The sequence below is a fragment of the Bacteroides sp. 11BF genome, assembly GCF_019633765.1.
In the GTDB taxonomy this organism is placed as follows: domain Bacteria; phylum Bacteroidota; class Bacteroidia; order Bacteroidales; family Bacteroidaceae; genus Bacteroides; species Bacteroides hominis.
Map to the genome: position 1 here is coordinate 1 of NZ_JAFKPJ010000012.1, position 115,343 is coordinate 115,343.

At 45.5% G+C, this 115,343-nt stretch carries 91 protein-coding genes, 2 tRNA genes and 1 pseudogene (1 of these 94 running past the window's edge); 47 read left to right on the forward strand and 47 right to left on the reverse strand.

The window, feature by feature from the left end; all coding sequences use genetic code 11:
- The first annotated feature begins 609 nt into the window (after positions 1-609).
- The 3 genes and pseudogenes from JZY04_RS13470 to JZY04_RS13480 all read left to right on the forward strand — a co-directional run bounded on the left by JZY04_RS13470 (position 610) and on the right by JZY04_RS13480 (position 2,312).
- Positions 610-843 carry a hypothetical protein gene (locus JZY04_RS13470; protein ID WP_122142754.1) on the forward strand — a complete coding sequence of 78 codons (234 nt, stop codon included), beginning with the start codon at positions 610-612 and terminating at the stop codon, positions 841-843.
- Between the two features lie 67 nt (positions 844-910).
- Positions 911-1,298: pseudogene (locus JZY04_RS13475) on the forward strand (SH3 beta-barrel fold-containing protein).
- Between the two features lie 141 nt (positions 1,299-1,439).
- Positions 1,440-2,312 (forward strand): DUF4373 domain-containing protein, encoded by an 873-nt coding sequence (locus tag JZY04_RS13480; RefSeq protein ID WP_122142756.1) that lies wholly within the window; start codon positions 1,440-1,442, stop codon positions 2,310-2,312.
- 343 nt (positions 2,313-2,655) lie between these two features.
- Here JZY04_RS13480 and JZY04_RS13485 read toward each other — a convergent pair whose 3' ends face one another.
- The gene (locus JZY04_RS13485; RefSeq protein WP_005807526.1) at positions 2,656-3,492 is read right to left on the reverse strand and encodes a 4Fe-4S binding protein; all 837 of its coding nucleotides are present in this window, start codon (positions 3,490-3,492) and stop codon (positions 2,656-2,658) included.
- Positions 3,493-3,767: 275 nt separating this feature from the next.
- Between JZY04_RS13485 and rho the strand changes: the two genes are divergently transcribed.
- The 9 genes from rho (at position 3,768) to JZY04_RS13530 (ending at position 16,391) form a co-directional block, all read left to right on the forward strand.
- On the forward strand, positions 3,768-5,837 hold the full coding sequence (gene rho / locus JZY04_RS13490; RefSeq protein ID WP_032543766.1) for a transcription termination factor Rho: 2,070 nt from the start codon (positions 3,768-3,770) through the stop codon (positions 5,835-5,837).
- A gap of 212 nt (positions 5,838-6,049) precedes the next feature.
- On the forward strand, positions 6,050-7,813 hold the full coding sequence (locus JZY04_RS13495) for an ATP-binding protein (RefSeq protein ID WP_250706993.1): 1,764 nt from the start codon (positions 6,050-6,052) through the stop codon (positions 7,811-7,813).
- On the forward strand, positions 7,810-9,762 hold the full coding sequence (locus JZY04_RS13500; RefSeq protein WP_122142758.1) for a HAMP domain-containing sensor histidine kinase: 1,953 nt from the start codon (positions 7,810-7,812) through the stop codon (positions 9,760-9,762). Before JZY04_RS13495 ends, JZY04_RS13500 begins: the two co-directional genes overlap by 4 nt.
- Before the next feature lie 74 nt (positions 9,763-9,836).
- Entirely contained in the window at positions 9,837-11,159 is a 1,323-nt protein-coding gene (locus JZY04_RS13505; protein ID WP_005780409.1) for an MATE family efflux transporter, read from the forward strand.
- Positions 11,160-11,310: 151 nt separating this feature from the next.
- A complete protein-coding gene (gene ffh / locus JZY04_RS13510) occupies positions 11,311-12,630 on the forward strand; it encodes a signal recognition particle protein (RefSeq protein WP_005780411.1) in 1,320 nt (439 codons plus the stop codon).
- Positions 12,631-13,034: 404 nt separating this feature from the next.
- Positions 13,035-14,120: a TlpA disulfide reductase family protein gene (locus JZY04_RS13515; RefSeq protein ID WP_122142759.1), complete on the forward strand. Its 1,086-nt coding sequence runs from the start codon at positions 13,035-13,037 to the stop codon at positions 14,118-14,120.
- Between the two features lie 19 nt (positions 14,121-14,139).
- Positions 14,140-15,021: a bifunctional methylenetetrahydrofolate dehydrogenase/methenyltetrahydrofolate cyclohydrolase FolD gene (folD, locus tag JZY04_RS13520; RefSeq protein ID WP_101603355.1), complete on the forward strand. Its 882-nt coding sequence runs from the start codon at positions 14,140-14,142 to the stop codon at positions 15,019-15,021.
- Positions 15,022-15,118: 97 nt separating this feature from the next.
- Positions 15,119-16,237, forward strand: coding sequence for a CapA family protein (locus tag JZY04_RS13525; protein WP_101603356.1), 1,119 nt, complete (start codon positions 15,119-15,121; stop codon positions 16,235-16,237).
- A gap of 78 nt (positions 16,238-16,315) precedes the next feature.
- A tRNA-His gene (locus JZY04_RS13530) sits at positions 16,316-16,391 on the forward strand.
- Positions 16,392-16,543: 152 nt separating this feature from the next.
- Here JZY04_RS13530 and JZY04_RS13535 read toward each other — a convergent pair.
- From JZY04_RS13535 to JZY04_RS13580, 10 genes are all read right to left on the reverse strand, one after another.
- Positions 16,544-17,572 carry a DUF4857 domain-containing protein gene (locus JZY04_RS13535; protein ID WP_005821108.1) on the reverse strand — a complete coding sequence of 343 codons (1,029 nt, stop codon included), beginning with the start codon at positions 17,570-17,572 and terminating at the stop codon, positions 16,544-16,546.
- Positions 17,573-17,604: 32 nt separating this feature from the next.
- Complete coding sequence (locus JZY04_RS13540) at positions 17,605-18,276, reverse strand: hypothetical protein (RefSeq protein ID WP_122142760.1); 672 nt, start codon at positions 18,274-18,276, stop codon at positions 17,605-17,607.
- Between the two features lie 22 nt (positions 18,277-18,298).
- A complete protein-coding gene (locus JZY04_RS13545; RefSeq protein ID WP_122142761.1) occupies positions 18,299-19,186 on the reverse strand; it encodes an ABC transporter ATP-binding protein in 888 nt (295 codons plus the stop codon).
- 27 nt (positions 19,187-19,213) lie between these two features.
- Complete coding sequence (locus tag JZY04_RS13550) at positions 19,214-19,789, reverse strand: PepSY-associated TM helix domain-containing protein (RefSeq protein ID WP_005807549.1); 576 nt, start codon at positions 19,787-19,789, stop codon at positions 19,214-19,216.
- On the reverse strand, positions 19,773-20,357 hold the full coding sequence (locus JZY04_RS13555) for a hypothetical protein (protein ID WP_005807551.1): 585 nt from the start codon (positions 20,355-20,357) through the stop codon (positions 19,773-19,775). Before JZY04_RS13555 ends, JZY04_RS13550 begins: the two co-directional genes overlap by 17 nt.
- Before the next feature lie 20 nt (positions 20,358-20,377).
- Complete coding sequence (locus JZY04_RS13560) at positions 20,378-21,928, reverse strand: DUF6850 family outer membrane beta-barrel protein (protein ID WP_181996422.1); 1,551 nt, start codon at positions 21,926-21,928, stop codon at positions 20,378-20,380.
- 38 nt (positions 21,929-21,966) lie between these two features.
- Entirely contained in the window at positions 21,967-23,181 is a 1,215-nt protein-coding gene (locus JZY04_RS13565; RefSeq protein WP_005780509.1) for a DUF4876 domain-containing protein, read from the reverse strand.
- Between the two features lie 26 nt (positions 23,182-23,207).
- Positions 23,208-25,946 carry a carboxypeptidase-like regulatory domain-containing protein gene (locus JZY04_RS13570; protein WP_032531693.1) on the reverse strand — a complete coding sequence of 913 codons (2,739 nt, stop codon included), beginning with the start codon at positions 25,944-25,946 and terminating at the stop codon, positions 23,208-23,210.
- A gap of 424 nt (positions 25,947-26,370) precedes the next feature.
- Positions 26,371-27,351, reverse strand: coding sequence for a head GIN domain-containing protein (locus tag JZY04_RS13575; RefSeq protein ID WP_032537668.1), 981 nt, complete (start codon positions 27,349-27,351; stop codon positions 26,371-26,373).
- Positions 27,352-27,451: 100 nt separating this feature from the next.
- Positions 27,452-29,296 carry a DNA polymerase III subunit gamma/tau gene (locus JZY04_RS13580; protein ID WP_122142821.1) on the reverse strand — a complete coding sequence of 615 codons (1,845 nt, stop codon included), beginning with the start codon at positions 29,294-29,296 and terminating at the stop codon, positions 27,452-27,454.
- A 148-nt stretch (positions 29,297-29,444) separates the two neighbouring features.
- Between JZY04_RS13580 and JZY04_RS13585 the strand changes: the two genes are divergently transcribed.
- Both JZY04_RS13585 and JZY04_RS13590 read left to right on the forward strand, forming a co-directional pair.
- Positions 29,445-29,747, forward strand: a complete 303-nt coding sequence (locus JZY04_RS13585; protein ID WP_005807565.1) for a septum formation initiator family protein — start codon at positions 29,445-29,447, stop codon at positions 29,745-29,747.
- On the forward strand, positions 29,744-30,088 hold the full coding sequence (locus JZY04_RS13590; RefSeq protein ID WP_005807567.1) for a hypothetical protein: 345 nt from the start codon (positions 29,744-29,746) through the stop codon (positions 30,086-30,088). Before JZY04_RS13585 ends, JZY04_RS13590 begins: the two co-directional genes overlap by 4 nt.
- Before the next feature lie 72 nt (positions 30,089-30,160).
- Here the strand turns inward: JZY04_RS13590 and JZY04_RS13595 are convergent, their stop codons facing one another.
- The 5 genes from JZY04_RS13595 to JZY04_RS13615 form a co-directional block, all read right to left on the reverse strand.
- Positions 30,161-30,568: a DUF2141 domain-containing protein gene (locus JZY04_RS13595; protein WP_122142763.1), complete on the reverse strand. Its 408-nt coding sequence runs from the start codon at positions 30,566-30,568 to the stop codon at positions 30,161-30,163.
- Between the two features lie 12 nt (positions 30,569-30,580).
- On the reverse strand, positions 30,581-32,524 hold the full coding sequence (locus JZY04_RS13600; RefSeq protein ID WP_181996424.1) for a TonB-dependent siderophore receptor: 1,944 nt from the start codon (positions 32,522-32,524) through the stop codon (positions 30,581-30,583).
- Between the two features lie 102 nt (positions 32,525-32,626).
- A complete protein-coding gene (locus JZY04_RS13605; protein WP_122142765.1) occupies positions 32,627-33,526 on the reverse strand; it encodes a LytTR family DNA-binding domain-containing protein in 900 nt (299 codons plus the stop codon).
- 143 nt (positions 33,527-33,669) lie between these two features.
- On the reverse strand, positions 33,670-34,275 hold the full coding sequence (locus JZY04_RS13610) for an OmpH family outer membrane protein (protein ID WP_005780522.1): 606 nt from the start codon (positions 34,273-34,275) through the stop codon (positions 33,670-33,672).
- Positions 34,276-34,302: 27 nt separating this feature from the next.
- Complete coding sequence (locus JZY04_RS13615; RefSeq protein ID WP_005807575.1) at positions 34,303-34,536, reverse strand: hypothetical protein; 234 nt, start codon at positions 34,534-34,536, stop codon at positions 34,303-34,305.
- 161 nt (positions 34,537-34,697) lie between these two features.
- Here JZY04_RS13615 and JZY04_RS13620 point away from each other — a divergent pair, with 161 nt between their 5' ends.
- Positions 34,698-36,164, forward strand: coding sequence for an aminoacyl-histidine dipeptidase (locus tag JZY04_RS13620; RefSeq protein WP_122142766.1), 1,467 nt, complete (start codon positions 34,698-34,700; stop codon positions 36,162-36,164).
- Between the two features lie 100 nt (positions 36,165-36,264).
- The gene (locus JZY04_RS13625; protein WP_122142767.1) at positions 36,265-37,299 is read left to right on the forward strand and encodes an endonuclease/exonuclease/phosphatase family protein; all 1,035 of its coding nucleotides are present in this window, start codon (positions 36,265-36,267) and stop codon (positions 37,297-37,299) included.
- Here the strand turns inward: JZY04_RS13625 and JZY04_RS13630 are convergent.
- The 6 genes from JZY04_RS13630 to JZY04_RS13655 all read right to left on the reverse strand — a co-directional run bounded on the left by JZY04_RS13630 (position 37,284) and on the right by JZY04_RS13655 (position 48,380).
- On the reverse strand, positions 37,284-38,453 hold the full coding sequence (locus JZY04_RS13630; protein WP_122142768.1) for a mechanosensitive ion channel family protein: 1,170 nt from the start codon (positions 38,451-38,453) through the stop codon (positions 37,284-37,286). The genes JZY04_RS13625 and JZY04_RS13630 overlap by 16 nt on opposite strands.
- Positions 38,454-38,590: 137 nt before the next feature.
- Positions 38,591-39,247, reverse strand: a complete 657-nt coding sequence (gene fsa, locus JZY04_RS13635; RefSeq protein ID WP_005780531.1) for a fructose-6-phosphate aldolase — start codon at positions 39,245-39,247, stop codon at positions 38,591-38,593.
- Positions 39,248-39,312: 65 nt separating this feature from the next.
- Positions 39,313-41,130, reverse strand: coding sequence for an alpha-L-fucosidase (locus JZY04_RS13640; RefSeq protein WP_122142769.1), 1,818 nt, complete (start codon positions 41,128-41,130; stop codon positions 39,313-39,315).
- Between the two features lie 155 nt (positions 41,131-41,285).
- Positions 41,286-44,348, reverse strand: a complete 3,063-nt coding sequence (locus JZY04_RS13645; protein WP_122142770.1) for a glycoside hydrolase family 2 TIM barrel-domain containing protein — start codon at positions 44,346-44,348, stop codon at positions 41,286-41,288.
- Positions 44,349-44,457: 109 nt separating this feature from the next.
- Positions 44,458-46,776, reverse strand: coding sequence for a family 20 glycosylhydrolase (locus JZY04_RS13650; protein ID WP_122142771.1), 2,319 nt, complete (start codon positions 46,774-46,776; stop codon positions 44,458-44,460).
- A 17-nt stretch (positions 46,777-46,793) separates the two neighbouring features.
- Positions 46,794-48,380, reverse strand: a complete 1,587-nt coding sequence (locus tag JZY04_RS13655) for a sulfatase (protein WP_122142772.1) — start codon at positions 48,378-48,380, stop codon at positions 46,794-46,796.
- A 405-nt stretch (positions 48,381-48,785) separates the two neighbouring features.
- Here JZY04_RS13655 and JZY04_RS13660 point away from each other — a divergent pair, with 405 nt between their 5' ends.
- Positions 48,786-50,252, forward strand: a complete 1,467-nt coding sequence (locus tag JZY04_RS13660; RefSeq protein ID WP_122142773.1) for an arylsulfatase — start codon at positions 48,786-48,788, stop codon at positions 50,250-50,252.
- Positions 50,253-50,353: 101 nt separating this feature from the next.
- Here JZY04_RS13660 and JZY04_RS13665 read toward each other — a convergent pair whose 3' ends face one another.
- On the reverse strand, positions 50,354-52,003 hold the full coding sequence (locus tag JZY04_RS13665) for a beta-N-acetylhexosaminidase (protein ID WP_122142774.1): 1,650 nt from the start codon (positions 52,001-52,003) through the stop codon (positions 50,354-50,356).
- Between the two features lie 196 nt (positions 52,004-52,199).
- On the opposite strand from JZY04_RS13665, the gene JZY04_RS13670 reads away from it, so the two are divergent.
- On the forward strand, positions 52,200-55,118 hold the full coding sequence (locus tag JZY04_RS13670; protein WP_122142775.1) for a two-component regulator propeller domain-containing protein: 2,919 nt from the start codon (positions 52,200-52,202) through the stop codon (positions 55,116-55,118).
- A 178-nt stretch (positions 55,119-55,296) separates the two neighbouring features.
- On the opposite strand, the gene JZY04_RS13675 is transcribed toward JZY04_RS13670, so the two are convergent.
- The 12 genes from JZY04_RS13675 to JZY04_RS13730 form a co-directional block, all read right to left on the reverse strand.
- The gene (locus JZY04_RS13675) at positions 55,297-56,349 is read right to left on the reverse strand and encodes a class I fructose-bisphosphate aldolase (protein ID WP_005780549.1); all 1,053 of its coding nucleotides are present in this window, start codon (positions 56,347-56,349) and stop codon (positions 55,297-55,299) included.
- A gap of 167 nt (positions 56,350-56,516) precedes the next feature.
- Complete coding sequence (gene gpmA, locus JZY04_RS13680; protein WP_005807593.1) at positions 56,517-57,263, reverse strand: 2,3-diphosphoglycerate-dependent phosphoglycerate mutase; 747 nt, start codon at positions 57,261-57,263, stop codon at positions 56,517-56,519.
- 190 nt (positions 57,264-57,453) lie between these two features.
- The gene (locus tag JZY04_RS13685) at positions 57,454-58,908 is read right to left on the reverse strand and encodes an ATP-binding cassette domain-containing protein (RefSeq protein ID WP_122142776.1); all 1,455 of its coding nucleotides are present in this window, start codon (positions 58,906-58,908) and stop codon (positions 57,454-57,456) included.
- A gap of 100 nt (positions 58,909-59,008) precedes the next feature.
- Positions 59,009-60,523: an arylsulfatase gene (locus JZY04_RS13690; RefSeq protein WP_122142777.1), complete on the reverse strand. Its 1,515-nt coding sequence runs from the start codon at positions 60,521-60,523 to the stop codon at positions 59,009-59,011.
- Positions 60,524-60,538: 15 nt separating this feature from the next.
- Positions 60,539-62,095: a beta-N-acetylhexosaminidase gene (locus tag JZY04_RS13695; protein ID WP_122142778.1), complete on the reverse strand. Its 1,557-nt coding sequence runs from the start codon at positions 62,093-62,095 to the stop codon at positions 60,539-60,541.
- A 104-nt stretch (positions 62,096-62,199) separates the two neighbouring features.
- Positions 62,200-64,065 (reverse strand): RagB/SusD family nutrient uptake outer membrane protein, encoded by a 1,866-nt coding sequence (locus JZY04_RS13700; RefSeq protein ID WP_122142779.1) that lies wholly within the window; start codon positions 64,063-64,065, stop codon positions 62,200-62,202.
- A gap of 14 nt (positions 64,066-64,079) precedes the next feature.
- Positions 64,080-67,517, reverse strand: a complete 3,438-nt coding sequence (locus tag JZY04_RS13705; RefSeq protein WP_122142780.1) for a TonB-dependent receptor — start codon at positions 67,515-67,517, stop codon at positions 64,080-64,082.
- 137 nt (positions 67,518-67,654) lie between these two features.
- Positions 67,655-68,653, reverse strand: coding sequence for a FecR family protein (locus JZY04_RS13710; protein ID WP_122142781.1), 999 nt, complete (start codon positions 68,651-68,653; stop codon positions 67,655-67,657).
- An 89-nt stretch (positions 68,654-68,742) separates the two neighbouring features.
- Complete coding sequence (locus JZY04_RS13715; protein ID WP_122142822.1) at positions 68,743-69,300, reverse strand: RNA polymerase sigma-70 factor; 558 nt, start codon at positions 69,298-69,300, stop codon at positions 68,743-68,745.
- 179 nt (positions 69,301-69,479) lie between these two features.
- Positions 69,480-71,480 carry a type I pullulanase gene (gene pulA / locus JZY04_RS13720; protein ID WP_122142782.1) on the reverse strand — a complete coding sequence of 667 codons (2,001 nt, stop codon included), beginning with the start codon at positions 71,478-71,480 and terminating at the stop codon, positions 69,480-69,482.
- Between the two features lie 49 nt (positions 71,481-71,529).
- Positions 71,530-72,096: a crossover junction endodeoxyribonuclease RuvC gene (ruvC, locus tag JZY04_RS13725; protein WP_005780571.1), complete on the reverse strand. Its 567-nt coding sequence runs from the start codon at positions 72,094-72,096 to the stop codon at positions 71,530-71,532.
- Positions 72,093-72,395 (reverse strand): DUF4286 family protein, encoded by a 303-nt coding sequence (locus tag JZY04_RS13730; protein ID WP_122142783.1) that lies wholly within the window; start codon positions 72,393-72,395, stop codon positions 72,093-72,095. The genes ruvC and JZY04_RS13730 overlap by 4 nt, the downstream gene beginning before the upstream one ends.
- Positions 72,396-72,509: 114 nt before the next feature.
- Here JZY04_RS13730 and JZY04_RS13735 point away from each other — a divergent pair.
- Positions 72,510-72,583 (forward strand) — tRNA-Ala (locus tag JZY04_RS13735).
- Positions 72,584-72,802: 219 nt separating this feature from the next.
- On the opposite strand, the gene JZY04_RS13740 is transcribed toward JZY04_RS13735, so the two are convergent.
- On the reverse strand, positions 72,803-73,939 hold the full coding sequence (locus JZY04_RS13740) for a hypothetical protein (RefSeq protein ID WP_250706971.1): 1,137 nt from the start codon (positions 73,937-73,939) through the stop codon (positions 72,803-72,805).
- Positions 73,940-74,480: 541 nt separating this feature from the next.
- Between JZY04_RS13740 and pheS the strand changes: the two genes are divergently transcribed.
- The 9 genes from pheS (at position 74,481) to JZY04_RS13785 (ending at position 85,097) form a co-directional block, all read left to right on the forward strand.
- Positions 74,481-75,500 carry a phenylalanine--tRNA ligase subunit alpha gene (gene pheS / locus JZY04_RS13745; RefSeq protein ID WP_122142785.1) on the forward strand — a complete coding sequence of 340 codons (1,020 nt, stop codon included), beginning with the start codon at positions 74,481-74,483 and terminating at the stop codon, positions 75,498-75,500.
- A gap of 168 nt (positions 75,501-75,668) precedes the next feature.
- Positions 75,669-76,862: an MFS transporter gene (locus tag JZY04_RS13750; protein ID WP_122142786.1), complete on the forward strand. Its 1,194-nt coding sequence runs from the start codon at positions 75,669-75,671 to the stop codon at positions 76,860-76,862.
- The gene (gene nth / locus JZY04_RS13755) at positions 76,859-77,536 is read left to right on the forward strand and encodes an endonuclease III (RefSeq protein ID WP_122142787.1); all 678 of its coding nucleotides are present in this window, start codon (positions 76,859-76,861) and stop codon (positions 77,534-77,536) included. The genes JZY04_RS13750 and nth overlap by 4 nt, the downstream gene beginning before the upstream one ends.
- 89 nt (positions 77,537-77,625) lie before the next feature.
- On the forward strand, positions 77,626-78,885 hold the full coding sequence (pgk, locus tag JZY04_RS13760; protein WP_005807633.1) for a phosphoglycerate kinase: 1,260 nt from the start codon (positions 77,626-77,628) through the stop codon (positions 78,883-78,885).
- Positions 78,886-78,892: 7 nt separating this feature from the next.
- Entirely contained in the window at positions 78,893-79,912 is a 1,020-nt protein-coding gene (locus tag JZY04_RS13765; protein ID WP_181996432.1) for an ABC transporter substrate-binding protein, read from the forward strand.
- A gap of 19 nt (positions 79,913-79,931) precedes the next feature.
- Positions 79,932-80,966 carry a porin gene (locus JZY04_RS13770; RefSeq protein WP_032531676.1) on the forward strand — a complete coding sequence of 345 codons (1,035 nt, stop codon included), beginning with the start codon at positions 79,932-79,934 and terminating at the stop codon, positions 80,964-80,966.
- Positions 80,967-80,977: 11 nt separating this feature from the next.
- The gene (locus tag JZY04_RS13775; RefSeq protein ID WP_122142788.1) at positions 80,978-82,168 is read left to right on the forward strand and encodes a DUF418 domain-containing protein; all 1,191 of its coding nucleotides are present in this window, start codon (positions 80,978-80,980) and stop codon (positions 82,166-82,168) included.
- A 3-nt stretch (positions 82,169-82,171) separates the two neighbouring features.
- Positions 82,172-84,370 carry a tetratricopeptide repeat protein gene (locus JZY04_RS13780; protein WP_122142789.1) on the forward strand — a complete coding sequence of 733 codons (2,199 nt, stop codon included), beginning with the start codon at positions 82,172-82,174 and terminating at the stop codon, positions 84,368-84,370.
- A 217-nt stretch (positions 84,371-84,587) separates the two neighbouring features.
- Positions 84,588-85,097: a DUF3836 domain-containing protein gene (locus JZY04_RS13785; RefSeq protein WP_122142790.1), complete on the forward strand. Its 510-nt coding sequence runs from the start codon at positions 84,588-84,590 to the stop codon at positions 85,095-85,097.
- Between the two features lie 334 nt (positions 85,098-85,431).
- On the opposite strand, the gene JZY04_RS13790 is transcribed toward JZY04_RS13785, so the two are convergent.
- Positions 85,432-86,268 (reverse strand): glycoside hydrolase family 16 protein, encoded by an 837-nt coding sequence (locus tag JZY04_RS13790; RefSeq protein WP_005780598.1) that lies wholly within the window; start codon positions 86,266-86,268, stop codon positions 85,432-85,434.
- A gap of 165 nt (positions 86,269-86,433) precedes the next feature.
- Entirely contained in the window at positions 86,434-87,351 is a 918-nt protein-coding gene (locus tag JZY04_RS13795; RefSeq protein WP_122142791.1) for a hypothetical protein, read from the reverse strand.
- A gap of 216 nt (positions 87,352-87,567) precedes the next feature.
- On the opposite strand from JZY04_RS13795, the gene JZY04_RS13800 reads away from it, so the two are divergent.
- Genes JZY04_RS13800 through JZY04_RS13820 form a run of 5 tightly spaced genes read left to right on the forward strand, consistent with a single transcriptional unit; the run spans position 87,568 to position 92,279 of the window.
- Entirely contained in the window at positions 87,568-89,091 is a 1,524-nt protein-coding gene (locus tag JZY04_RS13800) for an amino acid adenylation domain-containing protein (RefSeq protein WP_181996426.1), read from the forward strand.
- Positions 89,092-89,104: 13 nt separating this feature from the next.
- Positions 89,105-89,347 (forward strand): acyl carrier protein, encoded by a 243-nt coding sequence (locus tag JZY04_RS13805; protein ID WP_005807656.1) that lies wholly within the window; start codon positions 89,105-89,107, stop codon positions 89,345-89,347.
- Between the two features lie 3 nt (positions 89,348-89,350).
- Complete coding sequence (locus tag JZY04_RS13810) at positions 89,351-90,733, forward strand: MBOAT family protein (RefSeq protein ID WP_005807657.1); 1,383 nt, start codon at positions 89,351-89,353, stop codon at positions 90,731-90,733.
- Between the two features lie 18 nt (positions 90,734-90,751).
- Entirely contained in the window at positions 90,752-91,843 is a 1,092-nt protein-coding gene (locus JZY04_RS13815) for a hypothetical protein (protein ID WP_220577433.1), read from the forward strand.
- Positions 91,844-91,886: 43 nt separating this feature from the next.
- Positions 91,887-92,279 (forward strand): hypothetical protein, encoded by a 393-nt coding sequence (locus JZY04_RS13820; protein WP_005807659.1) that lies wholly within the window; start codon positions 91,887-91,889, stop codon positions 92,277-92,279.
- Positions 92,280-92,431: 152 nt separating this feature from the next.
- Here the strand turns inward: JZY04_RS13820 and JZY04_RS13825 are convergent, their stop codons facing one another.
- From JZY04_RS13825 to JZY04_RS13850, 6 genes are all read right to left on the reverse strand, one after another.
- The gene (locus JZY04_RS13825; protein ID WP_122142794.1) at positions 92,432-93,013 is read right to left on the reverse strand and encodes a Maf-like protein; all 582 of its coding nucleotides are present in this window, start codon (positions 93,011-93,013) and stop codon (positions 92,432-92,434) included.
- 31 nt (positions 93,014-93,044) lie between these two features.
- Positions 93,045-93,566, reverse strand: a complete 522-nt coding sequence (locus JZY04_RS13830; RefSeq protein ID WP_122142795.1) for an HAD family hydrolase — start codon at positions 93,564-93,566, stop codon at positions 93,045-93,047.
- An 18-nt stretch (positions 93,567-93,584) separates the two neighbouring features.
- A complete protein-coding gene (locus JZY04_RS13835; protein ID WP_005780614.1) occupies positions 93,585-94,376 on the reverse strand; it encodes a Rossmann-like and DUF2520 domain-containing protein in 792 nt (263 codons plus the stop codon).
- The gene (locus tag JZY04_RS13840) at positions 94,373-94,705 is read right to left on the reverse strand and encodes a hypothetical protein (RefSeq protein WP_005780616.1); all 333 of its coding nucleotides are present in this window, start codon (positions 94,703-94,705) and stop codon (positions 94,373-94,375) included. The genes JZY04_RS13835 and JZY04_RS13840 overlap by 4 nt, the downstream gene beginning before the upstream one ends.
- A gap of 2 nt (positions 94,706-94,707) precedes the next feature.
- Positions 94,708-95,244 (reverse strand): nitroreductase family protein, encoded by a 537-nt coding sequence (locus JZY04_RS13845; RefSeq protein WP_005780618.1) that lies wholly within the window; start codon positions 95,242-95,244, stop codon positions 94,708-94,710.
- Between the two features lie 125 nt (positions 95,245-95,369).
- Positions 95,370-95,912, reverse strand: coding sequence for a carbonic anhydrase (locus JZY04_RS13850; RefSeq protein ID WP_005780619.1), 543 nt, complete (start codon positions 95,910-95,912; stop codon positions 95,370-95,372).
- 116 nt (positions 95,913-96,028) lie between these two features.
- On the opposite strand from JZY04_RS13850, the gene JZY04_RS13855 reads away from it, so the two are divergent.
- The 12 genes from JZY04_RS13855 to JZY04_RS13910 all read left to right on the forward strand — a co-directional run bounded on the left by JZY04_RS13855 (position 96,029) and on the right by JZY04_RS13910 (position 110,026).
- Positions 96,029-97,012, forward strand: a complete 984-nt coding sequence (locus JZY04_RS13855; protein ID WP_005780621.1) for a GNAT family N-acetyltransferase — start codon at positions 96,029-96,031, stop codon at positions 97,010-97,012.
- A gap of 211 nt (positions 97,013-97,223) precedes the next feature.
- Positions 97,224-97,628 (forward strand): methylmalonyl-CoA epimerase, encoded by a 405-nt coding sequence (gene mce / locus JZY04_RS13860; RefSeq protein ID WP_005780623.1) that lies wholly within the window; start codon positions 97,224-97,226, stop codon positions 97,626-97,628.
- 125 nt (positions 97,629-97,753) lie between these two features.
- Positions 97,754-99,307, forward strand: coding sequence for an acyl-CoA carboxylase subunit beta (locus tag JZY04_RS13865; RefSeq protein ID WP_005780626.1), 1,554 nt, complete (start codon positions 97,754-97,756; stop codon positions 99,305-99,307).
- Positions 99,308-99,326: 19 nt separating this feature from the next.
- A complete protein-coding gene (locus tag JZY04_RS13870; protein ID WP_005780627.1) occupies positions 99,327-100,241 on the forward strand; it encodes an OadG family transporter subunit in 915 nt (304 codons plus the stop codon).
- Positions 100,242-100,266: 25 nt separating this feature from the next.
- A complete protein-coding gene (locus tag JZY04_RS13875; protein ID WP_005780629.1) occupies positions 100,267-100,698 on the forward strand; it encodes a biotin/lipoyl-containing protein in 432 nt (143 codons plus the stop codon).
- Between the two features lie 2 nt (positions 100,699-100,700).
- Complete coding sequence (locus JZY04_RS13880; protein WP_005780630.1) at positions 100,701-101,861, forward strand: sodium ion-translocating decarboxylase subunit beta; 1,161 nt, start codon at positions 100,701-100,703, stop codon at positions 101,859-101,861.
- Between the two features lie 151 nt (positions 101,862-102,012).
- Positions 102,013-103,347, forward strand: a complete 1,335-nt coding sequence (locus JZY04_RS13885) for a lipopolysaccharide assembly protein LapB (protein ID WP_122142796.1) — start codon at positions 102,013-102,015, stop codon at positions 103,345-103,347.
- Positions 103,348-103,367: 20 nt separating this feature from the next.
- Positions 103,368-104,666 carry a tetratricopeptide repeat protein gene (locus JZY04_RS13890; RefSeq protein ID WP_122142797.1) on the forward strand — a complete coding sequence of 433 codons (1,299 nt, stop codon included), beginning with the start codon at positions 103,368-103,370 and terminating at the stop codon, positions 104,664-104,666.
- A gap of 166 nt (positions 104,667-104,832) precedes the next feature.
- Positions 104,833-106,683, forward strand: a complete 1,851-nt coding sequence (locus JZY04_RS13895; protein ID WP_122142798.1) for a glycoside hydrolase family 13 protein — start codon at positions 104,833-104,835, stop codon at positions 106,681-106,683.
- Positions 106,684-106,903: 220 nt separating this feature from the next.
- A complete protein-coding gene (locus JZY04_RS13900) occupies positions 106,904-107,344 on the forward strand; it encodes a MarR family winged helix-turn-helix transcriptional regulator (protein ID WP_005780636.1) in 441 nt (146 codons plus the stop codon).
- Positions 107,345-107,358: 14 nt separating this feature from the next.
- Entirely contained in the window at positions 107,359-108,426 is a 1,068-nt protein-coding gene (locus JZY04_RS13905) for an HlyD family secretion protein (protein ID WP_044301030.1), read from the forward strand.
- Between the two features lie 4 nt (positions 108,427-108,430).
- Positions 108,431-110,026, forward strand: coding sequence for an MFS transporter (locus JZY04_RS13910; protein ID WP_005780639.1), 1,596 nt, complete (start codon positions 108,431-108,433; stop codon positions 110,024-110,026).
- Positions 110,027-110,509: 483 nt separating this feature from the next.
- Here the strand turns inward: JZY04_RS13910 and JZY04_RS13915 are convergent, their stop codons facing one another.
- Both JZY04_RS13915 and JZY04_RS13920 read right to left on the reverse strand, forming a co-directional pair.
- Positions 110,510-111,514 carry a class II fructose-bisphosphate aldolase gene (locus JZY04_RS13915; protein ID WP_005780641.1) on the reverse strand — a complete coding sequence of 335 codons (1,005 nt, stop codon included), beginning with the start codon at positions 111,512-111,514 and terminating at the stop codon, positions 110,510-110,512.
- A 179-nt stretch (positions 111,515-111,693) separates the two neighbouring features.
- Positions 111,694-112,713, reverse strand: a complete 1,020-nt coding sequence (locus tag JZY04_RS13920; protein WP_005780642.1) for an endonuclease — start codon at positions 112,711-112,713, stop codon at positions 111,694-111,696.
- 363 nt (positions 112,714-113,076) lie between these two features.
- On the opposite strand from JZY04_RS13920, the gene JZY04_RS13925 reads away from it, so the two are divergent.
- A complete protein-coding gene (locus tag JZY04_RS13925) occupies positions 113,077-113,328 on the forward strand; it encodes a type B 50S ribosomal protein L31 (RefSeq protein ID WP_005780644.1) in 252 nt (83 codons plus the stop codon).
- Positions 113,329-113,668: 340 nt separating this feature from the next.
- Positions 113,669-114,790, forward strand: coding sequence for a peroxiredoxin (locus JZY04_RS13930; protein ID WP_122142824.1), 1,122 nt, complete (start codon positions 113,669-113,671; stop codon positions 114,788-114,790).
- Here the strand turns inward: JZY04_RS13930 and JZY04_RS13935 are convergent.
- Positions 114,750-115,343 carry the 3' portion of an ATP-binding protein gene (locus JZY04_RS13935; RefSeq protein WP_122142799.1) on the reverse strand. 1,776 nt of this gene lie beyond the right edge of the window, so 594 of the gene's 2,370 nt are visible here — the last part of the coding sequence; its start codon lies beyond the right edge, outside the window; it ends in the stop codon at positions 114,750-114,752. The genes JZY04_RS13930 and JZY04_RS13935 overlap by 41 nt on opposite strands.

The window sequence follows — 115,343 nt, forward strand, 5'->3', positions numbered from 1 at the left end:
GGCAATTTTTGATCTTAGATTTTGTAAACAAGCGTATTATGAAGCAGAAATGTTTCAATAGACGTTCGTCTTTTGAAACACCTTTTTTGTAAATAAATCAAAAGTATCAGACAAACAAAATCAGACAGATAATAAATAGTTTTTTATTAATTCATAAACAACTATATATTAGTGCATTAATGTAATAAGTGAAAGAGGAATATTATTTTTTTTATTAAACATTTTGTAGTTCTAAAAATACCTTCTATCTTTGCGTTCAATTAAACGAACGTTTATTGAAACACTCACATTTTCATCCCGTATCACACTATATATCAAATATTTAACCAACAAAAGAACGTTCATTTTTTCTTTAATCCCACATTTACTTGTCCGCTGAGAGATTCCTTTCTACCTTTGCAACACATTAACACAAATTAGTTTTTAATAAAATAAAAATCACAATGAAGAAACAAAAAGTAGTATTTCAAGCCGTAGACAAAAGTGTAAAAAAACGCTATTAGCAAAACGCAATCAACTATTACAGAACCGGTTAAACAAACAAGAGGCAGAAAGAAAGGAATACCGATACGTGGAATAATTTCGCATAAAGGAGAACTTATAAAAGCGTTGATAGAATCCTACATAGAGGATGCGAACATACAAAATATCAATACATGTCAGGCTTCACTCGCACGCTACATCAATGAAAAAAGACTAATCGGAAATATTAAAAACGGAGTATTTAAACCATTATCCATCAGTTCAATATTAGTCTACATCAGCAACATTTGGGAAGAAATGGAAAAAGACAAACCGCACAAAGCCATCATCCGCAAAAATACGCACAATGAATTATCATAATCCGCCTTACATGAAACGCCCCCTATCTTCGTGGCGATAACATTTTATCAACTTAAAAAATATACGTATGAAACGGAAAAAAAGACCGGCATCACAGAGTGAAGCCATGAAACTGAGATGGAAGAAACGGATTGTNGAGTGAAGCCATGAAACTGAGATGGAAGAAACGGATTGTCTTTGAGAAAGGATATACCGAGCAGTGTGCGGAATGGATGGCGGAACGCCTGGAAGCGTTGACCGACCACCTGCAATACGGGCACGCAGTCATTGCTTACCGGAAGCAGAACGGAGACTTCAGGCTGGTGAAGGCGACACTGATCTATTACGAAGCGGAATTCCACAAGAAGTATGATCCCACAAAAATAGAAGGTGCCGTAGTCTACTGGAATGTGGACGAACAGCGGTGGACAACGTTCCAGGTGGAGAACTTCATGGAATGGAGGCCGATGGCATAGGGTGGGCACCACAGAATTACACGGATTTTCACAGATGAATTATTTCTATTTTGAGGAATCAAGTGAAAACGTCTTTGGGAATCCGGAGTAATTTGTGATGAATGTTTTATTGAAAGTACAAACGATTAATTTGAAAATACAATGGCAATAGCATACGACGGGATCAACTATTTCCCGATGGGCGTAAACTTCATGGAAGAGAACGCAATGGAAGTGATAGAGGCAAAATACGGAATCAAAGGCCCCGCAATCGTACTGAAGCTCCTTTGCAAAATATACAAGGAGGGATACTTCATACGGTGGGATGAGGAGCAGTGCCTGATCTTTGCCAACAAGGCAGGAAGGGAAGTGCAGGCCGAGGAGGTGCAGGGAATTATCGAAATTCTCTTTATCAAAGGGATACTGGACAGAAACAGTTATCTGGAAAACGGAATACTGACTTCAGAAAACATACAAAAGGTATGGCTGGAGGCAACGAAGCGAAGGAAGAGAGAACTGTCGGAACTCCCCTACCTGATAGTAAAACCGGAAAAGGAAAACGGAAAACCCGATACTCCTTCTATAACACAGGAAATTCAGCAACCGGAGCTGTTCAAAGGGAAAAAAACACCTGTTAACCCGAAAAATGTAGTACATCATGTAGCCGTTGACGCAAAAAATGCATGCAATTCCGGACAAAGTAAAGTAAAGGAAAGTAAAGCAAAGGAAAATAAAGAATTACCCCCCTCAGCTCCCCCCGAGGGGAAGGAGGAAGAAAGGAAGGAGGATTCCGCTTCTCTTCCGATACCGGGATACGCCTTCAATACGATGACACACAATTATCCGGGACTGATGGACACGCTGAAGAGATTGAGCATTACCGACACCGGGGAAGTAAACTCCATACTCAGGCTGTCGGACTATGGAAGGAAGGGAACGACGGTGTGGCGGCTGATTGCCAACACTTGCTGGAGTGACATAGGGGCAAAAGGAAGGTATCTGATAGCGGCGCTAAACAAGGCGAAAAGAAGATAGCAGGAAGTGTTAGTCTCCGATTTGTAGTTGACAAAAAAGCAAGTATCCAGACTTTTGGTCTGAAAGGGATTCAGTGAAACAAAGAAGCAAAGAGCGTACTTAAAAAACTAAAACACAGCGCTTTTAATGTACAAGATTCCTGTCGGTAAAAGCTTTGCTTTAACACAGAGTTAAAGTTTGTTCTTTGGATGCAAATAACAAATGTTTTAAATGCAAAAGACTTGTTATTTGCATCTAAGAATAAAATGGCCGGAAGAGGGCGTTAACAATGTTAATGAAGAGCACTGATACACCCAACCGGAAAATGAGGAAATTAAGATTAAAAGTCAGTGCTCCGATCTTTTTAAAGCAATGTACAAGGATCTTTCTGCTTAACAAAGCATTGTGACAGCAGTACGGCAAACGGAGTATCGTATACTCTTGCTTTCTGAGGACACCCCTTTACACAGGCACAGCATTTAATGCAGCGTTCGGCATCCGTATTCAACTCGTCACCTTTTATAATAGCACTCACGGGACACATCTTCGCACATGCACCACAATGAGTACACAAGGATTCGTCTTCTACCCAAGGAGTACGGGGAAGTGGGACACCACTCTTACGCAAAGCAATCACCTTTCGCAAAAAACGGAACAGCGGAAAGAAAGGCTGGCGCGGACGCCGGATTTTACGGACATCCACTGCATACAGCTTCTCCGGCTCGGCAGCAGATGCTATTTTATCCGAGATCTGCTTTCCAAAATCAGCTGCCAAAGTAAGATCACGTTCATCAGGACGTCCGGCAGCTACGGGATATTTCTCTGTACTATATGAATGTTCTCCGATGAAGGTTGCACCGGCAATCACCTTAAATCCCTGTTGAATAGCCCAATAATCAAGTTCCATCAACGATTTTTCATAAGCGCGATTACCATATACCACCACGATAACTGCCGGAGTATTATTCCCGCGTACACTTGCCAGACGATCCATGGCCAGAGGAGCCACACGCCCTCCATATACAGGTACGACAATAATGGCTAACGCAGATTCGGTAATTACTAAATCCTGAGCTGCCTGTTGTGTTAAATTCGTGTTTATCACATTTGTTATTCCAGTTCCACGAACAATTGCCTCTCCAACTTGTTTTGAGGTGTGGGTAGGCGAGAAATAAATCAGATGGACTTCGTTTGCTGTCATAATAGTTATGTTTTGTGCAACAAAGGTACACTTTTATGAAGAAAAAAAGAGTAAACGATCATAAAAACCAAATTTATTTATTATCTTTGCGGCGTTGAAACATTCCGATAATCCTCCAACGGGAGACGAAACTCGGATTTCCGATTCAACAAAACATCCCAAATTCATCATATAAAACTGTTGCGTTTGTTAAGCTTCCGGCCATTGCGTCGTAGCTTCGGCCGTACGTATTTCAACAAATAAAATTAAAATATTAAATAACTCACATATACTGTATGTATAACATTATCCAATTGAACGACAAAAATTTGTCGGAACTACAAACTATTGCCCAGGAACTGGGTATCAAAAAAACAGACTCACTTAAGAAAGAAGAACTTGTCTACAAAATCCTTGATGAACAAGCTATAGCCGGAGCTACTAAAAAAGTAGCAGCTGACAAACTTAAAGAGGAACGTAAAGAAGACAAGAAAAAACGCTCTCGAGTGACAGTAAAGAAGGAAAACGCCGACAAGGTTTTCTCTTCTACCAAAAATGGTGAACTGACCAAGACAGATGCCAACGCACCTGCAACCAAAGCACAAGCTAAGACAACAGAACCGACTAAGGAAGCAACTAAAGAGATGAGTACTGAAACGAGCGCCACTCCGGCAGAATCGACAAAGGTAACTCCTTATGCCACTCCGAAAAAGAAACCGGGACGTCCCCGCAAAAACGCAGTGGAAGCAGAAACCAAACCTGCAGAGGTTACAGCAGACAAACCTGTAACAACCCCAGCGGTACAGGAAGAAAAGCCGGCTGCTCAACCGGAAACGGAAAAACGCCCTATCAGCAAACCGATCCTCAAACCGAAACCAACCGTTGTAGACGAAGAAAGCTCAATCCTCTCGGATATGGATGCAGATGATGATTTTATCCCCATCGAAGATCTGCCTTCAGAAAAAGTAGAACTGCCTACTGAATTATTCGGCAAATTCGAATCAACAAAAACAGAACCGGTAACCACCACTCCCGAACCGGCTGCACAACCTCAACGTCCCCGTGTCATTCGCCCACGCGACAACAACAATTACAGCAATAACAATAATAACAACAATAATAACAATCAGCGCAACAATAACCAGCGTCCTCCTGTACAACAACGTCCCATGCCGCAACAAAATGCAACTGAGCCCGCTCCTGTTCAGGAACGCCGTGTGATTGAACGCGAAAAACCATACGAATTCGATGATATCCTCACTGGAACCGGTGTATTGGAAATCATGCAGGATGGCTACGGATTCCTCCGTTCATCAGATTACAACTACCTCTCTTCACCGGACGATATCTATGTATCTCAATCACAAATCAAACTATTCGGACTGAAAACCGGTGATGTAGTAGAAGGTGTAATCCGTCCGCCCAAAGAGGGTGAGAAATACTTCCCATTGGTGAAGGTTTCTAAAATCAACGGACGTGACGCTGCGTTCGTGCGTGACCGTGTGCCGTTCGACCACCTTACTCCGCTTTTCCCGGACGAAAAGTTCAAGCTTTGCAAAGGTGGCTATTCCGACTCCATGTCGGCACGTGTGGTAGACCTCTTCTCGCCCATTGGTAAAGGACAGCGTGCACTGATCGTAGCCCAGCCTAAGACGGGTAAGACCATCCTGATGAAAGAAATTGCCAATGCCATTGCTGCCAATCATCCGGAAGTATATATGATTATGTTGCTGATTGACGAGCGCCCGGAAGAAGTTACCGACATGGCCCGCAGCGTCAATGCCGAAGTGATTGCTTCTACATTCGACGAACCCGCCGAACGCCACGTAAAAATAGCCGGCATCGTTCTTGAGAAAGCCAAAAGACTGGTAGAGTGCGGACACGACGTAGTTATCTTCCTCGACTCGATTACACGTCTGGCACGTGCATACAACACTGTATCTCCAGCATCGGGTAAGGTACTTTCGGGTGGTGTGGATGCAAACGCACTTCACAAACCGAAACGTTTCTTCGGAGCAGCCCGTAACATCGAAAACGGAGGTTCCCTCACAATCATCGCTACCGCCCTGATCGACACCGGTTCTAAGATGGACGAAGTGATCTTCGAAGAGTTCAAGGGTACAGGTAACATGGAGTTGCAACTCGACCGCAACCTGAGCAACAAGCGTATCTTCCCGGCTGTCAACATTGTGGCATCGAGCACACGCCGCGACGATCTGCTACTCGACAAACAGACATTGGACCGCATGTGGATTCTGCGCAAGTACCTGTCGGATATGAACCCGATCGAAGCAATGGATTTTGTAAAAGACCGACTGGAAAAAACCAAAGACAACGACGAGTTCCTGATGAGCATGAACAGTTAAAAAAGTCCTTTTGTGAACAAAACATAAAAAAAAGAGTGAGATTCTGTTTGATTCTCACTCTTTTTATTTAGCTTTGCACTACATGCATCATAAACAAGCATAAAACAAACACCGGAAGTACAACAATTACTGTGGGAAAGTTTATTAATATAACGTTTATAGCAGTAGTAACCCTATACTCTGTCACTACACATGCTGCCAATAAAGCAACAATGCACGTGTCAGCACTCCAAAACCTGATTGACAACAGCCTCAATTATAGCAAAGAAGCTCCCAACGACAGTATCATCCAATGGGGTCATGAACTGGCTCCTATTCTGAAAAAACAGAAAGAGTACAAAACCCTCTTCCAGTTGAAACAGCTTATTGCGACTGCCTATGCCACACGCGGAGACATGAACATGGCCATCGACCATGCCCGCCAGATGTACAAGGAAGCCAAAGAACTGAATTACCCCATCGGCATTGCCCTTTCCAGCCGCGCCATCGGGGATGCTTACCTCAACGCCAACATGCAGGAACCTGCCATTGAATCCTATAAGGAAGCCCTGAAATTGCTGGGCAAGATACCGGGCAGCGAAATCCTCGAACAGGAAATACTTCCGAAATTCATTCTGACCCTGATCCAGACATCACACATGGATGAAGCATGTACCTATCTGAAAAGATTCGAGAACCTGCATACCGCCGCTCCAACTCCTACATTCCACTTTTTTTTATGTGCGTGTAAAGCTTACTATGACATTGAAGCAGGCAATCCGGAGAAAGGAAAAGCCAGTTTGGACGAAGCAAGGAAAATCAGTGACCAATTGAAATTCCTCTATCTCCGCAGTATCTTTAACTACATATTGGGACAATACTACCAGGCTATCGGTGAGTATGGACTCGCCTTGCAACAATATGAACGCCTGATAAATACCCCTAAAGCACCCGCTCCCAACAAACACATCGGATTGCAGTTGGAGTGTGCGCAGCTACTGACCCAGATGGGAAGGACAGAAGAAGCCTGTCTGATCTACCAAAAGGCCAACGAACAAAAAGACTCGCTGAACGCTTTGAGTTATGCCCGGCAAATCAATGACCTGAGAGGCATGTACCAGATAGACCAGATGGAAATCCGGAACCAGATACAACGCAACCAGATCACCCTGTGGGTTATCATAGCTTCCATTTTCATATTAGTGCTTATTTTGCTGCTGATCGTCCGCATCCGGCAGGAAGCCAACCGCCTTCTCCATTCCAAAGAAGAGTTGGAGATTGCGCGCAAGTATGCCGAAAATGCCATACATACCAAAAGCCTGTTCCTATCCAATATGAGCCACGAAATACGGACACCGCTGAATGCCCTTTCCGGATTTTCGTCCATCCTGACCGAAGAGTCTATCGACAATGATACACGACGTCAATGCAACGACATCATCCAGCAGAATTCCGAGCTGCTGTTAAAGCTGATCAATGACGTGATAGATCTGTCGAGTCTCGACCCGGGTAAGTTGACTTTCAACTTTAAGGAATGTGACGCAGTCAATATATGCCGCAACGTAATCGATACTGTAGAAAAGGTGAAGCAAACCCAGGCCGGAGTCAGTTTCGTCACTTCACTGGACAAACTGACTTTGCGTACCGACGAATCACGTCTGCAACAGGTATTGATCAATCTGCTGATCAATGCCACCAAATTCACCACCGAAGGCAACATCACCCTGACACTGGAGAAAGAGTCAGAGACCATGGCCCTGTTCACAGTAACGGATACCGGATGCGGCATCCCCCCGGAAAAACAGAATCAGATATTCAACCGTTTCGAAAAACTGAATGAAGGGGCACAGGGAACAGGACTGGGACTCTCCATTTGCCAGCTTATCATCGAACAAATCGGAGGAAAGATATGGATTGACCCGGAGTACACCGGAGGTGCACGCTTCCGGTTTACACACCCCATCGGACCCACAAAAGAAGAGGAGGCAGAAGGATGAAACGATTCATACTGATCCTTATTGCATGCTGTCTGACCTCAGGAGCGTACGCGGACGGACAAACAGAAGCCGACAGCCTGTATCGGGTGGCACAGATACTTCCGCATGATTCCACACGTCTGGAAATGCTCAAGAAACTGGCACAAATAGAACAGTTGACACCCAAATGTATCACATATTCAAACCTGCTGAGAGAAGAAGCAACTCTACAGAATAACGATAAATACAACACCATAGCCGCCTATCTGCACACAGTGTACTACTATAACCAAAGCAACCGGGACAGTGTAAAGAAATGGCTGGACATTATGGAGCCTTATGCCCGGAAGTCGAAAACCTGGGATCTGTATTTCGACGCTCTCCGCTTCCAGACAGACCTCTACACTTATGAAGAACAATATGAACTTGCCATCAACGAGGCAAACCAGATGTTCGAAAGGGCAAAGAAAGTGGACTGTGTCCGCGGACTGATCGGAGCCAAACAATGTCTGGGCAATGCTTATATCGGCACGGAGCGATGGGACGAGGGAATGAAAGCATTGGAAGAAGCCTATCAACTATCTTCGCGAACGGACAATGCCGTGGTACGGATCTCGATCCTTTGCCAACTGATTGCGGTAGCCAAGGATAAACAGAACAACAAACAGCTGTCCGAATACCTCGGAAAGTTAAAAGAGACTTTGCAACAGCACACTGCCACAAACCCGATGCTCAAAGAGGCATTTTATGATGTTTATCTGTTCGGTGAGGTGTACTACACCTATTATTATCTGAATACCGGCCAATCGGAACAGGCACACGAAAGCCTGGAAAAAGCCGGGAAATATCTTACTCCCAATACTTTCTTCATGTACCGGGTGCTCTATTACGATGCCTATGCAGCCTATTACCGAACTCGAAAAGAGTATGACAAAGCACTTGCGAAGATTGACTCTACCGTCATTTTATTACAGGAAGACCGGAACAGCAATTATATCCACCAGCAGCTGTCCAAAGCCGATCTTCTGGTAGAAGCCGGGCGGAGTGCGGAAGCTCTTCCGTTGTATATCGGGACACTCCACCTGAAAGACTCCATCGAAACGACTATTTTCGATAAACAGATGCAGCAGATAAAGGCAAAATACAATATCGACAAAGTAGCTTTGGAAGAAGAACAGTTGAAAAGCGATATCCAACTGACGGCTTTGGTCATTGTCGGCATTGTCCTGGCAATCCTGATTGTCTTCATGCTTCGTATCTCGCACGTTCGTAAAGCATTGGAGCTATCGGAAAAAGAGACACGGAAGGCAACCCGCATGGCGGAAGAAGCCAACGAGATGAAGAACCGCTTTTTGTCGAACATGAGTTACCACATCCGTATCCCGCTGAACGGCGTAGTGGGCTTCTCGCAACTGATAGCTTCCGAATCCAACATGACCGACGAAGTCCGGAAAGAATACTCCTCCATCATCCAGAAAAATTCGGAAGAGTTGATGCGCCTGGTCAATGATGTACTCGATTTATCGCGGCTTGAAGCAGGCATGATGAAGTTCAATATTCAGGAATACGGACTAACCGAACTCTGTAACGAAGCTCTCTACATGGCGCGTATGCGCAACGAAGAGAACATCTGTATCCGGCTCGGAAACGAAACAGCCCCCGACCTGGACATCCGTATCGATACGACCCGTTTCAGCCAAGCGCTGCTGAGTACTTTAACTTATCCGCAGAAGTGTGAAGAAAAACGGGAGATCGACTTCAAAGTGACCCATGACACAGAAAAGAACATGATCCGTTTCCGCATCATTAACTCCCCGTTGGCCGACGAAAGATTTACCTCACAGGAGGTATACATCCGCCACGAAATTAACCGGTTGTTGCTGGAGTATTTCGGAGGAAGCTATAAAGTACAGGCAAACGCAGGCGAAAAACCGACCATCCTCTTCACCTATCCGTTGGGGAAAAATTGACTTCTTTTCCCGGTGACTCGTCAACTTCTGCAGAAAGTTGTATCTTTGCGGCCTGCAAACTAAAATCCTTATTTATGTATACCAACAAACAGATCTGGAGTGTCAGTTACCCGATTCTCCTGAGCTTGCTTGCGCAAAATGTCATAAATGTCACCGACACCGCCTTTCTGGGACGCGTCAGTGAGATAGCTCTTGGTGCCTCTGCCATGGGCGGGCTTTTCTATATTTGTATTTTCACCATTGCCTTCGGATTCAGCACCGGTTCACAGATCGTCATTGCCCGCCGCAACGGTGAAGCGCGTTATACCGACGTGGGGCCTGTCATGATCCAGGGAGTCTTGTTCCTGCTTGCCATGGCTCTTCTGCTTTTCGGCTTTACCAAAGCATTCGGTGGCAACATCATGCGCCTGCTGGTATCTTCCGAAAGCATTTATGACGCCACGATGGAATTTCTCGACTGGCGCATTTTCGGCTTTTTCTTCTCGTTTGTCAACGTCATGTTCCGGGCACTCTATATCGGAATCACCCGCACCAAGGTACTTACCATCAATGCGGTAGTAATGGCTCTGACCAATGTGGTACTGGACTATGCCCTGATATTCGGACACTTCGGATTGCCGGAAATGGGCATCAAAGGAGCCGCCATCGCCTCGGTAATAGCCGAAGCGGCTTCTCTGCTGTTCTTCCTGATTTATACGTATATCACCGTCGACCTGAAAAGATACGGTCTCAATCGTTTACGCTCGTTCGACCCGGCTTTGCTGATGCGCATCCTCAGCATATCGTGCTTCACCATGTTGCAGTATTTTCTGTCAATGGCCACCTGGTTCATTTTCTTCGTGGCTGTGGAAAGGTTGGGACAGCGTGAACTCGCCATTGCCAACATCGTACGAAGTATCTACATCGTCATGTTGATTCCGGTAAATGCACTGGCAACCACCACCAACAGCCTGGTGAGCAACGCCATCGGCGCGGGAGGCATCGAACACGTGATGCCCCTGATAAACAAAATCGGGCGTTTCTCTTTCCTGATCATGCTGGGACTGGTCATCGTAACCGCCCTTTTCCCACAGGCATTGCTTTCGGTATACACCAACGAGGCAGCGCTGATCAGTGAATCCGTACCATCGGTATACGTTATCTGCGCGGCCATGCTGATTGCTTCGGTAGCCAATGTGGTATTCAACGGCATATCGGGCACAGGCAACACTCAGGCGGCACTGATGCTCGAAGCCATCACCATCGCAATCTACGGATCGTATATCATTTTCATCGGAATGTGGGTAAAAGCTCCCATCGAATGGTGCTTTACAATTGAGATACTGTACTATACACTGTTGCTCGCCACAAGCTATATTTACTTCAAAAAAGCAAAATGGCAGAACAAAAAGATATAAAGTACAAGAGATTTTTGTACATTTGCGGCTGATTTCATCACAGATTACACAGATTAGCACAGATACTCTCTATTTCAAATACAAAATCCGTGTTAATCCGTGTAATCCGTGGTGGATTTTACACATCATTAGTAATTCATAATTCAAAGATATGTTCGACAATTTAAGCGAAAGACTCGAAAGGTCGTTTAAGATTCTGAAAGGTGAAGGCAAAATCACCGAAATCAACGTAGCAGAAACCTTGAAAGACGTGCGCAAGGCACTGCTCGATGCCGACGTTAACTATAAAGTAGCCAAAGGCTTCACGGATACGGTGAAGGAAAAAGCATTGGGACAAAACGTGCTCACAGCCGTAAAACCAAGCCAATTGATGGTGAAGATCGTTCACGACGAGCTGACTCAACTGATGGGTGGAGAGACTGTCGAGATAGATACCAAAGGCCAACCGGCAGTCATCCTGATGTCCGGTCTGCAAGGTTCGGGTAAGACTACTTTCTCAGGCAAGCTGGCACGTATGCTGAAAACCAAGAAGAACAAGCGCCCGTTGCTCGTTGCCTGTGACGTTTACCGTCCTGCCGCTATCGAACAGCTTCGTGTATTAGCCGAACAAATCGATGTACCGATGTACTCGGAAATCGACAGCAAAGATCCCGTTGCCATAGCTCAAAACGCCATCAAGGAGGCACGTGCCAAAGGTTACGATCTGGTAATTGTCGATACGGCCGGACGTCTGGCAGTCGACGAGCAGATGATGAATGAAATCGCAGCCATCAAGGAAGCCATCCAACCGAACGAAATTTTGTTCGTGGTAGACTCCATGACCGGTCAGGATGCCGTAAACACCGCCAAGGAGTTTAATGAGCGTCTCGACTTCGACGGCGTAGTGCTGACGAAGCTCGACGGTGACACCCGTGGTGGTGCCGCCCTCTCTATCCGTTCGGTTGTGAACAAGCCCATCAAATTTGTAGGTACAGGCGAGAAACTCGATGCCATCGACCAATTCCACCCCGCCCGTATGGCCGACCGTATCTTAGGTATGGGTGATATTGTTTCGCTGGTGGAACGTGCGCAGGAACAATATGATGAAGAAGAAGCCAAACGCCTTCAGAAAAAGATTGCCAAGAACCAGTTCGACTTCAACGACTTCCTCAGCCAGATTGGCCAGATCAAAAAGATGGGTAACCTGAAAGAGCTTGCATCGATGATTCCGGGTGTAGGCAAGGCTATCAAAGACATCGACATTGACGACAATGCTTTCAAGAGCATTGAAGCCATCATCTACTCCATGACTCCGGAAGAGCGCAGCAATCCGGCTATCCTGAATGGCTCGCGCCGTACACGTATCGCCAAAGGTAGCGGTACGACTATCCAGGAAGTGAACCGCTTGCTGAAGCAATTCGACCAGACCCGCAAAATGATGAAGATGGTAACCAGCAGCAAAATGGGCAAGATGATGCCGAAGATGAAATAAAACTGCACTTTTCGTCCCGAAAGCTTGACTTTGGCTTTGGGATGATGTATCTTTGTCAATGTAATCATTCAATAGATTCAATCAGAATGCAATAAAAGGAGGAAACCGTGGTTCCTCCTTTTTTTATGCACCTAACTGAAAGGAGAACCTACAGCCCGCAGCTTAAGCCTCCGAAGACGGTTGCCATACTCCCGAATGCCGGTTGCATTTCCTCCAAATGCTTACTGCATTTCGGCAAAACCCCGGCTCTACTTGTATCGGACCGAGGCTCTATCCCGAAAAGTACCTCCCTGCTTTCGCCCACTCCCCTCCTCCTGTTAATAATCTATAAAGCTACTCTTGACAAAAAACAGGAGATGGTAAATGATATTACTTTTGTCTGATACCATAAAAACATTGAATCAATGAAACACATTCTCTTCACTCTGGCGCTTGCTTCCGTAGCCGGAATGGCCAACGCACAACAAAATGGACACTCCTACACGGTAGAAGGGTTGATAAACGACTCTACTCTAAACGGACAGACTCTCTACATCAGCCGCTACGACGACGGAATGAAAGTAGACAGTACGCAAGTGGCAAACGGGCAATTTAAATTCACCGGAAAGGCAGATACCCCCTATTTCTGCCGCATCGATGCAGGAAGAGAATATGCCAACTTCATCCTCGAAGGCGGCAACATCAAAGTCAATGTACTGACCCATAACGATCCGAAAGGTACACCCATGAACGAGGAATACTCCCGTATGCACGATAAGACATCTGAAATGGTAGCCACACTGAAAAGCAAACATTCTGAAATAGAACAGCAAACAAAAGACAAAGCGGAACAACTCCGGCTTAAAAAAGAATATAGCCAAACTTACTGGCATGCAGCTTACACCCAGCTATACAAAGAGTTGTTCATGAATAATCCGGACAATGCATTAGGGGAATACGCCATCAGAAGTCTTATCATGTCCGCTTCTCCCGAAGAAATGGAACCCATTTTCGCTACTGCCGGTCCTTGGTTGAAATCGCTCCAGACCTACAAGCGCATCGAAAAACAATGCCAGGCAATGAAGGCCACGGCCATAGGACAGAAGTTTACCGACTTTAGCGGCAAGGCTGTAGATGGCTCCGAAGTCTCCCTCTCTGACTATGTGGGCAAAGGCACATATACATTGGTAGATTTCTGGGCAAGTTGGTGTGGGCCCTGCCGCGCCGAATCACCTCACGTAGCCCAACTCTACAATGAATATAAAGATAAAGGACTTACAGTTTTGGGAGTAGCCGTCTGGGATAAACCGGAACACACGAAAAAAGCAATCAAAGAACTCAATATCAACTGGCCGCAGATAATAGATACCGGCATGACACCCATGGACCTATACGGCGTTAACGGCATCCCGTTCATTATCCTCTTCGGACCGGACGGAACAATCATCGCACGTGACCTCAGGGGTGAAGCCATGATAAAGAAAGTGACTGAAGTACTCAATATTAAATAACCCAATAAACAGATAAGAAATGACTCTAATTGATGGAAAAGCCATCTCCGAACAAGTAAAACAGGAGATTGCAGCCGAAGTGGCAGAAATAGTAGCCCGGGGTGGCAAACGCCCGCATCTGGCAGCCATCCTCGTAGGACACGACGGAGGCAGCGAAACATATGTAGCCGCTAAAGTGAAAGCCTGCGAAGTGTGCGGATTCAAGTCGTCACTGATTCGTTACGAAAGCGACGTTACGGAAGAGGAACTGCTCGCCAAAGTACGTGAACTGAATGATGACGAAGATATAGACGGATTCATCGTACAACTTCCGTTACCGAAACATATCTCGGAACAAAAGGTAATTGAAACCATTGACTACCGCAAAGATGTAGACGGATTCCATCCGATCAACGTAGGACGTATGTCTATCGGACTGCCTTGTTATGTATCAGCTACCCCGAACGGCATCCTCGAACTGCTGAAACGTTATCAGATAGAGACCTCGGGTAAGAAATGCGTCGTACTGGGACGCAGTAACATTGTCGGTAAACCGATGGCAGCACTGATGATGCAGAAGGCCTATCCGGGAGACGCAACGGTAACCGTATGCCACAGCCGTTCGAAAGATCTGGTGAAAGAGTGCCGGGAAGCGGATATCATCATCGCCGCACTGGGACAACCCAACTTCGTGAAAGCGGAAATGGTGAAAGAGGGTGCTGTGGTAATCGACGTAGGTACTACCCGCGTACCGGATGCCAGCAAGAAATCGGGCTTTAAACTGACAGGTGACGTGAAGTTCGATGAGGTAGCTCCGAAATGCTCCTACATCACCCCTGTTCCGGGAGGTGTAGGCCCGATGACCATCGTCTCTCTGATGAAGAATACTCTGCTGGCAGGCAAGAAAGCAATCTATCAATAATCCTCTCTGCCCCCGTTTCCTCTTTTTCTGTGAGAGGAAACGGAGAGCGAAAGAGGTGGAACACATTCTTCAGAAAGAACTTTAATACCTGTTGCTTATGAAACATCTGATTCTTCTTTCCCTGTTTTTCTGCTCTGTATCTTGCAGCAGCAATGCACAAGAACAGCCCGTCCCTGTCCCAGCGCCCGATACGATATCTGCGCAGAAGATTACACTCCTCTTTGCAGGCGACTTAATGCAGCATCAGGCACAGATAGATGCAGCCCGGACCACCAAGGGATACGACTACACGGACTACTTTAAACTGGTAAAAGAAGAAATCAGTAAAGCAGACATTGCCATCGGCAACCTGGAGGTAACTCTCGGAGGAAAACCTTACCGGGGTTATCCCGCTTTCAGTGCTCCCGACGAATATCTGTCCGCCATAAAAGACGCCGGCTTCGATGTATTGATAACCGCCAATAATCATTGTCTCGACCGGGGCAAAAAAGGGCTGGAACGAACCATCCTGATGCTGGATTCGCTACAAATTCCTTATGCCGGAACTTACACTGACAGTACGGCCCGCGCTTCACGCTATCCACTATTGTTGGAACAGAACGGCTTTCGGATTGCCCTGCTCAACTATACATACGGCACCAACGGCATTAAAGTTTCTCCCCCAAACATAGTCAACTACATCGACAAGGCTGTCATGACACGGGACATTGAAGCTGCTAAGGCTCTGCATCCGGATGTATTGATTGCCTGCATGCACTGGGGGATCGAATATCAGTCACTGCCCAATAAGGAGCAGACCTCCCTGGCCGACTGGCTACTTAGTCAAGGAGTCACCCATGTGATCGGTTCCCACCCCCATGTAGTGCAACCCATGGAGCTGCGGACCGATACCCTCACCGGTCGGCAGAATGTAGTCCTCTACTCTTTAGGCAATTTTATTTCGAACATGTCTGCCCGTAAAACAGACGGCGGACTGCTATTTAAACTCGAATTAATGAAAGACAGCACGGGCATATCTGTCAGTAATTGCGGATATGGTCTGGTATGGACGGCACGCCCCATACTCTCCAAAAAGAAAAATTACGTTTTATATCCCGCAAGTATTCCGACAGACTCTTTATCGGCAGAAGAACGTAACCGCCTGAAAATCTTTATTAATGACACGCGTGAACTCTTCCGCAAGCATAACCGCGGAATTAATGAATACATTTTTTGAAGAAAAAAGTTCGCGAAATGTTTGCAGATTTAAAAAGAATCGCTACCTTTGCATCGCATTTGAGAGAGATGCTAACATGGTGGATGTAGTTCAGTTGGTTAGAGCGTCAGATTGTGGTTCTGAATGTCGCCGGTTCGAGTCCGGTCTTCCACCCAACGAAGAAGAGGAAATTCAATAATGAATTTCCTCTTCTTCGTTATATATCAGGCTTTCCAGAAAATTATATTACTTTAGAGGCAGGGCTTTGACCCTGCCTCTAAAGTAATATATAGTCATTAAAATGAAATATATTTTATCATGCCGCATTTAAAAACGCGGCATGACAAACTTATCATCAGGAGATGTAAAGGACAATCCCGGAACAGAACGACGCATATCTTTATAGGCATGTTCTTTAATCAGTGAATAATCTGTAGCATCCAGGGCATAGTAATAATCATCTTTATCTGTCGATAACTTTACAGTCCAATCAAACATATTTCCAAAGATGGTCAACTCATCTTTTGCCGGATCGAAACCGGGGAGAGCTGATTTCACCAAACTTCCATCACTATTGATAACATAAAAATGATGCTTGCTATCAACCATATACCCCAAAGTCCGGCGACTACGGAACTCAGTAATAAACACATATTCCGGCAAGACTCCTTCAGGCAACTGAATAGCTTTCACATACGGACGTCCCTTGGTGCACTTCAGATGGAACAGTTTATGGTTGGCATCTAAAACCAGATATCCCTCATCATAGTCTTTACGGGTAGTCGGATTGCCCGAAGCATAGCTTGCGGGAAAAGCAAACCCTTTCTGAACCAGCATATCCGTAAACAATTTGCTCTTCGCCTCATCTATACGATTCGTCTCCATACGAATAAATTCCATACCTTTATCGGTAAAACGGAATGCATCTTCGGGCATTTTTAAATCCACCCGTTTGGACATGGACTCCATCAGGAAATAAAGTCCTGTCTGAGGAGCATTGATGGCTGACGGCACACTCTTGAAAGTAAAGTTTGTCAATTGAATATCTTTCGGACTAACCGCCTTGCCACAAATGGTATCAGGGAAACGTTCGTCCGCCGTAAGCTGGCGTACATAGAGAGAAGGCAATAAACTGTCCACCTGCTGCTGTGTATATGTATTGCCTTTTGTATCATAGCGGTGAAGTTGCTTATTCTCATCCAGTTGTGTAATAACAAAATCACCAAGTACGGAACTATACATAGTAAAAGGAGCTTTGACAGGCTTCAGTGTGAGAAAAGCATAGCACCAAGGCAACTGCCATACAAGCAGGACAGCCACAGTAACATAAAAAAATATTTTGCTGAATCGAATCATGTTTGTTTGATTTTTTAGTAATAAACATTCAGTTAGTCTTGCTTACCGGCCTTGAACCGTACCACAGAAATCCACGAAAGAGAAGCGATAAGCAGCGTATAAAGTGTCAGCCAGGGCAAGAAACTGTTATAAGCCTCCGCTCCCGGAGCCAGAAAGTAGACACGGAAAATCAATGCCGCAATAATCAGATTCAAAACCCTGCGTTTCCATGTGGGCTCCAGGCAAATCCATGAAACAAGCAGATAACCGGCAAATCCGGCAAGGAACCATGGAGCTGCAGATAATAAGATACGCTGCACCAACTCACTTGTAAAATGTTGTGGCAGATAAACTCCCATAATAATAAAACTCATAGCAAAACAGGTTACCAGTGCAAGTACACCATAGGTCAACATCGACATGACCATCTTCTTCTGTGAATAAGGCAAATGCAAAGTAAGTTTCAAACACTTACGTTGCATCTCGGGAAAAAACTGTACGGCAGCAAGCAAAATACCGATAAGTAAAGGGACAAATTGCAACAAATCAATAAATATAGCATCCTTCTGAACCATTACCACCCATAAATGATCGATTCCCTGTATGGCAATGGTGCGGCCAATACGAAGCATGGAATATCCTGTGATTCCTATCATAAAAAGAGTTGCCAGCAACAAATACCAACGCGTTTTTATCCACTCTTTATAAAATATGGCTTGTATCATATTTCTTCTATTTATTTACATATTAATACTTTCCGGTAAGACCGATAAAGGCATCTTCCAGACTTACATTTTCGTGCTGCAAACCAGTAAAGGGAACTTGACTTTCCTTCAATAGTTTCTCCACATCCATGGGAGGCAAAAAAGAATACGTCTCCAAGGTCTGACGGATGACAGCCGGATGATAGCAAGTTGCCGGCAACTGAGGCTGATAACCCTCGGGTACAGTACAAGTATATCTTCTCAGCTCTTTCATCAACGTTTCAATAGGTTGTTGAATAAGGATAGAGCCATAATCCATAATAATACAATCATCAATCAACCGCTCCATATCCTGAATAATATGGGAAGTCAGGAAAACAGTCTTGTTCTCGGAACGGGCATAGTCACGCAAATAATCCACAAAAAGGCGGCGATAACCCGGATCAAGTCCTAAAGAGAAATCATCCAGAATCAACAACTCCGGATTTTGTGCCAGGATCAGTCCCAATGCCACTTGCGAACGCTGTCCGTTCGACATTCTTGAGATACGTTGCCCCGGAGCTACCTTCAGTTTATTCATCAAGTCATAATAAGCCTCCTTTTTCCATTGTCCCGGATAAAAAGAAGCATAAAACTTTTCTATCTGTGTGATATTCATAAACTGATATTGAACATGACCTTCCAGCAATAAGCCGATATTCCTGCGTAAAGCAGGGTCCATGATCTGAATGTTCTCACCAAAGATGCGACATTCGCCCGAACGTGGCTGAAGATAACCGCTCAATATATTAATGGTTGTCGTTTTCCCTGTGCCATTTTTACCCAACAATCCCAAGATACGCCCTTGAGGTACTTCAAAACTCAAGTTCTCATAAATTTTACGTTGACCGTAATAATGAGTCAGGTTCTTACATTCTATAATTGCACTCATGCTTTATAAATCATTTTTCGTTTGTTATTAGAAACACGTCAGGAAAAGAATAGGAATCAGAATACCGGCCACCAACTCGACTCCCCCTCTGCCCCACAATCCTTTAGGACCTTTTATCATCACCATACCGCTGACAGTGATAATAATCAGACAGACAGCAAAGGCATCGGCAAACCAAGTCCACCACTTGCCCGGATTGAAATGGAGTTGTACCATGGAAGAGATCAGCGGACGACGCTTCACCCCCTCGTAGACAGCATCTTTTGTCCGGGTATTAATCACCAGACTTGAACCTCCTTTCAGAAAAACCTTAATCCGATCCGGTTTCGGATAATAATATTTAGTAAAATTTCCGGCTTCGTCCAGTGGTTCCAACAAAGCCAAAATCATCTTCTCATTGACTTTATTCTTGTCCGACAGGTCCTCTGTTATTTTATATTCCGTTCGTGTCACTGTATAATGGGGATTTATGCTATCCCTATGGTTCATTACGATACCCGAAATAGCATAAATCAAAATCATTCCTGCAAAGAAGAAAGACAGATCACGGTGGATAATCCGGCTCCATTTGCGGAATGCAGCACCTTTATTCTGCGATCTCATAAGAACTGGCTTCCATATAGTAGAATGACAGATAATCTTTTCCGGTAGCAGCTTTTCTTTCTGCTATCTTTGCGCGAAAGTCTGCAATACGGGCTTCAGGAGTGTTGGCTGTTTCGCCGCGTGCTTTTTTTTCCGAATCACATCCGGCAGCAGTTTCTCCATGAGATTTTTCGGTCTGGGCTTTCAGTTTAGCTTCCCAGTTTTGCAAGTAAGCTTCATCTACCCGCTGTTCCTTTAACGTTCCGGTCACTGTGACAATGGCATTGATACATTTGGTGTCAAACGAACCCAAAGGTCCGGCTTCCACACGAATCGTTTTGGTATCATCACTGCCCATCAGGAATATTTTTGTAGCTCCGTGCTTGCAGGTATGTGTGCAGATTCCTTCTATAGTCACCTCCCGGTTAGCCAGTGAATCGGCATGCGCCAGCAGGTTATCGACGCTCAATGCCGCCGGAGCCGCCTGCTCCGTTTTTTCGGACTGACTCTGTTTGTTACTGTTTCCACAAGAAGTAGTAGTTACTAAAGCTGCCATTAAGGTTGCAGCGACCATAAACTTAATTTTCATATGCTAACTGTTTTTATTTTTCAGAAAAAGATGCCCAGTGAACAAGCGGCATACTGGGCCGTTCCGCATTTTTTATAATATGCAGTCTGCCATTGAACAGACAAAGATAGGTTATACTGTTTCATGATAGGATAATCCCCTTGCAGACGAATCCCTACCATACTATAGCTATCAGATAAATAGTCAATATTCGCCAACAAAGTCTGGGCGGACGACTTCGCGGCATCCAATCCCGGTAAAGAATATTCAGCCGATAAATTGGCATAATATCCACCGTTAGCTTCTGCGGTCAATCGCAGCTGCCTCTTCTGATACTGCAAACGGGCACGCAAAGAACCCTCCAGAGCAGACAGGTGAACAAACCGGGATACGGCGTTGTAATCCGTCTCCAACCGATGGTAGATTATGTTTGGAACAATTGCTCCTCCCCATACACCTTTATCAGTCAAAAGCTTCTCCCACAAACCACTTACGGCAATCCTACTATTCGTGACCTTCATTCCCGGAGATGTGCTGATTAATGCTCCATAGGAGCTTCCGCCCGCCTCTCCGTAAATATTCTCCGTTCCTTTACGGACTGTATAGCCTGCATCCAGTTTCACTGCAAGATGTTCTGCCTGCTGAAGTTCCCGCATCCAAGTCACGTTCCCTTTCAAATCAGTCGTATTCAATTCCAGCAAAGTGAGATTATTGGCATTGCTCAATTTCTTGTCCATCGACATACGGTCAATTGAGACTGTGGTCGATATCCCCTTCTCCGTATCAGCCGGCAGAATGCCTATGCTTCCTCCCCACCGGGTGCCTTGATGCTTCGTTCCGGTCTGGTTTCCGGCAAAACGCACATAATCCATGCCCAATCCCAACATATGGTATACCGAAGTGGAACCTTTATCTGCAAGGAATGAAATCTCACTTTTCTGTTGATAAAGCCGGAAATCTGCGGAAACTCCCAAACGATATGTCCCCAGACGATATCCTGCTCCCAAAGCAAAAGAGAGATCGGAAGCTGTATTACGCGGACGCGGATCTTTATCCCGATAATTATGAGACGCCCTGTAACCACCGGTGATTCCCCACGTCCAGGAACCCGACTCACTGGCGTAACCTCCATTGAAATAATAAGTTTCTCCTTTCAGGAAACCGCCAATGGAATCACCGGTCACGTAAGGAGCGATCAGTTTCCAGTCTATATTTTCATTCCATAACACATTCTCCTGCTTCTCACTTCTGTATCCTGCTGAACCGAATACACGATCACGTTCCGAAAGAATGACGAAGGAGTTGACATCTACCCCGATACGGGTATCCTTATCACCTTCCTGTTTCAAAGATGCTTTTCCTTTATCATGATAAGCTCCATTTACGTCCAGCCTTGTCCATGTATACGGAGTATAGTAATAATAAAGTGCCGGATTCCGCCATACCTCACCACGAAATCCGGTCGCGAATGAAGCGGTACGGATCACCTTATCGGACAGGGAGAGTGTGTCGGCAGTCTGCCCGAAGGCTTCCTGCCGACTCTCCACAAATAAAGCAATCAGCAACGTAATGATAATTCGGATTCGCATCATGAATAATAAAGATTTATATATCAATAGGATGGATTCAATTATTTGTTAAACAGGCTCGGAGTAGCCGCAGGTGTAAAATCAACGGTAGAGTTATTTGTATCCTGCAATACTTCCCGATCACCATCCTTATAGGCAGCTTTACGCATTACGCACTTTCCGATGTTTTCTGCAACGGTATTGTTCACACCGATATAAGTATGCCCCATATCCAACCCGGTAGAGGTAACATTCCACTGCCATTCATTGGAAGCACCTACATTTACAGCATCAATCACCCACTCATTGGGGAACTTATATTTGCTTTGCGGTTTACTGGCTGTTCCATTTTGCATGATATACGTATAGTTGTATGCATAGTCTGAAATATACTTTTCTTTAGTCATGCCTTTGGGTAATCTGCCGATAGCATAGGCGCGATTTCCCTGTTTATTCAACACCCAGATAGTTTTGGAATAACAATAATAAACATCCAGATTGGGAACAGCCGGATTATCCACATCTTGCTTCGATTCAATATACCACTCAAAATTGGCTTTACTTAAATCTATAGAATTCGGATTAGCCTCTTTATGATTGATCGCATTGTCACAAAGGATAAAGGACTCTCCCGGTTGTACCGGATAATCTGTTCCGCTGCCCGGCACCGCTACAACAGAGCCTACCGCAATAGCTTCATTCATAATATCCGGATCTACCGACTGATATTTCTGGGTAGTTTGGAATTGTGATTCCATAAATATCAATCCATCCGCATACAAAACTTTATCCGAGTTATTATAGATACGTACATACTGGTCGCCATTATATTGCTTGCCTGCCTCATTATAGGTTCCGGGAATAAATATCTCGGCAATCACAAAATCGGGGTCACCTGTATTGAGTACATGAACTTTCAGTTCCAACTTGTATGACCCTCCGGATACGGCCACATTCTGTTGCACTCCCTGTACATCGACTTCCACCGGAGTTCCATTCTGTGAGTAAGTTCCCTTACCAATGAAAGTTACATTATACAACCCGTCCGCCAATTCAATACTTTGAGCCGGATAGGCAATGTCTGTCTTGACAGATGTATTTACATTTTCAAAAGTATAGGTCCCACCGGTCAGTTGCAGACCCTCGATGGTTGTATCTACAGTAGTGGTAATACCTACAGTGGATATGCTCACTTTGTCATCATCACTACATGCGGTAAATCCCAGCATTGTCGCAAAAAGGATTGCGATTGTCAATTGATTCTTTTTCATCTTCATTTCTATTTTGTTTTATTATTCATTTACTAAAAAGTCAAGTTCATTTCCATGCCGAAATAAGGCGATTCGGACGTTCTCCGTTGCAGTACGCCCCGTAACGTATAATCAGGATAAATACCCAAAAGCCGGTTTACATAAAAAGCCAGATTCAGATACTTACCGATCCGTTTACTCGCCTTCAGATTGATATCCATATAAAAAGGCACAGTAGTACGCTCAAAATAAGTGGCTGAATATTTCTCCACCAGATGCTGTAACTGAATATTGTTTTTATCTTCTTCGCGAAACGGATGCGTTTCACCGGATTGATCGATATAGCTTACCGGCACGCCGTTATTCCACAAGTTCCGTCTGTTGGTATACCAAGTGCATTGTGCCGACGTGGAGAAAGTAAGCCCCAAACGCTGTATATAGGTATCAAACATAAAGTTCGTATTGAATGCCTGGCTTTCTGTTCCGTTGTCCCCATTATACAACCCCACATATTTCAACTGTTTGTTGTCCAACAATATAGAAGAGGCCTTATATTTGGGAGAGTCCGAATTATAAACTGTCTTTATCCAGGCTCCATACATAGTGACGCGGGTCTTGAGCGATTCGATTCGTTTGGAAGCGAACTGAAACTCCACTCCTTCTTTACGCACCTTCATTACATTGCCTTGTGTGGAATACACATCCAGATTATATTCATTTGCATAAGTCAACTGAGAAAGTTGGGGAGGAGCCGTCAAAGCTGAGCCGTCGATACTTGCAGGATCATATAGCTTATACGCCAATGATTTATAATAAGTGATATCATCAAAAGCATTGTTCATCCGTTCGCGGAAATAAGTCATCGACAGACGGTTTCCCTTATAGCTGACGTCGGCCCGCACTTCCCATTTCATGTTACGTGCCGGTTCCAACTGATAGTTTGTATTATCCCATTTATACGTCATCATATTGATACGGCGATAATCCGGGTTAGTATGGTAATAATTCAGCTGGATCAAGTCTACATACTTAAAATCCGGATATAGCTGTGCGGTGGTCGGCATACGGCTGATCCAGCCCAAACCTCCCGAAAAGGCAACATTCCATCCGTTTGATACCGGCAAACTCCATTGCAAGTCCAGACGGAGATCGGGATATATCTTACCCTGCATCTTATATTTAGTGTCCAGCCCCAATAAGGACTGCAAGCGGATACCGGCCGTAAAAGCCAATTTATGTCTATTTACAGGAAGATTCAACACCTCCTCGGCATAGAAGGCGAAAGGTTGCAGCCCCGGTATGTCCTTAAAACGGCGCGGACGTGTACTCAAACTTTCACTGATGGGCCGTGTCACATCGAATACCTGGCCTTCTCCCAAATTCTTCTGATAATTCCATTCCACCCCTATATTCATTGCATTTTGCAGCATCCCCAGTGGAAAAGCCAATTGCGTACGGGCAGAAGCCGTAACATATAAAGGTTTACCGTCAATCTCCATCTGCGCCACATAATTATAAGGCAGATAGATGCCATCAGATTCTCCGGTCTCTGTCTGAGTAGCAATAGCGGCCGGACGATTCAGAGACACAGATTTCGTTTCACGCATCTTCTCCCACTGCCAACTGACAGAAGTTGCCGCGCTAATCTCACGAATCCACGAATGGTTAGGGAATTTCAGGTTCCATTTTCCTGCCATCTTCAAACTACTGAAGTCTGATTTATAAGAGTCCTCCTTTACGGTTGCATCTTTATCCCGCTTCGCATCATCAAACGATCCGGTATAGTCGGTACTGATATTCCAATGAATATTACGTTCATTCCATAACCATTTTCCATCCAGACGGGTGGAGGCTGTGAGACGGGTATAGTTTTTCACGCTGTTGCGCGGATCTATTTTTGAATCCAGATAACTCAAATCGGCATTCAAAACATAACGTCCGTTCCCGTCCAACCGGAATCCTTTGCCCACTGAAAACAGTTTGCTGGTCTTATCAGCCTTGAAGCGTGCAGATAACGGACTTTCGCTGGTTTTACGCTGGATAATCACAGCGCCGTTTGCCACGTTACCATAAGCTACAGAGGGAATACCACGAATGATCTCCACCTTTTCAATATTATCAGTCGGAATGGTACGCATATCCAGTCCCTTTGACATCGTACTCGTCGCATTTACAGCAGAAGTGCTACTCGGCATATACTGCAGATTGGCATCCGTATTCTGAAAAATACCATCAATGTAAAATCCAACTCCCAATGAAGAGATATCTTCCGTCTTACCCGTTTCACGTATACGAATCAGATTGGCCTGTCCCATCTGAGGATCAGCCGATTTTCCCCCGGGTATCAGTTCCATCAAATCACTGAAACTGCTGGGTTGAAGATGTTTCATGGCAGTACGGTCGACTATGGAAGCACTGGTAGCACGCTTTGATTCGGAAGCAGTCACTACCACTTCGTTCAACGCCATGTTTGAGGGCTTTAAATGAAAGATTTCTGAAGTATTTCCAAGCACTTTAATCTCTTTTTCGGTAGAATCATACCCTAAATAAGATACGACGATCCGATAGGTCCCGGGCTTGATATGAAGAAGTTCAAAATGTCCGTTTGCATCTGTTATTCCGCCATAAGCAAACTGTTTCTCCACAAACAACTGAATGGTGGCATAATCCAATGCTTTATGAGTTTGTTCATCCAATACAGTACCCCGGAATACAAACGTCTGCCCCCACGCACGAGACACATTACAGCAAATTATAAATAAAAAAAGTATATACGCAATTTTACGAATCATCTCACTTTCTATTAGCTTGCAAAAGTACAATATACCCACAGCGGGGACAATACCAAAATTTAGGTATAATATTGTATCTATATGCAAACACAATACCTACATTTAGGTGTTTCACTTAATCTTTATCAATGTAAAATCACCTTTGATGAAATCTTTCTATTATAGGATTACCATTCTGGCATTAGCTATGACTCTTTTTTATTTACTGTCCTTATCTTCCTCCAAACACGTTTATATATAGATAACATCCGGTCAAATGCGGGACGTTCCTATTTCGGCTTACCTCACAGGAATCTTGATCCAATATATACCCCTATGAAATAACAATATATGAAACGCCCCTTAACAATATATGTAATCGGAATAACATATATTGTTAAGGGGCGTTTCGTGTATTCTACCCGACAGGTAGGATACAAAGTGTTTAAAGTCTGTTCAGGTGATTCTTACCTGTCGACCGCACACTCGGATTTCCTTTGTATGAAATTTCACCGCTTCCTTGAATATTAGTCACAAGTGTCTTTGTAGCTACACAGGTAATATCTCCGGAACCGTTGACACGGGCTGTTACATTCTCTGCATCCAACTTACGCGCATTAAGTTCTCCCGACCTGCTCAGCACCAATGTAGCATCGCGGGTAGAACCGGACAGAGTCATATCACCCGAACCGGCCAATTGTGCCGCCACATTATTGGCACGGATACCCAATACATCCATATCACCCGATCCGCTCAATTTTGCCGTTACGGTCGATGTGGTATAAGCACTTCTTACTTTCAGATCACCTGATCCCTGAAGCATTGCACTGATTTCGCTCCCGGTAACACCGACAACATTCAAGTCACCCGAACCCTGCAAAGTCAGACTCACACTTTTAGCACGAATCTGTCCTTTCACATCAATATCTCCGGAACCTTTCAACAAAGCAGAAAAATCACCATTGCATGTTACATCTCCCGCAACGATGTCTCCCGAACCGGCCAATGATACCTCAAGTTCTTCTGCCTTCAGATTACCTAAATAGATATCGCCCGACCCCTGAAGGAAAGCACTTCTTAAAGACGGACTGGAAACCAGGACTTTCAGCCGTCCCGCTTTACCATAAGAAATATTGGTATGTGGCTTCATATTCACTATCAGCGTACTTCCTTCTACCCGGCATTCTATCAAATCAACCAGATTGTCCGATCCTGTAACCTGAACCTTGGTTCCTCCCGACGACTGTGTGTATTCAATGGTCGGACTTCCTTTCAGCTGAATCCGGTCGAATCCCGACACTTTAACGTTCTTCGTTATGTATTTACCACTTGCCACAATCGCTCCTTGGGCACTTACCAACGTTGCCGACATCAACAAAGACAGAAAAAGAAATGCACTGATCCCTCTCTTACGAATTGTTTTCATATTCATTCTATTTTTTGATTATAGCTATTAGACGTAACAAGTATCCGGAACGTTGCACAGAAACCTGTATTTCTTGCAAAAAAACGGATGGTTGCTTTCCTTAATACAGTTCCAAACCGAACTCTTCCTTCAGTTGCAACAATGCGCTGTTCTTTTGTGCCATCATCTGGAATTTTTCCACACGGCTAACGGCACGTACATTCTCCGTCGCTTCGCTGACACGAACGGTCATTGTCACTTTGCGGTTCTTTAATGAACCACGCAAATATGCTTGTATGTTGGGAATCAGTGCCGTGAAATCTTTCGCAATGATTTCATTGTCTACCACCACCTCAAAAGTCGTATCATTGAGCAATGACAGACGCATGTTCTGCATACGCATGGCAATCGCTTTCTGTTCTATCGGCATACGTCCGGCGTATTCCTGCCAGTAATAATTCAAATCGCGTTCATTGAAGATGAAATCTTCTTCAATCTGCTGTGTTTGCGCCTGGACAGTATGGACGGCTCCCGATCCCTGCTGCTCTTCCTCCTTCTGAGGATGCTTGATGGAAAGTCCGAGACTGGATTTCTTCATCACAGGAATCTTCTTTTCTTCTTTAAACTGCGCCATCCGTACCGCATCGGGCATAGCTCCCGGTGGAGAAACCGCTCCGCCCGGACGTATGTTGACAGCCGGAGAGGCAGTGGCTTGCTGGGGTGCAACCTGCGGAGCAGCAGGTGCAGCGACATTCGTACTCTGAGATTGCGAAGCGGCAGGTGCTACCTGAGGCTGCTGTGCAGCGGCGGGTTGCGTGAAGACGGGTTTTATGGCTTGTTTAGGGCCACGCCCACCACTGCCGTCATCCCCCTCAACGGTAAGCTGAGCAACCTGTATCAAGGTCAGTTCCACCAACAGACGTTTATTTTTGCTGGCGCGATAGTTCATATCACAATCATTGCAAAGTTTCATGGCCCGGTACAGGAACGGCAATGTGCACTTCTGTGCCTGCTCCTGATAACGTTGGCGGATACTGGCACCTACCTCAAGCAACTGGAGTGTAGCAACATCTTTGCTCACCAACAAATCACGGAAGTGTGATGAAAGTCCGGTGATGAAATGGCTACCGTCGAATCCTTTGTTCAGTACATCGTTGAACAATAGTAAAGCATCACTTACCTTATTTTCAAGGAAGCAGTCTGTCAGGCGGAAATAGTATTCATAATCCAGCACATTAAGATTCTCAATCACACTCTTGTAGGTGATATTACCTCCGGTGAAACTTACTACCTGGTCGAAAATGGAAAGTGCATCACGCATACCTCCATCGGCTTTGAGCGCAATCACGTTCAAGGCTTCAGGTTCGGCCGTGATTCCTTCTTTCGATGCCACATAAGACAGATGATTCACGGTATCATCCACACTGATACGGTTAAAATCGTAAATCTGACAACGCGACAAAATGGTGGGAAGGATTTTATGCTTCTCCGTTGTAGCCAAAATGAAAATGGCATGGCGGGGAGGTTCTTCCAATGTCTTCAGGAAGGCGTTGAAAGCCGAGGCCGACAGCATGTGTACCTCGTCAATGATATACACTTTATACTTACCTATCTGTGGTGGAATACGCACCTGTTCCACCAGTTGGCGGATATCGTCTACCGAGTTGTTGGACGCCGCATCCAGTTCATGAATGTTGTACGAGCGTTGCTCGTTGAAAGCGACACACGACTCACATTCGTTGCAGGCTTCGCCATCTGCCGTAAGATTCATACAGTTGATGGTCTTGGCAAAAATACGTGCACAAGTAGTTTTACCCACTCCGCGCGGTCCGCAGAACAGATAAGCATGCGCCAGTTTCTGGGTGGCGATAGCATTTTTCAGTGTAGTGGTCAGTGCCCGTTGCCCCACGACCGACTCAAAGGTGGAAGGACGATACTTACGGGCGGATACGATATAGTTTTCCATATTCCGGATGATCTCTGTTTTTTGAGTTTGTGCAAATGTACGCAAAAAAGTGCAAGGAGAAAAAAGGAAGCGGAATAAGTTTTAGAGCGGAAATGCTACGTTTTAAGTTATTAGTTTTATCTTTGCATCTGGAATTAATGAGAAAATCATGGGCAAATTAATCACAATCTGGGAGTTTATAGGCAGACATAAATACTGGATCACCGTCTTGGCATTCGGAGTCATCATCGGCTTTCTGGACGAAAACAGTATGATCCGCCGCATCGGCTATGCACGCGAAATCAGCCGCTTGCAGGGAGAGATTGATAAATACCGCGCAGAGTATGAAGAAAACACGGAGCGCCTCAACGAATTGAGCACCAATCCTGAAGCCATCGAACAGATAGCGCGCGAAAAATATCTGATGAAAAAGCCCAACGAAGACATTTACGTATTTGACGAGAACGAATGAAACAACTGATACCCGCACTTTTCGCCGTAGGCGCCGTGATGGCTCTCGTAGGAGCTGCCGTCTTTATCACCGGATGGGTGTATGCACCTTATATATATACCATCGGGGCAGGCTTTGTGGCATTGGCTCAGGTCAACACTCCGCTCCGGGCAAAAAGCAAAACACTCCGCCGCCTGCGCATTCAACAGATATTCGGCGCATTGGCATTGATACTGACAGGTGCATTCATGTTCACCACACGCGGCAACGAATGGATTGCCTGCCTCACCATAGCAGCTATATTGGAACTTTATACAGCTTTTCGCATTCCGCAGGAAGAGGAGAAAGAGCTCTCTAAATAAAAAAGAGCTCCCCTTTTTCAAAGTTTCCTCTCTACCTTTCACTTGCATCAGCAATTGAAACCGAATGATACACTACTTTAAATGAATAACCATCGTAGTGTCCCGTTTGAGTTCAAAACAGCATTTTTCAAACGAAGGAGCTCCCAAGACTCCTTCGGCATCATTGCTGAACCCGAACTTTTCCAAAGGACGCCCGAATGCACCGGTATCCAACTTCCCGTTTTCATTTTCATCCTGAAATAGGGAAATCGCATAAGTACCGGCAGGAATTCCCTTACAGGGTATCTCTATCGTCCGGTCCTTCACTCCTACTCGAAAACCGAAAACAGGCTTCTTCATAAAGGTCGGTTTGGAAGAATAGATAGCCACGTAAACAGATCCGTCCACATGCTCCACGTCTTTGACAATCAATGTCAGATTCTGACCCGTTACGGACACACTCGTTAATACTGCAAACAGCAAAATAATCATTGTCTTCATAATGGTAAATATTTAAAAATTAGAAACATCATAAGCTACTTTCTTACCTAAAGTGATATAAACTCCCAGATAGAAGAAACGGTCACTGGAAGCACGGACGGCCTGTCCGTTAATCCGTCCATATTCGTTTTTACGCCCCGTCAGATTAGTGGCAGAGGCATGTACGATAACCTTCTTACTCGCCAGCACAGTGATACCCAAATCGAGAGAATGACAGGGTTTTACTTCATCATTCATCAACCCCGGCAGTTCCGGATTATGATAAGGACGCCCACTTGCCAACCGGTCGGTCACGCTGAAGATGGTTCGCAGACGGGGAACACTGTATTTCAGTACCAATGACACATTATGACGGGTAGCGTATTGCGGGACGGTCAGTTCAGTATATTCCCGGTATTTCCGTTTTGAAAGATTATAAGAATAGGACAAACGGTATTCAAAATTCTTCCATAAGGCATTGTCACAAAAATATAGGTCAATGCCTTTACTATGTCCGTATCCATCGGGAACCATACCTTGCGGAACAGACAATTCCAGCCTTTTATAATTTTTATAATAAAACTCCGCTTTGTAAAATCGCCCGCTCTGTTCGTATTGGAGACTGAAGAGAGTCTGCCTACAGATATTAGAGGGCAAAGCAGTGTTTTTTATCAGGTATTTATTTTCCGGTAATTGAGTGTATTGTCCTGCCACAACCGAGATTGACAAACGATTCCACGCATAACTGACAGCAGCTCTGGGAGACCAGTTCATCCGCCGGTTCAATGAAACATACTCCGGACGGAAAGACAGTTCTGTTTTGAAGTGTTCCGACAGATAAAAAATGGACGAAAGAAATCCTGCACAGATCATGGGGTACATACGGTTTTCATCATAGAGCAACTCAAACCGATAATAATCCCGATATGACCGGATAAAAGTTTCAACTCCCGCGTCCAGACGTAGCCAAGGAGTAAATTGCCGGAAGGACCTGACTTTCAAATGAAGTTCCTGCTGCCGCTCACTCCATGCATCCCCGCCTGTCACTGCACCTCCCACTCGCCGGTCATAAAAAGAATACGCAGCCCCGAAAAACCAATTCCAACCGGAAGCGGCACGTTTGCGGAAGGTAGTGTTCAGATAAACATTGTTTTCACCCAAACCGAAGAGATGACGGTCTGCATCTGCATAATTCGAAAAGGAAGTACGGTCATACCCTGCATATAATTTGAATACAGTCCTTTCATCCGGCGTGTACCGATATTGGGCAGCACCGGAAAACATACCGTATGGCTGCTTGAAATCAGTCCGGGAAGGATAAACCCGATAATAAGGTGACAGATTCTGATAATCGAGATTCAGCGAAAGTGAAGAGTGCCCGAAAACCCGCGTACCACCTCCTCCCAACCCGACGGTAGAAACATTCATTCCCAGTTTATTGACCGTACTATGGTCCTTGGTTTCCAGAGGAAGTACAGCAGACAAGGCCTCTCCATACTCCTGTGACTGTCCGCCGGAAGCCAGATTGACACCACTGAACATAAAAGTGGAATAGCGTCCTCGTGCAGGAGTATCCGCTCCGGTTGTAGTATAAGGATTCAACACATGCATGCCGTCTATATAGGTCTGTGTTTCGTTACTGCTCCCTCCACGCACCAGCAGACGACCGCTTTCACCCTGAATTTGAGCCCCCGGAAGGGTTTGCAAAGCCCAGTATAAATCTCCGTTAGCTCCTCCTACCGTTACCAGATCGACCGGTCGCAAATCACTCCAGCGGCTGTTGGCTCTGGGAGTTTTATGTGCTTTAACGACTACCTCGTCCAACAATATACTATCACCTAAAGTCGTGAAAAAAATGGTATCCGTAGTTACGTTTTGGGCTACGAGTGAAACCGGGAGAAGCATCAAGCTTCCAATCACTGTTACATAGAATCTCTTCATTGTGGTCTGTTTACTAACATTTTCACCGGCAAACATAAAGGATCGGTTCCAAGCAAAAAAATATCCGGGACAGACAGCCCGAATATGTGACAAGCAGCTCGTCCTATGTGACGAACTGCATCTTTTTGTGACCAACGGTTATTTGCCGACTATAGTTTCTATCAGTTCTTTAACCTGTTTGGAATAGGCCCGTGATACAGGTATCTCTTCCGGATAACCTTCCAAAAGCAAACGGTAGCCCTGTGAATTTCCACTAACCTTTACCACCTTACGGAGATTGACCAGAAAAGCACGGTGGCACTTCACCACCAACGGAGACCCACCGGTTACTTCCTCCGCCTGCTTCATGGTCGTCCGCAACAGACACTGCATATTTCTGCCTCCTTTCTGATAGTTCACCCGGATATAGTTTCCATCGGACTCTATATACAACAAGTCCTTAGAGTCCAATTCCAAAGATTCCCTGGTACCGCCCTGGAACGAAAGCAAAGAAACTATTTCAGTTGTCTCTATAGATTCCGTCGCAGATACCGGCCGCTGTAAATGGAGATTCATCTCCGTCGCTTCCTCTAAATGGATAGCCAACAACCTGTTTTGATTCAATAAAATGAAAAGTACTGTAGGGAAAAGTCCGATAACCAAAGTGAACAATGCAAAAACACAAAAGACATCCCAACGCAGCCCCCAGCCAAAAACAAATGTTGAATAAAGCCAGTTACCGACAGCAATAAATAAGATTACCATCAACAGATTGACTATCTGTTTCCATACAGTCCACCCCTCTTCTTTGTAAAACTCCGGAAACAGACAGGCAAAAAGATACACGGGGATGCTCAGAAATACTGCTGTCACACCCATAAAGCCCAAAAGTATCCAAAACTTATGCCCCTCAATGCCCGATATTCCGAAAGGCTGTAAAACCAGTAATATAAGGAATACGACCAACGAAGAAATCAATACCACCTTCCATCTTTGATACACAACCGGATAAGGACTTTGTAGGTATCTTCGTATTTTTTCACTCCAATGATTTCTCATTTGTATTCTGTTTTTCACTCTTGTTGCAAAGTAATATAAAATATCGAACGGACAGCTATAAATCGAGAGATAATCTTAAAGACAAAAAGAGGCAATCCTCTTCAGAATTGCCTCTCCTATTTCATAATATGATAAACCGGATTTTACTTCTTACCCACAGGAGCATATCTTGCGTTAAGTCCGTCTACAATTTCTTTTGTGATGTTCAGTGTGCTGTCGGCATACAACAGATTATCAAAACTGGTATTGCTGATAATCAGGTTATAACCTTTAGTCTTATTGTATTCTTTCAGGAAAGCATTGATAGAGTCACGCAGAATCTGGCTGTTTTTAGCATTTTCAGATGCCATTTCAGTAGCCAGTTTGTTTTGCAATGCCTGCAAATCCTGCTCCAATTTACCTAAGCGTGCATATTCCTGTTGTGCTCTTTCCGGAGAAATAAAAGCATTGCTTTCATATTTCTTCTGGAATTCCTGCTGTGATTTACGCAGTTCGTTAGCTTTTTGATTTAATACCATACGGCTGTTCTCTTCCTTACTGATCATATCAGCATTCAGATCTTTGCAGAAATTATATTGAGACAACAATGTATCTACTTCTACATAAGCGATTTTCAGACCAGAAGTGGCATTTGCATTTCCGGAAGCAGCAGGAGCAGCAGCATTGTCGGCTTTACCAGCGCATTGTGAAAAAAGAAAGAGGAATGCAAGAGCAGCAAATCCGTTAATGAGGTAATTCATTCTCTTCATACTTGTAAAATATAGTTTTTTAATTAATTAGTTCATACTATCGTTTAAGGTTTTCTCAATTTCATCAATAGAAAAGCGCCGTTTCTTTTGTGCTTCCCGATCTTGAGACTGTGCACAACTTATACCTCTCTCCCTTAACGCTTTATTGCCGCTGACGTGCCCGTTGGGAAATTTTCCGCCTTTTGTAAAGAAGACTTTTATGCCTAATAAACCAAGGCAAATAGCAACTATTAACAGAGTTATCAGTATTGTATAGAGCATTTCTATTAATTTTGTGGGTGCAAATATAGACTTTTGTACTGACTAAGCCTCCTTTTTTACCATAAAAAAAGAGAAACGGGTTCAAAATTCGCAAGCAAATTAACCATATTTAGCAATAAGGGGTTAAAATTGAATTTTTAATTCCATAAAAAGAAAAGAGAATGGAAAAATCAGAACTGAAACCGGCCGGCGTATTTCACTTCTTCAACGAAATCTGCCAGGTGCCCCGTCCTTCAAAGAAGGAAGAAAAGATAATCGCTTATTTAAAAGCGTTCGGAGAAAAATATAATTTAGAGACAAAAGTGGACGAAGCCGGTAATGTACTTATCAAGAAGCCGGCTACTCCGGGTAAAGAAAACCTAAAGACAGTGATCTTGCAATCACACGTAGACATGGTGTGCGAAAAGAATAACGATACGGAGCATGACTTCCTGACCGACCCTATCGAAACGGAGATTGACGGGGAATGGATGAAGGCAAAAGGAACAACTCTGGGGGCTGACAACGGTATCGGTGTAGCTACTGAGTTGGCCATTCTGGCCGACGACAGCATTGAGCACGGTCCTCTCGAATGCCTGTTCACTGTAGATGAAGAAACAGGTCTGACCGGTGCTTTTGCCCTGAAAGAGGGGTTCATGAACGGGGAAATCCTATTAAACCTCGACTCGGAAGATGAAGGTGAACTTTTCATCGGTTGTGCAGGTGGTATCGACTCGGTTGCCCAATTCAAATACGAAACGGTGATGACACCCATCAGCCACCTTTGCTTCCATATCACCGTGAAAGGTCTGAAAGGCGGGCATTCCGGTGGAGATATCCATCTGGGACGCGGCAATGCCAACAAGATTCTGAATCGCTTCCTGTACCTGATACAGAATACTTATCAGGAAGACTTCTTCCTCTTCGAATTCAACGGAGGTAACCTGCGAAATGCCATTCCGCGTGAAGCTTCAGCTGTATTCTCCGTACCGGAACATTATAAGCACGATGTGCGCACAGCCTTGAATGTCTTTATTGCAGAAATAGAAGACGAACTTCATAAGATAGAACCGGATCTGAGTATTCTTCTTGAAACGGAACCTCGTCGTGACTGGGCTATCGACCCAAGTACAGCCTATCGCCTGATCACTTCGTTGTATGCCTGCCCGCACGGAGTTTATGCCATGAGCCATGACATCCCGGGTCTGGTGGAAACATCGACCAATCTGGCATCTGTCAAGATGAAACCGGAAAATACTATCCGTATCGAAACCAGCCAGCGCAGTTCCATTCTTTCTTCACGCGACGATGTAGCCAACACTGTACGTGCAGTATTTACTTTGGCAGGCGCGCAAGTGACTTGGGGTGACGGATATCCCGGATGGAAACCCAATCCGGACTCAGAAATCCTGAAAGTAGCTGAAGAGTCATATAAACGTCTGTTCGGTGTAGATGCCAAAGTGAAAGCAATTCACGCCGGACTGGAATGTGGTTTATTCCTTGATAAATATCCTGCATTGGACATGATTTCCTTCGGTCCTACATTGACAGGAGTCCACTCTCCGGACGAACGGATGCATATTCCTTCAGTAGATAAATTCTGGAAGCATCTGTTGGATGTATTGGCACATATTCCGGCAAAGAACTAAATCAATTTCACCACAGAGGACACAAAGAAGAATTCACTTGATAATTCTAAAATTAAAAATCTGTGTGCTCTGTGGTGAATCAAAACGAGAACTAAAATCTATGCTCCGTCTTTTCTTTTTATTGCTGATTTCCTCCACTTCACTTTTTCTTTCTGCACAAAATCAGCCTCCTTTTCGTGTCGTCTTTTGGAATACCGAAAACTTCTTCGATACCCGGCACGATTCACTCAAAAATGACAGGGAGTTTCTGCCCCATTCGCTCCGGCATTGGAGCTATAGCCGATATAAAAAGAAGATAGATAATGTGGCCCGCACTCTTGCAGCAGTCGGAGAATGGAACTTTCCGGTATTGATAGGATTGTGTGAAGTGGAAAATGATACGGTTATGCGCGATCTCACGCTTTATTCTCCACTTAAGGAGGCAGATTATCGTTATGTGATGACACACTCTCCTGATCAGCGAGGTATTGACGTAGCACTGCTTTACCAACGCGACCGATTCAAACTCCTTACCTGTTCTTCCATCCCTGTCGGCAATTTTGAGAATCATCGTCCGACAAGGGATATCCTGCACGTCAGCGGATTATTGCTGACAGGTGATACACTGGATGTATTGGTGGTACATCTACCCTCCCGCTCGGGCGGAGCACATCAATCAGAACCTTATCGCCTTTTTGCGGCACAAAAACTGAAAAATGCGGCAGACAGCCTAATGTGTGTCCGCCGTTCTGCCAAATTGATTATTATGGGAGATTTTAATGATTATCCCACTGACAAATCTGTAAAACAAGTCCTGAAAGCCCTTTCTCCCGAAAAGAATCCTCACCATAAACAACTGTACCACTTACTGGCGCGAAAAGCCAAGAACCGTAACTTCGGTTCCTATAAATATCAGGGTGAATGGGGATTGCTGGATCACCTGATTGTATCCGGTACGCTGCTTGATACTTCCGGTACGCTTTTTACCGAGGAAAAAAAGGCAAGCGTACTGCGCTTGCCTTTCCTTCTGATAAAAGATGAAAAATACGGAGGCATGCAGCCTTTCCGCACCTACATCGGAATGAAATACCAGGGAGGATACAGTGATCACTTACCTGTATATACCGATTTCGAAACCAATCAATCCGAATATTGATATACCTTCAGTTCAAACTTGGGCACCATAGCAAAAAAATGATCGAAAATATCGGATTGGATACGTTCATATTCTTTCCAGACCTTGTTACGGGAAAAGAAATAAATCTGGATAGGTACCCCGTATTCAGTAGCTTCCTTCTGGCTGATAATCAGGTCGAGATCCTGATTTACCACAGGCAAACTACAAAGATAACGTTCTACGTATACCCTGAATACTTGCGAATTTGTAGGCACCACTCCTTCCTCCGGCTGATAGTCTGCCAACAGAGGTATCTCTTTGCGAAAGGTATCAAGCATTTCGGGGGTGCAGAACTTCAAAGTTGTCAGATCAAGAAAAATGCTCTTCATCACCCGCCGTCCCCCGGATTCCGTCATTCCTCGCCAGTTCTGGAACGAACCGTTTACCAAAGAATAAGGAGGAACGGTAGAAATAGTATTATCGAAATTCTGAATCTTAACGGTATTCAATGTAATCTCTTCCACAATGCCGTTTGCATTGGTTGAAGGGATGGTCACCCAGTCACCGGGACGTATCATATCATTGGCAGACAACTGAATACCTGCCACAAACCCCAGAATGCTATCTTTAAAGACTAACATCAGAATAGCGGCAGAAGCCCCCAACCCGGCGAACAGCGTAGCAGGAGATTTATCGACAATTATGGAGACAATCACAATGCCGCCAATAAAGAAAACAAGAACCTGTAATACCTGAATAAAGCCTTTCATCGGACGATTCTTCAAATTTTCTTTTCCATTGAGTATATCCAGCAACATCAGCAGACTGCTGTTGAGAGCCAGTAACAAGGCAAAGATCATATAGATAACACAAATTTTCTGCGAAACCAGCAACAAAGTCTTTCCGTGTACAAATGCCATAGGCAAAAGCATATACATCAGAATACCCGGCAGAATATGGATCAGGTGGTGAATCACTTTATGTTTGACCATCAATGTATCCCATTTATAAGGAGTCCGCCGTGCCAGACGCTTTATTCCACCCACAAAAATGGCCTGGCAAAGATAATCCAGTCCGACCGCAATAAAAATCATCAGGATGGCAATAATCGTTTCATCAAAGGTATTCGCTATTTTCGGGTCCACTCCCCAACCTATAAGGATCTTATTCATCCAACTTCCTAAATCTATCATAACTATCGTCTTTATTTTAACATGTTCATTTTATCAAAATAACACCTGAATGGGCTTTAGGTTTAGCCCAAATAAAAAAGGCTGTATTGAAAAACGGTATTTTCAATACAGCCAGCTTCATCTGTTACCAGAAATCCTTATCCATTTACCTTTTTATAATCTTCCAGAAATTTCTTCAGCCCGGCATCTGTCAGCGGATGATTCAGCAGCCCCTTAATGGCACTCAACGGGCAAGTCGCCACATCGGCACCGGCTTCCACACATTCCATAATATGCTTGGTGCTACGGATGGAGGCCGCCAACACCTGAGTAGGATAATTGTAGAAACGGTACATCCGCACAATATCGGCAACTAGTCCGACACCATCTTCACAAATGTCATCCAGGCGTCCTACGAAAGGAGAAACATACGTAGCTCCCGCTTTGGCAGCCAGCAAAGCCTGACCGGCAGAAAAGACCAACGTACAGTTGGTGCGAATGCCCTGTTCGGAAAAGTGCTTGATGGCTTTGATGCCGTCGGCAATGCAGGGCACCTTCACCACAATGTGGGGATTGAGGGCTGCCAACTCTTTTCCTTCCCGAATCATTCCTTCGTAATCAGTAGCGATCACTTCGGCACTGACATCACCTTGCACGATGTTACATATCTCCACGTAATGCTTCCGTTGGTTCCCGACTCCTTTTATCCCCTCTTTAGCCATCAGAGAAGGATTAGTCGTTACTCCGTCCAAGACTCCCAAATCGTGTGCTTCCCGGATTTGCTCCAAGTTAGCCGTATCAATAAAGAATTTCATACCTAATAGTGTTTAATATCTTATATTCAAACAGATAACCCGGAGCAGTTGTTCAATGGAACGACTTACTTCTGCAAACGGATACCGATTTCGTTCAAAGCGACCTTTGCCGGAGTAGCGTCCGGTGTAGTGGCATCGAGTTTGATGTAGCGGGCACTGACCTTGTTGCCGAACGAAACGGCCTGCGGAACAGGGTTGTGCATAATGTTGCTGAACTCCCCGGTAGTCGGCACTTCTTTCCAGTCTTCACCATTGATACTTACATAGAATTTATAACGGAAAGCCATTGTCGGCTTTGCTTCCGCATTGGCAGGAGCATATACGAAACCTGCCATCTCTACGGCTTTTCCAAGATCAATCACCAACGGAGAGGCAGTCACTTGTTTCCATGCAGCACGAGGCAGATCGTTCCAATTTTCTTTCGCAGACGCCTCTTCCAACGGACGGGCATAGTAGGCAGCCACTTCGCTGATATTAGCCGTCAGACGGCAAGCGTCAATCTTCACTCTCAGTTGAGTGGCCTCGATAGCCGGAATACGTATCAGACGTTTATAACCCACGGTAGTACCTTTGGCTATCTCCTTCCATCCTCCGGCAGTCAGTGCCTCGACAGTAAAAGCTTCTGTACGCTGTCCTTTCGAGATATCCTCACGTAGCATCACCACGTTGATTTCCGATTTCGGTTTCAGCTGATAGGTATGGGTATCACCCGGTTTGGCAGCCCATGGTTTCAATCCGCCTTTCACACGGTTATCGGCAAAAATTTCTTTGCGATAGTCGGCAAACTCTTTCAGACGGTTAACGTCGGCATCGCTGATGCGTCCGCGCCGATCGGGAGGGATATTGAGCAGCAACACTGAGTTGTAACCCACAGATTTGAAATAAATATCGGTCAGATGCTTGAGGCTCTTCACCTTACCGTCCTCCTGCTGATGATAAAACCATCCCGGACGGATCGATACATCCACCTCGGAAGGATACCAGAAGAGTTCCCTGGCATTGACCAACATGTCGCGTCCGCCCAAATCTTTGGAAGTCGCTTTTACACCTAACGCTTTGTTCTGCTCTTCACAACGGGCATAAGTGCCCGGAGTCAATACGGTGGCACTCCACTCCGTTTCACGCCCCAGTCCGCGCTCGTTGCCTACCCATCGTACATCGTCACCCATAATGGCAGTCACTGCATGGGATTGAAGACGACGGATGGTAGAGAGGATGGCGGTCCAGTCATATTCCTGTTTCTTTCCGTTGGGACCTTCACCATTGGCTCCGTCGAACCAGACTTCGTGTACTTCACCATAATTGGTAAGCAGTTCAGTCAGCTGTTCGATAAAGAACTCGTTGTATTTCGGAGAATCCCCATAACAAGATGCATTCCGATCCCAGGGAGAGAGGTAAACACCGAACTTGATACCGTATTTATCACAGGCATCACGGAGTTCACGCACCACATCACCCTTTCCGCCTTTCCAAGGAGAAGAGGCCACGGAGTGGTTAGTAGTCCTGGTAGGCCACAGGCAAAATCCATCATGATGCTTGGCGGTCAGGATAGCCATCTTGAAACCCGCCTCTTTGAGTGAACGCACCCATTGTTCCGCATCAAGTTCGGAGGGATTGAAGAGTGCGGGATCCTCTTTTCCGTCTCCCCACTCACGCCCGGTAAAAGTATTGATACCAAAATGGAGGAAAGCAGTCAGTTCCATCTGTTGCCACGCCAGCTGTTGCGGAGTAGGTACAAGACGTGCTGCCATATCGACTTTCTGCTCAAGGGTAGCACCTTGCGGAAATTCCACGTGCTTCACATAGTAGTCGTCTTTTTTTTGGGCCTGTCCGGCTGTACAGATAGCTGCAAGCAGAACCGTCGATAAAATAAGTTTCTTCATAAATGTATTGTTTTAAGTTTGATTTACCACAGAGTAACACAGAGTCTCTCACAAAGGATTTTCCTCTCTTTAATATCCTATTAACAAGAACTTAGAAACTCTCTGAAACTCTGTGGTAAACCGTATCCTTTTCTATTCCACGTTAAATATTCTGTCTATTTCACCCCTCTCAGCGTGAACTCAAAACTTTGCTCCGTCAGCGGCACGCGGTATTGCGGTTGTACACCGGGACCACAGGTTGCTGTCCCTACACCTGCCTGTTCGGCATCCAGATGAACAGTGATACGGCCGTTACGTTCCAGATCGTTAATGTGGCGGGCTTTCTCCAACACATCGTCAGTAAACGGAACGACACTGAACTGGAACGGACGGTTCGAATCGACAAAGATTCCTTGTCCGGCTTCATCCTCCAATTTCATCCAGCGGACATCCGTACGATTTCCGGTAGATTGCGGAGTCACGTAATAGTGGAACATCCTTTCGGCAGTAGTCCGATACAGCCCTATCTTGCCCGACTGCATACGGTCAGCGTAAGTCTCGTTATCACCGCGTCCCAGATAAGCCACATTGCCAAACGTATCGTTCATCTCGAAGGTCAGCCCCAGGCGTGCCATTGATTTCACCACAGCCGTATCGGGACGGAAAGTCACTTTCACCTTCAAAGCCCCGGCAGCATTCAGTGAGTAAATGAAATCGGCATCCCCCACTTTAGTTCCCTTCGCATTCAGGACTTCTACGCGTGCAGTAGCGGTACTCTTGCTCTCCTTCAGTGACACCACTTTCTGGCTCAGCTGATCGAGTCCGGATTTACGCCAAAGATAAGCACCGTTGCGATCGCGGTTATCATTGTCCGTAGCGGGACGGAAAAGGCTCAGTGTAACAGGAGTTGCCAGCAATTCCTGCCCGTCCAGTGTAAAAGAGTTCAAAGCACCAGTCGCCTTATCCAACGTAAAAGCAGTCTGTCCGGCCTTGGCAGGCAGATAAGCCGTACTGTTCTTTGTTCCGGGCAATACAAACTGGTCGTAAGCCACCTCCCAATGAGTACCCACCATCGGTGAAGCTTCTTTACGAGTCCAGCTCAGGTTGAGATATCCTTCACGCACATTGGCAGGCAAGACAACTTTTCCTAATGTCACATCAACTGTAGCATGTGGCGCACAATTCACTTCTTTTGTTCCTTCTGTGACCGTTTGTCCGTTATCGCCCACCACCTGCCAATGCAGGATATATTCGTTCAGATTGGAGAAGTCGAACCAGTTTTTCACTTTTATGGTCAGATTGCTCTTATTGAACAAGGTACACTTGATGTTCTGATAAACCTTTTTCACTTCAAGCAAGTGCGGATGCGGGACACGGTCAGCGCTTACCAACCCGTTGCAGCAGAAATTACCGAAACTCGGAACTCCTTTGGGACCGTAGTCCCCACCATACGACCAATACCAACGCCCATTCGCGTCTATCTCACGGAACGACTGGTCTACCCAGTCCCACACGCAACCACCTTGTGCCATCGGATTATTTTCGAACACATCCCAATACTCCTTCAGGCCACCTACGCTGTTGCCCATGGCGTGCACGTATTCGCAAAGAATGAACGGACGGTAAATATCTTTCTGTGCCAGATAGGTTTTGATTTCATCGACACTGCGGTACATCCGGCAATAAATATCGGTGTTATAATTCTGCTCGGCACGTTCGTATTGAACGGGACGATTCTTTTCTACCGATTTCAACCAGTCATAGGTACGTTCGAAGTTAATTCCGTTTCCGGCTTCGTTACCCAACGACCAAATGACGATGGCAGGATGGTTCTTCGAACGCTCGTACATACGGTGTGTACGATCCATGTGTGCTGTCAGCCAAGTGCTGTCCTTAGCAAGCGAAGCAGGACCGTAGCCCATACCATGCGACTCGATGTTGGCCTCGTCGATCATATAAAGTCCGTAGCGATCGCAAAGCTGATACCAGTACGGATGAGTGGGATAATGTGAATTACGCACGGTATTGATATTGTACAGCTTCATCAATCGGATATCCTGCTCCATCAGCTCTTTGCTGACAGTACGTCCCAATTGCGAATGTTCATGCCGGTTGGTTCCCTTCACCAGCACAGGTACACCATTGATGCAGAAACGTCCGTCCTTGATCTCCGAAGTACGGAAACCCACTTCGCAACCGGTAACTTCCATCACCCGTCCTCCCGCATTTTTCAGTTCCAACACGAGCGTATAGAGATTGGGGTGCTCGGCACTCCAAGGCTTCACGTCTTTCAGGCGCTGTTCACCGAAAGTGATGAAGTTACTCAACCCACGTGATTTGACAGGCATTTCGCCCGAAAGTACGGGACGTCCGGCTGCATCATTCAGAGTATAAGTTACAAATACCGCTCCATTGGCAGGTCCCTCAACGGTAACATCGAGTCCGAAGATACCATCTTTGTAACGCTCCTTCTCGAGGGTGGCATTTACTTTATAGTCGGCAATGTACTGCTTCGGAGTACTATATAAATATACATCACGTTCAATGCCGCTCAAACGCCACATATCCTGACATTCCAGGTAAGAGCCCGAACTCCAGCGGTAAACTTCAAGTGCGACGGTATTCTCGCCTTCTTCCAGCTTGTCAGTAATGTCCCACTCGGCTGCCGTCTTTGAGCCTTGGTTGTAACCGAGGAAATGACCGTTCACCCATACATAATAGAAAGAGGTGACACCTTCACAACAGAGAACCACCCGGCGGTCTTTCCATCCGGCAGGCACAGTGAAAGTTCGGCGGTAAGAGCCAACTTCGTTTTCTTCAGACGGTACGAGAGGAGGATTTTTCTTGAAGTTGAACATCTTATCATCGAATTCATAAGTCTCGTTCACATAAATAGCAGTTCCATATCCCTGACGCTCCCAGTTTCCGGGTACGTTAATGTCTGCCCACCCTCCGGTATAGAACGAAGGTTTATAAAAGTCTTTCGGACGGAGGTCGGGATTCTTCACCCAATGGAATTTCCATTTGCCGTTCAGGCTCAAATAATAGGGAGACTGTTCATAGTCCCCTTTTTTCACATCGGCAGCATCTGCGTAAGGCCACACATAGGTGTGAGGGGCCAACTTGTTCAGGCCTACCGCATATTGGCTCTGCCATTCGGGAGTCTTCTGCGCCTTTGCGGGTACCATAACCAGACAGGCCAGTAGCAGTAGAAAGGTTAGTTTGATAGGTTTGTTCATTGTTTATCAGGTATTTAATATTCAATTATCTTTCTCGGGGATGTGTCGAAACTCGCCACAGAAGACTTTTGACATATCCCCCTTTGATTTTTAAAGGTAAATACGGATCCTATTCGATCATAACTTCGTCAAAAAAGACGCGCGCTTCCTGTCCGGGACGCACATGATCAGGAGGACATTTTCCGGCTCCACGAACTGTAACGCGCACATATCTGGCCTTTGCCGCTCCCAGATCGAATTTCAAATCATCCACATAAGTTCCTTCACGGAAAATATCTTCGGGAGTAAATCGCTTCTCTCCCACTTCCGTAAAATTAATGTTATCCGAAGACAACGTAACACTGACGGACTCCGGTTTGTGCACAGCCATTCCGTACACTGTAATAGAACCCAGCGTAAAAGTATGGATATTTTCTTCTTTTTGCAAATCTATCGTAAAAGAAATACTATCATTGTCTGTCCACGAGCACCATTCGGAATCGGTTTGTTTCAAGCTGCCACGCACTCCGTTGGTTAAAACCGGAACACCGGAAGCCCCCCGGGTGAATACCGGTTTCGCAGTAGCCTTATTGTACGACAAAGGCAACACGAGAGTCTTTCCCATCTGCTGCCCATCGGCAAAAGTGGCACACTTCAAGGTCTGTGCGGTACGGAACGTGAGCGACTGAGTATAGAGAGCAGAAGCTGCTCCCGGCTCGGCGCCATCGGTTGTATAACGGATTTCCACATCGGGACGCATGCACTCCAGTTTCACTTGCAATGTACCATCAACCGGAGTAGACGTATGTTGTATGTTGTACATAGAACGGGCGTATCCCACCCCTTTGACGGCAAGGTGTTCGTTATAACGATCCAGCGCTTTCAGAAACGAAGCCCAGTTTTTCTGCTCCGGGCGACTCCATCCCACTTCGGCAAGTGCTGCCAGACGGGGGAAGACGAGATAGTCCACATCCTCGGGACGGTTACAGAACTCCGTCCATAACGATGCCTGTACGCCCATCAGTAACGAAGCATATTCGGGCTTCCAATTCTTCTGCACAGGTTCGTATTGATAAACGTCTTTCAGCGTATTGTTACCAAAATAAGTGAGTGGTTCAAACCATTGCGGTCCTTGATAACGGATCAGGTACATCACACGGGCCGGAGTCATCACAAAACGATGTCCCTGCGCAGCAGCTTTCAGGGCAGCGTTGCCCATCCCTTGCCAACCGAAGACAACGGCTCCCTCGGGGATGAAGCTGTTTGTCAACTCGTCCCATCCCATCACCTCTTTACCTTTACTGCGCACATAGTCACCTATCCGCTTCATGAAATAGCCTTGAAGGTCCTCTTCATGGGCAATGTGTTCTTTCTTCATACGATCCTGGCAAAGAGGACACTTTTTCCAATAAGTTTTCTGCGCTTCGTCGCCACCCAGATGGATGTAATGTGAAGGAAAAAGCGCAGCCACTTCATCAATGACATCTTGCAGAAAAGTGAATACACTATCGTTTCCGGCACAGTAGATGATTCCTGCATGGTCTCCACCCAGACCGGGCAATACACCGATAAACCGGTCTACCACGGGACAAGCCAAATGCGGATAAGCAGCCAGTGACGAATTGGTATGTGCCGGCATCTCTATCTCGGGAATGATCTCTACCTGACGGTCGGCAGCATAAGCTATCATCTCCCTCATATCCTCCTGGGTATAAAAGCCACCGATGGGAGTCGGTTCTCCGGGCAACGGATTCCGGCGCGAATGGAATGGCACATCGGTATGATCCACCCGCCAGGCACCGACCTCGGTCAGCCGGGGATATTTCTTAATTTCAAGCCGCCAGCCATTATCGTCCACCAGATGAAAATGGAGTTTATTCACCTTCAGCATAGCCATGCAATCGATGATTCTCAACACATATTCTTTGGGAAGAAAAAAGCGGGAAACATCAAGCATTAGCCCCCGGTAACCGAAACGGGGCTCGTCCTGAATGCTCAAACAAGGAACCGTCCACAGTGCATTGACTGTATGATGATTTTCAATATCGGGAGGAAGCAACTGGCGGATGGTCTGTAAGGCATAGAAAAACCCTTTCACATCCGATGCTCTGACCGTAATCTGTTCCGGAATGATATCCAACCGATAGGCTTCGCTTTTCAATGACTCGTCGGTGACGAAACGTACATCGCCTTTCATCTTTCCCGTTTTCAATACGGGAGTAAACCCGGCAGCTTTGGTGAAGAGGTTTATAAAATTCCGTACCACTTTCGCCTGTTCGGCATTTTCCACAACCAGCGTAGTACCTCCCGAAAAACGGAAATGCCCGGTGCCCGATACCATTTGTACCGGGCAGGGGACTATAGAAACTGTTTGTGTTAAGTCATCAGCCTGCAACGCCGCAAGGGGGCAGAGCGTCAGCAGGAGTATGCATATTATAATGTGTTTCATATATCCGGGATTTCCACTTATTCTTTATCTCTCTCCGGCGAGAAACGTACCGGATCATTATACTGTTCCTGAAGTTGCAGCATCTGCTCTTTGAGTTCTTTCACTACAGGTTCGTATTCTTTCTGCCCGTACAGATTATGCATCTCCGTCGGATCAGCCTGCATATCATAAAGTTCCCACCAGTTGATGTCATTGTAGAAATGAATCAGTTTATAGCGTTCGGTACGTACCCCGTAGTGGCGTTTCACCATATGTTCGGCGGGATACTCATAGAAATGATAGTACAGCGCCTTCCGCCAGTCTTTGGGTTGTTCACCCTTCAGCAACGGTAACAGAGATACACCCTGAATATCGGCAGGAACGGGAGCACCGGCCAATTCGAGGAACGTAGGTGCATAGTCGATGTTCTGAACCATTTCGGTAATGTCGCCACGACGGTCAAAACCCTTCGGCATACGCATGATCAACGGTGTACGCATCGATTCTTCGTACATGAAGCGTTTGTCGAACCAGCCGTGTTCGCCCATATAGAAGCCTTGGTCAGAAGTGTAGACTACCAGGGTGTTATCCAGTAATCCTTTCTTTTCAAGATAGTCGAGCACACGTCCCACATTGTCGTCCAGCGACTTCACTGTCTTCATATAGTCACGCATGTAACGCTGGAACTTCCAGTTGGCAAGTTCCTTTCCACTTAGATTCTGCTTGTAGAAGTCATCGATCAACGGACCGTAGAATTTATCCCATGCCGCACGTTGTCCTTCGTCCATACGTCCCAGAAATCTCTGGTAGAGCGATTTTAAACGTGAATCTTTATCGGGGCGAAGCATCTTCAGGTCATAAATCATATCCATATCCTTCACAATACTCATCTCTTGCGCTGCGGCAGCCGGACGGCCTTCGTAATCGTCAAAGAAATTGTCGGGCAGCGGGAAGGTTTTGTCTTCGTACAAAGACAGGTTACAGGTATCCGCCATCCAGTTGCGGTGGATAGCCTTATGGTGAATCAGCAGACAGAACGGTTTGCTCTCGTCACGTTTGTTCTCCATCCAATCGATAGCGTCATCGGTAATCAGGTTGGTAATGTACCCATGTCTGTGAACGGTGTCGTTGTCCTGAGTGATAAAGTCGGGGTTATAATAGTCACCTTGTCCGGGCACAATCTCCCAATAATTGAATCCTGAGGGCAGACTCTCAAGGTGCCACTTGCCTACGAGTGCAGTTTGATAGCCGGCCTTCTGAAGCAGTTTCGGGAAAGTTTGCTGGGCACTGTCGAACACGCAGGTAGTATTGTCATAAAACTTGTTGGCACAACTATGCTTGCCTGTGATCATACAAGCACGGCTGGGACCGCTCAGAGAGTTTGCAACGAAGGAATTTGTAAAACGCACGCCGTCACGGGCAATACGGTCGAGGTTCGGAGTTTCCATATAACGGGTATCGTAGCAGCTCATCATTTGTGCCGTATGGTCGTCCGTCATAATATAAACAATGTTCAGGGGCTTTTGCTCTTCTTTCTGTTTGCCTATGGCACATGAAGCCAAAGAAGCTACTGCCGCCGCACCTGTCAGCGAGCAGAGAATTCCGGAAGATAGGTTGTTCATCATAAAGTAGTTTTTCTATTAGGGATTAATTAGTGGTACAAATATAAAGAGTTTTAACCCCCCATAGAGTTCAAAAACAACTATGATTCTTCTGAAAACGTCTAATAATGGAATAAAAAGGGCATTTATAGACGTTTTTGAACATCGGATAGACAAAATCGGAAGCCTGTCGTGAACGAGTCTTAACTGAAATTTGTATATTTGCAGACATAGAAGCCTGACAAAACTGTTTAGAAATGAATACGATTCACCACAGAGGACACGGAGGACACAGAGTTTTGATCTCTTGTTGATTAAGATGTTTGAGAGAAAGATATTCTCTGTGTTCTCTGTGTCCTCCGTGGTGAATTAAACTCAAAAACAAATACTGAATGAACTAAATACAAACCTAATCAACAAACTCTTTTTATGAATCAAAAATTATTGCTCAGCAGTGCGCTGCTTGTCGGCATGGCCGGAACACAACAAGCGTTTGCACAAAAGAAAAAAGTTCAGGACCCCAAAAAGCCGAACGTAGTTTTCATTTTGGCCGACGACCTCGGATTCGGTGACCTGAGTTGCTACGGACAAGAGAAGTTCGAAACTCCCAACATCGACAAACTGGCCCAGGAAGGAATGCGCTTCACCCAATGTTATTCGGGAACAACGGTAAGTGCCCCCTCACGCTCTTGCCTGCTGACAGGTACTCATAGCGGACATACGGCTATTCGTGGTAACGTCGAACTCGATCCGGAAGGACAATTCCCTCTGCCGGCAGATGCACAGACCATCTTCCACGATTTTCAGAACGCAGGATACAAAACCGGCGCTTTCGGTAAATGGGGGCTGGGATTCATCGGCTCTACAGGCGATCCGAAAAAACAGGGAATCGACGAATTCTACGGTTACAACTGCCAATTGCTGGCACACAGCTACTATCCTGATCACTTGTGGGACAATGACAAACGGGTAGAGTTGAAAGACAACACACTGGATGTGCAGTATGGCAAAGGTACTTACTCACAAGACCTGATCCACTCAAAGGCACTCGACTTCCTTGACCGGATGGGAAAAAGCGGAGAATCGTTCTGCATGTGGTATCCTACCATCATCCCTCATGCCGAACTGATCGTACCGGAAGACAGCATTATCAAAAAGTTCCGCGGCAAGTATCCCGAGAAACCTTTCCATGGCACCGAACCGGGTAACCCGGCATTCCGTAAAGGCGGATACTGCTCTCAGTTCTACCCTCACGCAACGTTTGCAGCCATGGTTTACCGCCTCGACGTATATGTAGGCCAGATTGTACAGAAGCTGAAAGATATGGGTATCTATGACAACACCATCATCATCTTTGCCAGCGATAACGGACCGCACATGGAAGGAGGAGCCGATCCGGACTTCTTCAATAGCAACGGTATCTGGCGCGGATATAAACGCGACCTCTACGAAGGAGGAATCCGTGTACCGATGATCATCTCTTGGCCGGAACGTGTACAACCCAGCACCCAAACCGACTTCATGTGTTCGTTCTGGGATGTAATGCCCACTTTCCGTGAAATATTGAACCCGAAAGCCAAGAACCAACAGATGGACGGTGTGAGCCTGTTACCACTACTTAAAAACCGCAAAGGACAGAAAGAACACGAATATCTGTATTTTGAGTTCCAGGAGATGAACGGACGCCAGGCCGTACGTAAAGGCCCATGGAAGTTAGTTCACATGAACGTTCGCGGCAAAAACCCGTATTTCGAACTCTACAACCTGAATTCCGATCCGTCGGAACGCCACAATGTACTGAACCAGTTCCCGGAAAAAGTGGCCGAACTGAAAGGCATCATGCAGGCTGCACATGTGACAAATCCTAATTTCCCACTGTTACCGGGAGAAAAATAAGAAGAAACATTTTACTTCATTACAGAATACACAGAGGGCACAGAGATAATTTCTTTTAATAGAAAATCTCTGTGCCCTCTATAATTATTAATAACTTGCAGTTATTGCTTCACTGCCACCGTATCTGCCGCAAAGACATCTTTCCGGTAGCCATACCCCAGGTCGGAATAAATCTTCAACATCTCAGGCAGACGTTCCATGAAACGGTCGAAATTTTTATGTTCCGGCAATGTCCATTGTATTTCGGACAAAGCAGCCATTCGAGGTAAAATCTGCCACTCCATCTTGGTTGAATCGGCAGTCCACTCCGTCCAGATACAACCTTGAGTACCGATTACAAACTTCTTTTCGGCATCGGTCAGTTCGGCAGGAATAGGTTCGAAGTTATATACACGATTCATCCATTCGAATCCGGTCATCTTATTAATGCGCGGATTGCTGAAATAGAGCCGCTGGATAGGAGTCATGATGACATCGTGATGCTGGCGCGCAGCTTCGATGCCTCCTTGAATACCCCTCCATGACATGATGGTAGAATTCGGGGTCAGACCGCCTTCCAATACTTCGTCCCATCCCAACATACGGCGTCCGTGGGCGTTGATCTCTTTCTCCAACTCAGACATGAAATAGGTCTGCAACTGATTCTCTTTCGAATGTTTAGGCAGCGCTTTGATACCCAGTTCCTTAATTTTAGCCTGACATTTAGGGCATTTCTCCCAACGGCTCTTCGGACACTCGTCTCCACCGATATGAATGTATTCGGAAGGGAAAATATCCATAATCTCGTCCAACACGTCTTTAGTAAACTGAAGTGTCTGCTCGTTACCGGCACAAAGCACATCGGGAAATACACCAAATGAACAAAGCACCTTATAGGGACCACCCGTGCAACCCAGTTCCGGATAAGAAGCCAGGGCGGCTGTAGTATGTCCCGGAAGGTCTATTTCGGGAACTACCGTAATGAAGCGATCGGCCGCATAACGGACAATCTCACGGGCTTCATCCTGTGTATAGAAACCACTGTGAGGCTTTCCATCGAACTTCTTGGTTTCCCAGTCAATAATGGTAGAATCTCGTCTGGAACCTATTTCCGTTAGTTTGGGATACTTTTTGATTTCAATTCGCCACCCCTGGTCTTCGGTCAGGTGCCAATGGAAATAGTTGATGTTATGCAATGCCATCAGGTCAATCATCTGTTTGAGGTAGCTGACGGGGAAGAAATGGCGACCTACGTCGATCATGAATCCACGATAACGGAAACGGGGAAAGTCGGTAACCGTTCCGGCAGGAAGAGCTGCCGCCACTTTTCCGTCCTTCAGAATCGGAAGGGCTTTGTGGATGGTTTGGGTACCGTAGAATACTCCGGCCTCACTGCCTCCGGTGAGAAGAACCTTCTCGGGGGTGATCTCAAGTTTATAACCTTCCGGGTGAGTCATTGTCGTATCTACAGCAAGGATAATGGCGTTACTGCCCTTCTCTTTATCGGACACACGGACTTCGGTTCCGGTCATCTCTTTTATAAAGGTAGCCAGAAAATCGGCAGTACGATGCATTTTTTCATTAGCTGCCGGATAGATGATCGTAGTACTGTGGTTGATAACAAAAGGTGTAGTGTCTTGGGCAAGGACAATCTCTTGCGGCTGAGGAATTACGTCCAGATTCCCCTTTTCGATAACTGCGGGGCGACAGGCACAGAATAGCACAACGGCCAACAAACCGGGAGCTAAACGGAATAATAATCTCTTGTTCATAGTGTTTTGATTTGCTCACCACAGAGTCACACCGAGTTCCATAGAGGAAGGAAGCATAGAAGATACGCTCTATGGGACTCTGTGTACTCTGTGGTTAATGTTATTCATTTCGGCAAAGATAAGATTTTATTTCCATTTTTTTGGTCACGTCTATGCAAACTGTTACTTTTGCCGTTAACGTGATAGATATGCATCCATGAAAAACAACCCATATACCGGCTTTCTCTGTTGGTTGACCATACTTCTGGCAGTCTGCTGCCTCCCGCTGAAAGCCGGTCATTACTACTATAAACAGATTTCCCTGAAGGAGGGACTCCCTTCTACCGTGCGATGTGTCTATACCGAACCTAAAGGTTTCGTATGGATAGGCACCAATGCGGGATTGGGAAGGTTCGACGGAGAAAAGCTGAAGAAATATATCCACCGGAAAGAAGATGCACACTCGTTGCCACACAATTACATCCATCAGATCATTGAAGACAATCAACACAACATCTGGGTACTGACCGATGACGGAATAGCGCAGTATCGCAGGCAAAGCGACAATTTTACAACTCCACAAGACGAACAGGGACATTCCATCCTCGCCTATTCCACTTGCCTGACGGAACAGGGGGTGATCTTCGGCGGCCGCAACCGCATCTATCGTTACGATTACGAAAACCGTTCCGTAAAACTTCTGCTGGACTTCAGTTCCGACCCTTACTTCGCCATCTCCGCCATCAGCCGATGGGACGAAGAGACGCTGCTATGTTGCAGCCGGTGGCAAGGTCTCAGGTTGATCAATCTCCGTTCGGGAGAACGCCGTCTCCCTCCATTCGACTGTGGGAAAGAGATCATGGCACTCCTGATCGACTCGCACAACCGCATCTGGGTGGCCCCCTACAATGAAGGCTTGCGCTGCTTCAGTCCCGAAGGCAGATTGTTAGCCTCGTACACTACCGCAAACTCCCGCCTCAGCAACAACGTGGTGCTTAGCATAGCCGAACGGGACTCGCACATCTGGGTAGGAACGGACGGAGGAGGTATCAATATCATACGTCCGGACAACCATCAGATCACCGTTCTTGAACATATTCCCGGAGATAACTATTCACTTCCCGTCAACTCTATCCTATCGCTCTACAACGATACCTATAACAACATGTGGGCCGGAAGCATTCGCAAGGGTTTGATCAATATCCGTGAAGTATCCATGAAGACCTATACCGATGTCTTTCCCGGAAGTAGCAAAGGGCTGAGTGATCCCGCCGTACTGAGTCTTTATCAGGACGAATCGGACGGACGGATCTGGATCGGGACGGACGGCGGAGGTATCAACAGTCTTGCCCCCGACACGGAAGAGTTCCGTCACGACCGGTCTACCTGGAGAGACAAAGTTGTATCTATCGCCGGTTTCACCGGGGAAACGCTCTTACTCTCTGTCTTTTCAAAAGGATTGTTTGTTTACAACAAAGCGAATGGAGAACAACAGTTACTGACCATCGACCATCCCCGCCTCAAACAATATCTCTACTACAGCGGAATGCCGGTAAATGTCTATCAGGACGAACCGGGCAGTGTCCTCTTGCTGGCAGGACATATTTACCGATACGACACCGACTCGCAGAAAATACGCGTAGTGAATGAAGAAGAAGGTATGGAAATTGCCGGCAGCATGAATGCCATTGCCCACAACGAGCGTTTCACCTACCTCAACGACAGCCGTACCCTCTACGAACTGGACCGGACAAACAACTGTCTGAAAAGACTTTTCAGCTGTACGGGAGATACATTATTATATTCTGTTTCGATGGACGAGAAAGGTGATTTCTGGATTGGCAGCAACACCGGACTGGGACAGTATACGCCGTCGACCAACCGGTATCATCCGTTGCCAACTTCCCTGTTCGGTGAAGTGAGTTCGGTTATTTGCGATCATCGGGGAAAAGTATGGATCGGGGCAGACCACATGTTGTTTGCCTGGATGCTGCAATCCCGGAAGTTCATCCTTTTCGGCGAATCGGACGGAGTTATTCCGAATGAATATCTGGCAAAACCCCGGCTTGTCTCCGGCAAGGGAGAAGTTTATATGGGAGGCGCAAACGGACTGCTCTGCATCGATAACCGCTTTTCGACAGCTCCATCCGACTATCCGGAAGTGGAACTGACCGACGTATACATAAACGGTGAGCCGGCCATTAACCAGATAACAGGACAGCCGGAGAAACTGACCCTCCCGCAGGACAGCCGGACCATAACCTTACGCATAATGTCCCACGAACAAGATATTTTCCGTAAAAAAAGATACCGTTATCAGATAGAAGGATTGAACGACGAACCGATTGAATCGTACGATCCGGAACTGATTATCCGTTCACTTCCGGCAGGCAAATATCGGATATTGGCCGCATGCAGTACCAAGAATGGCGACTGGACTCCCTTCCGTCCTATCCTGTCACTCACCATACTACCTCCCTGGTACCGGAGCGGATGGTTCATCATCTGTGTATTGCTTATTGCATCGGGTGTCATTGCTGCCGTCATTCTCACCATTCTGCGCCGCAGGCAAAACCGGTTGAAATGGGAACTAAAAGAGCGGGAGTTACAGGAATATGAAGAAAAAATCCGATTCCTGGTCAATGTCAGCAACGAACTCCTCCCCTCGTTCACCGAGACGGGTGAAAGAGAACTGCAAATCGTAGAGCTGATACGAAACCGACTCCGTAACGGAGAGAAAAATAAAACGGACACCGACATTAAAAATATCCCCAAAGAGGAAAAGAGCGAACTCAGCCAACCGGACGAGACTTTCCTACGAAAGCTGAACCGGCTAATCACCGACCACCTGGATAGTCCCGAACTGGACGTCACCTTCCTCTGTACGGAAATGGGATTGAGCCGTGCCTCACTCTACAACAAGTTAAAGGCCATGACCAACATGGGTGCCAACGATTACATCAATAAATTCCGCATGGAAAAGGCCATCCAACTGATCTCAACCACCGATCTCACCTTTACAGAGATAGCGGAAAAAATAGGATTTACAACATCACGTTATTTCAGTACTTCATTCAAGCAATATACAGGAGAGACACCGACTCAGTATAAAGAGAAAATAAGGAAAAAGCAATAGGGTGTAGCCATCCGATGCATAGGGTATAACCATCCGGAGTACATGGCTACACCCTATGCATCGGATAGCTACACCCTTTCGGACCCAGCATATTTCTTATCCGAATATAACTTCACTGAATAAAAAATGGAGTACGACACAGCCATACCCCATTCTCCATTCTAACAATCAAACTCAATCAAGCAATGGTGACAGATGCATCCAGATATACATCCTGGATGGCATTGAGCAATTCCACTCCCTCTTTCATCGGTTTCTGGAAAGCTTTACGTCCGCTAATCAACCCCATACCACCGGCACGTTTATTCACTACCGCCGTAACAACAGCGTCTTTCAAGTCGGAAGCTCCATGTGATTCGCCACCGGAATTAATCAAACCGACACGTCCCATATATCCGTTGGCTACCTGATAACGGCAAAGATCAATCGGATGATCGGTAGTCAGTTCGGTATACATTCTTTCGTCTGTCTTTCCAAAATGAATTGCTTTGAAACCACCGTTATTAGTAGGCAACTTCTGCTTCACAATATCCGCTTTAATGGTAACTCCAAGACGGTCTGCCTGCCCGGTTAGGTCGGCGGCAGCATGATAGTCTACTCCGTCTTTCTTAAAATCGTTGTTGCGCAGATAACACCACAAGATAGTGGCCATGCCCAATTCATGCGCATAGTCAAAAGCCTCGGCAATCTCTACCAACTGACGACGGCTTTGCTCGGAACCGAAATAGATAGTAGCTCCCACAGCCACCGCTCCCATCTCCCATGCCTCCTTGACGGTGCCAAACAACACCTGATCATACGAATTGGGATAAGACAGCAGTTCATTATGGTTCAGTTTCACTACAAAAGGAATTTTGTGAGCGTACTTACGGGCAACAGCCCCCAAAATACCGAAAGTAGAAGCAACGGCATTACATCCGCCTTCAATGGCCAGTTTTACAATGTTTTCCGGGTCGAAATAGATGGGATTCGGAGCGAACGAAGCTCCGGCTGTATGCTCAATATCCTGGTCGACAGGAAGAATGGACACATATCCCGTATTTGCCAGACGACCATGTCCCAGCAAAGTCTGCAAGCTGCGTAAGGTCTGTATGTTACGGTCCGAGTCAATCCATATCTTATCGATCGTATCCGGTGACGGCACGTGAATCAGTGATTTATCAATGGTTTTACAAGTGTGGTTCAGGTAGTATTCAGCCTGATTACCCAATAGTTCTATAATTTTATTCATAATTGTAATGGTTTTGAGTTTTATTCACCACGGAGGACACAGAGAACACAGAGAATTTCTTTCTCTTAAACATCTTAATAAACAAGAGATTAAAACTCTGTGTCCTCCGTGTATTCTGTGGTGAATAATATTCATTTTTATTCCGTAATGAGGGGTTTCCTCTTATCTTATTTTTTCTTTCCCTGATTGGCAACCGCTTCCATCAGTTTCCGGATTTCTTCGGGGTCACCCAGGAAATAGTCTTTTTCCAGATTCAGTTCGTCACTGAATTCAAATACGTAAGGAACAGCAGTTGGCAGATTCAGTTTCACGATCTCTTCGTCGGAGATGTGCTTCAAGTGCTTGATAATGCCCCGCAAACTGTTGCCGTGGGCAACCACCAGAATTTCATCAGCGGTTTTCAGATTCGGGAAAATGATACATTTCCAATAAGGCATGATGCGGTCGATGGTATCTTTCAAAGATTCCGTCCGGGGAAGTTCTGCATCGGGCACTTCCCGATAGCGGTTCTCAAAACGTGGATTTCTCGGATCGTCTTCCGATAGGGCATTGGGAGCTATATCATAACTCCTGCGCCAGATAAGTACCTGTTCGTCACCGTATTTGGCAGCCGTCTCGCTTTTATTCAATCCTTGCAGATCGCCATAATGCTTCTCGTTCAGACGCCAACTCTTCTCCACCGGAATCCAGTCCTGATCCATCCGGTCGAGCACACAATTCAGCGTTTTCACCGCTCGTTTAAGGTACGAAGTATAAGCTTTATCGAAATTAAATCCATTTTCTTTCAGTAGTTCACCCGCTTTGCAGGCCTCAGCAATTCCCTTTTCTGTCAGATCGACATCGGTCCAGCCGGTAAAACGGTTCTCCTTATTCCATGCACTTTCTCCATGACGGAGCAACACAATCTTTTTCATTCAACTCTCCTTTCTTTAGGTGTTTATTATAGAACATTTGTATTGAGTACAAAGTTCACGAAAGTAAAAGGAACAGTCAATACCTAAAAATGATGAAAGTGAGTTGCAAATTTGCCACAGAGTACACAGAGAATGCAAAAGACCATTCTTTCGAAGTAAGAGATAACTCTGTGTGCTCTGTGTTTGAATATCAACGATTTCTCTTTAGAAAAAGGCGATCGGTAATGACAGAGGGCAGTTCCGACTCATAATGGGTTACCATAATCATCGTTTTATCTTCACGGCAGCAGAAGGCCTCGATGATCTTTTTCACCCGCCGGCGATTGTACGTATCGAGTCCGTGCAGCGGTTCGTCCAGAATAAGTAATTCCGGATCTTTCACGAAAGCACGGGCCAGCAATGCCAAGCGCTGTTCACCACTCGAGAGTTGAAGAAAAGGTCTGTCTTTCAGAGCGGCAATGCCAAACACATCCATCCACCACTCGCAGGTGGCCATCTGGCTTTCCTGTGGACGCTTATACAAGCCGATGCTGTCATGCAACCCGGAAGCTACAATCTCAATGGCTGGTAGATTCTTTAGATAAGCACGGTGCATTTCGGGACTGACGTAACCGATATGCTTTTTTATCTCCCAAATGCTTTCACCTGTACCCCGCTTGCGTCCGAAAAGGCTGATGTCACAGGCATACGACTGAGGATTATCCGCACAAACCAAACTAAGCAACGTAGATTTACCGGCACCGTTTTCTCCGCTCAATGCCCACTTCTCGCCCCGACGGACAGTCCAGTCGAGTTCTTTCAGGATGGTACGGTCATCATAACGGATGCTGACCTTATTTAATTTTACCACCTCCCCGGAATCATAGTTGGTTCCGTCATAAGGCAATCCGGCTATACGTTGTTGCAATGCGTCCAGAGTCACAGGTACATCGGTCACACGAAATGCAGCCAGGTAAGCCCCTCGTTCCATTTTCGGAAGCACAGTCAAGTCTTCTACTGGAATCACATGGGTAATGAACGAAGGAATATCATCGAGCATCGAAAGCACAAGGATGATTTGCACAGACGACAGCCGGGTGAGGCGTTCGAGCAGGGAGAAAAGCAGTTCACGGGTCGGTGCATCCAAACCAATAAAAGGATTGTCCATTATCAGTACCCGGGGGGCAGTCAGCAAAGTTTTAGTCAGCTGAAATTTGCGCAACTCCCCACTGGAAAGGAGAATGATCTTCTTGTCCAACAACGGCTCGATGCGGAAGAGTTCAAACAATTCCTCTTTCAGCCGTTCATCTTTGATTTCCCCCAGCATCTCCCGCACGGAGGGAGCATCTTCCTGATCGTGGGCATTCCAGCGTTGCTGATAATAATAGTTAGCATCTGCTGCACCGTATGTATCACGAAAAGCAATGTATTTCACGTTATCATATACTGTCTGAGTAGAAGAAGGAGAAAAATCGTATTTCACCGTACCTTCACGCAAGGGATATTTACCCAGAAGCGTATCTACAAACAAACTCTTCCCTCCGCCGTTGGGACCTACGATAGCGATGTGTTCGCCGGCAGCGATTTGTGCTGTGACAGGTTGTACCAAACGTACAAGCGGGTTGCGTGCTACGCCACCCGCTATACTGAATGTGTATTGTTCCATTATCCTATTTCATTATTAGGCGGAGCAAAAGTATATCAAAATCCGCACAAAGAGACAGAATAAGAGTAAAAAAATCGTAGTATTGGACAATTGTAGCCGGTCAGAATCTGAATTTAGGGTTTTCCGGTTCGGTATGCGACTCTTCCATCAACTTCGTCAGTTTCCGGACAATTTCCGGATATTCGCCTGCCACATCGTGCTCTTCCCTGAGATCCTTCTCCAGATCATATAACTTCATTGTAGAGTTTCCCTTCCGGATATTGTCGATAATTCCCTTCCACTTACCCATACGAATGGCTTTCAGACCGATCACCGGATCGGGATATTCCCAATACAGATATGCATGTTCTTTCTGCTGTCCGGTCTTGCCGAGCAAAGTGGGCAGGAAACTGATTCCGTCAGTCGGCGGACAATCAACCTTCGCAATATCCGCCAAAGTAGGCATCACATCCTGAAATCCGCAAATGTGATCGCTTTGGGTGGAAGGTTTGATCTTTCCGGGCCAGGTAACAATGGCAGGTATCCGTATTCCCCCTTCATGAACAAAACATTTTCCCCAGCCATACTCCGACTTGAAAGGGCCTCCGCTATCGAACCACGGTGAATCGCTTCCGCCGTTAAAGGTTGGACCGTTATCGGAAGTGAACATGATAATGGTATTATCATACAAATGATCTGCCTTGAGTTTCTCTATCAGTCTACCGATCTGTTCGTCGAAGTAGCTGATCATGGCAGCATAAGTCGCATGCGGATACCGGCAAGGCATATATCCGGCTTTCCCGGTGTAAGGCGCTTCGTCTCCAAACTTTTCGACATAGTGTTTCACCCACTTCTCCGGTGCCTGTAATGACACGTGCGGAAGCGGAGTAGTCCACATCAAAAAGAAAGGCTTCTTCTTGTTCTGTCTGACAAACGAAATCAGTTCATCAAAAATAAGATCATTAGCATACTCCTTCTGTGAAAATTTGGCATAACTGGCTTCATCGCGGGGATCTGTTCCGGGATCCAGCCGGGCAGTGTGAGGGTCGAGCACTTTATTGTTCAGATATACACGGTCTTCATCCTTATACAGAAAGGCCGGATAGTAACTGTGCGCTTGCCGCTGGCAGTTATATCCGTAAAAACTGTCGAATCCCTGTTTATTGGGAGTGCCCTCCGATCCCGGAGCACCCAATCCCCATTTCCCGTAACATCCGGTGACATACCCCGCCTGCTGCATCATCCTTCCGATAGTCATTGTATTGGCCTTCAGAGGGTACTGTCCCTCCAGATTCGGATGCACATACATGGAGTCATAATTCATGATGGCTCCCCGGTATGCCATTTCATCATTGGCCCGTATCTGTGCATGTCCCGAATGCATACCTGTCATCAGCACACAGCGTGCCGGTGCCGAAACAGGCGATCCGGTATAGTGCTGGGTGAAACTGATGCCGTCTTTACACAGTCGGTCTATGTTCGGAGTTTCTATTTTTCTGGAACCATAACAACCAATATCCCCATACCCTAAATCGTCCATGATAATATAGATGATATTGGGTTGAGATTCTTTAACCTGACTTTTTGCCGATAAAGCAAATACGGATAGTCCGATACAGATTTCTATTCTTTTCATGCTAAGTTTCTTTTTTTAATCCCATTTATAATTTACGTCTACCTCCTTTTTCAAGGCAGGGCCGAATGAATACCCCTGTTGTTCGAACCATGGTTGCTTCAGAAGAACTTTACCGTAAAACTCATCGAAACTCAACGGTTTGCCGGAATACCACATTTGTTCGGCAAGCGCAAGAATACGCGGAAAGACACGACGGTCGATCCTATCTTCCGTTACTCCATCGTCTGTCCACAGTGCAGAACTCATTCCGAGGATAAGCGGGTTTTCTTCCCGTGGCCTGTAAGAGGGATTATGCAGATACACATCTTCCAGATCGAAAGTGCGGTCTTTGGTATATCCCCTCCAAGGAGTGAGCGGGAAGTTCAGATAGGTGTAATAGTTCGTACCGCAAATAACCGGGTAATTATGCCTGACAGCGTTCTTCAAAGCCAGATCCTTGTGCCCTCTCCAGTTCCACCACTGTATAACCACATTATCCGGCAACGGATAACCATCCTTATAAATCACATCGCCCCAAAAGATAGCCTTCCGTCCTTTCTGTTTCAGGTAATTTGCCATTCGGGCCGAAAACCATAATTGCAGGTCATGGCTGTCCTTCAGTTTTTCTTTCGCAATCCGTGCCTGACAATCCGTACATTTATCCCAGTTTCCCTTAGGAGCCTCATCGCCTCCGAGATGGATATAAGCGGACGGAAACATCCGGCACACTTCGTCCAGTACATTCTGCAGGAAGGTGAGTGTACTGTCTTTGCCCGCGCAAAAAATATTCTGTGTAAAACCGCTTTGGGGCACTTTCACCGGAATGTTGAAACATCCCAACCGCGGATACGAATTAAGTGCGGCCTCCGCATGTCCGGGCATGTCGATCTCGGGAACAACCGTGATACCGAGGTCTGCCGCATAGCTGACAATCTCCTTTACCTCTTCCTGGGAATAAAATCCCTGTTGCTCCGGCCCATGTCCTACGAAAGCTCCGATCTGTGTCAAAAGCGGATAGCGTTTTATCTCGATACGCCAACCGAGACCCTCGGTCAGATGCCAATGAAAATAATTCATTTTCAGCATCGAAGCCATATCGATATATTTCTTGATGGTAGAGATCTTTTGGTACTGGCGTCCCGAATCCAGCATAAAGCTACGCCATTTCACTCGCGGAAAGTCAGTGATTTCCGCACAAGGAAATATAAGTTTGTCCCCTTCCCGTGTACCCCATTGTCTCAGGCTCTGAACGGCATAAATAAAACCGGCGTTATCTGCCGCACGAACAGTCATTTTCTCGGGAGTAACAAGAATGCGATAACCCTCTGCGGGAAGTGTGGCATCTTTCTCCCAGGAGATTTGGCTGTGCCCCTTTTCACTACACCATTCCACAGCACTTTTCGGTATCAGTTTTTCATAAAACAAATGCAGGAAAGAAGCGGAAGCATCTTGAGTATGCATCCGTATCTTGCCTTGGAGTTGCAACTGTCCATTGGCTTTTTCGAGGTAATCAGGTGTAGGTAAGATCGTTTGTCCGCACAGACGGATGGCGTGCGAACCGAGGAAAAGCAGTATTAAAATCAGGTATTTCATTTAAACATAGTATTTATAGTGTGACAAGAAACTATCCAAAGATAAGAATTTCTCGGGACAGTTTCTTATCACACGGTTAAAACCATTTATCAATCAGGAAGGGGCTACTCTACTCCGTCATCCCAACCCGGATTTTGAGCAAGCTGAGGATTCAGCACCCTTTCATTACGTGGAATAGGATTCAGGTAATAATATTCGGGCCAAGTATGGGTTTGTACAGGATGGAATTCAAGATATCCCTCTGCGCCACCTCCGTCAATCGTCACCTTCGTTCCGGCGGGAAAGTCCGATGTCTTGACATACATACCCAACTTCTTCTTTAACGCGTAATGGCATTTTTTCCATCTCCGCAGATCGTCGAACCTGAACCCTTCGGAGAATAACTCGATACGCCGTTCGCGGCGAATCTCCCATAACAAAGGATTGACAGCATAGTCACCCGGATAAGCAGGATCGCCCAGATCGCGTTTAGGATCGAAAGCGGCGTTGATTTCCGCCACTTTCATAGGTGCCACGTTAGCACGGATACGCAGTTTATTAATTGTCTGATCGGCTGCGGACTGATCGAATTCACCCAACTCACACGTTGCTTCAGCATAATTCAGCATCACCTCTTCTACCCGGAAGATGGGCATATCGGTCTCTTCATTTCGCTGCGATCCCATCGACAAATAAGTACAATAATACTTCCAGTTATTATACCCAAAAGCCGACTTGTACCAAGGCTGATTTTCCAAATAGAAATCGAAATGCGGAACTGCCCCCAAAATACCTCCGTCATAACCCTGGCGGAAAGGTAACGTCTTCTGTCTCTCTTTGCCGCTTCCATACCCAATTCCCAACCGGATATTCAGGCTATCGATAAAGCTCCTGTCCTTAGCGGCATCGGTAAACTCCCACTTATTCCCCCAGGCATCGGTAGAAGCCGATCGGTCAATTCTGTATGGAGGAGTCACTTGCAGCCAGAGTCGATGATCCCGGCAACTGAACTCACTGTACATATCCTTATCTCCCTGGAACAGCGGACTGTTCCAGCGGGTTTTACCATCCGAACAGAGATAGCTGTCCACCAAGTCACGAGTCGGGTTATAGTAGGACGATCCGGTTGTTCCTCCGATACTGACAGCATGTACTACGTTTTCCGCATTCGAGAACTCCCGATAAAGTATGACTCCCGGTACATCTTTCAGGTCGAGTGAACAAAACAGATCATCGTAGTTACTGCAAATTTCAGGATAACTACTCATAACCTCGGCAGACACCCGTTTACATTCTTTCAGATAAGCTTCGGCATCATTCAACCCATGATATTTTCTCCATGTTCCTTCAAAAAGACAGAAACGGGACATAAATGCCTGTACGACGGCTCTGTTAATCGTATTACTGCCATCACCATTGACGTTGATATGTTGCTCGGCATATTGCAAATCTTCAAGAATATGCTTCGCGATTTCGTCTCTGGAAGCACGGGGACCGTTGATCAACTCTGTATCATTATCACTTAATACTCGGTCTATCCAAGGTACGCCGCCGTAAGCAGACAGTAATGAAAAATAGCGGTATGAACGAAAGAAGTATCCGACACTTTTCCAATGCGCCTTCTCGGTCTCAGTCATCTGGGAACCGTCTATCCGTCCCAACATCAGATTGACACGACGGATAAAACCATAATAATCCCAAGTCGTATTATTCCTCTTATCAGGCACAGTGACCAGTCCCCTGATCCAGTTGCTTTCGCTGCTTCCCCGCGTCTGATTATACGAGATATCGTCTGTTGAAGTATCACCGTATCCTAATGTCGGAAGTGTTTCATACAATCCCCAGGCATATGCCTTGAAGTTATCATACGTCACAAAGGCCGTCTCTTCCGTCGGATTGCCCAACGGATACCTTTCCATAAAATCATTGTTCAGGCAACCGGTAAAAGCGATCGCACTGAGTATAAACAAGGCAAATGTATATTTCTTCATACTATTTCGGTTATTTAGAATGTGACATTAAATCCAAGTGAAAATTTCTTCATAAACGGATACTCCCATGCTCCTTTTGAAAGCATATCCGACTCCAGACCTTCCGGTAAATGATCCCATGTATGAAGGTTCTCCCCACTGAAGAAGACCTTGACTTCGTCAAAGTAAACCTGTTTAGACCACGTTTTAGGCAATGTATAAGACAAGGTGATATTTTGCAGTTTCACATAAGCCGCATTGGCCAGATACTTGGTTTGCTTCCAGCGATTCGAACCGGTATTCACACCATTGTTTGCATATACTCTCGGAAAATAAGCATCTGTATGCTCCGGTGTCCAGAAGTTAAGGGTTTCTTTAAACAAACTTCCCCATGTACCTGTAGGCCATGCAATCTGGTCAGTACGCCAAAAGTCACGCTTACCCACACCACGAAGAAAAATGGAAAGATCGAATCCCTTCCAACTCAAGCCTGCATTGATTCCGTAATGGAAACGCGGTGTAGAATTACCGATAATACGTTGGTCACCCGGATCGTCTGCTGTCCCTTTTCCAGTCCAGATGGTACTGGCATCATCATCAAAATTCTTATAAAGCACATCCCCCGGATACACTTTTCCAACTCCCTTAGGGATAGGAATGCCTTCTTTAAGGGTTCCGTCGGCATTGAAATCGTCTTCTCTATAAAAACGGTCGGTTACATATCCCCAGATCTCACCAATCTTCTGTCCTTTCCGATAAGTACCCAACAAATTGGTTTCATTGTTAAACTTGGTAATCTCACTCTGTGAATCATAGAGATTAAATCCGATACGGTAACTGAAATCTTTGATACGGTCTCTCCAGTTGAGTTCCAGCTCCCAGCCATAGGTCTTCAGATCCGCGGCATTTTGCTTGGCGGCAGCTACTCCCACCACCCAAGGCAAATCCATACCCGGTGCCAGCATACCTTTCGTATCACGCCGGTACCAGTCGAAAGTTCCGTTCAACCTGTTATCAAAAAATCCGAAGTCGACACCGAAGTCAAGCGTATATACTTTCTCCCAGGTAAACGCATTGCTGACCATAGCCGGCGTAGACAGAGTCGTAGGTCTTTTGCCGTCTACCAGCCAATTGGTTAGTCCCGGAGCCATTTCCGGTATATACGGATAATTGTCCGGTGTACCGTCAGACAGCAAAATGATCTGATTTCCTATCGATCCCCAGGACGCACGAAACTTTAAATTAGACAGAACACTCCGGGTTCCTGCCATAAAAGACTCTTCCGATATGCGCCACCCTCCCGAGAAAGAAGGGAAAAAACCGAAACGATTATTTTTAGGGAAACGTGAAGTTCCGTCATAACGTCCGTTAGCTTCGACCATGTACCGATCCTTGTACGAATAATTAACGCGGTAAAAGAGTCCCCTAAGGGCATATTCATTGAATGTGTCTGTAGCCGTTGTAGTTCCGGTAGCTCCCGATATGGACGGCAGGTTGCTCAACAACACATCTTTTCTTTCCGTCCACTGTGATTCAGCATGATTCTCTTCCTGGTTGAATCCACCCATCACCCCTATATTATGATTACCTATTGAAAAGTCGTAATTTGCAAAAACGTTGATCGCATTGTAGTTGTTAAATCCCTGAGTCAGTGCATACCTCGTGTTCTCCGTATTATTCAGGACACCGGTAAAATTCATCCCGATGTATTTATACTGGTTCACATACATGCGGTTGTAATTCGTCACCCTGTTATATGTGTATTCACCTGTTATCTTGAGGTTCTTCAGAGGTGAAATAATAATGCGTCCCAAAGCCCTGAAGTCAGTTTTTTTTACGATGCGCGGTTCTCCATAACGGATGTAAGTGGCGGAAGTTTCAGCGGGATAAGTAATCCCATCCTCTTCATAAGGCGAAATATTCTGATAAGAAGGAAGTTGCATGGCACTTCCCCAGATTCCGTTCCTTCCGCCTTGCTCCACTTTGTTCTGGGTAGAATTGGCATACCGTATATCCAATTGGGTCGTCAGCCATTTGTTGACCTCCACACTAAGGAAGCTCGACAGATTGGCACGTTCATATCGGTCCTTATCGGTAATCAGGATTCCGTCTTCGTTGGTATATCCCAAACCGATGCGGTAATTCGTTCTGGACCCTCCTCCCGAAACCGAGAAACTATGGTTTTGCATAAAGCCATAATTGTCCATCATATCCGCAAACATGTCGTTTTCTCTCATCAGGAACAGATTCCCGTTTTCGTCGAAAACATACCCTTGAGGATATTTGGAAGGATTATCCATATAATCACGTATATACGTTTCCCACTGAGGTATATTCTTACCATCCACATACGTATCATTAGGCCATCCCATTTCCTTATATGCCAATATGGACTCCAGCGGATTCGCCTTTTGCGGTAATTCCAATGCCTTGGAGAACGAGAAATTGTTATTATAATTAAACTTAGGCGCCATGTCCTTTTTTCCCTGCTTAGTGGTGATAAGAATCACTCCAAACGCTGCACGCGCCCCGTAAATGGCTGCAGAAGCTGCATCCTTCAAGACAGAAACCGATTCAATATCCTGCGGATCGATCATATTGATATCCATCGGAACATTATTAACCAACACCAGAGGACCGCCACCATTGATAGAAGTAGTTCCACGGATGTTATACGACAAATTGTCACCGGGTGTACCGGTTGTACCTTCAATTTTTAATCCCGGAACAACTCCCTGCAGAGCTGCCGTAACATTCGTTATCGGACGGTCACCCAGTGTCTCCTGTATATTGACGGAGGTAACGGCTCCCGTCAGATTGACTTTCTTTTGTGTTCCAAAGCCGACCACTACCACTTCATCCATCAACTTTGAATCCTCTTTCAACTGAATGACGAGTTGGGTTTTCCCATTGGTACTGACCTCTTGTGGCAGATAACCGATATACGTAACCTGCAGTTTGCCGTCCGCAGGAACTTCTAACGTGAACTCTCCGTTGAGATTCGTGATCGTAGCCTGCTTACTGCCTATGGCAAGTACATTGGCCCCTATGAGAGGTTCACCGGTAATGCCGGTTACCTTACCCATTATTTTTTTCATCTGGACAGTTTGTTTGGCAGCAGCTTTCTCTTTTGGCTGCACAGAAGGAGTAATAACTATATGTTCAGGTTCATAGTTACAAGTAAACCCGGTATTCTTCAAAAGAGCATCCATCACAAAAGAAAGCTTTTTGTCTATAAAGTTTTCCTTAATTTTCTTGTTTACATCCAGCTTGGTCTGATTGTATGTCACACTTAACTTGGTTTGCTGCTCTATCTGTTCGAATACTTTTTGCAAAGATTGATTGTTACCATATACACTTATTCGCTGATTCTGCCCGTAAGCAGTGTTATAAATGCATAAAGCGAGAAGTAAAAGGACTATTTTATGAATTTTTACGGATAGAATATTCCTTAAATTGATTTTTAATTTCATAATTTTGTGAGTTAATCAATTAATACTGTTTAAAGTCTCTAAAGGTTAAAAAGTTTTTGATTGATTTCGGGGATCGGAAATGGGTGTGGTAATTTGTTTCCGGTTCCCTTTTTTTCATATGGCAGCTCTCCTTTCTTTTATTTTAGCGGACAAATAGATATGGTTTCGTCCTTCCCCACTTTATAGGTGATACCTCCTACAGTTTTTGTCACAATATCCAAAACATGAAAGATACTATCACGGTACTTAAACTTTATTGTATAAAGATCCGAATTGATACGGTCCGATTCTGTCAGATCGGATGATAACCGGATGGATACAGCATATCTTCTTTCCAGCGTTTTCAGGATTTCCCTAAATGATTGAGAGACAAAATTCATTTCACCTTTGGTCCAGCCCGAATAGACGGAGGCGTCTATATTCCTTTTATAAAACTTTCCATCCCGGTTTTCATACTCCAGTTGCTGGTTGGGTTCTAAAGTAACAAAACAATCCGTCTGATTCTTCTTCCTAACGGCAACAGAACCGGTCTCCAATGTGGTAATCGTTCTCTTATCCAAAGGATACGCCTGCACATTAAACTGAGTACCCAGCACACAGACATCCAGGTGATTAGTTTCTACCACAAAAGGGAGTTTCTTATCTGGTGCAACCTTAAAATGCCCCTCGCCCGAAAGATATACGGAACGGGTATCGCCTGTAAAATGTGTGGGATATAAAAATACAGACCCGGAATTCAGGGTGATGACCGAACCATCGGGAAGTGTGACTTCTTTTTGTTCACCCTTGGGGACAATACATTCGACAAAACGGACATCGTGCGTATGCAGCCTGACATATACATAGGCAGTAGCAATGGACACCAACGGAATAAGTAGAAAAGCTGCTATACGTGCCCACCGATAAAGGTTTGACGGCTTACATAAAGGAAAGCCTGCTTTTTTTTGAAACTTCCGTAAAGAATGTCGGGTACAGGCATCTGCCGCAGGATGATAATCATCCCATATCTGATGGAGTGCTTTTTCTTTCCGTTCCTTGCCGGACGAATCAAGAAGCCATGTCCAGACTTTGCTTTTAAGATCCGGACCGGCTGTAAAAGCCATAAAGTTGCGTATAATTTTGTATGCGTCAGACATAGTATATTTTATGGGTTATGTATATAAGATACGTAACCCGCCAAACACACACAGTCCGAAAGAGATTTTTTTGAAATAAACTACTAAGTTTATACGATGGTAGCCATAATAACCAAGAGCAATATTTTGCGTATATCGGCCAGAGCCTGGGTCAGATGATTTTCAACCGTACGCTTACTAATGTTTAATTCATGGGCTATTTTCTCATTACTCAGTCCCTGTTCGCGGCTCATCCGGTAAATCTTCTTCCTTTGGGCAGGCATTCTCTCTACAGCGATGGCTATGATCAGTTCCAACTCCTTTGCATCAAGTTCCGCCTCTGTTTCACAATGTTCCGGATGATCATCCGATGTTTGCCAGGATTGATAATTCTGAAATAGCAGGGAGCGTTCGATATGCCGGAAAACCGCATTCCGGGCAATACGGAACAGGTATGCATCCAGATTGTCTATCAATTTCAAGTTTCCCCGATTCTGCCACAATAATGCAAAAATATCCTGAGAGATATCTTCCGCCTCTTCAGCATTCTGCAACAAGCCATTAATGAACCCTTTTATTCGGGGGTAATAATCCAGAAAAAAAGCCTCAAACTTTTGAGGACTTTCCAGATTATCCGTATCGGCCGGAGACTTCCTTATAAATTTCATCATACAGATATTTTAAGATTGCTCTATGCACACATATCCCACAAATCAGGACAGTTTTTTTAGAGATAATCCACTTAGGTTAACTTTATATTTGTTTTTTATGCCCTTACAATTTTTTATTATCAGCATTTACAAAGTTAAGCCCGGATTATCTCCGGGCTTTCTCCATATCACTGATACTACTGGTGAATGATCAGTGCCGACTGTGCCGGAACCGTTATCTCCGGACCGTACAACAGCCCCAAACCTCGCTCATCAATTACCCCATCTTTGCAGACAACGGTGTATTTGCCTTCAGGTATTGTCAGTTTGGCCGGAACGGAACGAGCATTGAGCACTACGATTATATTGTCCCAAGAGTCTCCGTTCGCACGGTCTTTCAAACGAAAAGCTATCAGGTTAGTGCCCTCCACTGGAAGAAATTCCAGATATTTACGCACCATCTCCGCATCGCCCATACGGAAAGCGGGATGTGCCTTACGAAGACTGATCAGACGTTTATAGTAAGTAAATACATCTTCATAGAGGGTTTTGCGGTTCCAATCGATGGCATTAATGGAATCGGGGCTTTCAAAACTGTTATGCACCCCTTTCTTATCGCGCATCACCTCTTCACCGGCATAAATGAACGGAATACCTTGCGAGGTAAACACCGACGTTTGTGCCAGTTTATCGAGCCGTGCAAGCTGTTCGGGAGTAATATCGGGAATACTTGACTTCAGACGGTCCACCAGGCACATATCATCATGGCAGGACACGTAACTGATCATTTGAGTCGGCTGGGCAGCCCAAGGAGCTTTGCTGTAATTCACAGAGTCGTTGTTGACTTGAGGATGCTGGATAGCTCCGACAATTCCGAATTTAATGCTTTCTTCTCCACCGGGAATTCCGGCGAGGAAAGCTCCTTTATGGTTATCATTGAAAGGACCACGCAACGCATCACGCAGTTCGTCGGAGAAAGCGGCAATACCGGGCATCTCGAAAGTATTGGCCTTCATAGCCAGCGAATCCCCCGGATACTGTGGTGCCTCCGCAGCCCAACCTTCACCATAAATAATGATAGAAGGATCAGTGGCATTGACTGCCTTGCGGATTTCATTCATTGTCTCGATGTCGTGAATGCCCATCAGGTCGAAGCGGAAACCGTCTATATGATATTCTTTAATCCAGTGGAGCACGGATTCGATCATATACTTACGCATCATGGGACGGTTGCTTGCCGTTTCGTTGCCGCAAGCTGAACCATTTGCCAGCGAACCATCGGGTTTCTGACGGTAGAAATATCCCGGCACCGTACGCTCAAAGTTGCTTCCGTCAGTATTGTACGTGTGATTGTACACCACGTCGAGTACTACCCGAATACCGGCTTTGTGGAGCGCCTGCACCATCTGTTTGAATTCACGGATGCGAACAGCCGGATCATAAGGATCAGTAGAATACGAACCATCGGGCACATTGTAATTTTGCGGATCATATCCCCAATTGTATTTATTTTCATTCAGTTTGGTTTCATCCACTGAGGCATAGTCATAAGATGGCAGGAGATGTACATGGGTGACTCCCAGTTCCACCAGATGGTCAATACCGGTAAGCAACTTGGCAGGATTCAGTGTCCCATGTTCGGTCAGAGCCAGAAACTTCCCTTTGTTCCGAATGCCCGACGTGGAGTCAACAGAAAAATCACGATGGTGCATCTCGTAGATGACTGCATCCGCAGATGATTTCAACGGCGGACGCTGATCGTTTTCCCACCCCTGCGGATCGGTGGATTTCAGGTCGATAATGGCGGCACGCTTTCCGTTTACCCCCACCGCTTTGGCATTGATACCCGGCGTATCTCCCATCCATTTATCGTTTACCTTGACATTGAATGTATAGAATTTCCCCATCAGATCTTTACTGACCGTTGCTGTCCAAGTGCCTTCTTCCCCCGGCTCCATAGGAATTGTTTCGTAAGCATGCCCTCCTTCACCCGAATCAAACAACATCAGACGAACTTCATCGGCGGTAGGTGCCCAAAGGATAAACTTAGTAGCCTCCGGTGAATACTCCATCTCCGTGAGACTGCCCGAACGCACCGGATACAGCTCGTAAGACGCATATTCTTTCTTGGCAGGAGTACAACTGACTACAGCCGTGGCCGCAGTCACTCCAATAAAGGCAAGATAGTTCATTTTCATGGTTTTTCTCTCTATTAAATTATTATCTGATTAATTGAGTAGCCCGCGGCTACTTCACCCTTTCCGGGTTTTTGGCTATAAAATCTTTCCAACCGCTATATCCTTTCTCCATCACAGGACGCCCCATTTGCAGGAAATGACAATAGGCAGCTGCCAGTCCGTCGGTAGCATCCATAAAGACAGGCATGTCTTCTTTGGCAAAATGCAGCATGCGTTGCAGCATGTCGGCCACTTGCTCTTTTGAAGCCTGCCCGTTACCGGTAATAGCCATTTTTATTTTAAGCGGAGCATATTCGGTAATAGGAATATCTCGACTCAGCGCGGCAGCCATTGCCACTCCTTGTGCACGTCCGAGTTTCAGCATAGACTGCACGTTTTTCCCGAAGAAAGGGGCTTCAATCGCCAGTTCATCCGGCAAGTAGCTTTCAATGATGCTCAGTACCCGTTCATGTATATGGCGCAGTTTAAGGTAATGATCGCCGAATTTACGCAGGTCGATAATCCCCATAGCAATCATCTCCGGCTTAGTCCCCCGGACACGCAGCACTCCGTATCCCATGATCGTTGTACCGGGATCGATGCCCAGAATAATCTTCTCTTTAACCGGCTGAATCACTCCAATACCTCCATCAATGTCGGAAATCCGACTACTTTATCCTTGAATATCTTTACCAACTCTTGGTTAAGCCGTGCACCTTGTTCCTGATGCCAGCGATGCAAAAGGCTGGAATTATCCACCTCCCATTGGAGTGAATAAGAAGTGCCCTCGTCACGATGGCTCAACACACGGCAGATACGTGGTGCACGGAGTACTCCGTGTTTCTCTACTTCAGGGATATAACTCTCTTTGATCCAGATCAGGAAATTGTCATGAACCTCGTCATCCACCAGAAAAGTGGTATTGTATATCAGCATATTTTTTATCTTTTGATGATTATTTCCGCAAACATAGCAATTATTTCAGAATAATGCATTATATTTGCCGCATCAAAACAGATAAACGTTCGCAAACGTTATCATGAAAACAACGGGGGGTTAGCTCATCTGGCTAGAGCGTAACACTGGCAGTGTTAAGGTGATCGGTTCGAGTCCGATACTCTCCACACCCAATTAATAAAAATAGTAAATATTTCATCATTAAAGTGGGGAAATCCGTGAGGACTTCCCCATTTTGTTTTTTATCCGGTTCTACATCAGTTTGCCACAGATCATGGACCAATGTTCCTCCCACACTCGATAGCCTCTCCCCTATCTCTACAACACGAAAAGTTTTCGTTTTATTCGAAACTGAGGATCAAGGGGAAAAAAGAACAACTACACAATTAATGACCGAACCGGAAACGAAGTTTATGCCAAAAGCCATCTTCTTTCTTTTTTCCTTCCACCGATGCAACCTCAGAGTCTGTATGTGTCGTGGTCTCTGCTTCCACTTCTGTTACCACTTCTTGTATAGAGACCTTCACCTTTTTCTCAAAATTCCTTTTAATCCAAACTTCAAGGACTATTCCGGCATAATCCCAACTGCGTATAATTTTCAAATGATTTTCCAATAGCTGTATCTCCCACTCGATTTTTCTTACCTCTTCACGCAAACTAATGATCCGGTCATACAGCTTTGATTTGCAGCATTGCAATTTCCCCACTTCAGAACGTTGACCGCGTAGGTCTGTCGGCACCTCCGGTGTCTCTACAAGCGCTTCTCCGGAGCTTGCGGCATCTTCGTCCTTTTCCGGCCCGGCTATTTTTATACGCTCCCGTCCGCCAAGTACCTCTTCCAGTGTTTTTAGACGATTCGACAATTCATCTTTCTCTTTTTCCAAGCATCTATTCTGCTTGGACAGACTCTCATTTCTGTTCCACAAATCGGTATTACGTCTGCGCGCAGCTTCTATCATTTGCCACTCTTCCATCTGTTGCTTCTTGAACCACTCAACGCTCTTCCGACTTCTGGAAAGTTCTGATTGAAGCCCATTGATGATTTCGTTTGTACTTGCGGGCAGATCACTCAACGTCTTCCTGAATTCCTTGATGTATTCGCATACAGAATCGAATCCCATTCTGGCGGCCACCTTTGAAAGAGGAGAGGCGGCAAAGGCACTATTAAACAATTTTTGCTCCTTGGTACTCAAACCACTCACCACCATAGACAATATCCGGCGCACGATGGGCGCAAAGTCATCAAAGAGGCGCATCTTAAGCGCGGTATCTTCGTCCTTCTCAAGTTCCGCCTCGATGCGCCGTTCAAACTTCCCACAAAGTTGTTCGTAATTAGTGGTCAGGCGCGCCAACCGCTTCTCGTTTCCGATCAATCTCTGTACACTCTCGTCGTCAATCAACACCACACTACCCACAGTCGAAGAGGTTATCTCACACTCCCGTATCCATCCGAGCACCCGCGATTCGCTGATCCCATACTTATCAGATATACTTTTTACTGACATCCAATCGGCCATATCCATACAATTTAAGGTCTGCAAGATTGTACATAAGATCCGAAGCATCCGTAATTCACCTTATGACGAAAAGAATAGCTATCGTACCCAATCACTCCCCCGCATCGGCTAAAATAATCATTTTTCACAGAACAACCTATTATTTGTAAAAAAAGAAAGTTATTTTTATTTTATCTCTTAACTATGTCAATATGGTAGTAGTTGGAAAACCATTGAAAGGCATGCACGTTACCGACTCACTGCCCGAACTTATCTTGAAGTATCAACAAACCGAAAAAAGAAAGAGAAAATATCTCTACCCTTCTGATTATTATACACCAATAAAAAACTGAAAAGCCACAGAAGTCATAAAGTAATTACCAAAGAAACATCTTTTTCCTTTATCATAGAGTTTCACTTCTTTGTTTCTCCTTTGTGTACCCCAAGTACTCTGTGATGAATTCAGCCGACTGACACATTTTATTTCTTTCTATCTCCTTTGATTGCAATATTATTGTTACTTTTGCAGCAATTTAAAGAAAAACCGAATAACAATAAATCGCAAGATATGATAGCTAAGATTAATCAACTTCTTGAAGAGGTAGCAGCCTTGAAGGCTGCCAATGCCGAAGAACTCGAAGCTCTCCGCATCAAATACCTTAGCAAGAAAGGAGCCATCAACGACTTGATGGCAGATTTCCGTAACGTGGCTGCCGAACAGAAAAAAGAAGTCGGCATGAGACTCAACGAGCTGAAAACTAAAGCACAAGAGAAAATCAACGCACTGAAAGAACAGTTCGACAACCAAGACAACGGACAGGACGATCTGGACCTGACCCGTTCGGCTTACCCTGTGGACCTGGGCACACGTCACCCGCTCTCCATTGTACGCAATGAAATCATCGACATCTTTGCCCGTCTGGGATTCAACATCGCCGAGGGTCCGGAAATCGAAGATGACTGGCACGTGTTCTCAGCACTTAACTTTGCCGAAGATCATCCGGCACGCGACATGCAGGATACATTCTTCATCGAATCACACCCCGACGTGCTACTACGCACACACACTTCGTCGGTGCAGAGTCGCGTAATGGAAGTTTCACAACCACCTATCCGCATCATCTGCCCGGGACGCGTTTACCGTAACGAAGCCATCAGCTATCGTGCACACTGCTTCTTCCACCAGGTGGAGGCGCTGTATGTGGACAAAGATGTTTCCTTCACCGACCTGAAACAGGTGTTGCTTCTCTTCGCCCAGGAAATGTTCGGTGCCGATACGAAAATCCGCCTGCGTCCATCCTACTTCCCGTTCACAGAACCCAGTGCTGAGATGGACATCAGCTGTAACATCTGCGGCGGAAAAGGTTGCCCTTTCTGCAAACATACCGGATGGGTAGAAATCCTGGGATGCGGCATGGTAGACCCCAATGTGCTTGATGCCAACGGAATTGACAGCAAAGTCTACAGTGGCTATGCCTTAGGTATGGGTATCGAACGTATCACAAACTTGAAATATCAGGTGAAGGACCTCCGGATGTTCTCCGAAAACGATACCCGTTTCCTAAAGGAATTCGAAGCGGCATATTGATTTACAATTAGGCGATTTACAATTTACAATTGAAATTACTTCCCGACATGAAGGAGGTAAGAAAGATGTGTAGAGAGTAAATCGTCTAATTCGCTTCAAACTTCGTGTTCTTCACAGGATGAAGTGGCTTCAATCGCAAATCGTCCAACTGTTAATTATGAAACCATAATGAAAGATAGGCTTGTCACTCCCGGTTATGTCTTGATACTGGCAGCAAACTTCCTTTTATACTTTGCCTTCTACTTGATTCTGCCTGTACTGCCTTTCTATCTGACTGAAGTTTTCCAAACCGGAAATGCGGCAGTAGGCGTTATTTTATCATGCTACACTGTGGCCTCGCTCTGTATTCGCCCCTTTTCGGGCTATCTACTGGACACACTGGCACGCAAACCGCTCTACCTGATCGCTTACTTCGTGTTCATAACCGTCTTCGCGGGATACATCCTGGCAGGAGTACTGTCATTATTCATTATGCTCCGTGTAGTGCACGGACTGGCCTTCGGTATGGTAACCGTAGCAGGAAACACCATTGTAATCGACATCACTCCTTCTTCACGACGCGGAGAAGCAGTAGGCTACTACGGACTGATGAACAACACCGCCATGAGTTTCGGACCGATGATCGGGCTTTTCATGCACGACACTTGTTCATTCGAAACCATCTTCCTCTGCTCACTCCTCTCCGGCACAGCCGGTTTTATAGCTGCATGTCTGGTGAAGACTCCTGTCAAGCAACCGGTCAAGCGGGAGCCAATCTCACTTGACCGCTTCATATTAATAAAAGGTATACCGGCCGGCGTTGCCCTGCTCTTGCTATCTATCCCCTATGGCATGACAAGCACTTACATAGCCATGTATGCCAAAGAAATAGGAATCACACTCAGCTCCGGTCTGTTCTTTACGTTCATGGCAATAGGCATGGCCGTCTCACGTATGTTCTCCGGACGGCAGGTGGACAAGGGACACATCACGCAGGTTATCACTCTGGGACTTTATCTGGTGTGCATTTGTTTCTTCACTCTTTCTGCCTGTGACAAACTGATGCAGATAAATCCCGAACTAACCGATGTGCTTTTCTTCATGGTAGCACTGCTGCTGGGAGTCGGGTTTGGCACCATGTTTCCAGCCTTCAACACGCTGTTTGTCAACTTGGCTCCGAACAGCCAACGCGGTACTGCCACTTCCACCTATCTCACCTCGTGGGATGTAGGCATCGGAATCGGGCTGGTTTTGGGCGGCTATATCGCCCAATTTACCTCGTTTGACATGGCCTATCTCTTCGGAGCCTGCCTGACAGTGATCTCCACCTTCTATTTTAACCTGAAAGTCGCACCTCATTATCATAAGAACAAATTAAGATGACAAAGAAAGAACGTTATGAAAAAGTAATCGCCTGGTTTCAGGAGAATGTACCCGTAGCCGAAACGGAACTGCATTACAACAACCCGTACGAACTGCTGATTGCCGTTATCCTCTCCGCACAATGTACTGACAAGCGGGTGAACATGATCACCCCGAAAATCTATCAAGACTTCCCCACCCCGGAGGCACTGGCCGCTACTACTCCGGAAGTGATATTCGAGTACATCCGCAGTGTCTCTTACCCTAACAATAAGTCAAAACACCTGATAGGCATGGCACGAATGCTGGTGAGTGACTTTAACAGCGAAGTGCCCGATACCCTTGAAGAACTGATCAAACTGCCCGGAGTGGGACGCAAAACAGCCAACGTCATCCAGTCTGTCGTATTCAACAAGGCGGCCATGGCTGTAGACACACATGTATTCCGAGTGAGCCACCGCATCGGACTCGTGGGTGATGCCTGCACGACTCCTTTCAGTGTAGAAAAAGAACTGACGAAAAACATCCCCAACGAATTGATTCCCATCGCTCACCACTGGCTTATTCTACACGGACGTTATGTCTGCCAGGCACGTACACCCAAATGTGAAACCTGTGGTTTGCAATTAATGTGTAAATATTACTGTGAGAAGTATAAAGTTAGCAAAGACACACCGAAGAGGAAGAATAAATAACGATTTCGTAGCAAAAAAGAGAAATTAATACTAACTTTGCGGTCATCATAAAAGAAACTAACACTTTTAAAGTAAATAAATAAAGTATTATGCAGACAATTGACAATTTCAATTTTGCCGGTAAAAAGGCATTCGTTCGCGTGGACTTCAATGTACCCTTGGACGAAAACTTCAACATTACAGACGACACTCGTATCCGTGCTGCACTTCCTACGCTAAAGAAGATTCTGGCAGACGGTGGCAGCATCATCATCGGCTCTCACCTGGGCCGTCCGAAAGGCGTTGCCGACAAATTCTCTCTGAAACATATCGTTAAGCACGTGTCAGAACTGCTGGGCGTTGAAGTTCAGTTTGCTAACGACTGCATGGGCGAAGAAGCTGCCGTGAAAGCTGCCGCTTTACAACCGGGCGAAGTGCTGTTGCTCGAAAATCTCCGTTTCTACGCTGAGGAAGAAGGCAAACCGAGAGGATTGGCTGAAGACGCAACCGACGAAGAAAAAGCCGCTGCCAAGAAAGCCGTGAAAGAAAGCCAGAAAGAATTTACAAAGAAACTGGCTTCATACGCTGACTGCTACGTAAACGACGCATTCGGTACGGCTCACCGTGCACACGCTTCTACGGCATTGATCGCCAAATACTTCGATGTGAACAATAAGATGTTCGGTTACTTGATGGAGAAAGAAGTGAAGGCCGTTGACAAGATATTGAACGATATCAAACGTCCGTTTACAGCCATCATGGGTGGTTCTAAAGTGTCTTCTAAGATCGAAATCATCGAAAACCTGCTGAACAAGGTAGACAACCTGATCATCACAGGTGGTATGACATATACTTTCACCAAAGCTATGGGTGGACAGATCGGTCTGTCTATCTGCGAAGATGACAAACTGGATCTCGCCCGCGAACTGATGCAAAAGGCTAAAGACAAAGGTGTAAATCTGGTATTGGCTGTTGACGCTAAGATCGCTGACTCTTTCTCTAACGATGCCAACACTAAATTCTGTCCTGTGAATGAAATTCCTGACGGATGGGAAGGTCTTGACATCGGTCCTAAATCAGAAGAAATCTTTGCCGAAGTGATCAAGAATTCCAAGACTATCCTTTGGAACGGTCCGACAGGCGTATTCGAATTCGAAAACTTCACTCACGGTTCACGCTCGGTAGGCGAAGCTATCGTAGAGGCTACTAAGAACGGGGCTTTCTCACTCGTTGGCGGTGGCGACTCTGTAGCTTGTGTCAACAAGTTCGGTCTGGCAAACGGTGTATCTTATGTTTCTACCGGCGGTGGAGCACTGCTTGAAGCAATCGAAGGAAAAGTTCTTCCGGGTATTGCCGCTATTCAGGAATAAGACTAAAGTGAATCACTATAAAACAGAAAAGGCAGCCCCTCACGGAGTTGCCTTTTTTAAAAGGAAAAAGTCAAGAGTGAAACTCTTTTTCAGCATCATACTACTGCTTCTTTTATCAGCCTGTGCAGACAAAAAAGAGGGACATACACTGTCATCCGAACTTCAGCCTCTGACTTTCGGACTAATGCCTTCTTTCGACGGACTGCCTCATCTGATTGCCGCCCGTTACGGTGTTTATGATTCGCTGGATATAAAAGTCAACTTCATCACTTATGCCTCGGCAACCGATCGTGACGCTGCTTTCTTATCGGGCAAACTGGATGGTATGCTCACCGACTATCCGTGTGCTGCCCTTTTACAGACCAAAGGAGTCCGTTTGCGTCTGGTTATGGAAAATGATGGCTGCCTTAGCCTGATAACAAGCAAAAAATATGATGTCAGGAATCCGGAAGACCTAAAAGGGAAAAACATTGCCATCTCTTGCAATACCCTGATAGAGTATGCCACCGACGAAGTAATGAAACAGGCCCGTCTTACTCCCGGTGAAGCGAACAAACCCGAAATCAACAACATTTCTTTGAGGCTGATGATGTTGGAAAACGGACAGATCACAGCATCTTTCTTGCCCGGTCCGGCAACGGCAATCGCGGTAAACGACGGACACACAGTATTGCTGAATACAGTCCAAATGGGGATACACTCCGCCGGAACGGCCTTCACAGAAGAGGCCATCAAAGAAAAAAACGAAGAAATAAGGAGGTTTATCACCGGATACAATCTCGGCGTGAAATACCTGCAAACCTATCCCCGGGATAAATGGGGGGAGATATTAACACAAGAATTCGGACTGCCGGAAACACTGGCTGCCCAGGTGGACTTGCCCGATTATCGACCTGCCATGTGTCCGTCTTCTCACGACATAGAAAGAGCTATTGCCTGGCTGAAGAACAAAGGAGCAATCCCCGGTAACTATCAGGGTGAAAACTTAGTAGATACGACCTTCATTCCCGGCCAATTCAAACCATAATAAATACAACAAAGTAAAGATGAAAAACACATTCCTATTAACACTTGTGCTGCTACTGGCAAGCGGCAACCTGAATGCACAGGAAAAAAAAGAGGGTATGACGGTAAACAAAGTCGTCAATACGCTAAAAGAACGGATCACCCTTGCCGGATATGCGCAACTGGGATATACTTATGACGATGCAGCGAAGAAAACCAATACATTCGACATCAAACGAATCATCTTCATGGCTCACGGACGAATCACCGACCGTTGGACCTGCGATTTCATGTACGACTTTTACAATGGAGGTATGCTGCTCGAGGTTTATACCGATTATCAGATTCTACCCGGACTGAAAGCCCGCATCGGAGAATTTAAAGTCCCTTATACGATCGAGAACGAATTATCACCCACGACAGTGGAACTGATTAACTGCTACTCACAGTCTGTGTGTTATCTGGCAGGGGTAAGCGGCAGTGACGTAGCTTGTGGCATGACATCGGGACGCGACATCGGTGCGATGATCCACGGAGGATTACTGAACGACCTGCTATACTACAAACTGGCGGTGATGAACGGACAAGGACTCAATATCAAAGATAAAAACAATCAAAAAGATATCATCGGCAATCTGATGGTAAATCCTCTGAAATGGCTGTCGGTAGGCGGTTCGTTTATAAAAGGAACAGGACATGCCGTCGCCGATTCGGAAATAACCGGTATCCCGGCAGGGGAAAACTACACCAAAAACCGTTGGAGTATAGGAGGTATCATCACGGCAAGCCCGTTCAGCCTCCGTTCCGAATATCTGGCGGGAAAAGACGGAACTGTGAAAAGTGACGGTTTTTATGCCACCGGAAGTTGCCGGCTCCTACGCAACTTCGACCTCGTAGCTTCGTATGACTATTTCAACGCAGATAAAGCCATCGGCCGAAAACAGACGAATTACATAGCCGGACTGCAATATTGGTTCTATCCCAAATGCAGACTGCAAGCACAATATACTTTTTGCGACCGGAATAAGGGAAAAGACAGTAACCTGTTTCAGGCACAGGTACAAGTAAGATTCTAAAACGATAATCAATGGAACATAAAATCAACGAACCCAATGCCCGTGTAGACGTGGCCGATGTACTGAGAGGACTGGCTGTGATGGGGATCATCATCCTGCATAGTATCGAACATTTTAATTTCTACTCCTTTCCGGATGCCGTCCCCGGCGAATGGATGAAGTTTACCGACAGAGCTATCTGGAACGGGCTCTTTTTTGTCTTCAGCAACAAAGCTTATGCTGTATTTGCCCTGCTGTTCGGCTTCAGTTTCTATATTCAGGATAACAACCAACAACGCCGTGGTAAAGATTTTCGCCTCCGGTTCATCTGGCGGATGGTGCTACTGTTCATCATCGGACAGTTCAACGCTGCTTTTTTTACAGGTGAAATACTGACGATGTATGCCATGCTCGGTCTGATACTCCCTCTGTTCTGTCGCCTCGGTAGCCGCAGTGTAGCCATCTTCGCCACCCTGCTTATCCTGCAACCGATAGATTGGTTCAAAGTGATCTATGCTCTCTGCAACCCAGATTATGTACCCGGTCCCAGCCTAGCTTCCCACTACTTCGGGATTGCTTTCGACGTGCAGAAAAACGGTACCTTCCTTGAAACGATCTGCATGAACCTCTGGGAAGGGCAACTTGCCAACCTGACTTGGGCATTGGAGCACGGACGCATTCTGCAAACGCCTGCCCTCTTCCTCTTCGGTATGCTGGTGGGACGTAAGGGACTATTCCTTTATAGCGAACAGAACGAACAACGCTGGCTCAAAGCATTAGGTATGTCACTCTTATGTTTCTTTCCATTATATGGTCTGAATAACATGCTGCCGGGATTCATCACGCGCGATGCCCTCCTGATTCCCTTGCAACTGATCATAAGCTCTTTGAGCAACCTCAGCTTCATGGTATTGCTGGTCAGCGGACTGCTTATCACTTTCTACCGTGTCAAAGACCGCAGATTCCTGATGCGTTTCACCTCGTATGGCAAGATGAGTCTGACAAACTACATCGGACAATCCGTCATTGGCTCACTTCTTTTCTACCACTGGGGGTTTGAATTAGGACGTTTCTTAGGAATTACTTACAGTTTCTTTTTTGGCATTCTTTTTGTACTTCTTCAAATGGCCTTCTGTTCCTGGTGGCTCGGTCACTTCAAACATGGTCCCTTCGAAGGCCTATGGAAACGCCTCACTTGGATTGGAAACAATAAACGAAAGTAAATTATGAACGAACAACTTATCAACGAACAATATCAATACATCCTCCGCCTGATCGGACAAAAACGACTGAAGGAGGCGCTGACTCAACTGGAATCATTCCTCTGGAAGTGTCCGGAATGGTCGCTCCGTACCCGCCTGGAGCAGATACAGACTTCGTACAACTATATGCTGCAATACATGCGCCAGGGGGTAGAAGACCCGGAGCGTAAGAAATTATATCAAAGATTGCTGGCCGATACTCTTGAAATCACCGATCAGGCACGTATTACACTACTCGACAGTGTATCAAGCCATTATTATCATCAATATCGTACGCGACGTACTGAGGAACTTTCTCCCCTTACCCTGGAGATGCTGATACACACGCTTGAATCGTTCAATGATGACCTGGCCGTAAGCGGATTCATTTCGGATCAAAACATGGATGAAGTTTTAAAACGTCACGAAGATAATCTGCGGATTCTGTTCCTGCAAACCTGGACCAATAGCAACTGGAGTACGGAAGAAAGTACAACTGCACAATCCATGCTTCAGTCCGAATTACTTCCGGTGAACGATCTTTGCCTTTTTACAAGTGCCGTTACCCTTAGTCTGATGGAATGTTTCGATCTCCGAAAACTTCTGTGGCTGATAGATGCTTACCGTCACCCCAATGTACAGATCAGCCAGCGGGCTCTGGTAGGAATCGCTTTTATTCTCCATACCTATTCACCACGTATCGATTTCTATCCGGAAATCAATTTACGCATCACGGCACTGATGGAAGAAACCGCGTTCGAAAAAGAACTGTTACGCGTACATATCCAAATACTTCTCAGTCAGGAAACGGAGAAAATCGACAAAAAAATGCGTGAGGAAATCATTCCCGAAATGCTGAAAAGCATGTCTCCCATGCGCAACATGAAGTTTGGTTTCGAAGAGTCCGATGAAGAGAAAGATGACACCAATCCCGACTGGGCCGATGCTATAGAGAAGTCCGGACTGGGTGACAAGTTGCGTGAAATGAACGAATTGCAACTGGAAGGTGCCGATGTATATATGAGCACATTTGCACAACTTAAAAGCTATCCGTTCTTCAGGGAAATTTCCAATTGGTTCTATCCTTTCGACAGGCAACAATCGGCTGTCATTAAAGAGTTTCGTAACCGGGAAACAGAAGGAGGAAGTCTGTTGGAAATCATCCTGCAGTCTGGTTTCTTCTGTAACAGTGACAAGTATTCGCTGTTCTTCACCATGCAGCAATTGCCGCAATCACAGCGTGACATGATGTTGAGCCAACTCACGGAACAACAAATGGAAGAATTGGCAGATCAGTCGAAAGCCGAAACACTGAAGAAATTTTCCGAACGCCCCGATACGGTAAGTAACCAATATCTGCACGACTTATACCGCTTCTTCAAATTGAATATGCGAAGACAGGAATTTCGCGACTTGTTCAAAGAGGCCATCTGCCTGTACAGCAATCCGGCATTGGAAGACATGTTGTTCAACCCGGATGCCTTGCTGGCTTTAGCCAACTTTCACTTCAGAAAAGAGCACTGGGAAAAAGCAGCCGAAGCCTATGACAAAGTCGCCTACATGGTCCCACGAGAGAATGAAACTGAAGTTTACCAAAAGCAGGGCTACTCTCTGCAAAAACTGAAACGATATGCACAAGCCATCGAAGCCTATCGGAAAGCAGATACCCTCAAACCGAACAACTTATGGACTAATCGCCATTTAGCCATTTGTTATCGTCTCGACCGACAATTCCGCAAAGCTTTGGAATATTACCGAAAAGTGGAAGAAGTATTGCCGGAAGACACAAAAGTAATTTTCTATATTGGCAACTGCCTGGCAGAGACATGGAACTACGAAGAAGCGCTGAACTACTTCTTCAAACTCGATTTCCTGGAAAGTGATTGCATCAAAGCATGGCGTGCCATCGGTTGGTGTTCGTTCATGACAGGAAAACGTGAACAAGCCATGAAGTACTATGATAAAGTGATTGCCCAAAAGCCGATGCCGGTAGACTACCTGAATGCCGGTCATGTGGCATGGTCATTGGGAGATATAGAGAAAGCCGTGCCTTTCTACTCCAAAGCCGCAGAACTCTATGGCAGTAAAGAGCAGTTCCTTGAGATGTTCCGCAAGGACGAGGATATCATCATAGGAAAAGGTATTACCCCCGATGATATTCCATTGGTTCTTGATCTGATTTAAAACAAACAAGAAAGAAAAAACGAACAGGGTGTCCGATTGCGGACACCCTGTTTTTTTATAACCTATTAATAATAAAGCTTCTAAATTATGGCATACCTATTGATTCTTACTCTACAGAAAATAATCTGAAAAAAGATTGTATACCCGTGCAACTTAAATTCAAGTAGCAACGTCTAATAAACAAAGAAAGATATAAACTAATTAAATAATAAAGGATATGAAAACAATTACATTTTTCAAAAGAGTATTAGCCTCTGCAGCATTAGTTTCGGTATGTGGATTTGCTTGTGCAACAAACAACGGTAAACAGTTTATCCATAACGATACGATGGAGAAGGGAAGACTCGTCTGCCGTGAAATATATTCTATGGACAATCCTGTTTCAGGCATACTCAGTCCAGTAAAAATGCATAAATACAGCTACGATACCGACCATCAGAGAACGGTGAAATCCACCTATACATGGAATGTATTTAAAAACGCATGGGAAAAAGAATCTTTGACGGTTGTCTCCCGGTATGAAACAGAAACGTCGGTAGAGTATTCTGTATGGAATAAAGAAAAAGAATCATTTAGCCCATCAGAAAAATATATATACATCACCAACAGTGATAACCAACTGATAGCCCAATACGCATACAAAATGAACTCCCGCACCAACCAATGGATATTGGAGAAAGACGCCTTAGCACCCATTTACGAGAACATTTATGCAACAACCCGTTAATGGAGATTCCGGATTTCACAGATATGGAAAAATCAGGTAACATAATCAAAGAAACCGGAACATCAAAGAGAAAGAATTTAAATCCGGAAGTTGATAAAAAAGTAGTTATCCCCATCTCCTCTTTGCCAAGACTCTCTTAGGAGTTCAAAACATCGAATCAAGACAAAGCATTTATAACCAAACAGATAAATGCACTTGGTATCTGAGTATAGAAAGTTAGTTTTAACACTGTATTAAAGTTGGTTCTTCAAACACAGACAACAAGTCTTTTGCATGCAAAAGACTTGTTGTTTATATTCGTGAAAGTAAAAACGGAAATTATGCATTAACAATGTTAACGATCCACAGGTTGACTTACTTTTACCCAGTCTATCTCCATCTTCGCAGGCAGTTCACTATCCGTTATGGTACCAGGCCAAGTACCTGCACCGCCCAAAGCATAATTTAAAATCAAATAAAAAGAAGTATCGAACGGCCATTGCTTTTTGACGCTCTCATCGGCCAAATGCAAGTTAGGATAGACTAAAGTGGTAGCTCCATTCACTTTAAAAGTAAGAGACTCGGGAGTCCACTCGATACCAAATACATTGAATTGCCCTTTATTGTAAGGAACTGTTTTTGTTGGAACAGGCTTAGTGAATCCCAAGTCATTTTTGTAGTGGCTGTGAATTGTTTGATATACAATGCCGTCATGATTCAACTGCTCCATAATATCTATTTCACCGCAAGCAGGCCATCCACTGTAAACGGGTTTGGCAGGCATCATCCAGATGGCAGGCCATCCACCCTTTGCCGTCTTGGTGAAACGGGCACATATCTCTATTTTACCATATTGAAATTCTGCTTTACCTAATGACTGCACCCCTCCCGTCTTATATACTCCATTCACTTTCTCGGCAATCAGTACTAACTTCCCATCGTGTACATAAGCCTGATCATAACTTTCGGATAAATATTTGCTCCAGGCAGGACTGCCTTTTTTGCACAAGCCCCATTTTGTTTTGTCGGGAATACTATCTGTCTGGTTGAAGTCATCTTGAAAAACTATCTTCTCCGAAACAGCATCTGACCTTGTCAGAGGTGTAACCATCGAATCATCAGAAGACGAACAAGCATAGAAAGAAAGTACCGACATGACAGCACCGCATGATAAGACAAGAGATCTTTTCATAATATTAAGGTTTTAGAGTTAAACATAAAATTACTGATAAATAACAAACTGTATATTTATTTAGTTCATCAACTCTCTGTGATTTTTTATACGATTCAATAGAGACAATCTAATCTGACTTACCAGAATCCATAAAAGGTATCAATAAAGAGAGCGTCGTTTATGTCATTCAAAACTATAAGAAACATTACACCAAGCTATTTCATCATTCTCAGATGTCATCTGATTAAGATCTTCAAATACAGGATAATAATAAAAAAAATCAGAATAGTTGGCTATAAAGCCGCCATCATGTCCCCTCCCAAAAGAAGTGAAATGCCCGGTTGAACTGTAAGTCCAGAAATGAATTGAGTAGGTCAGCTGTAATTGATCACTATTGACATTATGATTTACCTTACCATAAAATTCCCAACGATTTTCGGCATGGGAACGCATGAAAAGAGAATCATTCCGCATCTGAAAATACTTTTCGTATGAAAGTGAAGTACCATCTTCAAAGTCGGAAGAGAATCTCAACTTATCAACAGATATAAACTCAATCTTATCATTTGGAAAACCCTTAATAAATCCATCCGAACTATTGAAACGGCTTTCCCAATAACTGTCCATCTCCGGAAAGATTTCTACGCCTCCTTTACTACTGCCTTGATAGCATCTGAAACCTTCAAGTCGGCATTGTCCGCTATAAGCCACAGACCGGGACGCAACAGCCACCGGAATAATATGCTCTTCTCCCCGATAAGATACACAGATATGAGTTTTTCCAACCCCAGCCACACGAACTTCAATGCATCTTTTTCCTAAGTAATCCGGATTATACGTAGCGTCGACCACCGCAGTATCTTCCGAACGGACTTTTATCTGATCTCCGGATGCAGCTTTCAGAAAAATCATAGCCGGTGTTTGCAAAACATCCATCAAGAGTCCCTCTTCTCCCAGGAGACGCTCTTCAGAACCATTACCGGTATAAAAACGAATTTCATTTTCATCATCTTTCTCACAACCGCTAAGCACTATCACAACTACCGTAGCAAAGAGAACATAGTACAGACTTTTAAGTAAGGGTAAGGTTACAGGTTTCATATTATTTTCAGTTTTAGTAAAATCCCTATTCGGATAAAATGCAAATATAACGAATTAAAGAAGGAAAGCAAGGTTAAGAATGCGTTATCACACAATTAACGTTCTTTAATTCATTGCCCGTAGGGAGATCAGTTCATTTCCCTGTCTTTTTAATAAATGATCTCAAGAAGATAGAAGGAATTCCTAAACCTAAAACATGAATAAAAACTAATGGATATGACAACATCTCCCCGGAAGGATATTACCAATGATATTCTTTCCACCATGCAACGTTATCCCGAAAACGAAGCATTTATCATTGACGATAAACATTATACTTATGCCCAACTTGGTAAAATAACAGCCTCCGTCGCCCATTCGCTATCAGAGATAGAAGATGAAAGAATCGGGATCATTGCGGAAAACCGGATTGAAACCTACGCAGCCATTCTGGCGGTACTGGCCAGTGGAAAAACATATGTCATTCTGCATCCTGCTTACCCGGAAGAACGTAATCTCAAAATAGCCGGACTGGCCGGATTGCATACTTTGCTCTGCACAAGCCATGTCGAACGCCCGGCATTCGGAACCGACCTCTTCAGAGTAATCAACACAGACAAGCTGTCGGGAAAAGCACCGTCGGAATTGTCAAGGCTGCAATTCTACCCGCCGGAAGAAAAAAGAAACGCTTATATCATTTTTACATCGGGAAGCACAGGCGAACCCAAAGGAGTCCCCATCACACGTGCCAATCTGAACACTTTTTATCAGGCATACGATTCTCTTAACTGGAACCTGGATGAACACGACCGCATGTTACAAATGTTTGAGCTGACATTTGACGTATCCGTCGTATCATTACTTTATCCCCTGACTTTAGGAGCTTCCGTTTATACAGTGGCCCATCAGGATGTAAAGCATTTCAAGGTGTTCGAACTTCTGGAGAAGTACGAGCTGACCTTCGCCACGGTCACCCCCTCTCTATTACAACTTCTTTCACCCTATTTCGATGAAATCAGCCTGCCTGCTCTGAAATATCTGGGAGTATCGGCAGAGGCGTCGCAAACCGAACTGTTGGAACGATTCAGAAAATCGGTACCCAACGCAGAGTTCGTCAACCTGTACGGCCCGACAGAGGCTACGATTTACTGTACCTGTTACCGTATTCCGGCTTCCGGCACATGCAAGCATTACAACGGAATGGTGGCTATCGGAAAACCATTTCCCGGTATCCGCGTCATCATTGTTGACGAAGAAGGAAATGATCTGCCTCAGGGAGAGACGGGAGAACTTTGGGTATCCGGTCGGCAAGTAATGAAAGGCTATCTGGATGATCCGGAAAAATCGGCATCGGCTCTAATACACCGTCCTGACGGACAAATTTATTACCGGACCGGAGACCTGTGTATTTTAGACAACGATGGGGATATCATTTATTGCGGCCGTAAGGACTATCAAGTGAAAATACAGGGCTTCAGAATAGAACTAAGCGAAATAGAATACACTGCCCAGTCGTTTTTCAAGACTCCTTGCAACGTGGCTGCCCTTCCGTTAATCTGTGACGGAATTTGCAACGAACTGCATCTGGCAGTCGAAACGACCGAATGTGACCAAAACAAATTGATAGAATATCTGAAAGAAAAGCTGCCACAATACATGTTACCGAAACAAATTCATTGTATCCCTCAGTTTCCGGTAACCAATAGCAATAAAACAGACCGAAAAAAAATTGTTGAACTGATAAAAGAGAAGGAACTCTAAAAACAATATAAATATGAACCGAGAAGAAGTATTAAAACAACTACAAAGCATTTTCCGTGATATTTTAAAGAAGGACAACGTCTGTATCAGCGAATCATCCACCTCTCAAGACGTAGATGGCTGGGACTCACTGACCCATATGCAAATTATAGCCCAAATCGAGAAACGTTTCGGAGTACGTTTCAACTTTCGGGAAGTAATTAAATTCAAGAATGTCGGCGACCTATGCAGTGCCTTATTAACCAAAATGGAATAAATCATGCAGTTTCTCTCCTTTAGTTTCCTGGCTCTGATTACTCTCTGTTTCTTTCTTTACTATGCAGTCAAAGGACGTGCCCGCAACTTCATACTACTGGCAGCCAGTTGCATCTTCATCGGATGGTATTATCTGCCATTCCTGTTGACGGCAGTAGTGGTGGCACTGTTCACCTTCTTCTGGGCACAATGGATGGAAAACAGGGCAAAATCCGGGAAAAAGACCAAAGTAATCTATATCGCAGGAATCATCGGTCTGATAGGCGGATGGCTCCTACTCCATGGCACAGTGATAGATGACATCATCTTTCCACTTGGAATGTCATTCTACACATTCCAGGCCATCGGTTATCTGACAGATGTGTACTGGCAGGAGCAACGTGCCGAAAAAAACTGGGTAGATTTCCTGATCTATATGCTTTTCTTCATGAAATTCCTCTCCGGTCCCATCGAACGGGGTGGAGACTTGTTGCCACAACTGAAAGACCCTCGCCCGTTCATCTACTCGAACGCAGTGACCGGACTGAAATATATTTTGCTGGGACTGATAAAGAAACTGCTTATAGCCAATCAGATAGCCCCGCAGACGGATATCATGTTTCATTCGATCCATGACCTTTCGGGTGTCCAACTACTGATGACCTGCCTGCTCTATCCTATCGAACTGTATGCCGATTTCTCCGGCTATACGGACATTGCCATCGGAGGAGCCTACCTGTTCGGCATCAAGCTATCGCCAAACTTCAACCGCCCGTTTGCCGCACGTTCCACCGCCGATTTCTGGCGCCGGTGGCACATGTCACTCTCTTTTTGGGTACGCGATTATCTCTATGTGCCGTTAACCGCCGGTACCCGTAACTGGGGACAGTGGGGAGTCTACTTCAGCCTTATCATCACCTTTCTGGCATTGGGATTATGGCATGGCTCCGGATTAACCTTCGCCATATACGGACTGATTCAGGGCATATTGATCTGCTGGGAAATGAAAACCTCTGCTTTTCGCAATAAGTTGCCCCAATATATCGGGAAATATGCATCCGATAGCCTGTTGATAATCCGTACCTATCTGTTGTTTGCGCTGTCACTTATTTTCTTCCGTGTACAATCATTGAGCGATGCCTGGTATTTTTTACGGAACATCTCGTTCGAAGTACATTCTTCCTGGAAGGAAATGAACATCGGCATACGCGACCACAATTGCATTGTAGCAGGTTCGGCCCTGTTACTGGTATTGATCTATGAATATTATGCATCTAAATATAACCTGATGGAAACACTCGAACGCCAGCCCGCATGGCTACGGTGGAGTGTTTACTATCTGCTGGTATTCGCCCTGCTGATGTTAGGTAAGTTCGATACGGAAACTTTTATCTATTTACAATTTTAACCGAAACCAATTACACCCATGCTACATTCACCGAAAATCTCTCCCAAAACACGTTTCTGCCTGAAACTCCTGTTATTGGCATTACCACTTTTCCCGATAGTGGCCATCTATTTCATTTTCGACCCTTATATGGTGCTGCACTCCTACAAACGATTCGATAACTCTCCCGTACTGCTCAACGAAGCGCATGTGGGATGGCAGAATTATCTTCAGAATCGTGATTCGATAGCCTATAACTCGTTTATACTCGGCAACTCCTGTACCATGGCATTCCTGACAGGAGAATGGGAGAAGTATCTGGATAAGGACGATCATGCCGTGCGCTTTTATGACAACTGGGAAAGCCTGGGCGGTGTGCGCCAGAAGCTTCAAGCGCTCGATTCCGTAGGTGCCCCTCTGAAAAATGTATTAGTCGTTTTGGATAAAAAAGCACTGGATAGAAGTAAGCCCCTGTCGGGCAACGACCATCTGTTTTCGGCTGAGGCAGCCGGTATCAGCCAGTTGGGATTCCATCTGAGATTTTTGCAGGAATTCCTCTATCCTGACAAAACAATTCCTTACATAGGCTACCTGATCGGACATAAGTATGCTCCTTATATGAAAGGGGTCATAAATCCGGGAGATCCCATTCGGGAACCTTACACGAACAACTTTATCAATCCCAGAGAAAAAGAGATCGGACAGGATGGCGAATTGTACTGGACCCATCATGAAAAAGAATTCAAAAAACGAACGGATGCAGGCAAAGAAGAACTGCCGGCTGTGTCTGTCAGCCAGATTCAAGTACTTCGTGCCATTAAAAAAATTTGTGATAAGCATCATACAAACCTGAAATTCATCATCGGCCCGGATTATTTTCAGAAAAAAACAAACCGGGAAGACATCAAAAGAATGAAGGAGATACTGGGTGCTTCTGCCGTATGGGATTTCACGGGAACTAATGAATATACAGCCGATATACATCATTACTATGATCCCGGTCATTATCGTCCTCTGCTGGGGGCACGCCTGCTGAAAGTTATTTATCAAGATTCGGCACCTGCCGGCAATGAAAACAACCCCATAGCAACATCAAACAACTCCAAAACGTCTTTTACACAAAACAGATAAATATATCAGAGAAAATAATTATATAACATCAAAAACTTAATTTATGAAAAAGATTTTATTATTAGTATCCATCTGCATTTCATGTTCATCTTGCTGTACACTATTCAGCAGTTCCAAACAAGACATCACTTTTACGGGAATGAATGGAACTAAAATCTACGAAGCATCGACCAAACAGAAAATAGCGGAAATCAAAGAAGACAACAGTGTTACCGTCCAGATCAAAAAGAAAAGAGAAGACAAACAGTTATTGGCCAAAAAGGAAGGATACCAAACCACTCCCTTTGTCTTGGAATCTACTTTCAACAATGCCTGCCTGTGGAATATTTTATTCTGGCCCGGCTTCTTAGTCGACCTGGGCACGCAAAAGATGAACAAATGGGACAACACGATTATCAACATCGAAATGGAGAAAGAGAATACAGAAAACAAATAATCAACTCTCAGGATAATGACCGTTACACAACTCAAGTTACCATCCTGATCCCTCCAAGGCAATAAACACGTATGGCATTCTCCTCCTTCCGATGAACGAGGAAAATGCCATACGAAATCAAGCGATATGAAGTTAGCGTCAGAAACAGCCTCCTACAGTTGTTTCAACTCCCGGTATAGCCTCTGGATAGGAAGCCCCATTACATTGAAGTAACTGCCAGAAATGGATTCAACCCCGACAAAACCGATCCACTCCTGCACGCCATACGAACCGGCTTTGTCCATTGGCTGATAGTGATCGACATAATAAATAATTTCGTCTTCATCAAGTGTTGCGAAACGGACATCTGACACAGCAGCGAAACTCTTTTGCCACTCACAGGTGGTGAGGCATACCCCGGTGATCACCTGATGGGACTTACCGGAAAGATTTCGCAACATCTCTATGGCATCTTCACGTCCAGAAGGTTTCCCAAGTGCCTTACCTTCGTGCCAGACTATGGTATCGGCAGTTATCAAAAGTTCCTCCGGGTGCATCACAGACTGATAAGCGGCCGCTTTCTCACGGGCTATGAACAGCGGAATCTCTTCGCCTTGCAGAGAGTCGGGATAAGACTCATCGACATCGGGCAATGTTTTTACCACATAATCTACCCCCAAGCCGGTCATCAACTCTTTCCGCCGTGGAGAATTAGATGCCAATACGATTTTATAACGATTCAAGTTAGCAAGCATACTAATAAATTAAAGAGTTATATACTAAAAATCACCACCCGAAAGCATCATCCGACAACCATTTGCCTTGCGCTTTAAGTACTTGCTCCACCACATCACGTCCGCAACCGTATCCGCCGTCGGCATATGAAATGTAGCGGGCAACGGCTTTCACCTCGGGAGCGGCATCTTTGGGACAACAGGGCAAGCCGCACTCACGCATCACTTCCATATCGGGAACGTCATCGCCCATGTAGAGTATCTCCTCGTCCGCGAGTCCATGCTTGTCACGGAAATCACGATAATCGTGTATCTTTATGGCAGAGCCTAAATAGAGATCGGATACCCCCAATCCGGCAAAGCGCTTCTGCACCGCATCGGTCCGCCCACCTGTGATAATGGCAATATGAAGACCTTTTTTCACAGCCAGCTGGATTGCATAGCCGTCTTTTATATTTACCGTACGCATCGGTTCACCCGACGGATGGAGTGGAATCACATCTGCACTCAACACTCCGTCTACATCAAAAGCAAGTGCTTTAATCCGGGTGAGGTCGTAATTGATAGTACTCATTCTTATTTATATTTGGGGTTAATGTCTTTCGTGGATACTTCGGCTAAGTAATTCATATAATTGTTGCATCCCGGGATCATCGGCAAGCATCCGCAAATGATTGCCGATGACGTTCTCGTCATAACGGATCGCAGGTCCCGTCTGTGCTGCTTTAGGTTCCAATTCGTGCACTTTACGAGCTGTTTCATCAATTAGCGGCAACATCACGTCGAACGGCAAGTTATATTTCTTAAGCAGTTCGGCGGCAAGGGCATACATGTGATTAGTGAAATTGCATGTGAACACAGCAGCCAGATGAAGGCTCTTGCGTTGTTCCGAATCGGCATCATATACACGGTTCGACAAGGTAGACGCAATAGCTTTCAGAAATGCGGCATCTTCGGTCGACGAAGCTTCTATAAAGAAAGGAATCTCCTTAAAATCGACTTCCCGTTGCTTACTGAAAGTCTGCATAGGATAGAACACCCCATAATGTGACGCATGTCCTTCCCAAATACTCATCGGAATGCTGCCTGCCGTATGCACCATCAATGCCTCTTTCCGTTTACCGGCTACGATAGCGGGAAGAAGTTCGGCAAAGGCGGAATCTTTGAGCGAAATGATATACAACTTTGCATATGGATTCACCTCTTCAAGGCTCGTCGTATACTCAGCTTCTACTTTCTGCGCCAGCTCACGGGCCGACTCTTCCGTACGGCTATATACCTGTACGATACGGAATCCTTTCCGATAAAGAACCTTTGCCAGATTTGTGGCAAGATTTCCGGCACCGATAAACACAATCGGTGTATCTTCTATACTTCTTTTCATCGTGTTGAAATCAAATACAATATACCTCCGATTATCAATAAAGCCAAGGGCAGCAGGTAACCGGACATCGAACCAAGCAGTGAGACAATCAAGCCGATATTCAGTACCAGCCACAATCCGAGTAGCACCAGGCCGACGGATTTGTCCCGTTTGATAAACAGGAAAATAACCGCAGTGTAGAGCAAAAGATTATCTTTATTCATCACCCAGGGTATACCCAATGCAGAAAAGTGTATCAGTTTGTCTATCAGATAGAGCATCCCTATCACAATAAGGGTGACTGCCGTGGCTTTATATGTATCTTTATTGTTTGCTTTTACCGCACTCACCGCTACTTGCCTCCAAACTTATTAATATGGATTTTCTCCCATTGCAGATTATCTTCATTGAAGGGCTTGCGCTCCATGCCTTTGTGCCCGATCGCAATAATGGACAACACCTGTAATTGCAAAGGAATGTCGAGCACACCACGCACAAACTCATCGGAAGGCATTCCGGCAGCAGTATAACGCTCGCGTACCTGCACCCAGCAACTGCCCAATCCCAAGTCTTCGGCCTGAAGCTGAATCATGATGGAAGCAATGGAAGCATCTTCAATCCAAACATCGCTTGCCAAAGGATCGGCAGTAACCACAATTGCCAGCGCGGCATCGGCTATGAAAGCAGAAGCCTGCTCTTTACAGTGCGAGAGTTCGCCAAGCAGCTTTTTATCATCGACCGCGATAAACTGCCAACTATTGCTACGTTTAGAAGTGGGAGCCATCAGAGCCGCTTTCAGCAAAGCGACTACCTCCTCCTGAGAAAGTTCTTCTCCTGTAAATTTCCGCATACTGCGGCGTTTCTTTATCAGTTCACTGAAATTTTCCATATACTATAAATGCATTGTTTTTAATAAACGAACATTTACCGCAGACTTATACAGAATCATAATAAAAAGTCCGATCTGTATGAATCTGCATAACCGGTAATGATTTCCCTGCAAAGATAGGCAATTTATTCCACTCTCGTCAATTCACCGGTCAGTGAATCGATGATAAAGCCATGCACCCGGACGTCTTTCGGGATCAGCGGATGGTTCTCGATAGAACGGACCGTCCCCCTGACAGACTCAACCGGATCGTCGAAACCTCCCAGCCACGAACTGAAATCGACACCGCAGTAGCGTATCATGTCGATTGTTTCAGATTTGATTCCCCGCTCTTTCATGTGGGCAATCATTTCATCACTGTTCATGTGGCAAGCACCGCAATCCGAATGGGCAATGACCATAATTTCTTCCACCCCCAGTTCGATGATGGCTACCAGCAAGCTACGGATGACACTGCCGAAAGGATGGGAAATGACGGCACCGGCATTCTTTATAATCTTCACGTCTCCGTTGTGGATTCCCAAAGCAGCAGGCAGCAACTCAGTCAGACGGGTATCCATACATGAAAGGATTGCGATCTTCTTATCGGGGTACTTGTTAGTAATATACTTTTCGTATCCCTTGTTCTCAACGAACTTTTTGTTGAATTCAAGAATTTCTTCTAACATAATCGAAACGGATTTTATTGTAGTATATCTACAAAGATAATCACAAAATAACAGGTCAACAAAATAAGCCCCGCAAATGTTGTAAAGAGAAATAAAAAATGTAAATTTGTCCCGATATGCCATTAAAACTGACTACATATTACCGAGGGAGTGAAATTCCGGATTTTCCCGGAACCAATACATTTCATTCAAAGGAGTTATTTCAGATTTATGAAGAAACTCCGGGCTACACTCCGCTCCTGATCATGGCTTCGGAAGATGGAAAACCAATTGCCCGGCTGCTTGCCGCCATCCGCAAAAGCATACGCATGTTTCCTCCTTCCCTTATCAAGCGATGTGAAGTTTATGGCACCGGCGAATATCTGACAGCAGAAGCCGATAAGGAAAAAATATTCGGTGAAATGCTGGAGCATCTCACCACAGAAGTATTGCGGAGTTCGTTCCTGATAGAATTTCGCAATCTTGAAAATGCCATGTTCGGTTACAAATACTTCCGGTCGAACAAATACTTCCCTGTCAACTGGCTGCGGGTACGCAATTCACTACACGGCACCGAAAGTGCGGAACAGCGTTTCAGCCCTTCCCGTATCCGCCAAATCAAGAAAGGGCTGAAAAATGGCGCATCGGTAGACGAAGCACACACGATAGAAGAAATCCGCGAATTCTCGAACATGCTGCGACATCTCTACTCGTCCCGCATCCGTAAACACTTTCCCAATATCATCTTTTTCCAGCACATGGACACACGGCTGATCCACAGCAAGCAAGGTAAAATTTTCATTGTCCGCTACAAAGGAAAAATCATCGGAGGATCTGCCTGTATCTATTCAGGCAACGATGCCTACCTGTGGTTCTCGGGAGGTATGCGGAAAACCTATGCTCTGCAATACCCGGGTATACTGGCTGTATGGAAAGCTTTACAAGACGCACATCAAAACGGGTTCCGTCACATGGAATTCATGGATGCCGGACTCCCCTTCAAGAAACACGGTTACCGCGACTTCGTACTCCGCTTCGGCGGCAAACAAAGCAGTACCCGGCGCTGGTTCCGCTTCCGCTGGCAGTGGCTGAACAATCTGCTGATCAAAATATATGTCTAAAAATCAAGCATCCTCTGGGTTTAAAACCAAAGAAGAATTGGCTTGAAACCAACAATGCCTACCTTTTAAAGTTACGCCCCTTGGGTTTTAAACCTATTTTCACCATAATTAATTGCAGAAAAATTTCTTTATTAAACAAGAATTGATTTTCTTTGTGCTGTTTTATACCATTCCAAAAAGACGATTAAAACCAAAATTAAAAAATATAGTTATGAAGATTTCACACATTGAACACTTGGGCATTGCCGTAAAAAGTATCGAGGAAGCCCTTCCGTATTATGAAAACGTATTAGGTTTGAAATGCTACAACATCGAAACTGTAGAAGATCAAAAAGTAAGAACAGCCTTCCTGAAGGTAGGTGATACCAAAATCGAATTACTGGAACCGACATGTCCGGAAAGTACCATCGCCAAATTCATCGAAAACAAAGGCGCAGGTGTTCATCACGTTGCATTTGCCGTTGAAGACGGTGTGGCTAACGCTCTGGCAGAAGCCGAAAGCAAGGAAATCCGCCTGATCGACAAAGCCCCGCGCAAAGGAGCCGAAGGCTTAAATATCGCTTTCCTTCACCCGAAATCAACTTTGGGCGTACTGACCGAACTCTGTGAACACTAAAAAAGAGATACGACTTGACAAGCACAGAATGTATGATTGAAAACACCTTTGGTTATCAATTTTCAACCGTACATCGCAAATCGTCTAATCGTAAATATTATAACCCTTTAAATTAAGAAAAACTCATGAGTAACCAGCTTGAAAAAGTAAAAGAGCTTATTGAACTTCGCGCTCAGGCTCGTTTAGGTGGTGGCGAAAAGGCTATTGAAAAACAACACGCCAAAGGCAAATATACGGCCCGCGAGCGTATTGCACAGTTGCTTGACGAAGGTAGTTTCGAAGAACTGGATATGTTTGTTCAACACAGATGTACTAACTTCGGACAAGAAAAGAAACATTTCCTCGGCGACGGTGTAGTAACCGGTTATGGAACAATAGAAGGTAGATTAGTATATGTTTTCGCACAAGATTTCACCGTATTCGGTGGTTCACTGTCGGAAACCATGGCACAGAAGATCTGTAAAGTAATGGACATGGCCATGAAGATGGGTGCTCCTGTTATCGGTATCAACGACTCGGGTGGCGCACGTATTCAGGAAGGTATCAACGCTCTGTCCGGTTATGCTGAAATTTTCCAGCGTAATATCATGGCATCGGGTGTTATTCCACAGATTTCGGGTATTTTCGGTCCGTGTGCCGGAGGTGCGGTTTACTCTCCTGCCTTGACAGACTTCACGCTGATGACCGAAGGTACATCTTACATGTTCCTCACCGGACCTGCTGTAGTAAAAACAGTAACAGGTGAAGACGTATCTCAGGAAGACCTGGGAGGTGCAAGCGTACATGCCAGCAAGTCGGGTGTAACCCACTTCACAGCCGAAACCGGAGAAGAAGGTCTGGCGATCATCCGCAAACTTCTCAGCTTTATCCCGCAAAACAATCTGGAAGAAGCCCCATTGGTGAACTGTACCGACCCGATCGACCGTATGGATGACCTGTTGAACGAAATCATCCCCGACAGCCCGAACAAACCGTACGATATGTACGAAGTGATCGGTGCCATCATCGACAACGGTGAATTCCTGGAAGTACAGAAAGACTACGCCAAAAATCTTATCATCGGTTTTGCCCGCATGAACGGACAGTCGGTAGGTGTGGTTGCCAACCAACCTAAATATCTGGCAGGCGTGCTCGACAGCAACGCATCACGCAAAGGCGCCCGTTTCGTTCGTTTCTGCGACGCATTCAACATCCCGCTGGTAACATTGGTAGACGTTCCGGGATTCCTTCCGGGCACAGGTCAGGAGTACAATGGTGTGATCCTGCACGGAGCCAAATTGCTGTATGCTTACGGCGAAGCCACTGTACCTAAAGTGACCGTAACCCTGCGTAAGTCTTACGGTGGCTCACACATCGTAATGAGTTGCAAGCAACTCCGCGGTGACATGAACTATGCATGGCCGACAGCCGAAATCGCCGTAATGGGTGGTGCCGGTGCAGTAGCGGTATTGTATGCCAAGGAAGCCAAAGATCAGGAAAACCCTGCTCAATTCCTGGCAGACAAGGAAGCCGAGTATACCAAACTCTTCGCAAACCCGTACAATGCGGCCAAATACGGCTACATCGACGACGTTATCGAACCGAGAAACACTCGTTTCCGCGTGATCCGCGCTTTGCAACAGTTGCAAACTAAGAAATTAACCAACCCTGCTAAAAAGCACGGTAATATTCCATTGTAACAAATAAAAATCGATTGTTATGAATAAGAAAAGAATCGGGATATTTATCGCTCTGCTGGCAATGGTTTGCATGGGGCTCAGGGCGCAAAGTGCCACCAGTCTGAAAATCAATGAAGTTTTGGTCATCAACGACCAGAACTATCAGGATGATTACGGGCTGCACAATGCGTGGATAGAGATATTCAATACCTCTTTCGCTTCGGTAAATCTGGAAGGTTGCTTTCTGACGAACGATAAAAACAATCCGACCAAATATCCTATTCCCAAAGGCGACGTGCTGACTTTAATCAAGCCACGTCAACATGCTTTGTTCTGGGCAGACGGGATGCCTAACCGGGGTACGTTTCATGTAAACTTTACGCTCGATCCGGACAAAGAGAACTACATTGCTCTGTATGATTCCAACGGTAAAACTTTGATTGACGAGGTAACCATCCCTGCCGGTCAGCTTGCCGACCGTTCATACGCCCGTGAAAAAGACGGAAGTGCTAACTGGGTAGTAAAAGGTGGTGGAGAACATAGCTATGTCACTCCAAGCACCAACAATATGACTATCGACAAAAACCCGAAGATCGAGAACTTCAAAAAGCACGACTCTATCGGTATTGGTATGGCCATCATTGCCATGTCAGTCGTATTCATTGGTTTGGTACTTTTGTATCTTTCATTCAAGGCGGTAGGTAATATCGCTGTCAGACTGGGTAAGAAAAACGCAATGAAAGCCACCGGTATCACCGACAAGACGGAAGCGAAGGAGAAGAACCTGGGTAGCCACACAGGTGAAGAGACTGCCGCTATCGCCATGGCTTTGCACGAATACCTGAATGACGCTCACGACGTTGAAGACATGATTCTGACTATCAACAAAGTGAAACGCACCTACTCACCGTGGAGTTCGAAGATCTACACACTGCGTCAGACTCCGAGAAGATAATTACTAACCCTAATAAAATGAAGCAATGAAACAATATAAATATAAAATCAACGGCAACCTTTACAACGTTACAGTGAACGATGTAGAAGATAACATAGCCAATGTTGAAGTAAACGGAACCTCTTACAAAGTAGAGTTGGATACTCCCGTCAAAGCTGCTCCGAAACCGGTTACCCGTCCGGCAGCCGCTCCGAAAACCGAATCGGGAGCTCCGGTAGTGACCAAACAGCCGACAGCTTCCAAGAGAGACGGCGTGAAATCTCCGCTGCCGGGTGTCATCCTCGACATCAAGGTGAAAGCAGGAGACACTGTCAAGAAAGGCCAGACTATCATCATCCTTGAGGCTATGAAGATGGAAAACAACATCAATGCCAATAAAGATGGAAAAGTAGCAGAAATTAAAGTTAATAAAGGAGATTCTGTACTTGAAGGTACAGACCTCGTAATCATTGAATAATTATGGGAGATTTCGTATCATTCTTAGGGAATAACCTTGTTGACTTCTGGGGATACACCGGTTTCGCAAACGCGACACCCGGACATCTTTTCATGTTGCTAATCGGTCTTTTCTTTATCTACCTTGCCGTAGCCAAAGAATTTGAACCGATGCTGCTGATCCCCATTGGCTTCGGTATTCTGATCGGTAATATTCCATTCAATATGGAAGCCGGATTAAAAGTGGGTATTTACGAAGAAGGTTCGGTACTGAACATCCTTTATCAAGGTGTAACCTCCGGTTGGTATCCGCCGCTTATTTTCTTAGGCATCGGAGCCATGACGGACTTCTCGGCACTGATCTCCAACCCCAAACTGATGCTGATCGGAGCTGCCGCACAGTTCGGTATCTTCGGCGCTTACATCATTGCCCTCCTCATCGGATTTGAGCCTAACCAAGCCGGTGCTATCGGTATCATCGGTGGTGCCGACGGACCGACGGCGATCTTCCTTTCGTCCAAACTGGCTCCGAACCTGATGGGTGCCATCGCCGTATCAGCCTATTCTTACATGGCACTGGTACCGGTGATACAACCACCTATCATGCGTGCGCTGACCACTAAACACGAACGCCTGATCCGCATGAAACCACCAAGAATCGTATCGCATACCGAAAAAGTGATTTTCCCCATCGTGGGTCTGTTGCTCACTTGCTTCCTGGTTCCGTCGGGTCTGCCTTTGCTGGGTATGCTGTTCTTTGGTAATTTATTGAAAGAAAGCGGTGTAACCCGTCGCTTGGCAAATACTGCCAGCGGTCCGTTGATCGATGTCATCACTATCCTGCTGGGACTGACTGTGGGAGCTTCTACACAAGCCTCACAATTCCTCACCTGGGATTCTATCCTGATCTTCATCCTCGGTGCATTCTCTTTCATCATTGCCACTACCTCGGGCGTCTTGTTTGTGAAGTTCTTCAATCTCTTCCTGAAGAAAGGCAACAAGATCAATCCGCTGATCGGTAATGCAGGTGTATCTGCCGTACCCGACTCGGCACGCATCTCACAGGTGGTCGGTTTGGAATACGATCCGACCAACTATCTGCTGATGCACGCTATGGGTCCGAACGTGGCGGGAGTAATCGGTTCAGCCGTAGCTGCCGGTATCCTGCTCGGATTCCTTATGTAGTTTAAAAGTGTTTTCATAAATAGAACCGGGGCGTCTCTCTTTTCGTAAAGAGAGGCGCCTTGCTTTTTACGTTAATCTATCTAAAAGATATTACGAACCCTTCGTAGAAACGATATTTTTACTAACTTGCAGGCAATAAAACATACGCCCTATGAAAACAAAAGCTATGAAAGCACTCATCTTTATCTTTTGCTTGTGTCTTAGTCCCATACTAACGGCACAGAACACGAATCAAAACAAAATTCAGGAAGCAATGGCAAACTATGATTACGAGACTGCCATTGAACTGATCAACAAAGAGAAGCCTACCATCCCGCTATTGATGCAGCAAGCCAAAGCCCTGAAAGGAATCGGCAACAACGCCGAGGCTCTCCGTGTCATCCGCCAAGTAATTACGGCAGATTCTACCAACCAACAGGCACACATCGAAGCCGCGGAATGTTGCAAAGCAATGGCTAAATATAACGATGCATTGGACTATTACCGGAAAACCATCACCTTGAATCCCAAGAACAAGTATGCCCGCTTGCAATTTATCAACTTGCTTTGCAATACGAAAAATTATGCCGAAGCTTTTGGAGAGAGCTCAATGATGTCCGAAACGGACAGTTCGGCCGTGGTACTCCACCTACAGGCACAGAGCCTTGAAGGAATGCAACAAATACTGCCTGCCATCGGCTGTTATGAAATCATTCAGGACAAATACCCGGACGACTATTTAGCAGCGGCCAAACTGGGAAATCTGAACATAGCGGCAGGATATCCCGAATACGCGATCAAAGCGACCGAACGCTACAGAGAACGGGATTCAACCAACCTGATCGTAAACCAGCAAAACGCACTTGCCTATTGTCGTGCCCAACAATACCCGATGGCTATCAAACGTTACGAAAATCTATGCCAGCAGGGAGACAGCAGTACACAAACATTATACTATCTGGGAATCAGCTATTACGCAGATGAATATTATTATGAAGCACACGCATGCTTCAGCAAACTGTACAAAGATATGGAAGAAGATCCGAACTTGCTCTATTATCTGGGACGATGTTGCGCCAAGACTTCCTGGAAAAAGGAAGGCATAGAACATCTGGAGAAAGCCATCGAACTTACCATCCCCAAAGACAGTACCATGATCCGTCTTTACAGAGGCTTGGTCGATTGCTGTAAACTGGCAAGAGACACACCCAAACAAATCCAGGCCCTCAAAGAGCTGTATAAATATGATAAGACGAACCATAAACTACTTTATGACATCGCCTGGAATTATTCATACCAGCTAAAAGACCACAAATCAACCGAACGTTATTTGCAGGCCTTCTTAAAGACCCGGAACAAAGATGCCAAAAAGGAGGAAGCCACCACCGAAAAAGGAGAACTCGTTCTGGGACTTGAAAACTACTACAACGCTGCCGATAAGTGGCTGAAGGACTTACAGAAAGAAAAATTCTTCAACGAGGGAATACCGGAACAAAGCCCGAAATAACAAAACCTATATTTACCCATATGAAATACCTCCTGATCCTCCTCTGTCTGGGCTTCAATGTAGCATTGTCCGCTCAGAACGTAACTTCTATCCAGGAAGCAATGGCAAACTATGACTACAAAACGGCCATCAGACTGATCGATGGAGAAACTGCTTCATCGCAATTATTATTACAAAAAGCCAAGGCTTTAAAGGGATTGGGACACACTGCCGAAGCCTTGTCCACTTTACAACATATCATTTCCGAATTACCCGAAAATCAGCAGGCATTGATAGAAGCCGCTGAATGTTGCAGGCAACTGAGCAAGTACAACGAGGCCTTGGAATACTATCGGAAAGTTTTGAAGTTAAATCCGGAACATACTTACGCGCACCTGCAATACACCCGTCTACTATACAACCAGCAGCGATATGGAGATGCACTGCATGAAAGCGTCACATTGGCCAAGAAAGACAGTTCCGCTACCGTATTACGATTAATGGCAGAAAGTATGGAAGGACTTAACATGCCGATAGAAAGCATGTTATGTTACATTTCCATCATCAAAAAATATCCTTCCGACTATCTGTCTGTTGCCAGATTGGGCAGCATACTCAATACAATGCAGGATTATGAAGGGGCAATCGCCCTGACAGAAGGATATCGCCAAATGGATAGTACCAATGTAGAGGTAAACCGACAGAACGCCCTTGCTTATTGTCTGCACAAAGACTACCCCATGGCAATCAAACGTTATCAAGATCTGACAAACCAGGGAGACAGTACCCTGCTGACATGTTATTATCTGGGGGTCAGCTATTATGCTACGAAAGAATACTTTAAAGCACGCGATTGGCTGCTTAAAGCAAAATCCCGCCAGTCCCCCAGCGCCAACCTGCTCTACTACTTGGGACGCTCCTGCTCCAAGACTTTGTGGAAACAAGATGGGATTGAGTATCTGAATCAGGCCATCGACCAGACTATCCCCACCGACAGTATAATGGAACGTCTCTATTTCGGACTTGCGGATTGTTATAAAGAGGCCAAACAGACCCGCGAGCAGATAAAAGCAATCAAAGAACAATATAAGTATGCCCCCGACAGGCATATATTGCTTTATAACATGGCCTTTCTATCCGATAAACTCAAAGATACAAAAGCCACAGAGCGCTACTTGCAAGCTTTTCTACGAACAAAGTCCCAACAGAAGGCAATAGAGCTGCAACAAGATAGCGACGTCGAAGAGGAGGAGCCCGCACCTCGCATAGACTATTATAAAAGTGCCGCCAATAAACTGGAAAGTATCCGAAAGGAAAAATTCTTCAAAGGAGAAAAGTAGCTATCCAAAGTGGCTTTTGTGCACATTACAAATGCCCGATTCAGGCTTAAGCATCTCCTATGAAAACGTTTGCATAAATAGATGGCGGACAGTAAGGAAGAAAACAGGAACCAATCCGATGATTTATCCTATATTAGCAGCATCTAAATAATAACGAGCTAATATCATGAAAAAATTATTGTTCTTCTTAGGTTCTCTCTTACTTTCATTAAGTACTTATGCAGCCATGAACGTATCAAAAATCGATCCGCCCTTCTGGTTCACCGGCATGAACAATCCGGAACTCCAGTTAATGGTATACGGCGAAGGCATCGGCCAGGCATCCGTATCAGTAAACTATCCCGGAGTATCACTCAGCAGCGTCGTGAAGCTGGAAAGCAACAATTATCTGCTTGTCTATCTTCATCTCGATAAAGATGTTAAACCGGGGAAAATGCCTATTACATTCACTCTCGGAAAGAAAAAGCTGGTTAAGGATTACGAATTGAGAGCACGTAGCAAAGCAGGAGCCGACCACAAAGGCTTTGACGCATCGGATGCCCTATATCTGTTAATGCCGGATCGCTTTGCCAATGGAAACCCGGACAACGACCAGATAGAAGGCATGGCAGAATATAAAGTAGACCGCAATGATCCGAACGCCCGCCACGGCGGTGACCTCGCCGGTATTGAACAAAACCTGGACTACTTTACCGACCTGGGAGTAACCGCACTCTGGTTCACCCCGGTACTTGAGAATAATATGAAAGGCGGTTCGTACCACGGCTATGCCACGACCGATTATTACAAGGTAGACCCACGTTTCGGTACCAACGAAGAATATCGCTCGCTGATAGACAAAGCTCACAACCGGGGCATTAAAGTCGTAATGGATATGATCTTCAACCATTGCGGAGTAGAACACCCCTGGATCAAGGATATGCCTTCGAAGGACTGGTTCAACCACTCCGATTTTAAAGACAACTTCGTACAGACATCTTACAAACTGACTCCTCACGTAGATCCGTACGCCTCACAGTATGACTTCGACCAGATGAATGACGGCTGGTTTGTGGAAGCCATGCCCGACTTGAACCAGAAGAACCCTCACGTATACAAATATCTCCTGCAAAACAGTTTGTGGTGGATTGAATATGCCGATATCGACGGCATCCGGATGGATACTTACCCGTATGCCGACTACGATGCCATGAGCAACTGGATGAAGGAACTGAATGAAGAATATCCCAACTATAACACGGTAGGCGAAACCTGGGTAACCGAACCTGCCTACACAGCCTGGTGGCAAAAAGATTCCAAACTCTCCGCCCCACGCAACAGTAACCTGAAAACTGTGATGGACTTCAGTTTCTTCGACAAAATCAACACAGCCAAGAATGAAGAGACCGACACCTGGTTCAAAGGTTTGGATCGGGTATACAACAACTTTGTATACGATTATCTGTATCCCGATCCCGCATCCGTACTGGCTTTCATAGAGAATCACGATACCGACCGCTTTCTGGGTGAAGGTGAAAATCTCGACATGCTGAAACAGGCCTCTACCCTTTTGCTGACCACCCGGCGCATTCCGCAGCTTTATTACGGAACCGAAGTCATGATGAACGGAGTAAAGAGCAAAAGCGACGGTTATGTCAGAAAAGATTTCCCCGGCGGATGGGCCAATGATAAAGAAAACGCTCTTACTCCGGAGGGACGTACCAAACTACAGAACGAAAGCTATAACTTCTACCGCAATCTGCTGAACTGGCGCAAAGGCAACGATGTGATTGCCAAAGGCAGCATGAAACAGTTCATGGTTCAGCACGGTGTATATGCCTATGCACGCGAATATAACGGAAAAACAGTATTTGTCCTGTTGAACGGTACGGATAAGGAGGTGAAACTCCCTCTGAAATATTACGCTGAAGTACTGAAAGATAAAACTCAAGGCAAAGACGTCATTAGCGGAAAAGTGATAATGCTGAACGAGGAACTGACAATGGCTCCACGCCAGTCAATGGTCATAGAGCTTTAGCCCCGTTCACCCCAAAGCAGGCTCGGGGTGTCAAAAGTCTTTTTACCACGGAGTAACACAGAGTAGCACAGAGCATTTACACTAATAATCAACAACTTAAATCACCTCTGTATTACTCCGTGTTACTCCGTGGTGAATTTTGTCACGAATAATAATAGTCAAACATTTGACTATTATCGAAGAATATCGCTACCTTTGCACCGACTAAAAGAATACAACGATGACAAACAACGAATCGGCACGCGAGCTTATTCTACAAATCCTGCGAACCCGGATGGCTTTCCGTCAAACCCTTCAACGGGTGCTCAAACGGCACAACGTAGATATGACCTTCGAAATGCTGCAAGTAATGAATTGCCTGTGGAACGAACAAGGCATCAGCCAGCAGTCTCTGGCAGAGAAAACGGCAAAAGACAAAGCTTGCCTGACTAACCTGATCAATAACCTGGAGAAGAAGAATTGGGTGATACGGAAAGAAGATTCATCCGACCGGAGAAACCGGCTGATTTTTCTTACAGCACAGGGCGAGGAACTTGCCCTTACAGTGAAACCGCTGATCAACGATATCTATACCCAAACGGGAATAGAGATGGAGGTCAGCCGGATAAACGAATGTACCGAAGATTTAAAAAGACTGTACGAAGTTCTCAACGAAATCTAAAATCAACTCAGGTCATGTCCACCCATCAAGCGAAACAAAAAGAATTAAGAAAGCTGAAGCACAGAAACATCTTTCTCAACACGGTATGCATATTATTAGCACTGGCAGGTATCTCGTGGACAGTAAACTATTTCTGGAAATATGCCCGCTACGAAATAACCAATGATGCCGTAGTGGACCAATACATCGCTCCGCTCAACATCCGGATACCGGGATATATCAAAGAAGTACGTTTCACCGAGCACCAGTATGTACATGCCGGCGACACGCTCCTGATTCTGGATGACCGTGAATACCGGATCCGACTCAAAGATGCGGAAGCCGCTTTGATGGATGCCTTAGGCTCCAGAGAGGTTTTGAACTCCGGCATCCGGACCTCAGGGGTGAACATTGCCGTACAGGACGCCAACATAGCCGAAACCCAAGCACGGCTTTCACAGCAGGAAGCCGAACTGAACCGATACACCCGGCTCCTGAAAAAACAGGCCATCAGCCAACAGGACTACGAACTGGCAAAAGCAAATTTTGAAGCGACCCGGGCACGTTACAATGCCCTCCTGCGCCAGAAAGAAGCCGCCCAATCGCAGTACTCTGAAACCAGTAAACGCAGTACCAGTGCCGAAGCCAATATCCTCCGTAAAGAGGCCGAAGTGGATATGGCTAAACTGAACCTGTCATATACCGTCGTCACCGCACCTTATGACGGATACATGGGACGGCGCACCCTTGAACCGGGACAGTTCGTACAAGGGGGACAGACTCTCTCGTACCTGGTACGAGGCAATGATAAATGGGTAACTGCCAACTATAAAGAGACTCAGATAGCCCACATCTACATCGGACAAAAGGTTCGCATTAAAGTAGATGCTTTCAGCGGCCGGACTTTTCATGGAACCGTCACGGCCATTTCCGAAGCTACCGGGTCAAAATACTCCCTGGTGCCTACCGACAATTCGGCCGGGAACTTTGTCAAAGTACAGCAGCGCATCCCTGTCCGCATTGACCTCAACGATGCCTCACCCAAAGAGATGGAATGCCTCCGTGCCGGAATGATGGTAGAAACGGAGGCGGTCCGCCCATAAGCCTATGGTAAAGCTCAACCTCCCTACCCGCCCCTGGGTGCCCCAATGGTTGGGCATCGTAACGATGTTCATCGTCATTTTTCCCATCACCCTGCTCAACGGAGCTTACACAGGCAGTATGATCGAAGTGTCGAACACGCTGGGAGTGATGAGCGAAGATATCACGATGGCCTATTATTCAGCTTCGGTGGGGATGGCTGTAGCCTACCCCATCGTACCGAAAATACGTGCTATAGCCACTTCGAAGACCTTGTTGCTCACAGACTTATTGCTACAGGTTTTCTTCAGCCTGATCTGTGCACAGACAGGCAGCATGGACGTCATCATGGGATGCTGTTTCTTCATGGGATTCCTCAAAGGTTTCGTCATGCTCGAGTTCATCATCCTGATCCGTCCACTCTTCAGTCCCAAAAACATACGAAGTGAATTTTACGCCTACTTCTATCCCATTGTCTTCTCCGGAGGACAGTTGTCAATGGCTATCACGGCACAATTGGCCTATCATTATCAATGGCAGCACATGTACTATTTCGTCACCATCCTCCTACTGGTTGCCATTCTGTTTGTATTGTGTTTTTTTCGTTACGCACAACGTCCCGTCCACATCCCGTTCAAGGAGATGGACGGAAAGAGCATGTTCATCATTGCCTCTGCCTATCTGTTGACACTCTATACCTTCACTTATGGCAAAACACTCGACTGGTTCGCATCCCCTAAAATAAGAGTATACGTATTCATCATCCCTCTCCTGATAGCTCTTTTCATCTACCGGCAACGGACACAGCCGAAGCCTTTCGTCAGTCTGAAACCACTTACTCTGCATAAATCCATCATCGGATACGGCTTCATGGTACTCGCCATGTTTCTGACAGCCACCAGTTCACTGGTGACCAACTACATGAACAGTATTATCCGGGTAGACAGCATTCATGCCAATTCACTCAGCCTGTGGCTGTTGCCCGGCTATGTCGTGGGAGCGATTATTTGTTTCTGGTGGTTCCGATGGCAACGGTGGCGGTTTCGCTTTCTGATTTCAGGCGGCATGTTCTGTTACGTCATTTATCTGGCAATTCTCTACTTTGGCATAACCCCGTATGGCACTTACGAAATGCTCTACCTCCCTATTTTATTCCGGGGAGTGGGCATGATGGTCCTGTTTATCGCATTCGGCGTTTTTGTCGTCGAAGATTTAGACCCGCGCCTGACACTGTCCAACGCTTTCTTCCTGATTTCCTTCCGGTCGGCACTGGCACCGGTCCTGTCGGCCTCGTTTTTCAATAACATGCTCTATTATCTTCAGGTGAAAGGCATGAATGTTCTTTCGGAAAATATGACGCTGACCAATCCAATAGCCGAACAGAAATATAACCAAGCACTGAACAGCGCCCTGGCACAGGGGCACGAATTCAGCGAAGCCGGCCAGTTGGCAACCAACAGCCTGTACTCCACTTTGCAACAGCAATCTCTGTTACTGGCACTGAAAACACTGATCGGTTATGTGCTGATACTGGCACTGGTGGTTGCAGTCGTTGCAGCTTTTATCCCTTTCCATAAGACATTGAAAGTGGCTGTCGTAAAGACGGGAGACGATATGGTATAACGAACGAGGAAAGAATAAAGATTCCTCCGGCAAATATGTAGTTTGACAACCGTCCCGATAAATTTGATAATCAACAGATTATATTTACCAATATTTTTCTTTCAATGTAAATCCATTTATCCCGGTATGTAAAGACATTATCTCCGGTATGTAAAGGCTTTTATCCCGGCATGTAAAACCATTTACCCCGGTACGTAAAACCATATCCCGGCATGTAAAACTTTGATAAGCCAGTCCCGAAAACCCGGTGAATTTGATTATTCACCACAGAAGAGAATAACGTCTCACAGAGGAGAATTTCTCTCCGGAACCTTTCATAAACAAAAGATGAAAACTCTGTGCTTTCTGTACCCTCCGTAGTGAATCAAAACCCGAACCGGATGGCAACCGGATTTTCGGACCGGCCTAAAAAAAAGCCACTCAATCGCTTGAGTGGCTTTCCAAAAATGTAAATTAAATAAACATGAACAACATCATGTTTTTTTATTCAGCCAACTTATTGTCTGAACCCAGCACATTGATGATTTTGTGCTTGTAGAGTTTTTCCATGTTGTCGCGAGCCGGTCCCAGGTATTTACGTGGGTCGAACTCAGCCGGTTTTTCTGCAAATACCTTACGGATAGCAGCAGTCATAGCCAAACGAGAGTCTGAGTCGATGTTGATTTTGCAAACAGCAGAAGCAGCAGCTTTACGCAACTCGTCTTCAGGAATACCGATAGCAGCTTTCAGCGCACCACCAAATTGGTTAATGGTTGCAACTTCTTCTTCAGGAACTGAAGATGATCCGTGAAGAACGATAGGGAATCCCGGAAGTTCTTTCATTACGCCATCCAATACGTTGAATGCCAACGGAGGAGGAACCATACGGCCAGTTTTCGGATCGATGTGGCACTGTTCCGGAGTAAATTTATAAGCACCGTGAGAAGTACCGATAGAGATAGCCAATGAATCGCAACCTGTTTTAGTTACGAAATCAACTACTTCATCCGGTTCAGTATATGTGTGGTGGTCTGAAGAAACTTCATCTTCTACACCGGCCAATACGCCGAGTTCACCTTCTACAGTTACATCGAACTGGTGAGCGTAGTCAACAACTTTCTTAGTCAGAGCAACGTTTTCATCATAAGGAAGGTGAGAACCGTCGATCATTACAGAAGAGAAGCCTGAGTCGATACAGCTTTTGCAAGTTTCGAAAGTATCTCCGTGGTCGAGGTGCAAAACGATTTCAGGTTTTTTGCAGCCCAATTCTTTTGCATATTCTACAGCACCCTGAGCCATGTAACGCAACAGTGTAGCGTTAGCATACTGACGAGCACCTTTTGATACCTGCAAAATAACCGGAGACTTAGTTTCTACAGCAGCCTTGATGATAGCCTGCATCTGTTCCATATTGTTGAAGTTGAATGCAGGGATTGCATATCCACCCTTGATAGCCTTAGCAAACATATCTCTAGTGTTTACCAGACCTAAATCTTTGTAATTAACCATTTTGTTTAAAAGTTTATTGTTAGTGAATCAAAAATTCTACGCAAAAGTAAGAATAATCCTTTGAATAGAGAAACCGTCGGACGGAAATATCCGCCCGACGGGTGCAATTCAATCCTATTTCAATTTATTTCCCATCCTTTAAGAGCCGTTTGTAATGTCTACGTAGCAAATAAAGGGTTTTATTGTTTCCTCATATATATTATGGTAGGCAAGTGGTCACTGTAACCGTCCAACCATACCTTACCGCCGTAGGTGCGCAACGGTGAACCCTTGTATCTGCCCTCCTGCTGGAACAGGTATTCACGCAGAAAGACTTCGTTATGATCATATTTCAGTCCTTTTGCAGCCTGAAGCAGACTGGGTGAAATAATAATCTGATCGAACAGATTCCATTTGCCGCGATACAGCAAAGTGCCGACTCCTTTATCTTCCAGCGTCACCCACCAAGGATTATAGAGGTCATCCTCCGTCATATCTTCGACGTGTTTCTTAGCTCCCAGCACGGCAAGGCTCTGATCCATCGGGTCGTCGTTAAGATCACCCATAATAATCAGTTTCAGGTCTTTGTCCGAACGCATTAACGAATCCTTCAATGCCTTCACCTGCATGGCGGCATGCATACGCACAGGCTCTTCCGCCCCACGGGATGGCCAATGGTTTACAATCATACATACCTTATCGCCTGCCAGTTCACCACCGACGATCAGGAATCCACGGGTCTTGTGAATCGTATCTCCTTCGAACGGAGTGGAAAGAACCAATGCCGTCGTACGGGGAGTAAACTGTTTTGGATCATACAGCAACGCACAGTCGATTCCCCGTTTATCGGGTCCTTCGTAATGTATGTAGCGATAACCTCCCGCAGCCATTTCCGGTTGGCGAATCAGGTCTTCAAGTACATTCCGGTTTTCAACCTCGGCCACCCCAATGGCGGCAGGTCCGGCAGGTACTTTATCGCGCGATAGTTCACCCAGCACTTTGGACAGTTTTTTCAGTTTGGAGTGATACTTCTCCGAGTTCCATCCCTTAGCAGCATCCGGCAGATATTCATAATCGTTTTTTCCGGCATCGTGAATGGTATCAAACAGGTTTTCAAGATTGTAAAAGGCAACGCTGTACAGCCCGTCTTTGTGCTCCTGCGCACGGACACCGACAGACAGCAACACTAAAAAGCCGAATGCAATAATCAGTTTCTTCATAATTTTGTTTTAAGTTTGATTCACGACAAAGCAACACAGAGCCTTAAGTTCTTGTTATCAGGATATTGGAAAGAAGAAAAAATCTCTATAAGACTCTGTGTTGCCCTGTGGTGAATTTAGTTCATTTCTTAACTATTTAATGTCCTTTTGGGATTTCAAACCAGCGGGACCTTGACTTTAAACCAACGGATTTTCTCCGTCAACCCTGCAAAAGTCTTAAAAAAAAGCGAGAATACGACTTTTTTTCCGAAACTTTTTTCCTAAGAAACAAAAAAGCATTATCTTTGCGCTCTGAAAAATGACCATTACACTATTCTTACCAAATAGTAAAACGATATAATAATTTAAAAAACAAATATTGAAATGAAAAAAGGTCTTCATCCTGAATCATACCGTCCGGTAGTATTCAAAGATATGTCAAACGGTGATATGTTTTTGTCTAAATCAACTGTGGCAACTAAAGAGACCATCGAATTCGAAGGTGAAACTTATCCGTTGCTGAAAGTCGAAATCTCAAGCACTTCTCACCCGTTCTACACAGGTAAATCTACATTGGTAGATACAGCCGGACGTGTTGACAAGTTCATGAGCCGTTACGGTAACCGTAAGAAATAATCAAACGGACTTCCGATTGATAAAAATAAGCTGCCTCCGCAAAGGAGGCAGCTTATTTTTTTGCCCGTTAGCTACCTTTCAAGGATAATTATCCAAACAACGACCTGTTTTAGTTTATTAACTATCAAAACACGTCGCACAACTAAAACATTTAGTTAATTTGTCCCAACCAACAAAAGTTACCCAATTCCCCCTCCCCCCTTAAGTAACAAAGAGACTGAAAGAGAGTGGAGCCGGACGAGAGTAACCGGATAATCACAACCCAAAAACGGAGGAGGGAGTAACTATGAAATATCAACGAGTATGGCTTTTATTTTTGTTTTGTCTTTCTTTCTGGAATATGAATGCACAACATTTCGTTATCGAAGGGCAAACGAATGGATATATCCCGGACGGCTCCATTCTTTATCTGGGACATTGGAACGGAATGGGCCCGACCTTTTGTTTCACATCCGATGTTGTCCGCAACGGTACCTTCCACCTGGAAGGAGAAAGAAAGAAAACACCGGATCTCATCTACCTGTATGGAACGGAGAAAGCAATCGGCACACTTGGCCTGCGTTTGTGGGTCGGTGATGATACGATAAGGATATCCGCCAATTCGGAAGTACCCGAAACATGGATTGTGAAGAACAATATGCCACAACAATCGGAAGAAGATTTATACCGGCAATTGAAGGGAAAGGACAACATGGTAATGACGAGCCGGATGAACAGCAGGCAATTATGGGATAAATCTCTTTCGCCGGACAGCATCCGGATACTATCGAGCCAGATGATACAGAATGATTTACCCGGACAGATTCGTATACTCAACAATCTGCATGAACAGCCGCAGTTGACAGATGTCGGCTTAGTGTGGCTGTTTTTAACGAGTGCTTATGCCTCCTGGATGACAAGCCCGGAACATCTCCGCACAGGGAAAGAGACCTATGCCAAACTAACAGGAAAACAAAAACAAACCTATTATGGGAAATTAATCAAATCTTGTTTTTACCCTAACAAAGCGCCCGAAAGGGGAGATCAATACATAGATGCAGAACTGACCGACCTGGAAGGAAATTCCTGCAAACTGTCAGATTACCTGAATAAAAACAAATACATTCTGCTGGATTTCTGGGATCAATATTGCGCACCTTGCGTAAAATCTGTTTCCGGATTAAAAGAACTGGCATCTTCGTGTCCGGACAAACTGGCGATTATCAGTATAAATGTAGGCAGTCGTGAAAGTTGGGAAAAGGGTAGCCGGGATTTTCTATGGGACAACCTCAGCGACGGGCAGGGACTGGCAGGCATTGCAGCTCGTTACGGAGTAAAATCCATACCATTTTTTATCTTGATAGCGCCGAATGGCCGGATAGAAGAATGCTGGAAAGGCTATGCCATACACCGCTCCCATATGGAAGAAGAGATTATGGAAATCATCCTTCCGAATTCCTCATTAACGGAAGCACCAGAGTAAAACGACTGCCTTTTCCGACCTGAGACTGCACTTCGACACGTCCGGACAGCCGCGTGGCAATCACCTTGCAGATAGACAATCCCAATCCGGTGCCCTGCGCAAATTCATCCGCTTTATAAAAACGGTCGAAAATGGCGTTCAGGTGTCCGGTGTCGATCCCTTTGCCGGTATCTTCCACATAAATGCCTACTTCGGCCCGCCCGGGATCCACTTCACATCCCAGCGTAATGCTACCCTCCGCAGTAAACTTGTTCGCATTGCTGAGGAAGTTGGAAATGACCTGTATCAGGCGGAGCTTATCCACTGCCACATACACAGTCCAGCTATCGTCCATCTTCAACCGGAACTCTACAGGAGGATGGATGATCACCTGATGGGTACGATAAATTTCAGAAACAATCTTCGCCAGGTCATACCGTTCTATGACAAATTCCTGATTATTGGAGTCCAGTCGCGAAATATCCAGCACATCACTGATCAGCTTGAGCAACAACTCGCTGTTATGATTCACAATTCCGATCATATCCTTCTTCTCCTCCTCGTCAAGCTCCCC

Bases quoted from the DNA above. Each gene is read 5' to 3' on its own strand.
- JZY04_RS13480 (WP_122142756.1), top strand. From the start codon at position 1,440: ATGGCAATAGCATACGACGGGATCAACTATTTCCCGATGGGCGTAAAC.
- JZY04_RS13485 (WP_005807526.1), bottom strand. From the start codon at position 3,492: ATGACAGCAAACGAAGTCCATCTGATTTATTTCTCGCCTACCCACACC.
- rho (WP_032543766.1), top strand. From the start codon at position 3,768: ATGTATAACATTATCCAATTGAACGACAAAAATTTGTCGGAACTACAA.
- JZY04_RS13495 (WP_250706993.1), top strand. From the start codon at position 6,050: ATGCACGTGTCAGCACTCCAAAACCTGATTGACAACAGCCTCAATTAT.
- JZY04_RS13500 (WP_122142758.1), top strand. From the start codon at position 7,810: ATGAAACGATTCATACTGATCCTTATTGCATGCTGTCTGACCTCAGGA.
- JZY04_RS13505 (WP_005780409.1), top strand. From the start codon at position 9,837: ATGTATACCAACAAACAGATCTGGAGTGTCAGTTACCCGATTCTCCTG.
- ffh (WP_005780411.1), top strand. From the start codon at position 11,311: ATGTTCGACAATTTAAGCGAAAGACTCGAAAGGTCGTTTAAGATTCTG.
- JZY04_RS13515 (WP_122142759.1), top strand. From the start codon at position 13,035: ATGAAACACATTCTCTTCACTCTGGCGCTTGCTTCCGTAGCCGGAATG.
- folD (WP_101603355.1), top strand. From the start codon at position 14,140: ATGACTCTAATTGATGGAAAAGCCATCTCCGAACAAGTAAAACAGGAG.
- JZY04_RS13525 (WP_101603356.1), top strand. From the start codon at position 15,119: ATGAAACATCTGATTCTTCTTTCCCTGTTTTTCTGCTCTGTATCTTGC.
- JZY04_RS13535 (WP_005821108.1), bottom strand. From the start codon at position 17,572: ATGATTCGATTCAGCAAAATATTTTTTTATGTTACTGTGGCTGTCCTG.
- JZY04_RS13540 (WP_122142760.1), bottom strand. From the start codon at position 18,276: ATGATACAAGCCATATTTTATAAAGAGTGGATAAAAACGCGTTGGTAT.
- JZY04_RS13545 (WP_122142761.1), bottom strand. From the start codon at position 19,186: ATGAGTGCAATTATAGAATGTAAGAACCTGACTCATTATTACGGTCAA.
- JZY04_RS13550 (WP_005807549.1), bottom strand. From the start codon at position 19,789: ATGAGATCGCAGAATAAAGGTGCTGCATTCCGCAAATGGAGCCGGATT.
- JZY04_RS13555 (WP_005807551.1), bottom strand. From the start codon at position 20,357: ATGAAAATTAAGTTTATGGTCGCTGCAACCTTAATGGCAGCTTTAGTA.
- JZY04_RS13560 (WP_181996422.1), bottom strand. From the start codon at position 21,928: ATGATGCGAATCCGAATTATCATTACGTTGCTGATTGCTTTATTTGTG.
- JZY04_RS13565 (WP_005780509.1), bottom strand. From the start codon at position 23,181: ATGAAGATGAAAAAGAATCAATTGACAATCGCAATCCTTTTTGCGACA.
- JZY04_RS13570 (WP_032531693.1), bottom strand. From the start codon at position 25,946: ATGATTCGTAAAATTGCGTATATACTTTTTTTATTTATAATTTGCTGT.
- JZY04_RS13575 (WP_032537668.1), bottom strand. From the start codon at position 27,351: ATGAAAACAATTCGTAAGAGAGGGATCAGTGCATTTCTTTTTCTGTCT.
- JZY04_RS13580 (WP_122142821.1), bottom strand. From the start codon at position 29,296: ATGGAAAACTATATCGTATCCGCCCGTAAGTATCGTCCTTCCACCTTT.
- JZY04_RS13585 (WP_005807565.1), top strand. From the start codon at position 29,445: ATGGGCAAATTAATCACAATCTGGGAGTTTATAGGCAGACATAAATAC.
- JZY04_RS13590 (WP_005807567.1), top strand. From the start codon at position 29,744: ATGAAACAACTGATACCCGCACTTTTCGCCGTAGGCGCCGTGATGGCT.
- JZY04_RS13595 (WP_122142763.1), bottom strand. From the start codon at position 30,568: ATGAAGACAATGATTATTTTGCTGTTTGCAGTATTAACGAGTGTGTCC.
- JZY04_RS13600 (WP_181996424.1), bottom strand. From the start codon at position 32,524: ATGTTTGCCGGTGAAAATGTTAGTAAACAGACCACAATGAAGAGATTC.
- JZY04_RS13605 (WP_122142765.1), bottom strand. From the start codon at position 33,526: ATGAGAAATCATTGGAGTGAAAAAATACGAAGATACCTACAAAGTCCT.
- JZY04_RS13610 (WP_005780522.1), bottom strand. From the start codon at position 34,275: ATGAAGAGAATGAATTACCTCATTAACGGATTTGCTGCTCTTGCATTC.
- JZY04_RS13615 (WP_005807575.1), bottom strand. From the start codon at position 34,536: ATGCTCTATACAATACTGATAACTCTGTTAATAGTTGCTATTTGCCTT.
- JZY04_RS13620 (WP_122142766.1), top strand. From the start codon at position 34,698: ATGGAAAAATCAGAACTGAAACCGGCCGGCGTATTTCACTTCTTCAAC.
- JZY04_RS13625 (WP_122142767.1), top strand. From the start codon at position 36,265: ATGCTCCGTCTTTTCTTTTTATTGCTGATTTCCTCCACTTCACTTTTT.
- JZY04_RS13630 (WP_122142768.1), bottom strand. From the start codon at position 38,453: ATGATAGATTTAGGAAGTTGGATGAATAAGATCCTTATAGGTTGGGGA.
- fsa (WP_005780531.1), bottom strand. From the start codon at position 39,247: ATGAAATTCTTTATTGATACGGCTAACTTGGAGCAAATCCGGGAAGCA.
- JZY04_RS13640 (WP_122142769.1), bottom strand. From the start codon at position 41,130: ATGAAGAAACTTATTTTATCGACGGTTCTGCTTGCAGCTATCTGTACA.
- JZY04_RS13645 (WP_122142770.1), bottom strand. From the start codon at position 44,348: ATGAACAAACCTATCAAACTAACCTTTCTACTGCTACTGGCCTGTCTG.
- JZY04_RS13650 (WP_122142771.1), bottom strand. From the start codon at position 46,776: ATGAAACACATTATAATATGCATACTCCTGCTGACGCTCTGCCCCCTT.
- JZY04_RS13655 (WP_122142772.1), bottom strand. From the start codon at position 48,380: ATGATGAACAACCTATCTTCCGGAATTCTCTGCTCGCTGACAGGTGCG.
- JZY04_RS13660 (WP_122142773.1), top strand. From the start codon at position 48,786: ATGAATCAAAAATTATTGCTCAGCAGTGCGCTGCTTGTCGGCATGGCC.
- JZY04_RS13665 (WP_122142774.1), bottom strand. From the start codon at position 52,003: ATGAACAAGAGATTATTATTCCGTTTAGCTCCCGGTTTGTTGGCCGTT.
- JZY04_RS13670 (WP_122142775.1), top strand. From the start codon at position 52,200: ATGAAAAACAACCCATATACCGGCTTTCTCTGTTGGTTGACCATACTT.
- JZY04_RS13675 (WP_005780549.1), bottom strand. From the start codon at position 56,349: ATGAATAAAATTATAGAACTATTGGGTAATCAGGCTGAATACTACCTG.
- gpmA (WP_005807593.1), bottom strand. From the start codon at position 57,263: ATGAAAAAGATTGTGTTGCTCCGTCATGGAGAAAGTGCATGGAATAAG.
- JZY04_RS13685 (WP_122142776.1), bottom strand. From the start codon at position 58,908: ATGGAACAATACACATTCAGTATAGCGGGTGGCGTAGCACGCAACCCG.
- JZY04_RS13690 (WP_122142777.1), bottom strand. From the start codon at position 60,523: ATGAAAAGAATAGAAATCTGTATCGGACTATCCGTATTTGCTTTATCG.
- JZY04_RS13695 (WP_122142778.1), bottom strand. From the start codon at position 62,095: ATGAAATACCTGATTTTAATACTGCTTTTCCTCGGTTCGCACGCCATC.
- JZY04_RS13700 (WP_122142779.1), bottom strand. From the start codon at position 64,065: ATGAAGAAATATACATTTGCCTTGTTTATACTCAGTGCGATCGCTTTT.
- JZY04_RS13705 (WP_122142780.1), bottom strand. From the start codon at position 67,517: ATGAAATTAAAAATCAATTTAAGGAATATTCTATCCGTAAAAATTCAT.
- JZY04_RS13710 (WP_122142781.1), bottom strand. From the start codon at position 68,653: ATGTCTGACGCATACAAAATTATACGCAACTTTATGGCTTTTACAGCC.
- JZY04_RS13715 (WP_122142822.1), bottom strand. From the start codon at position 69,300: ATGAAATTTATAAGGAAGTCTCCGGCCGATACGGATAATCTGGAAAGT.
- pulA (WP_122142782.1), bottom strand. From the start codon at position 71,480: ATGAAAATGAACTATCTTGCCTTTATTGGAGTGACTGCGGCCACGGCT.
- JZY04_RS13730 (WP_122142783.1), bottom strand. From the start codon at position 72,395: ATGCTGATATACAATACCACTTTTCTGGTGGATGACGAGGTTCATGAC.
- JZY04_RS13740 (WP_250706971.1), bottom strand. From the start codon at position 73,939: ATGGATATGGCCGATTGGATGTCAGTAAAAAGTATATCTGATAAGTAT.
- pheS (WP_122142785.1), top strand. From the start codon at position 74,481: ATGATAGCTAAGATTAATCAACTTCTTGAAGAGGTAGCAGCCTTGAAG.
- JZY04_RS13750 (WP_122142786.1), top strand. From the start codon at position 75,669: ATGAAAGATAGGCTTGTCACTCCCGGTTATGTCTTGATACTGGCAGCA.
- nth (WP_122142787.1), top strand. From the start codon at position 76,859: ATGACAAAGAAAGAACGTTATGAAAAAGTAATCGCCTGGTTTCAGGAG.
- pgk (WP_005807633.1), top strand. From the start codon at position 77,626: ATGCAGACAATTGACAATTTCAATTTTGCCGGTAAAAAGGCATTCGTT.
- JZY04_RS13770 (WP_032531676.1), top strand. From the start codon at position 79,932: ATGAAAAACACATTCCTATTAACACTTGTGCTGCTACTGGCAAGCGGC.
- JZY04_RS13775 (WP_122142788.1), top strand. From the start codon at position 80,978: ATGGAACATAAAATCAACGAACCCAATGCCCGTGTAGACGTGGCCGAT.
- JZY04_RS13780 (WP_122142789.1), top strand. From the start codon at position 82,172: ATGAACGAACAACTTATCAACGAACAATATCAATACATCCTCCGCCTG.
- JZY04_RS13785 (WP_122142790.1), top strand. From the start codon at position 84,588: ATGAAAACAATTACATTTTTCAAAAGAGTATTAGCCTCTGCAGCATTA.
- JZY04_RS13790 (WP_005780598.1), bottom strand. From the start codon at position 86,268: ATGAAAAGATCTCTTGTCTTATCATGCGGTGCTGTCATGTCGGTACTT.
- JZY04_RS13795 (WP_122142791.1), bottom strand. From the start codon at position 87,351: ATGAAACCTGTAACCTTACCCTTACTTAAAAGTCTGTACTATGTTCTC.
- JZY04_RS13800 (WP_181996426.1), top strand. From the start codon at position 87,568: ATGACAACATCTCCCCGGAAGGATATTACCAATGATATTCTTTCCACC.
- JZY04_RS13805 (WP_005807656.1), top strand. From the start codon at position 89,105: ATGAACCGAGAAGAAGTATTAAAACAACTACAAAGCATTTTCCGTGAT.
- JZY04_RS13810 (WP_005807657.1), top strand. From the start codon at position 89,351: ATGCAGTTTCTCTCCTTTAGTTTCCTGGCTCTGATTACTCTCTGTTTC.
- JZY04_RS13815 (WP_220577433.1), top strand. From the start codon at position 90,752: ATGCTACATTCACCGAAAATCTCTCCCAAAACACGTTTCTGCCTGAAA.
- JZY04_RS13820 (WP_005807659.1), top strand. From the start codon at position 91,887: ATGAAAAAGATTTTATTATTAGTATCCATCTGCATTTCATGTTCATCT.
- JZY04_RS13825 (WP_122142794.1), bottom strand. From the start codon at position 93,013: ATGCTTGCTAACTTGAATCGTTATAAAATCGTATTGGCATCTAATTCT.
- JZY04_RS13830 (WP_122142795.1), bottom strand. From the start codon at position 93,566: ATGAGTACTATCAATTACGACCTCACCCGGATTAAAGCACTTGCTTTT.
- JZY04_RS13835 (WP_005780614.1), bottom strand. From the start codon at position 94,376: ATGAAAAGAAGTATAGAAGATACACCGATTGTGTTTATCGGTGCCGGA.
- JZY04_RS13845 (WP_005780618.1), bottom strand. From the start codon at position 95,244: ATGGAAAATTTCAGTGAACTGATAAAGAAACGCCGCAGTATGCGGAAA.
- JZY04_RS13850 (WP_005780619.1), bottom strand. From the start codon at position 95,912: ATGTTAGAAGAAATTCTTGAATTCAACAAAAAGTTCGTTGAGAACAAG.
- JZY04_RS13855 (WP_005780621.1), top strand. From the start codon at position 96,029: ATGCCATTAAAACTGACTACATATTACCGAGGGAGTGAAATTCCGGAT.
- mce (WP_005780623.1), top strand. From the start codon at position 97,224: ATGAAGATTTCACACATTGAACACTTGGGCATTGCCGTAAAAAGTATC.
- JZY04_RS13865 (WP_005780626.1), top strand. From the start codon at position 97,754: ATGAGTAACCAGCTTGAAAAAGTAAAAGAGCTTATTGAACTTCGCGCT.
- JZY04_RS13870 (WP_005780627.1), top strand. From the start codon at position 99,327: ATGAATAAGAAAAGAATCGGGATATTTATCGCTCTGCTGGCAATGGTT.
- JZY04_RS13875 (WP_005780629.1), top strand. From the start codon at position 100,267: ATGAAACAATATAAATATAAAATCAACGGCAACCTTTACAACGTTACA.
- JZY04_RS13880 (WP_005780630.1), top strand. From the start codon at position 100,701: ATGGGAGATTTCGTATCATTCTTAGGGAATAACCTTGTTGACTTCTGG.
- JZY04_RS13885 (WP_122142796.1), top strand. From the start codon at position 102,013: ATGAAAACAAAAGCTATGAAAGCACTCATCTTTATCTTTTGCTTGTGT.
- JZY04_RS13890 (WP_122142797.1), top strand. From the start codon at position 103,368: ATGAAATACCTCCTGATCCTCCTCTGTCTGGGCTTCAATGTAGCATTG.
- JZY04_RS13895 (WP_122142798.1), top strand. From the start codon at position 104,833: ATGAAAAAATTATTGTTCTTCTTAGGTTCTCTCTTACTTTCATTAAGT.
- JZY04_RS13900 (WP_005780636.1), top strand. From the start codon at position 106,904: ATGACAAACAACGAATCGGCACGCGAGCTTATTCTACAAATCCTGCGA.
- JZY04_RS13905 (WP_044301030.1), top strand. From the start codon at position 107,359: ATGTCCACCCATCAAGCGAAACAAAAAGAATTAAGAAAGCTGAAGCAC.
- JZY04_RS13910 (WP_005780639.1), top strand. From the start codon at position 108,431: ATGGTAAAGCTCAACCTCCCTACCCGCCCCTGGGTGCCCCAATGGTTG.
- JZY04_RS13915 (WP_005780641.1), bottom strand. From the start codon at position 111,514: ATGGTTAATTACAAAGATTTAGGTCTGGTAAACACTAGAGATATGTTT.
- JZY04_RS13920 (WP_005780642.1), bottom strand. From the start codon at position 112,713: ATGAAGAAACTGATTATTGCATTCGGCTTTTTAGTGTTGCTGTCTGTC.
- JZY04_RS13925 (WP_005780644.1), top strand. From the start codon at position 113,077: ATGAAAAAAGGTCTTCATCCTGAATCATACCGTCCGGTAGTATTCAAA.
- JZY04_RS13930 (WP_122142824.1), top strand. From the start codon at position 113,669: ATGAATGCACAACATTTCGTTATCGAAGGGCAAACGAATGGATATATC.